Source organism: Kosakonia cowanii JCM 10956 = DSM 18146 (genome assembly GCF_001975225.1).
GTDB lineage: Bacteria > Pseudomonadota > Gammaproteobacteria > Enterobacterales > Enterobacteriaceae > Kosakonia > Kosakonia cowanii.
This window is the reverse complement of sequence record NZ_CP019445.1, coordinates 3,850,969-3,966,311: the sequence shown is the minus strand read 5'-3', so window position 1 is coordinate 3,966,311 and position 115,343 is coordinate 3,850,969. Positions and strand designations below refer to the sequence as shown.

Sequence of the window (115,343 nt, the reverse complement as noted above, 5' to 3'; positions counted from 1 at the left end):
AGCTTTGACGCCATCAACTCTATGGCGGCAAGCTACGTACTGGATGTCATCACCATTACCGGCACAGGGAGCAAGACCTACTCCCTTTCCGGGGTGTCGCTGACATATGCCATTGTGAATGATTTTATGGGAGGGCAGTTAACGGGCGCGACCTACAGCGTCAGTGTCAGCGGATTAACCGTTTCGTGGAACGTCAATAATGCCGTCACCCTTATTGTGTACGGCAGCCCGGTAGCGGGCACGCAGAGTGACTACTTCGGTTTCCAGCTGTTCCAGTACATAAACGGGGTGAGGACGGTCAAGCTGGCCCCGAATTATGTGCCGCTGTGCCTGCGCCAGATTATAGATGTGCCGGCCGGCGCGAGGACCGTGCAGACGCAGGTTCCGGCGGGTAACCCCGTAATGTGTTTCCACCGTCACACCGGCGAGGCGATGGATTTGTGCTGGTGGAAGCCCGTCACGGCCAGCGGGTATCACGCACTGCAGTTTCCCACTGCGGGCAGTAACCAGACCGGGTGCCGGGTGTATGTTTTTTCGAATATTCTCGCGAATATCCCGGATTATGGCTTCTTTCTCTACCGGGACGGACAGATGGTCTGGCACAGCAACTGCCTCCCGCTGCAGGTCATTCCACTGACTAACGGGGATATCACCAGCGCCACGCCGCTGGCGGTGTCATCGAGTGTCACGTCACATATTTTCGTGCCTCAGGACCCGGCATATCCGACGGGATACAGCAATTTCATGTGTGCTTCAGCGGGAAAAGACGGGGTTGCGTATAAAGTGCAGGTCGGGAAAGTATTCCAGAGCACCTATATCAGCAACCCCGATGAGGGAAGGAGGATGAGAGGGTGGGCATGCGGCGGTGTCGGGTATATTGACACCCGGTTCTATGACCAGTACTACAAAAATGCGCTGGGCATCACCTGATACTGTCACTCAGTCACCGGCAGCCTGTCGCAGGCCGAGGTGTCTGTAAAAGCACTGCGCTCAACCCACTGATAACCGAAGCTGCCGCCGGAGAGATATTCGGTGGTGCTGACCGGTTTTCTTATGCCGAATACCGGAACCGACACCCGGTTTTTCATCACCACAGCCTCGTTATAGCACAGCGGGGGCGTGTTGCTGGCGCAGCCTGATGCCATTAACGAAACCAGCACAACCGCCGCAGCGTTAATCATTTTCATCTTTATTCCCTGAACCGTATGGATGTGAATCCATTCTATTGGCCGCCTGGTCAGGCGCTAAATAGATTAAACAGATCAATATTTCCTGATTGATCGACTTTATCGATCGTTTATACGCGCGGCGTATTCTGGCGCCATGCCCGGAGAAAACATGATTTACACAACTGGCTCTATCGCAGTCAGCGGCAACACGCTGACTGGCACCGGCACGAATTTCACCGCAGCAGGCTCCCTCATTCGTAACGGCTGCACGGTACTGGCCATGACCAGCCCCCTGCAGGCCTTTCAGATCACGTCAGTAGACAGCGCGACCGGCCTGACAGTGTCGCCTGCGGCATCGCCGGCGGTCCCTGCGGGGACAAAATTTGCCATTCTGCTGAGTGACAGCCTTAGCGTGGATGGCCTGGCACAGGATATTGCCGAAACGTTCAGTATGTACCAGCGGTACATGGGCGGCTTTGCTGACGTAATGAACGGCAGCGGAGATGTGACCATCACTATTAACGGCCAGCCTGTCACCGTTCCCGGCCAGAAGTCGCTGGCGAAGAAGGGCCCTAACACCGACATCACCAGCCTGGGCGGACTGACAACTGCCCTGAGCATCCAGCAGGGCGGAACCGGGGCTAAGGATGCATCACAGGGATGGCTGAATCTGCTGAACGGCAGAACACCGGCGACCGCGCGGGGCGATTTACAACTGGGAACCGCAGCTGTCCGTGATACCTACAGCACAACCGGCGCCATTCTTTCCGTTGGCGATTTTGGTATTGGTGGAACGTCCGGCGGCGCTATCGTAACGAACGCCAACCTCATTAATGCAAACGGCATCTGGGGAGCCGGCGGCAGTGGCGGCCTAAACTATTTTGATAACTATTCCCCAATTCTGATGATGTTCCGGACCCCAACCACAAGCGGACAACTGCAGGCGACTATCGACGGCAAACTCGCGGTCCGGGGATATAACGGCAGTACGATGAGCGCATGGAATCAGTGCTACACAACGGGGAATACGACCAGGGCCGCAGACGGCACGATCAAGGCTGCATCGCCGATTGTGCGCATTGTGAAAAGCAAAGAAGACTGTACGCGGCCTGATATTGACGAGTCAGATTTCGAGTGGTGCGGCGCGGGAGTGGCTAATGCCGAAGCTGAGGGCGTTACTCTGACCCGTCAGGATACGGGTGTATACCTTCTGAAGGGATCTGCCGGTCTGGCTAAGTCGGGGTGGCAAATGTCGCCTCCTCGTGATCCACAGGGGTCTGGCGATATGGGCATCGTGGAAGCAGAGCAGGGGGAGGATAAAACGCTCATCATTCGACTCTATAAGCGCCGTTATGTCCTTTCCGATGACGGTGACATCGAACTGCAAAAAGGCGTAGCCATCGACGTACCGCCGACAAGCTGGATCGATGTCCGCCTGGATATGCCGGAAAACAGCATCTGGAATCAGCGCGCCGAGAGCGCAAAGGAAGAATAAAAAAGCCCCGGCGACGGGGCAGTTACATTCCGTGCCTGTCTGGTGCAGGCTACGGGGCTGTTTTAATTTTAGACGAAAGACGATTTAACTTAAGAAAAATTCCTGGCGGTTCAAGCCGTTGACAAATCTTCTTGCCGCTTCGCCTTGATAAGCTCTGAAATTCAAAATACTGTATATTAAAACAGTATTTGGAGGGTGCATATCATGCCAAGAAGAGACGATATCGAGACAGCATTCAGGCAGTCCATAGTGATGGAACCGGGCGGTAGACGCACCGTTACCACGGAGAATTTCGTGAAAACTCTGCTGACATTCCACTGGGATTGGTCGCCAAGGCAGTCTAACCAGTGGATCGAGAACTACGTCAGTACGTTCAAAGATATCTCTCAGCAAGAGGGAGAACTCCGCACGTTCATGATGTACAACCCGAACGGAGGTCTGTGATGGGATTCCCTTCGCCAGCAGCTGACTACATGGATGAAAAGATATCGCTCGACCACGAGCTGATCCGTGTACCTTCCGCAACGTACTTCCTGCGCGCCGGCACAGAGTCCAGGCGTGAGGCGATAAAGAAAGGTGCTTTGTTGATTCTGGATATGTCGGCCACACCGGTCGATGGATCCATTGTGATGTGTCACCTGGATGAGCAGATGCGCATGCTGCGGCTGCGGCTTCATCCTCGCCCGAGGCTGGAAGAACTGGACAGACCGGAGATCACCTACCTAATGACGAGTGATGGCTTTGAAGGCCGGCTGGTTTTCAAAGGGGTGATCACCTACATCATCAATGACGCTAGAACAGGGGAGTTTGACGACTGCCCGGTAATGTAATTTGTCAGGGGTTTTACCTTCATTTTACCTTGGTTTTACCTTAGACAAATTTCAGGCATAAAAAAACCAGCCGTAAGAGGCTGGTTTAATTGGGGAATTTCGGTCGGCACGAGAGGATTTGAATCTCCGACCCCTGACACTCCATGACAGAGGCTCCTATCTTAAGAGCCGCTTAGTGCCAGAAGCGACATTACTAAATCCGCACTGCATTAATTTTTGTGCGTAGGCCAACAACAACTTCGTAGGGATTCGTGAATTCGAGCTACAGCGTCTAAACACAGCGGGTGATAATGCCAAAAAGTAAAACGGGCAGATAGCAACAACCGAAAGGCTGCCTCTGTAGCGGAGAAACATGCACGACTTGCAGTGGTTAAAACTGCTGAAACAGTTGAATCGGTAATGGAAATCAAAGGTAGCAGCATAACCACCATCATCTTGCCCTTTGTCATGTGAAAACGTTAAAACTCTGTAGACTCCATTCACCGCCGCCTTGCCTACACCAGAAAGGCAGCGGCCATTGATGGATCAGAAAACATGAATCGCCCGGGTGGCTCCTGCGAATCACGATTCTGGCTTCAAGCTGATACTAATCAGAGGCCACTTATTGTGGCCTTCTCTCAACATTAGGGATGCCAATGAAAAATGTTCTGGTGTTCTTCAATCGGCAGCCGGTGGTGGTTGTCAGGGTCGTAGATGGCACTACCACAATACTCCGTGAATACCCGAATGGTGAGGAAGCTCACCTTAAGATTAGGTATGCGGGAGTTCATTCGCTGACTGGCGATCATACTGAGTTTTGTGTGGCCTCTGACAGAGAGGTTACATCACGTGAAATCGTCGAAGCTGCAAACAAACTTTTGAAATAGCTTGAGCTTGCTAATTTCTCAAATAAAAAAGCCTTCTGAACGAAGGCAAACTTGAGGTACGGCATTGGTTCTTGTTCTCAGTTCCTTCAATTCTCTCTGAAGGTATGGGCTCATGCATAAGCCATTCCCTGGGTCGGGTTGCGCATCATTAAAAATGCCTAGCTAAGTATGGTCTACAAACCATTTACAAAAAGCGTAAGCGGATGACTAATTCAAAATTTTTATTAATGGCAGAGGAAAGACTATTACGGCATTACAACAGGCATTCACTGTGTGTCTGTGATAATGCCAGGAAAAATCTGGCAAGCGTCGGTTGTGGCTTGACACCAGATATCCTGCGAACGAGGCTGCGGCATCGCAGTGTGGGCATTGCAACCAACTCCCGATTTACCAGTGGTGTGAGGGATTATTCCTGAGCGCACTCATGGAAGATAACCTATGATTTATAAAAGGTTGGGTGTGAAAAAGGAGTATATATGAAACCTGAAGAACTGGAGCGTAAAGCTGAGCAAGAAATTTCTGCTCTTATTACTAAAAAAATCACTGAGCTACGGAAAAAAACAGGCAAAGAAGTTGCTGAGATCGAGTTTATCCCGAGTGAGACCATGTCCGGTCTTGAGGGGTATAAAGTAAAAATAAAACTTATGTAGAGTAAACAGGTCGCTTAGACGGCCTTTTTTATTGATCCCAGTTGACCGGTGCGCCCGGAATGCGCATACAGTTCACTGCATTTAAGGACTTTGAAACGCCGCAGACCTTCATTACCGCAAGTATTTTGCCCTGCGAAGGACGAGCTACGCCTTCACTCAAGGGTATCCAGTTAATCTGCGCCATAACCCCGTGCCGTTCCGGAGAACTCCATCCCGTCACACCATCTGACCACACCGCGAAGCTCGGTGACTTCAGAATGCGTGTCCGGCGTATCATCCGGCATGGGTAAACCGGAGGAGTTAAAGAGTTTTACCTCGTCCATCGCCGTCAGCAGTCGACCAGCTTCTTTCGCGGCAAAGTGGCTGCAGGAACGATCTCTTATTGAGCCAGACAGGATCAGAGTCCGGGGCGACTCCTGCATGTGAAGGCGTTCAGCGATGTGGCTATCACATCATTCCGGGCAGGAAATGGTTCCATTTTTCTCCTCCGGAGAGAAGATGATTTCAAAAGTAACACATATGATTTAACATATGTGTATTCTGAAGCGAACGGAGTGAAAAATGCTACAGCCTGTTCAGCTTTTCAAAATCCTGTCGGATGAAACACGGCTCGCCATCGTCATGCTTCTCCGGGAGTCAGGAGAACTGTGCGTCTGCGATATCTGCGCGGCCATTTCCGAATCGCAGCCCAAAATCTCGCGACATATGGCTATTCTTCGCGAGGCCGGACTGGTACTGGACCGTCGTGAAGGCAAATGGATCCACTATCGTCTGTCACCCCACCTACCGGCATGGGCAGCTGAGACAATCACGACATCCTGGCAGTGTATGCGGGAGGATTTGCGTAAATGGCTGGATAAATCAGCCTGCACCTCCTGCTGAGGAAGAAGAACACATTTATGTAATCATATATAACGGAGTCTGAGATGCTTTTGGCAGGGAGTATATTTTTACTGACGCTGATACTGGTGATCTGGCAGCCCAGAGGCCTGAGTATTGGATGGAGCGCGAGTATCGGGGCTGTGCTGGCGCTGGTAACCGGTGTCATCCATATCGCTGATATTCCCGTTGTCTGGAATATCATCTGGAACGCGACAGCGGCATTTATTGCGGTCATAATCATCAGCCTGCTGCTCGACGAGTGCGGCTTCTTCCAGTGGGCCGCACTGCACGTCTCACGCTGGGGTAACGGTCGTGGCCGCCTGTTGTTTACCTGGATAGTGTTGCTCGGTGCCGCTGTTGCTGCTTTGTTCGCCAATGACGGTGCCGCGCTGATCCTGACGCCAATTGTGATTGCGATGCTGCTTGCAATGGGATTCAGCAAGGGCACAACGCTGGCCTTTGTGATGGCCGCAGGATTTATAGCAGATACGGCCAGCCTGCCGCTCATTGTTTCTAACCTGGTGAATATCGTCTCAGCGGACTTTTTCGGTCTGAGCTTTACGCAGTATGCCTCCGTTATGATCCCCGTAGATGTGGCAGCGATTGTGGCCACGCTGGTCATGCTGCATCTCTTCTTCCGCAGAGACATTCCTGCGACGTATGACGTTTCGCTGCTGAAGAAGCCTGCCAGTGTGATAAAAGATCCGGCAACGTTCAGGGCGGGCTGGATTGTCCTGTTATTGCTGCTTGTCGGTTTCTTTGTTCTGGAGCCTCTGGGGATCCCGGTCAGTGCGATAGCGGCTGCTGGCGCAGCAGTGCTGTTTATAGTGGCGAAAAGAGGTCATGCTATCAACACGGGAAAAGTCCTGCGCGGTGCGCCATGGCAGATCGTTATTTTTTCGCTGGGCATGTACCTGGTGGTCTATGGTCTTCGCAACGCAGGGCTCACGGAGTATCTATCTGGCGTGCTGAACCTGCTGGCAGAAAAGGGGTTATGGGCAGCAACGTTCGGCACCGGCTTCCTGACCGCGTTCCTTTCATCGGTGATGAACAATATGCCGACTGTGCTGATTGGCGCGCTGTCGATTGACGGGAGTACGGCGACTGGCGTCGTTAAAGAGGCAATGATTTATGCCAATGTGATTGGCTGCGATTTAGGCCCCAAAATCACCCCGATTGGCAGTCTGGCTACCCTACTCTGGCTGCATGTGCTTGCCCAGAAAAATATAACGATTACCTGGGGATATTACTTCCGCACCGGCATTATCATGACTCTGCCCGTGCTCTTTATCACTCTGGCGATGCTGGCGTGGCGACTATCTGTCACTTTGTAGTGAGAAACTGATATGAGCAACATTACTATCTATCACAACCCGGCCTGTGGCACCTCACGCAACACACTGGAGATGATCCGTAACAGCGGCATCGAACCCACCATCGTTTATTATCTCGATACTCCACCGGCACGTGATGAGCTTAAAAAACTCATTTCAGCTATGGGTATGCCGGTACACGTATTGCTGCGTAAGAACGTAGAACCTTATGAACAATTAGGGCTTGAAGAAGAAAAATTTTCTGATGAGCAGTTAATCGATTTGATGCTTCAGAATCCGATCCTGATCAACCGGCCGATAGTAGTGACCCCGCTTGGCACTCGTCTTTGCCGCCCTTCAGAAATAGTGCTGGATATTCTACCGGAAGGTCAGAAAGGAGCGTTTACCAAAGAGGATGGCGAGAAGGTCATTGACGAAACTGGGAAGCGGATTAATTAATCTGCCCACTTAAAAATTTCGGACGTCTGCTTTTCGCTCAAAGCGCACATCATGACCGCGCTATCTGACCGCTCCGTCCCAGATACCCTTTAAAAAGCGCCAAAGCATGAAGCCCGGAACGGGAAAAATAGCGGTTGATTATCTGCCGGCGCACCCGGGAACCCGAGTGAAGGTCAGCCAGAAACTGCACCAACAACAGCATGAGCGTGAGCAGCTTGCCATGAGGCTGAAACCAGGCGGCCCTGGTCAGGGATGCTGTAACGTCGGTGACCGGCCCGACCGGCCGTGATTGAGTTCCTCGACTATGGGTGTCATTACCTGTGCCTCCTTTGAGCAACGCGTCTTATTGTCACAGAATGTTCTTCATTAACAAAAGCAAACAATAGTCTACGGTGACTATCACAATTAAAGGTAATGCATTCAGGAAAAAATGCCGATAACCGAGGTTATTAAACTTAACCCGGTGCACAGGACTCGTAAACATTTGCTCAGACAGATTTTTTCACAAAAAGGGCTGCGTTCTGCTGCTTCCTTAGACACGTTCCAGCGGGCTATGCCTGCCATTGAATTCCGGCATGCGGGCATGGTTCATAAGGCGAGACCGTATTTTTTGGAAACATTGGCGTATAAAGATGTTCTGCACGGCCTTAAAGGCACGCAGGCGACTCCCCCTATAAGTTATGCTCTCATGCATGATGCAGATAAGCTAATCTTGAGCATTCAGGAGATTTCAGAAGGTATTGAGAGTGCAGTTCGGGATGTCGCCCCTTCATTGAAAGCCTGCTTTCAGGCTGGACGTGTATGAAAATCGGTAAGCGCAGCAAAGCCATGACCGGCGCAGACCATAACAGCGCTGTGCACATGCACTCTGTTTGTTTCCGAATTAGGCATAAGCTGAGCCTTTATATTAAGGTCTGGTTAAAACGTATTATTTTTCACCCGACATCGCCCCGTCACCTGCTTCACCGGAGTGGTTTTATGCTTATAAATCTCAGGGACAATGAAGAAAAACGGCAGAAAGCCATGAACGCACTCAAAACACCCGATGAAAACAGGGATTCGGTGCTCAAGGAATTTGTCCGTCTTACCAGCGATTCACTGGGCATCGCCGGTAGCTTTATTTCCGTTGTTGATGAAAGCCATCAGGTTATCCGGGCAGCTCACAACTTTCATCTTTGCCAGACCACCCGCGAAGATGCTTTCTGCAGTTATGTGGTCGACAGTGGAAAAGTGATGGTCGTGCACGATACGCTACAGGATCCCCGTTTTGCAAAACACCCTCTGGTGGTGGCACCTCCGGGGATCCGTTTTTATGCCGGTGCGCCCCTGGTTAACCGGGAGGGAATCATTCTCGGCACGTTGTGCGTGACAGACACGGTACCTCATCCATTTTCCCGCAGAAAAATCACCAGGCTGAAAATGCTTGCCCGGCTGGTGATGGCATTTCTGGAGGTCTGGCATTCGGCGGGTTTTACAGATGCCGCGACAGGCCTTCCAAACCGTCAGCAGCTGATACGCCGCCTGGATACACTCCGTCAGGATACTCATAGTCTGTTTAGACTGACTTTAGTTGACTGTATTGATATACCCCGAGCCTATGAGCTGGCGCGTGCTCTGGGCATGGCGCCGGTGGAGGCGATGCTGCGTGATACGGGCTTATTGATCCGGGAGAGACTGTCGCTGCACCCTGCTGATATAATCTATACTGTGGCCGTGGGACGCTACGCTATTCTGGCACCGGCCAGTGACCGCTTTTCTGCAAAATATGTCGCGAGCATGATGCGCGACTTCAACGTCCATCCCAGAAACGGGATGGCCATGAACCTGACCATACATACAGGTGAAGTCTGTTTTGCGCCGGCATCATTGTCACCTCAGGAGAGCCTGAGGCGTGCAGTCAGTGCACTGCATGATGCCATCAACAAGAACGTGGATGCGCAGGAGTTTGATGAACTCAGCGACGCCCGACTTAACAGTGACTTCATCCTCATGAATGATCTGGATGCCGCACTGCGCAGCAACAACGGCGGATTGTATCTGGTGTATCAGCCCAAAGTATCACTGATCGCTGGTCAGACAGTCAGTCTGGAGGCGCTGATCCGCTGGCGTCATCCTGAAAGAGGCGAACTTTCTCCGGCGGATTTCCTGCCCGTTGCACATTTCTCGGGCCTGATGAACCGTCTGACAGACTGGGTGGTGGACGAAGCCGTCCGCCAGTTGACAGTCTGGTCTGATAATTTCTCATTTCTGCCCGTATCGGTTAACGTTAGTGTAAGCGACCTTTCACGCATAGGTTTTGCCGCAACTCTGTCAAAAAAAATGCAGTGTGCGGGCCTGCCCGCACATCTGCTCGGACTGGAATGTCTGGAAAACGAAATCGTCACCGAGAATACCGAGGCTCTGACCAATATGGCCGAGTTACGTGAACTGGGATTCAGGATCCTGCTGGATGATTTTGGCGCAGGTTACAGCAATATTAGTTATCTGCGCCGTATGCCTGCCGATATAATCAAACTTGATAAATCACTGATCGGCGGTATAACTAAGGATTCAGGCAGCCGCACCATAGCCAGTAGTATTATTCGTATGCTGAAAGATCTGGATTATGTGGTGGTTGCCGAAGGTGTCGAAGATGCAGCCACAATGGAGCTGCTAATTAAATACGGATGCGACGAGGCTCAGGGATTCTATTTCTCCCGCCCACTGCCACCGGCTGCGCTGGAAGCCTGGCTTAATAACAATTCTTCCCGAAAATGAACTGAACCCTTCTTATTAACTCGACACTGACGGCCATAGCAAACACATTGCTTTGATAGAGGAAAAAAGACTTTCGATAAGATCATTAGGGTTTAGCAACATTTGCAAACCTGAATCGATAACTCTGGCCCCCTTTTGGCCTGTGTGACAGCAGCCTGATTAGGTTTTCTTGTTTGAGATGACAAAAATATCATTTAGTCACGTATCAAATGTCCGCTTCTCGCTCCTGGCGGACGTTCTAAGGCATCTTTTTACATTGCAGTATTCATAATATGGCTTCAATAGTATCGGTAACTATTGGAATTAAATAACAATAATTTCAGTAAATGTTATGAAAAACTACTCTAACTGTACTTTATCGGGCAGGCGATCCTGCAGGCCTGGCAGATGAAGCGCAAAATGTTTTCGCCGCGCGACGCCATGCGGTATTCACATCTACCGATCGTCAAAGCTAATTGATAGTGATTATGCCCGCCTGGATGGAGGGTAATTTACTGAAGGAGTTCCACCACTAAAATTCCACGTCGAGCCCACGAATAAAGTAACAAGTATTTGATCACAAAAGTATCTAATGGTAAGTGTTGGGAAGTTAAAAATGAGCTTAAAATGCGGGTAAGGTTATGATATGTAAAGTAAAATAACCCTTAGACCATGAACAGGAATCGTATTCGGTCTTTTTTTATCTCTCTGGAATATGGCGTTTTTAGCGAGAATTTCCCGAAAACATCATATTCGCTGCAAACCATAACATAACCCGCCATGTGGGCGTCTAGCTATTTTTGCCATCAATGAATCGCAGAGTGCAGCTCCTGTTTCTCCGGCAAATGAGTGACAAGTTCATGCCTTTTTCGCAACGTCTATCTCAAAAACTTAACCGCTCAGAGGACGTTGATCGCCTGTTTTCTATACTGAAAAGAGGGGGAGATTATGTATCAACGTATCGACGGCGAAGAGTGGCGACATATCTGGCTGGTGGGCGATCTACACGGCTGCTATCAACGCTTAATGCAGGCGTTGCGGGAGCGTCACTTCGATCCTTATGAGGATCTGCTGATCTGCGTCGGCGACCTGATTGATCGCGGCCCACAGAGTTTGCAGTGCCTGGCACTGCTTAATCAGCGCTGGTTTATCACCGTGCGTGGGAACCATGAACAGATGGCCATTGACGCCCTGCGGGAAAACAACCGCGCGCTGTGGCAGATGAACGGCGGCGGCTGGTTTGCAAAGCTTAGCGAAGAGGAGCAACAGCGGGCGCTTGATGCTCTGCACAAATGTGCGCAGTTGCCCTATATCCTTGAGCTTCAGACATCCGACGGGCTGAATGTTATTGCCCACGCTGATTACCCGGCGAGTGAGTATAGCTGGCAAAAAGAGGTTGATAGCGAGTCGGTGCTGTGGCGGCGGGAGCGGCTCAACCAGCTTCTGTGCGGGAAAGGGGAGCGCATTATGGGGGCGGATGACTTCTGGTTCGGGCATACGCCGCTGAAAGCGCGCTTCGATGCCCATAACCAGCACTATATCGACACCGGCGCGGTATTCGGCGGTGAGTTAACGCTGGTTCAACTGCAGTAGTTAAAAATCACTATAGTCGCGCGCCGGGTGCCAGAAGCCATCAATAAAATCTTCTACGGGAAAACAACCGCCGTGACGCATACGCTGATCGTCCATCGCAGCCAGGCACTGTTGCTCACTATTAAAGACATCAACCACGATGTCGTCACATCCACCGTCCAGGTAGCAAACAAATAAGACCAGCGCGAACATTCCATCCTCGGTTCTGTACAACGTAACGATAAGTGTAGGGGATGAATGGGGGCAGGGGAAATCAGGCAGGTAAATAACCCGTCTCACGGACGGGTTCTCAAAGGATCAGGCAAGACGCATGATCCAGGTATCAGACTGCTCGTCATAATGTTCGCGATAAAGGACAGAATGCTCGCCGTTAAGGATCGCAGGAATGCTGGTTTCCGCGTCCCAGGCATCAAGCTGCATACATAAATCGGGGTCTGAACTGCATGGAATATGCAGTTTGCGCTCACCCTGACTCTCTCCCTGCAACTCGGCATCATCGATTTCGAATGCGCCAATGCGCACGCTGGTTTTCGTCATAATGCTCTCCGTCGATCGTTAAAATGTGGTACGACCAGTAAAGCCGCCCACATTTCAGCCTGGTACAACAGCCGGAAAGTCGCCAGTCAAAAAATGCGTTTTTTATGCGCTGCGTCACGCCTTGCCGGCGAAAAGCTGACCGTCTCGCACCAGCTCGCGCGGGTAGCTGTTTTTCAGCCGTGAACCCACTTTTTTCGCAAGCCCCAGCGCCTGTCCCTGGAAGGTCACAATCGCTTCATCCCCGGCTGGCAAGGCCTGCGGGTAAATATCGCGGCCGCGATACCACGCTTCCGCTTCCTCTGTCGTCAGCTCAAAGGCCAGCGGATTGTTATCACCTGCCAGGGCAATCACCGCCTCATGCTGCCAGCGATAGCCCTTGTTATGGGTCTCCGCGAGGCGCATGCCGAGGCGGGAAAAGCGGACTTTTCCGATCAGATCTTCAATGGCGGCAGGGAATAACCAGATCTCTTTATCACGCTGCCACAGACGCAGAGAATCACCCCAGCGTAAGCCGACCTCAGCCGCTGCGGCGGTGACGGCAGCGCTTTCGCGCGTCTTCAGCGGCGCAAACGGAAATTGACCAACTTTGTAGGTCGGGGCCGGCAAGCGCTCTACCGCTGCGGTTTTACGCAGGCGGGCGACGAAGAACCCTTCGCAGTCAAAAATTTGCGGAAAGACATGCAGAAAGCCCTCTGCTGTCAGCGCCTGCTCTGCGCCCTCGAACAGCTTACCGAGCGGTTCGAACTCAACGGCATCAGGGTACTGCTGCGCTAACCAGTGACAGACGGTTTCGTTTTCGTCGCGGTTCAGCGTGCAGGTGGAGTAGACCAGCACGCCGCCAGGGCGCAGGGCATGAAAGGCGCTGTCGATAAGCTCGCGCTGGGTGGCGGCAATCTCCAGATTGCTGGCGTGGGACCAGTTTTTCAGCGCATCGGCATCTTTACGCACCACCCCTTCGCCGGAGCAGGGGGCATCCAGCAGAATGGCATCAAACATCTCGGGTAACGCAGCGCCAAACACGCGGCCGTCGAAATGGGTTAACGCCACATTCTGGATGCCACAACGGCTGATATTGGCATGCAGCACTTTTACCCGGCTGGCAGAGAACTCATTCGCAAGGATGGCGCCCTGATTCCCCATGCGGGCGGCAATCTGCGTGGTTTTCGAACCTGGTGCGGCAGCAACATCCATCACACGCAGCGGCATCGTTTCCCCGGCAAACAGCGCGGCAACCGGCAGCATTGAGCTTGCTTCCTGGATGTAAAACAGGCCGCTCAGATGCTCCGCCGTGCTGCCTAAAGGCAGGCTCTCCTCCTCGTCGCGCTCGATCCAGAAACCCTCCGCGCACCACGGCACCGGCGTTAACTGCCAGCCATAGGGCGCGACCAGCTCGAGAAATGCATCGACGGAAATTTTCAGCGTATTGACGCGAATACTGCGGCGCAGCGGGCGCTGGCAGGCGGCAATAAACTCATCAAAATCGAGATGCTGAGGCATTGCCAGGCGCATCTGGGCGAGAAATTCTTCAGGAAGGTAAACAGCGTTTTGAGCCACGGGGCGCCCCAGAAGGAAAAAAAGAGGCGCGCAGTGTAGCATAAAGGCTCCGGCGCGGGCACGCCGGAGCACTCAGCTTAACGTGGTAGCGCGGTTCCCCACTGCCGCCACTCTTTTGGTTCACTCTCCAGCAGCAGGAAGTGTTTGCCCGGCTGCGCTTTCGGTGCCAGCGGCGTTTCCGGTGGCGTCGCGAAGGCGATCCCGCCGCGAATAAACTGGTTAAATGTACCGGTTTTCACCACCCCGCCGGTCAGGCCAAAGTCCAGCGTGTAACCGGAGGCTAACCAGAAGACCGAATTGTTGCGCACCAGATGCTGGTAACGCTTGCTGACGCGCATGGCGATCATCACCCGGTCGGAGAGGGTACCCAGCGCAAGGCCGGTCACCGTTCCCACTTCAATACCGCGGAACAGCACCGGGGTGCCGATATTCATCGAACCCACTTCTGGCGCTTCAACCACAATGTTCAACCCATCAAGGTAACGGGAATCAGTAATTGTCGCTTCGGCGAGTTCAAAATCGCGACGCGCATCGCCGTGCCCCGGCTCAACGTTGATATAGGGCTGCAGGATAGTATCGAGATGCTCAACACCACCCGCGGAGATCTGCGGCGTGATCACCGAGAAGCGCGATCCGGCGCGGGCGAAGTTGCGCACATATTCCGGGTAGAGCACGGCGCTGGCCTGCACTTCGTTTTTATCCGTCAGCAGGCGAAGCTCCTGCACCTGGCCGATATCAATGCCGAGGTAGCGAATCGGCATCCCTTCCGCCAGCTTGCCGGCGTCGAAAGCATGCAGGGTGATCTGGCCGCCGACGGCGCGCGCTTCAGTTTCTGAAGCGTAAAGGATACGTTTGTCACCTTTACGCAAGCGGGCACCGGCGCCGCTGCGGTTGTCGAAGCTAATGGCGCCCTTGATCGCCCGCGAAAGCGGTGAAGCCTGCACGGTTAATCCGCTGCCGTTAAGTTGCACCTTCGCGCCGCCCTCCGCCCAGAAGACACTGTCGGCAGTAAGCAGATTGCGATATTCCGGTTTGATATGCAGATCGATATCAAACGCATTGGCGCGCGGACGCACGGTGATCACTTCACCCACTTCAAATTTACGATAGAGCACGACCGAACCCGCCTGCACATCCGGCAGCGTATCCGCCGTCAGCGTCAGAGTGGTGGTGGGCAGATCGCTAAGGCTGTTCTCCAGCGCTTTATCAAGGTTGGCGAAGAGCGGGTAGGTGGGTTTCATCTCCCCTTTATCGCCCGGAAGAATGCGGATGCCGCCGCTGATCCACTCACTGGCGCTGGCAGCAAGGAACTCAACGCCATCCAGCCCCAGTTTCACATCCACACGGCTGTTGACCACAAACTTGCTGTCACCATGCACCAGATCGCGATATTGCGGATCGATGGCCACGGCGAAGGAGACACCTTTATTGGTCAGCTTACGCTCCAGCACCTGGCCGACCTGCACACCGTGCAACACCAGCGGTTGCCCGGCATCGATGCCATAACTCTCCGGCGCGGTGAGCGTCAGGGTGATGACGCCCGGCTCCTGCAGCAGGTTTTTATCCGCGGGCAGCACAACGAACTGATCGCGCGGCTGGCCTTCGCCGGGAATAAGCTCCAGCGTGCTGCCGGTCAGCAGCGAGCTGAGATTGGTATTGCTCAGGGAGACTTTTGGATTGCGCATCTCAATGCGCGTATTATCACGCAGCAGATTGACCACACCCGGATCGACGGTCAGCTCACCGGTCACTTTGCCGCCAGGATTGAGGGTGATGTCCGTCAGTTCACCCACTTCCAGCCCCTGATACATCAGCGGGGTTGAGCCAGCTTTCAGCCCCTGGCCGCTCGGCAGATCGAGCTTGATGATCACGCCGCGCTGGCTGTGGGCCAAATCTTTGTATAAGCCAAATTCATCATCGGCTGCTGCCGGTTCGGAGTTATCCGGCGAGTCGAAGGCAATAGCGCCGTTGACCAGCGCGGCCAGGCTCTCCAGCTCCACTTTCGCACCGCTCAGACCGACGTCCGCTTTCACACCCGAGATATTCCAGAAGCGGCTGCCTTTTTTCACCAGATTGGTAAAGCGGCGCTCAATCAACACATCTACCGTGACGCCCTGTTTATTTTTGTTGATGGCGTAGTCATACACGCGGCCAACGGGGATCTTGCGGAAATAGACCAGCGATCCGCTGTTGAGTGAGCCGAGATCAGGTGCGTGCAGATGGATCATCAAGTCGCCATTATTGAGGCGGTATTTCGGCTGCGTGTCGAGGGCAGTGAAGTGATCCTGCGGTTCACCTTTGCCTGGCATCATACCGATGTAGTTACCGCCGACCAGCGCATCCAGCCCCGAGACGCCCGCCAGCGATGCTTTCGGCGTCACCAGCCAGAACTGCGTCTCGTTGCGTAGCGCATCTTTCATATCGGCTTTAATGCTGGCGCGTACCTGAATCTTCTTCAGATCGTCGCTTAGGCTAATATCCTGCACCGTGCCGACTTCCACCCCCTGATAGCGGATGGGCGTGCGCCCGGCGACGATGCCGTCAGCGGACATAAAGTCGATGGTGATGGTGTTGGCGCGATCTTCATAGCTACTCCAGACCAGCCAGCCGGCGATCAGTAAAGCGATCACCGGCAGCAACCAGAACGGTGAAATGCGTCGTTTTGTTTTAATGCGCGCTTCAGTCGGCGAAGCGTGGTTTTCCTGACTCATGTGCATCCCAAAGTAAGCGGCTGTCCAGCCATTCCACAGCAAGAATAGTCAAAATAACCGCCGCGCCGAAATAAAACGCAGCGGGTCCCATGGTAAACGCGAGCAGTTGGTCGCGATTGATCAGTGACATTGTCAGCGAGATGACAAACAGATCGAGCATCGACCACCGCCCAATCCAGGTCACAAAGCGCAGAAGAAGGATGCGAGTGCGTAGCCCCTGTTCAAATTTGAAATGGATACTGACCAGCAAGGTAAACAGTACGATCACCTTGGTAAACGGCACCAGAATACTGGCGATAAAGACGATGCCCGCCACGGCGATATTGCTGTTACCGAGCGAAATAATGCCCGACATGATGGTATCGGCCTGCCGTGAACCGTTGAGGTAGACCACCGAGATCGGCAGCAGGTTAGCGGGCAGCAGAAAAATCATCGAGGCAATCAGCGCCGCCCAGCACTTCTGCAGGCTGTGTCGACGGCGATAACGCAGCGGAATATGGCAGCGCGGGCATCTGCCGCGGGCGTCAGGCAAGCCGGTAAAGTGGCAGCCGAGGCAGGCGCGCAGCTGCGGGTCGGGGCGCTTAGCCGGACGCTGCGGATAAAAACGCTCCCACAACTGCTCAACGTTCAGATGGATAAGCGTCATCACGCTGAGAATGGTTAACGCCACAAAAGCGACAAGGCCGACACCGGGTTGCAGGTAAGCGTAATCCTGTACTTTGATCGAGGCGACGCCAATCCCGACCAGGTAGATATCGAGCATCACCCACTCTTTCAGGCGCTCAAGCATCAGCAACACCGGGCGCAGATTCATCCCGAGGCGGTTGCCGAACCATAAATAGGCGATTGCACTGACCAGCACCAGCGGCGCGCCAACGGTACAGAAGAGCACCATCGCCCCGGTAAGCGCATCGCCCTGGGCGGTCATTTGCCAGATCCCCTGCAACAGATTGGCGTCAATACGCACACCCAGCAGGTAAAAGTGAAGCAGCGGTTCGCCCCAGGCAAAAGGCATCAGCATCAGCATCGTCACAGCCATGGCGGCGAGACGGGTTAATGACCAGTCGCGTCCATCGCGGATCTTGGCATCGCAGCAGGGACAAAATGCACTTTGGTGCGATTTCATAACCGGTAACGCAAAAAGCGTATCGCATTGCGGGCAGCGCTGATAATGTGCCCGTGGCAAAGCTTCGCCGACATGATGGATCGCAATTTTTTTGTTAAGCGAAATGTGTTGTATCTTTAGTGCCATCGGCCGGATCAGAAAAGGATTAGATGCATCTATATTAACTCATGATGAGAACATCTTGAGCATCAACGCATTTAATGCTTATTTTATTAGGCTTAGCCGTTTACTCAGTAAGACACCAAAGTGGTTGGATAATGAACAAAGCAGAGTTTTACGCGGACTTAAACCGCGATTTTCAGGCATTAATGGCAGGTGAAACCAGTTTTCTAGCGACGTTGTCTAATACCAGCGCGCTGCTGTTTGAACGTCTGGATGGGGTCAACTGGGCCGGTTTTTATTTACTGGAAGGCGACACGCTGGTGTTAGGGCCGTTCCAGGGCAAAATCGCCTGCGTCCGCATTCCTGTCGGGCGCGGTGTCTGTGGTAGCGCGGTCGCGCAAAACCGTGTGCAGCGGGTTGAGGACGTTCATCAATTTGACGGGCATATCGCCTGTGATGCGGCCAGTAACTCTGAAATTGTGCTGCCGATCACAGTAAGTGGTCAGATCATTGGCGTACTGGACATCGACAGCGTCGAATTTTCTCGCTTTAGCGAAGAGGATGAAAAGGGCCTGCGCGAGCTGGTTTCTCATCTGGAACAGTGCCTTGCGGCAACCGATTATCAAAAATTCTTTGCGACTGTCGCAGGATAATCAACGGATAACGTAGCATTTACTGTTAGCGTCATTATAATGACGCCTGTTCATGCCTGCGCTTGTTGGCAACGTCCGTTGTAATCAGGAAATTTCATGGAAAATCAACCTAAGTTGAATAGCAGTAAAGAAGTGATCGCTTTTTTGGCCGAACGTTTCCCTCACTGTTTCAGTGCTGAAGGCGAGGCACGCCCCTGAAAATCGGTATCTTTCAGGATTTAGTGGCGCGTGTTGAGGGTGAGATGAATCTCAGTAAAACCCAGCTTCGTTCCGCTTTACGTCTTTATACTTCGAGCTGGCGCTACCTGTACGGTATCAAAGCTGGCGCGACGCGTGTCGATCTGGACGGCAACGCCTGTGGCGTGCTGGATGAGCAACACGTTGAGCATGCCCGCAAGCAGCTTGAAGAAGCGAAAGCGCGTGTTCAGGCGCAACGCGCTGAGCAACAAGCCAAAAAACGTGAAGCTGCCGCTGCTGCTGGTCAGGAAGACGCACCGCGTCGTGAGCGCAAACCTCGTCCGGCTCCGCGCCGTAAAGAGGGCGCAGAACAACGCAAGCCTCGCGCCGATAAGCCGGCGGCTAAACCGCAGCGCGAACGCGCACCGCAGCAGGAAGAGCGCCATACGCCAGTTTCTGATATCTCCGTGCTGAGCGTGGGTCAGGACCTGAAAGTGAAAGCGGGCAATAACGCGATGAGCGCAACCGTGCTTGAAATCACTAAAGACGGCGTTCGCGTACAGCTTAGCTCGGGTATGTCGATGATTGTACGCGCAGAACATCTCTTGTTCTGAAACGGAGGCCTGGCCTGGCATGAACACTTTGTTTAAGCGCACAGCGTTGGCAGGCCTGTTACTCGTAACAGGCCACGCCCTGGCTGTGGAAGATATTACCCGGGCCGATCAAATCCCGGTGTTAAAAGAAGAGACGCAGCACGCGACGGTGAGCGAGCGCGTCACTTCGCGTTTTACTCGCTCCCACTATCGCCAGTTCGATCTCGACAACGCCTTCTCTGCGAAGATTTTCACCCGCTATCTTAATCTGCTTGATTACAGCCACAACGTCCTGCTTGCCAGCGACGTTGAGCAGTTCTCGCAGAAGAAAAACGAGATTGGCGATGAACTGCGCAGCGGCAAGCTGGACGTCTTTTACGACCTCTACAATAAAGCGCAGCAGCGCCGTTTCGAGCGCTATCAGTACGCGCTTAAGGTGCTGGAGCGGCCGATGGACTTCACCGGTAACGACTCCTTTAACCTCGATCGCAGCAAAGCACCGTGGCCAAAAGATGAGGCCGAGCTGAATGCGCTGTGGGACAGCAAGGTTAAATATGACGAACTGAGCCTCAAGCTCACCGGTAAAGATGAGAAAGAGATCCGCGAGACGCTCTCTCGTCGCTATAAGTTCGCCATTCGCCGTCTGGCACAAACCAACAGCGAAGATGTCTTCTCGCTGGCGATGACCGCCTTTGCGCGTGAAATCGACCCGCACACCAACTACCTGTCGCCGCGCAATACCGAGCAGTTCAACACCGAAATGAGCCTCTCGCTTGAGGGGATCGGTGCTGTGCTGCAGGGCGATGATGACTATACGGTGATCAACTCGATGGTTGCCGGTGGTCCGGCGGCGAAGAGCAAAGCGATTAGCGTTGGCGATCGCATCGTTGGCGTTGGTCAGACCGGGCAGAATATGGTCGATGTTATCGGCTGGCGTCTTGATGATGTTGTTGCGCTGATTAAAGGGCCGAAAGGCAGCAAAGTGCGCCTTGAGATCCTGCCTGCGGGCAAGGGGACCAAAACGCGCATTGTTACGCTGACGCGCGAGCGTATCCGCCTTGAAGATCGCGCAGTGAAAATGTCCGTTAAAACCGTCGGTAAAGAAAAAGTCGGCGTGCTGGATATTCCTGGCTTCTACGTCGGGCTGACCGATGACGTGAAAGTGCAACTGCAAAAGCTGGAAAAACAGAACGTCAAGAGCGTGATTATCGATCTGCGCGCTAACGGTGGCGGGGCGCTGACGGAAGCGGTGTCGCTCTCCGGCCTCTTTATCCCGTCCGGCCCGGTGGTGCAGGTGCGCGATAACAACGGCAAAGTGCGTGAAGATAGCGATACCGATGGCGTGGTTTACTACAAAGGGCCGCTGGTGGTGCTGGTTGACCGCTTCAGCGCCTCGGCATCGGAGATTTTTGCGGCAGCAATGCAGGATTATGGTCGTGCGCTGATTGTCGGCGAACCAACCTTCGGGAAGGGCACCGTGCAGCAGTACCGCTCCCTCAACCGTATCTACGATCAGATGTTGCGCCCGGAATGGCCAGCGCTGGGTTCGGTGCAGTACACCATCCAGAAATTCTATCGTGTGAACGGCGGCAGTACGCAGCGTAAAGGCGTAACGCCGGATATCATCATGCCAACAGGCACGCAGGTCACGGAAACCGGGGAAAAATTCGAGGATAACGCACTGCCGTGGGACAGCATCAATGCTGCCACCTTTGTGCGTGCCGGCGATTTGAAACCTTTCGGTCCTGAGCTGCTGAAAAAACATGATGAGCGTATCGCGAAAGATCCTGAGTTCCAGTACATCAATAAGGACATCGCGCGTTTTGAAGCTCTTAAAGCAAAACGCGATATGGTGTCGCTGAACCTGGCGCAGCGTGAAAAAGAGAATGCCGAGGATGATGCTATTCGTCTCTCGCGCCTCAACGATCGCTTCAAGCGTGAAGGCAAGCCGCCGCTGAAGAAACTGGACGATCTGCCGAAGGATTATCAGGAGCCGGATCCCTATCTTGATGAGACGGTGCATATTGCTCTCGATCTCGCACATCTTGAAAAAGATCAGCCCGCTGAATCAGCCGCGTCTGCTAAGTAGTCACTCCTCCCTACAGGCACAAGAAATTGTGCCTGTTTTTTTAACAACCTCCCGTCCTCGTAAGCATCCTGCTACAAAGTGTAAAGTTGTGTTTTTCTCGTGACTTACGCAGCATTGTTGCTTGAAAATAGCCCGCACGCCCATACGATGTGGATAACCGCATAGTGCGTTTTGTTAAATCGAGGTTAAAAGAAAATTATGATGCGAATCGCGCTCTTCCTGTTGACTAACCTGGCTGTCATGTTGGTGTTCGGCCTTGTGCTTAGCCTGACGGGCATTCAGTCGAGCAGCGTTCAGGGGTTAATGATTATGGCGCTGCTGTTCGGTTTTGGCGGCTCGTTCATTTCGCTGTTGATGTCGAAATGGATGGCGCTGAAATCTGTAGGTGGTGAAGTCATTGAGCAACCAGCCAACGATATGCAGCGCTGGCTGATGGATACCGTTGCGCAGCAGTCTCGCCAGGCAGGCATTGCGATGCCGCAGGTGGCGATTTATCACGCGCCGGATATTAACGCCTTCGCCACCGGTGCGCGCCGTGATGCTTCCCTGGTCGCCGTCAGTACCGGCCTGCTGCAAAACATGAGCCGCGATGAGGCCGAAGCGGTCATCGCCCATGAAATCAGCCATATTGCCAACGGTGACATGGTGACCATGACGCTGATTCAGGGCATTGTGAACACCTTCGTTATCTTTATCTCGCGCATTATTGCCCAGATTGCCGCTGGCTTCATGGGCGGAGACCGTGATGAGGGCGAAGAGAGCAACGGTAACCCGCTGGTCTACTTTGCCGTCGCGACCGTGCTCGAACTGGTATTTGGTATTCTGGCGAGCGTCATCACCATGTGGTTCTCCCGCTACCGTGAATTCCATGCCGATGCGGGTTCAGCCCGACTGGTAGGACGCGAGAAGATGATCGCTGCGCTGCAAAGGCTGAAAACCAGCTATGAACCACAGGAAGCGAGCAGCATGATGGCATTTTGCATTAACGGTAAGTCAAAGTCGCTGAGCGAACTCTTTATGACGCACCCGCCGCTGGATAAACGTATTGAAGCGTTGCGCTCAGGCGCCTACCTCAAATAACGTCATAACAACTCATAAAAGCGCGTCCATTGACGCGCTTTTTTATTGTTTGTCACCAGCGCTCACCGGCAGGAATGGTATGGGTTGTACGCAGTTAATCCAGCAGATTATCGCGTAATTATTTCTCCGAACGCGGCATCAGCGTCTTTCAGGCGTAATGTCGCAGATTTGTAACGAACCCGGCATTCGCGCATTGCGGCGGATGGTCGACGAATTTATAATAAAAACCTATTCTGATTTTTATAAAACACAGGCGATGAGGTAATTAATGGCAATCGCGGATTTGGACAAGCAGCCAGATTCTGTCTCTTCTGTACTGAAGGTCTTTGGCATTCTGCAGGCTTTGGGTGAAGAGCGTGAAATCGGCATTACCGAGCTTTCACAGCGCGTCATGATGTCAAAAAGCACCGTTTATCGCTTTTTGCAGACCATGAAATCGTTAGGCTACGTAGCACAGGAAGGGGAGTCAGAGAAATACTCCCTGACGCTGAAGTTATTTGAACTTGGCGCGCGTGCACTGCAAAACGTTGATTTAATCCGCAGCGCGGATATCCAGATGCGTGAACTCTCTCGCCTGACGAAAGAGACCATCCATCTGGGTGCTCTCGATGAAGACAGCATCGTTTATATTCACAAAATCGATTCGATGTATAACCTGCGCATGTATTCGCGTATCGGTCGTCGTAATCCGCTCTATAGCACCGCGATTGGTAAAGTGCTGCTGGCCTGGCGCGATCGCGATGAAGTGAAACAGATTCTGGAAGGCGTTGAATATAAGCGCAGCACCGATCGCACCATTACCAGCACCGAAGATCTGCTGCCGATGCTGGATATCGTGCGCCAGCAGGGCTACGGCGAAGATAACGAAGAGCAGGAAGAGGGGTTACGCTGCATCGGTGTACCGGTGTTTGACCGTTTTGGCGTGGTTATCGCCGGTCTGAGTATCTCTTTCCCGACCCTGCGTTTCTCCGAAGAGCGCCTGCACGAATACGTGGAAATGCTGCATCAGGCAGCGCGTAAAATTTCTGAACAGATGGGTTATAACGATTATCCGTTCTGATAATTGTCAAAAAAGCCGCCCCGTGGGGCGGCTTTTTCATGGAAAAAATCAGCCGTTATCAATGACGTTATCGCTTTTACGCATCAGTGGGCAGTTGGCAAGGCCAAAAAATCCGTTGTCTGAATGAACATATTGCGCCGTGCTGGTACCACGCGCGGTCACGTATTTGCACTGTAAGCCAAGGCCTGCTGCATTTTCGTTGCTGTGAATTAGCACGCCATAACCGCTCAGTAAGAGTCCAGTCCACAGCAGCGCGACAACGATGACGCCTCGAATAAGTGTACGCATGTTTGCTCCTTGCACATCGATTAAGTCTGTCATTAAGGCTACGTCTTTTATTGATTGAAACAAGTCACGCATTCCTAAAAATACCGAAAGGGGGTACAGTTACCCGCTGTTTAAGGAAGCCATGCTAGTGTGGTTACACCTTGAAATGTTTCGGAGAGTGGAGTGAGAAAATTTAGATGGCTGTTGCTGATTGCCGTGGTGGTGGTCTGCCTGCTGCTATGGACTCAAATGATCAATGTGATGTGCGATCAGGATGTACAATTTTTCAGCGGCATCTGTGTCATCAATAAATTCATCCCCTGGTAAGCGCATTTCTGCAGTGAAAGATTTCCTTCCTGAGTGCCAGTGGTAAAATGCTGCGTCTACTTTGAGGGTGTGAAATGAACGAAATCTTAAATTCTGGCGCGTTAAATTTTGCGTCTATGCTGGTTTCTGTGGTGGTTCTGGTTATCGGTCTGGTGCTGTGGTTCTTTATCAATCGTGCCAGTTCACGTACGAACGAGCAGATTGAACTGCTGGAAGCGCTGCTCGATCAGCAAAAACGGCAAAATGCGCTGCTGCGCCGTCTTTGTGAAGCGAATGAGCCGGAAAAAGCTGCTCTTCCCGAAGTCGAAAAAAATAAGGCTAAGGGTGAAGACGAGGAGTTTATCCGGCTGGTGGCTGAACGATAACCTGAAAGGAGGGGAGAGATGGCCTGGAAAAACCCCTGGTATAATCCCGCGCTCTCCCATCATACGCCCGACGGTTTTTGTAACCCGACTGCCACGGCGCATCAACCCGGCGATGTAAAACGCTGGCGTCAGGAACGCAAAGCTGCCGGGCTTCCCCGGCCACCTGCAGCAGGATATGACGCTTTTATTCAGGCCTGGTGGCAAAAAGCCGAGATAGCGCCGGGTGACGATGGCCTTTGGTGGCTTGGGCATGCCTCTGTGCTTCTGCGTATGCAGGGGAAATATCTGCTCACCGACCCCGTTTTTTCCCGACGCGCCTCCCCGCTGCGTTTCGCCGGGCCTCAGCGGCGCACGCCGCCTGCATTATCCATTGACGATCTCCCCGCTCTGGATGCCATTCTTATCTCTCACAACCATTACGATCATCTGGACCGCTGGACAATCCGCGCACTGCTTCGCCGGTTTCCTGAGGTAAAGCTTTTTGTCCCTCTCGGGTTGGGTGACACGCTCCGTCGCTTCGGCGCGCGTTTTGTCATTGAGCTGGACTGGTGGCAGCAAGCCTCGCTGGACGATTTACATTTAACCGCCGTTCCCGCTCAGCACTGGAGCATGCGCACACCGTGGGATCGCAACCGCTCATTATGGTGCGGCTGGGTGATTGAAACGCGCGCACTGCGTTTTTGGTTTCCAGGTGACACTGGCTACAGCACAGAACTTCTGCAGATCCCGCAGCGTGTTGGAAAAATTGATGCGCTCGCACTGCCCGTTGGTGCTTATGCACCGCGCTGGTTCATGTCGATAAATCATATGGATCCACAAAGTGCGGTGTCGCTGTGGCAGCAATTAGGTTCACCGCTGGCTTTTCCCATCCACTGGGGCGTATTTGAACTGGCTGATGAATCACTGGATGAGCCGGTGCAGGAGTTGCAGCGCGCTTTAAGCGAAGCGGAACAGGAAAATGCTAACTTCAGGATCCTGAAAATTGGTCAATATTTATCCCTGCGGTAATTTAAGCCGAACGCCATAAAAAGTAAGCCGTATTAAAATTGTGCGGTTCTGATTTACGCGAAACGTTTTTATTGCCTTCAAATGATGCAGTGTCATCATAATTTCATTATTTTGGTGCACGCCTGTGCTTATTCGCTCAGTAATTATTCATAGTTAACCTGAGCAATAGTTTCTTCCCAGATCATTAATCATTTAAGAATCTTCCTAATCGAATAAACAGCATAACTATTCGCAGAAAGTTCTTAGTATATAAGCGAAACGCATGAGGGGTTCAACCGCACCTAAGCTGCATGGAACTGCTTGATGAATCGAAAGAAATGGTCTACGTTTATCGGGTAAACCTGCTGCTGCAGCGGCTGCTATAACGGTCATTGAAGTGAATAAATGAACAGTGGTTGTTTCGATACCCTTAGAATTTGTGCGGTGGATCGAGACATATCTAAAAATGGCTTGCCATAGTTTACGTATTATGTGATAACACGTTGTGGGTCAATCGAGGTACAGTTCTGTTTATGTGTGGCATTTTCAGTAAAGAAGTCCTGAGTAAAACGTTTCGTTGAATACAGCTTCTCTGCCGAACCTTATATTAGTGCCTCAAGCAGTAATGTCTCAGTTTTCTCAGTCAATGCCTGCGGGCGAAGTATATACATTAAGGAATTTTGCAAATGGCAAAGATTAAAGGTCAAGTTAAGTGGTTCAACGAGTCTAAAGGTTTTGGTTTCATTACTCCGGCTGACGGCAGCAAAGATGTATTCGTACATTTCTCTGCTATCCAGGGTAACGGCTTCAAAACTCTGGCTGAAGGCCAGAACGTTGAGTTTGAAATTCAGGACGGTCAGAAAGGCCCGGCTGCAGTTAACGTAACTGCTATCTGATTTCGACACCTCTGAGCTTGAAACGCGTTTCGCGTATCAATGTCAGTCATCAAGCCTCGCCATTGTGCGGGGCTTTTTATTTTCCCTGCCGCAACATTTGACGGTACACTTCGCCCTTTGAAAAAGTCTCCCCGGAGTGTTTATGCCATTCAGTTGCCCCCTTTGCCACGCACCGTTAAGCCGCCACGAGCGCGCATTTATCTGTCCGCAGCGGCATCAGTTCGATATCGCCAAAGAGGGTTACGTCAATTTATTGCCCGTTCAGCATAAACGCTCGCGCGATCCCGGTGATAACGCCGAAATGATGCAGGCACGCCGTGCTTTTCTCGACGCCGGACACTATCAGCCGCTGCGGGACACCATCTGCAGCTTATTTGAAGAGACTTTGCCGGCAGAAGCGACGGCGCTGCTCGATATCGGCTGCGGGGAAGGGTACTACACGCAGGCATTTGCCGGGGTAGGCCGCGCGCGCGGTGCGCAAACCGTAGGCCTTGATGTCTCGAAAGCGGCGATTCGTGCAGCGGCAAAACGCTATCCGCAGGTGATGTTCTGCGTAGCCTCCAGCCACCGCTTGCCTTTTGACGATAACAGCATTGATGGGCTGGTGCGCATTTATGCACCCTGTAAAGCGCAGGAGCTTGCCCGCGTGATGAAACCGCAGGGCGTGGTGATCACCGCAGCACCCGGGCCGCGCCATTTAATGGAGCTGAAGGGGCTTATTTATGATGAGGTGCAGCTGCACGCGCCAAACAGCGGTGAGATTGAAGGATTTACGATTCTTTCCGAACAGTCACTCGCTTATGAAATGGAACTGACCGGTGAAGAGGCGGTTGCGCTCCTGCAAATGACGCCATTTGCCTGGCGGGCAAAGCCAGAAGTGTGGCAACAGCTGGCAGCGACTAAAACGTTTCGCTGCCAGACGGATTTCACCATCCATTGCTTACGCCGGGAAAGCTAGCCAGCAAAGTGGCTATAAAGGATCTGCACGCCGATACCAATAAGCACGACGCCGCCGAGGATCTCGGCGCGTTTGCCGAGTAGCGGGCCGATAAACCGGCCTACCATCATGCCTAAAGTTGACATGATGAGAGTGGCGCAGCCGATGGCTAGCGCAGTAGTGAGGATATTGACTTGCAGGAATGCGAGCCCGACGCCAACCGCCATTGCATCCAGGCTGGTAGCAATCGCGGTGGTGACCAGCAACCAGAAACCGTGGCGGTGCGGCATTTCCGCGTCGCAATCATCGTTACCGCGCACGCCTTCCAGCACCATCCTGCTGCCAAGAAACGCCAGCAGCACGAACGCGATCCAGTGATTCCACTCAAGCACAAATTGTGAGGCGAGCATGCCGAGACCCCAGCCCAGTAATGGGGTTAAGGTTTCAATTGCGCCGAAGATAAGGCCGGTACGCAGGGCGTCGGAAAATTTAGGATTGCGGAGCGTCGCACCTTTACCGATAGAGGCGGCGAAGGCATCCATCGACATACCGAAGGCGAGAAGCAGGGTGGCGGATAAGTTCATCTGTGCGTCCTGACCGGGAGTTCCATATAACACACCACTGCCCCCAGTAAACAGCAGTTGGTGTGTCAATGGTCTCGCCTGACTGAAAATATTCAGTCCGTACGTGCCACGTTTTGCAACGAGTATGTTGACACGTACATTTCCGCAGGGCGGAAATCGGCTACTCCCCAACGACGGACGCACCTTACCATATTTTTAGAATATAAAACAACAGCAGAAGAATATTGATGGTGCTGCCCGCCGATAACGATTGTCATTTAGCTTGTGACGTGAAAATAACGTTAATAAACATAGGTAATTTCTTATGAGAAATATAGCAGAGGCTATATTAAAGCCTCTTTTTTGTGCAGGGTGAAATGAGGTGAGTATTGTTTAACTTATTGAGTTTTAACCATTACTCTGTAGATCTTTTCGAGGTCGTCCATATTTCGTACACGGATTAGTAACCGCCGCTGCTCTAATTGCATTACCAGTACGCCATCCTCCGATAAATTCATCTCTTTAATACGGTTATATTCAATCCAGGCATTAGCAAAGAAGAGACCCTGTGATTTAAAGATGGCTTTCGGGGCGCGGATCCAAAAAAGGTAAATACCCAGCAGCGCCAGCGCAAATAATAACCACATGGTTAATGATGAACCACCGTTAACGCTGTTGTTATAAATCAGAATAACCAGCAGGCCGACAAAAATGGCGCCATCGGTACGGCTTCTGCGCAGCAGCGGAACGGTGAGCAACGTTTCGCCTTTGCGACGGGGCATCACCACCTCGTCATAGAGCGCAAAAGCCAGCAGGGCGGCGACAAACAGCAGCAGCACGCTATCCGTAATCGACATCTCATCTCCTTAAATAAAAAAACCGGGAGCAATTACGCCCCCGGTTATGACAACGTCGCTTAAAGGCCCAGCAGGCCGATAGCGTAGCCGACAATCCCAATTACGAAGAAGCCGACAATGATCCACAGTGGGTTCACTTTTTTACGCAGCAGCCACATACAGGCGAAGGTCAGCAGCAGCGGCACCAGACCCGGCATCAGCTGGTCGAGGATGGTCTGCACCGTGGTCACCGTGGTTTTCCCGGTCTGGTCGGTAATTTCCGATACCACCAGCGGAATATTGACGTGCGTCCATTTGTTGACCAGCGCCCCCATCACAAACAGGCCGAGAATTGACGCCCCCTCAGTCAGTTTCTGCAGGAAGCCGCCGCCCATATCTTTAACGATATCGATCCCTTTGCGATAGCCGTACGCAACGCCGTAATAACGGGTGGCAAGACGCACAATATTAAAGAGGAAGAAGAAGAGCAGCGGGCCGAGCAGGCTGCCGCTCATGGCGATCCCGGCACCCAGTGCTGCAAAGACCGGACGCACGGTACCCCAGAAAATCGGGTCGCCAACGCCTGCCAGCGGCCCCATCAGACCCACTTTGATACCGTTAATGGCACCATCGTCAATCTCTGCGCCGTTCGCGCGCTGCTCTTCCATTGCCAGCGTCACGCCAAGCACCGGCGCGGCAACGTAAGGGTGGGTGTTAAAGAACTCCAGGTGACGCTTAATCGCCTGGCGGCGGGCTTCGTTATTTTCCGGATAGAGGCGTTTAATCGCCGGTACCATCGAGAAGCAGAAGCCGAGTGCCTGCATACGTTCGAAGTTCCACGAGCCCTGGAAGAGGTTAGAACGCAGGAACACGCTGCGAATATCACTCTGGGTGAGCTTTTTCTCAGTCGGAGTTTTCGTCATATCAACCATGTCGTTCACCTGTTAATCCAGTTCGTTATCAAGATCGTTGGCACCAGCCGCTGGTGCAGCGCCGCCTGCAGTGCGGTTATATTTCGGGCTAAGCTGAATGTAGAGAATGGCCATAACGGCACCGATCACACCCAGCGAAACAAGGTTGAAGTTAGTAAATGCCGCGGTCACGAAGCCGAGGTAGAAGAACGGCATCAGATAGCCTGCGCGCATCATATTGATGACCATCGCATAACCGACCACCACGATCATGCCACCGGCGATATTCAGACCGCTGGTCACCACTTCCGGAATGGCGTTGAGCATGTTCTGCACTTCGCTGGTACCGACAGAGATAGCCACAATCACCGCCGGGATGGCGATACGCATCGCTTGCAGGAACAGGGAGGAGACATGGATCCAGGACAGCGCGGTAAGGTTACCGTTATCTGCGGCTTTATCTGCCGCGTGCTGGAAACCAACGGTAATGGTACGCACAATAATGGTCAGTACCTGACCTGCTGCTGCCAGCGGGATCGCCAGTGCGATACCGGCACCGATGCTCTGGTGGCCGCCAATGACCAGAATGGTGGAAATAATCGACGCCAGCGCGGCATCCGGCGCGACTGCCGCACCGATGTTCATCCAGCCAAGCGCGATCATCTCAAGCGTACCGCCGATAATGATACCGGTTTTCATATCACCAAGAACGATACCGACTAACGTACATGCCACCAACGGACGGTGGAACTGGAACTCGTCAAGTATCGACTCCATACCGGCAATACATGCGACGACGAACACCAGCACAATCTGAAGAGTGGTAATCTCCATTGTACTTCTCCTATAGCTAAATCAGACGTAAGTGTGAAAACTGAGTCAATCAGGTCGTCGCGGTTACTTCGCCACTTTGCTGATCAAATCCATCATTTTCAGTTTCGGATCGTTTGAAACTTTACGGACTTCCAGCTCAATGCCGCGATCGTTGAGTTTGCGAAACGCCTCAATATCTTTCTCATCGACGGAAACAGCGTTATTTACCTGGGTTTTACCCTGACGATAAGCCATACCGCCAATATTGACCGAGGTAAGTTTTACGCCGCCCTCGACGATGCGCTCGACATCGGTAGGGTTGGTGAAGAGCAGCATTACGCGTTCACCGGCATATTTCGGGTTGTTATAGACGCGGATCATTTTTGCGACGTCGACAACGTGAGCCGTTACCCCCGGCGGTGCGACCTGCGTCAGCAGCGTTTTGCGCACGTTATCGGCGGCAACCTCATCACTGACGACAATAATCCGGGTGACGTTGGTCTCTTTGGTCCAGCGGGTGGCGACCTGGCCGTGAATTAAGCGATCATCAATACGCGCCAGACCGATGACCATGTAGTCGTTCGGCCCCATCGGTTTAGCAGGGGTAGCGGCTTTCGGTGCTGCCGTCTGTTGAACCGCAGCGGGAGCAGGTTTTTCCACCGGCTGTGCTTTCAGCGCCTTCACGCCTTCGCGTCCGGTCTCGACGGCCAGTGCTACCAGCTCATCGAAGGTTGGGTTGTCATCACGCGCCATCAGGGTTTCGACCAGCATCGGAATGTTGACGCCGGCGATCACTTCATAATGCTCTTTATCGACGACAATGCGGCTGGCGGCATTAAACGGGCTGCCACCCCATGTATCAACGAGAAACAGCACGCCCTGATTAGTATCCAGCTTTGCCAGCTGCGCCTGATACTTTTCGATTAACGTCTCCGCGTTCTCGCCGGGAACAAAATCGATCCATCCGACATTCTCCTGCTCGCCGAGCAGCATCTCGGCGGTTTTAAGCAGTTGTTCTGCCGCCCAACCATGTGTGCCTATAACAATAGCAATAGTCACTTGCTACCTCCTTATTCTTGTCGTTAACATCCACGCGATGGATGTATTGTGAATCGGCACCAAAAAAGCGAATCGATTCAGAGATAAACTCAAAGAGAAGTTTAGGAACTTTCGCGAATTATTTTAGAGAGTGAAAAAATAATTTATGTGATGAAGATCCGTAATTTAGCTTTCATAAAAATGAAATTTTGTGGCGCAAAATATCCATACATTTTGCAAAGTCTGGTAAATCTTTGCCAGCTACCCAGGCTCTTTGCTATGTTTAACCTCCGTTTAAGTTACCAGGAGTAAAGGGCAGTAGCCCATCGTATGGATCGTCACCGACGTCAGTTCACTTTATGGCCGTCCCGCGCCACGTATTCCCCCCTTTCAAATAGAGTCAATGTCATCACGCCTGCGCATTTTCGCGCGCCGTATACTGTTTTCATGAACAGGAGCCTGTCATGGAATTCTTAATGGATCCGCAGATTTGGATCGGTTTGTTGACGCTGGTTGTGCTGGAAATCGTGCTGGGTATTGATAACCTGGTCTTTATTGCCATTCTTGCCGATAAACTGCCGCCGAAGCAGCGCGATAAAGCGCGTTTAATCGGTCTGTCACTGGCGCTGGTGATGCGACTTGGTCTGCTGTCGCTGATCTCATGGATGGTGACGCTCACCCAGCCGCTCTTCTCTGTGTGGAACCTTACCTTCTCCGGCCGTGATTTAATCATGCTGTTCGGCGGTATTTTCTTACTGTTTAAGGCCACTACGGAGCTTCATGAACGGCTGGAAAACCGCGATCACGATGGCGGACACGGTAAAGGCTACGCCAGCTTCTGGGTGGTGGTGACGCAGATCGTGATTCTCGATGCGGTCTTCTCCCTCGATGCGGTAATTACTGCTGTCGGTATGGTTAATCACCTGCCGGTGATGATGGCGGCGGTAGTAATCGCTATGGCGGTAATGCTGCTGGCCTCGAAGCCGCTGACCAACTTTGTGAACCAGCATCCGACGGTCGTGGTGCTCTGTCTGAGCTTCCTGCTGATGATTGGTCTGAGCCTGGTCGCAGAGGGCTTTGGCTTTCATATTCCGAAAGGCTACCTCTACGCCGCGATTGGCTTCTCAATAATTATTGAGTTCTTTAACCAGGTTGCGCGCCGTAACTTTCTGCGCAACCAGTCGCGCCTGCCGCTGCGTGCGCGCACCGCGGATGCGATTGTGCGTCTGATGGGTGGTCGTCGTCAGAATACGACGCAAACCGAGACGGACAGCGATGCCTCGGTAACGGTGCCGGAAGGCGCGTTTGCGGAAGAGGAGCGCTATATGATCAACGGCGTCCTGACGCTGGCGTCCCGTTCGCTGCGCAGCATTATGACGCCGCGCGGGGATATCAGCTGGGTGGATGCCAATCTGAGCGTTGACGAGATCCGTCAACAGCTACTCTCTTCCCCGCACAGCCTCTTCCCGGTCTGCCGTGGCGAACTGGATGAAGTGATCGGTATTGTGCGCGCCAAAGAGCTGCTGGTGTCGCTGGAAGAGGGCGTCGATGTTGCCGCTATCGCATCTGAATCGCCGGCAATTGTGGTGCCGGAAACCCTCGACCCAATCAAGCTGCTGGCGGTATTACGCCGCGCGCGCGGTAGCTTCGTGATTGTCACCAATGAGTTTGGTGTGGTTCAGGGGCTGGTAACACCGCTGGACGTGCTGGAGGCGATTGCCGGTGAATTCCCCGATGCGGATGAAACACCGGAAATCATTGCCGACGGCGACGGCTGGTTGGTGAAAGGCACTACCGACCTGCATGCGCTGCAGCACACGCTGGATCTCGATAACTTCGTCAATGAAGAGGAAGATATCGCCACCGTTGCGGGCCTTGTCATTGCCGCGCGTGGGCAGATCCCGCCGGTGGGCGAAACCTTTGCCATTGCGCCGCTGCATATCACCGTGATGGAAGCGAACGACTACCGGGTCGATCTGGTGCGTATTGTTAAAGAGCAACCGGCTCACGACGAAGAGGAGTGATCCTCAATCGTCATCAGCGGAGCCAGCCGATCGTCATGCGCGGCTGGCGTCGCATTCCCGGCTAACCACGCCGGGAAATCCTCAATGGGCATCGGCTGTGCAAACAGATATCCCTGTAGTGACTGCACCCCCTGCTGACGCAAATATTGCGCCTGCTGCGGGGTTTCTACCCCCTCTGCCACCAGTTCAATATCCAGCCGCTGCGCAAGCGCGATAATAATGTCGGTCACCTTGGAGTTCACCGCATCGGTGCCGATCGCCGCGGTATAGGATTTGTCGATTTTCAGAATGTCCGGTTGCAGCTTCTCCAGCCAGCTCAGGGCGCTATTGCCGGTGCCGAAATCATCAATCGCAATCTTTACACCGTTATGATGCAGCTCGCGCATCATGCGCGAATCAACATCCTGCAGCGCATCGCGCTCGGTCAATTCAATGATCAACTGCTGAACCGGATGGTGAACAAACCACAAACGGTGCAGATCTTTCAGTAACTCGCCATCGCGCAGATGGCTGGGGGCGGCATTAATGCCGATATGAAAATGGGCGTCGGCCGGAAAGAGATGGCGGTGCGCCTGCACCTCAATCAGTACATAGCGGGTCAGCGGGGCGATCAGATGCTGCGCCTCGGCGATAGGAATAAACACCTCCGGCGAAATCGCGCCCTGACGGGGATTGTGCCAGCGCAGCAGGATCTCCACGCCGACGCACTTCAGGCTCTGGGCATGCAGCACCGGCTGGCAGAAGAGGGCGAATTCGCGACCGGTTAAGCCAAGGTTAATCTCGCGGGCGAAGCTCATGCGGCTGGCAGTGGTAAACCAGGTAATCACGCTGGTTAATAGCGCAATCATCAGCGCCAGCGGCAACTGTGAGGGCAGATGTTGCAGCGCCAGCCGTGTAGCACCCGGGCCGCTCACGCTCACTGAAAGCGGGAAGAATTGCGAGGTGCGCTGATAGCGTTTCTCATCGTCGGCCAGCGGTAGGGTCTCCAGCAGACCTTTTCCCTGCACCAGATGCCGCCCGGCAACAGAGAGCGCAACGCGGGTGATGAGCGGCGGCTGCGGCTCCAGCATTAAGCGGCTGAGCAGTTCAATATTGACCACTTCCATCACGCCACTTTGCCCGTCTGCGGCGGTGGGGAACCAGACGATCAGCACCGGGCGATCTTTCAGCAGAGATTTATCCGTTGAGAGGACCTGCAGCGTGGTTTTCGCCGGCAGGCTCGGCTGGAGCTGGTGAACAGGAACGTGACGATCGCCAAAAATGCTCGAGCAGTAAAGTATGCCATCGTGCACCAGCGTAATGGAGCGAACCGTCTGCAGGCTGGCAGCGATTTTGCGCAGTTGCAGGTGCACCCCGTCACAGGGTTTGCCGACCAGCGGCGAAACCATCTCGCGGGTCGATTCCAGCGGCAGCAGCAGGCGATCAAAGTTGACCACTGCATGATGGGTAAAAGAGGCAACGCGTTGCTGGTTGAGGTTACGCTCGGAAACAAAGCGAAAAGCGAGGGTCAATATCAGCGCGACAATGCCCGCCAGCACGCAGACCGTGGCGCGCCGCTGTCGATAGCTTTTAATGATCCGCTGAGCCGTTTGCATGCGCCGATCGCCTGTAATATCCCTGGCCTGATTGCCATGCCAGCACAGTTGAAGTGTAGCGGGAAATTGCTCAGCTTATGCACAAACGGCGGGGAATATTCTTGATCTGTGGCGTAGCGGGTAAAAAAAACGCCGTTCGGTTGAACGGCGCTGAGGGCGGTGAGTTTAGTCGCACTGCACTTTGATGGCCAGACCACCGCGCGAGGTTTCGCGGTATTTGGCATTCATATCTTTTCCGGTCTCGTACATGGTTTCGATAACCTTGTCGAGAGAGACGCGCGGCGCGCTGGTGCGGCGCATCGCCATCCGCGCGGCGTTAATCGCCTTCACCGAGGCAATGGCATTACGCTCAATGCAGGGAACCTGCACCTGGCCGGCGACCGGATCGCAGGTCAGACCGAGGTTGTGCTCCATACCAATCTCTGCGGCAACGCAAACTTGCTCCGGGCTTGCGCCCAGCAGCTCAGCCAGACCTGCCGCCGCCATCGAGCAGGCAACGCCCACTTCGCCCTGGCAGCCCACTTCCGCACCGGAAATCGAGGCGTTCATTTTATAGAGCGCACCAATCGCCCCGGCAGCGAGGAAGTAGCGAATATAGATATCCGGGCTGACGGACTCAATAAAGTGGTCGTAATAGGCCAGCACCGCCGGCACGATACCGCAGGCGCCGTTGGTCGGAGCCGTCACGACGCGACCGCCCGCCGCATTCTCTTCGTTAACAGCGAGCGCAAACATGTTGACCCAGTCCACGACGATCATCGGATCGTTGGAGAGCTTATCGCTGGAGACCAGCAGGCGGCGCAGCGCAGAGGCGCGACGCGGCACGCGCAGCGGACCCGGCAACACGCCTTCGGTGTTCATGCCGCGATCGATACAGGCGCGCATGGTCGTCCAGACGTTAGCAAAGTACTCTTCAATCTCTTTTTTCGAGTGCAGCGCCAGCTCGTTCTGCATCACCATTCCGGAGAGAGAAAGCCCGGTCTGTTTGCAGTACTCAAGCATCTGCGTCGCAGAGTTGAACGGGTAGGGCACCGCGACAGAGTCGAGCGTCTCTTTACCAAAATGCTCTTCATCAACGATAAAGCCGCCGCCGATGGAGTAGTAGGTTTTGCTGTAAACGGCGTCATCGCCGTTCAGGGCGGTAATGCGCATGCCGTTTTCGTGCAGCGACAGGTTATCGCTGTGAAAACGCATACCGTCGTTCTGCGGGAAGTCGACTTCATGGCGACCCTGCGCCAGCAGCAAGCGCCCACGGTTTTCCACATCGCGGATAAACCCCGGGATCGCATCAATATCGACAGTGGCCGGCTCGTTGCCCGCCAGACCCATAATAATGGCGATATCGGTATGGTGTCCTTTCCCGGTAAGGGAGAGTGAGCCGTAAACATCCACCACAACGCGGGTAGTGTTTTCCAGCAATCCTTTTTCGACCAGATCATCGACGAACTGCTTCCCGGCCTTCATCGGGCCAACAGTGTGGGAAGAGGAGGGACCAATTCCCACTTTGAACATGTCGAATAGACTAATCACATTTACACTCCTGACAGGGTTACTGGGTTTCCAGTAACGATGTAATAACTGCGCATAGTGTAAGAGGGAAGGGTGCCAGCAGGTTAACTATTCACATGAATTAAACTAATCGCTGGCCTCTATTAAACTAATAGCGAGTTCGCCGTCACAAAGTGCGCAAAACAGAGTATAGCGCTTATGGCCGCAGGCCGATTTGCAGCGCCAGCGAGCGGATGATCCCCGCCGTCATGCCCCAGACAAAATAATGCTCATACCAGGATAACCATACCCGGTGGGCATTACCGTGACGATGCACATCCAGCGGGTGATAACGCCCAAGCCGCAACGCCTCGGCAAGCGGCATTTCAAACACCGCCGCCACTTCATCCTCACTGGCACGCCAGGGGAGATCCGGCGGAATAATGCCGACCACCGGCGTAACCTGAAAGCCGGTCACGCTATCCACCGGCGGCAGGACGCCAATCACCTCAACCGATTCCGGCGGGATCGCCACCTCTTCCTGCGCTTCACGCAGCGCTGCGGCGATAAGCGAGGCGTCGGTGCTGTCGACCGCGCCGCCGGGAAAGGCGACCTGGCCGGCATGTTTACGCAGCATGGCTGAGCGCTGCGTCAGCAGCAGGCCCGGTTCTTTACGCCGTACAATCGGCACCAGCACCGCCGCCTGGCGCGCATTCAGGGTGGCGGCATTAAGCTGCGGGCGCATCAGCTGAAAGCGTGATAAAAAGTTATCCAGAGTTAACACCGGTTGCTCCACGAATTACCTCTCAAGTTGCCGCAGGATACGGTTAACTTTATCAAAGGTTTCCTGATATTCCGCATCTTCATCGCTGTCGGCGACAATCCCGCCGCCCGCCGAGCAGTAAAGCTGCCCGTCACAGGCGGTGACGGTACGGATGGTAATGCTGGTGTCCATATTGCCGCAGACGCTGAGGTAGCCGATGCTGCCGCACCAGGCATTGCGGCGGTGTGGCTCCAGCTCATCGATAATCGCCATCGCCCGCACTTTCGGCGCACCGGTAATCGACCCGCCGGGAAACGCCGCGCGCAGCAGATCGCTTGCGTGTCGCTCTGGCGGCAGCTTCGCCGTCACTGTGCTCACCAGGTGATACACCGCCGGGAAGGGTTCCACTACAAACAGCTCCGGTACCTGCACCGAACCCGGCACCGCCACGCGACCAATATCGTTGCGCATCAGATCGACAATCATCACATTCTCGGCGCGATCTTTCGGCGAGGCGGCAAGACGGGCGGCCTGCTCAGCATCCGCTTGTTCGTCCGCAAGACGCGGCAGGGTGCCTTTAATCGGGCGGGTCTCAATCTCATCGCCGGTCAGGCGAATAAATCGCTCCGGCGACAGGCTGAGGATCGCCCCCTGCGGCAGACGCAGGAAGGCGCTGAACGGTGCGCGGTTCTCATCATTCAGGCGCACAAAGGCCTGCCACTCATTGCCGCTATAGCGCGCCTGAAAACGTTGCGCGAGGTTGACCTGATAGCAGTCGCCGCTGTGCAGCCACGCCTGTACCTGGCGGAACTTCTCGCCATACTCCGCGCGGCTCATATTGGCCTGCCAGGCAGAGGTTAAGCGAAACTCAGCCTGTGGCGGTGCGCTCTGGGCCTCAAGCCAGGCCAGGCGCGCATTGACATCCCCGTGACTCAATAACGTTACGCGTTGCAATTTGTGGTCAACAATCAGCGCCCAGTCATAGATACCAACCGCCATATCCGCGACGGCAATATCCTGCGCGGCCAGTGCGGGCAGCTTTTCAAAACGGCGGCCTAAATCATAACCAAAAAGGCCCAGCGCACCGCCCTGGAAAGGGAGGTCATTCGCGGGTTCAGCATGCAGACCGCACGCATCCAGCGCCTGCTGTAAGAGTTCAAGCGGATCGCCTTGCGACGCGCGTCCATCCTGATAAGTGATATCGCCCTGCGTTGTCAGTGTCGTGAGTGGATCGGCGACTAAAATATCAAAACGGTTATGGGGATGATCGGCATGCCCCGAATGGAGCAGCATCGCCCACGGCTGCGCGCTGAGCGGCGCGAAATAGAATTCCGCAGCGTCGCGGCGCCACGGGAGAGTGAGTTGGGCAGGCGTTAACTGTTTCATGATTCCTGGCTCTTGAGCGTCTTCGCTGGCGTAGTGCACAGACGCGTGGAATAATTAGCGCCGATAATTTATCAGGAGTTGACCATGTTTGCAGGATTACCCGCCCTCAGTCACGAACAGCAGCAGAAAGCAGTCGAACGTATTCAGGAACTTATGGCCGGCGGCATGAGCAGCGGCGAGGCCATTACCCTAGTGGCGCAAGAGCTGCGCGCCAGCCATACCGGCGAGCGGATTGTGGCGCGCTTTGAAGATGAGGAAGACGAGGAGGAGTAATTAGACCGCCGCGATAATCTTGATCTCAACTTTATAACGCGGATTCATCAGCTTCGCCTGCACGGTGCAGCGCACCGGTGCATGGCCCGCCACGACCCACGCATCCCAGGCCTTATTCATCGCTGCAAAATCATCGCTATCGGCAAGAAAAATAGTGGCGTCGAGGATCCGTGACTTATCGCTGCCCTGTTTTTCGAGCACCGCGTCAATCTGCGCCAGCGTGTTGGCCGTCTGCTCAAAGGCGTCGGCATCGAGGTTTTCCGGCACGCCAGTGTAATAAAGCGTCTGGTTATGGATCACCACATCAGACCAGCGGGCTTCCGCGTCAATACGCACAATTGTCATCACCTTTTCCTTCCTGGTTACATAGATTCGCCGGGAAGAGTGCCACAAAAACCTGGCTGGCGTAAATCCGCTCACCCTGACATAATCACTGGCGATTTAACCAGGGGGTAGTGTGACGGACGATTTTGCAACAGACGGCCAGCTTGCCAAAGCGATACCGGGATTTAAACCGCGCGAACCGCAGCGCCAGATGGCTTACGCCGTGACCGAAGCGATTGAAAAAACGCAGCCGCTGGTGGTTGAGGCGGGAACCGGAACCGGTAAAACCTACGCCTACCTTGCGCCCGCATTGCGCGCCGGGAAGAAAGTGATCATCTCCACCGGTTCGAAAGCCCTGCAGGATCAACTCTACAGCCGCGATCTGCCCACCGTCTCAAAAGCGCTGGAGTACACCGGGCGCACGGCGCTGCTCAAAGGCCGTTCAAACTACCTCTGTATCGAGCGTCTCGAACAGCAAGCGATTGCCGGTGGCGATCTGCCGGTGCAGACCCTGAGCGATGTCATTCTGCTGCGCTCCTGGTCTAACCAGACCAAAGATGGCGATATCAGCACCTGCGTCAGCGTGGCTGAAGATTCCGCCGCCTGGCCGCTGGTCACCAGCACCAACGATAACTGTCTGGGCAGCGACTGCCCGATGTACAAAGAGTGCTTCGTGGTGAAGGCGCGTAAAAAAGCGATGGAAGCCGACGTTGTCGTTGTCAACCATCACCTTTTTCTCGCCGACATGGTGGTGAAAGAGAGCGGTTTCGGTGAGCTGATCCCGGAGGCCGAGGTGATGATCTTCGACGAAGCGCACCAGTTGCCCGATATCGCCAGCCAATATTTTGGCCAGTCGCTCTCCAGCCGCCAGCTGCTCGATCTGGCCAAAGATTTCACCATCGCCTACCGCACCGATTTACGCGATACCGCGCAGTTGCAGAAGTGCGCCGACCGGCTGGCGCAAAGCGCGCAGGATTTCCGCCTGCAACTCGGCGAGCCTGGCTATCGCGGGAACCTGCGCGAACTGCTGGCCGATGCGCGGATACAGCGTGCGCTGCTGCTGCTCGATGACGCCCTTGAACTCTGTTACGACGTGGCGAAACTCTCCCTCGGGCGCTCGGCGGTGCTGGACGCCGCCTTTGAGCGCGCCACGGTTTACCGCGCCCGCCTCAAGCGGCTGAAGGAGTTCAACCAGCCCGGCTTCAGCTACTGGTATGAGTGCACCTCGCGCAACTTTACGCTGGCGCTGACGCCGCTGACCGTCGCCGATAAATTCCAGGAAGTGATGAAAGAGAAGAAGGGGAGCTGGATCTTTACCTCCGCGACCCTGTCGGTTAACGACGATCTGCATCACTTCACCGCGCGGTTAGGCATCGAGGAAGCCGAGTCGCTGCTGTTGCCGAGCCCCTTCGATTACCCGCGCCAGGCGCTGCTCTGCGTGCCGCGCAATCTGCCACAGACTAATCAGCCCGGCTCTGCGCGCCAGCTGGCAGCGATGTTAAGGCCGATGATTGAGGCCAACAACGGTCGCTGCTTTATGCTCTGTACCTCGCACGCGATGATGCGCGATCTCGCAGAACAGTTCCGTGCCACACTTAGCCTGCCGGTGCTGTTGCAGGGTGAAACCAGTAAAGGGCAACTGCTGCAACAGTTTGTTGAAGCGGGTAACGCGCTACTGGTGGCGACCAGCAGCTTCTGGGAGGGCGTCGATGTGCGCGGCGATACGCTTTCGCTGGTAATCATCGATAAGCTGCCGTTTACCTCGCCGGACGATCCGCTGCTGAAAGCGCGGATGGAAGATTGCCGTCTGCGCGGTGGCGATCCCTTTGATGAAGTGCAGCTCCCGGATGCGGTCATTACGCTCAAGCAGGGCGTCGGTCGCCTGATCCGTGATATTGACGATCGCGGCGTGCTGGTGATTTGCGATAACCGTCTGGTGATGCGGCCCTACGGCGCGGTGTTTCTCGCCAGCCTGCCGCCGGCACCGCGCACACGCGATATCCGCCGCGCGGTGGAGTTTCTTGCCCGTCCTGCAGCGGAGTAATTTTCCGCGAAGTGTGGTAAGATGCGCGCCATTTTGTTGAATCTGGACTGCTATACCCATGCGAATTCTGGCTATTGATACCGCCACAGAAGCCTGTTCTGTCGCCCTGTGGAATGACGGTACGACCTTCGCTCACTTCGAACTTTGCCCTCGTGAACATACACAACGCATTCTGCCGCTGGTCAGAGCTGCCCTTGCCGACGCTGAGGTCAAGCTCACCGATCTCGACGCGCTGGCTTTCGGCCGCGGGCCGGGCAGCTTCACCGGTGTGCGTATCGGTATTGGTATTGCACAGGGGCTGGCGCTCGGCGCAGAGCTGCCGATGATTGGCGTTTCGACGCTGGCGACGATGGCGCAGGGAGCCTGGCGCAAAACCGGCGCAACCCGTGTGCTGGCGGCCATTGATGCCCGTATGGGCGAAGTTTACTGGGCTGAGTATCAGCGCGATGCCGACGGCGTCTGGCACGGTGAAGAGACCGAAGCGGTGCTGAAGCCTGAGGCGGTAAGCGATCGTCTGCAGCAGCTTGATGGCAGCTGGGCGATGGTTGGCACCGGCTGGGGCGCATGGCCTGAATTAGCAGCGAATAGTCCTGTTACGCTGACCGACGGCGAGATGTTGCTGCCCACGGCGGAAGATATGTTGCCCATCGCCCGCCAGCTTTTTGCTGCGCAAAAATGGGTTGCCGTTGAACAGGCGGAACCGGTTTATTTGCGTAACGAAGTGGCGTGGAAGAAACTTCCTGGCCGGGAATGAATCTCAGTAGTACTAACTGAGTTAAGGGGTCGCATGATGGCGGGTCAAAAAGGGTTTATGCAGCTGTTACTGGCAGGGCTGGTAACGGTGGCGTTGAGTGGGTGCGTGACGGTGCCTGATGCGATCAAGGGCACCAGCCCGACACCGCAGCAAGATTTAGTGCGGGTGATGAATGCGCCAACGCTCTATGTCGGTCAGGAGGGGCGTTTCGGCGGGAAAGTGATCAATGTGATCAATCAGCAGGGCAAAACCCGGCTGGAGATCGCCTCTGTCCCGCTGGACGAAGGTGCGCGCCCGGTGCTGGGCGAGCCCTCTGTCGGGCGAATCTATGCCGACATCAACGGCTTTGTTGACCCGGTCGATTTCCGTAACCAGCTGGTCACCGTGGTCGGGCCGATTACCGGCACCGAAGCGGGTAAAGTTGGCAGCGCCTCCTACACCTACATGGTGATGCAGGTGAACGGCTACAAGCGCTGGCGCTTGCAGCAGCAAATCATGATGCCGCCGCAGCCACTCGACCCCTGGTTCTCCGGTCCGGGGGCCTATCCCTGGCGCACAGGCTACGGTCCATGGGGCTGGTATCCGCCCGAACCCGCTCGCGTACAAACGGTCGTAACAGAGTAATTTCTTGTTTTGGCAGGAAAAATAAACAGCGGCCCGGCCGCTGTTTTTGTTTTCTGTATTAGATGACAAAAATAATTAGTGACGCGCTTCGCAACCTTCCGTCCGGTTAATTTTCAAACTGGTACGCTGAGTTAATATAATGTTAATTTCTTGTTTATTAACTGGGGCTGCGATGACAACAAACACTCATTTTAGAGGTGATGCATTGAAAAAGGTTTGGTTAAATCGTTATCCCGCCGATGTGCCTGCGGAGATCAACCCTGACCGTTATCAATCCCTGGTTGAATTATTTGAACACTCAGCAGCCCGTTATGCCGACCAGCCGGCGTTTATCAACATGGGCGAGGTGATGACCTTCCGTAAACTGGAGGAGCGCAGCCGGGCATTTGCCGCCTACCTTCAGGAGGGGCTTGGCCTGCAAAAGGGCGATCGCGTGGCGCTGATGATGCCGAACCTGCTGCAATACCCCGTTGCGCTGTTCGGGATTTTGCGTGCCGGGATGATTGTGGTAAACGTTAACCCGCTCTACACACCCCGCGAGCTTGAGCATCAGCTTAATGACAGCGGCGCGGCGGCAATTGTCATTGTCTCCAACTTTGCCCACACGCTGGAGAAGATTGTCGACAAAACCCAGGTGCGCCACGTCATCCTGACCCGCATGGGCGATCAGCTTTCGACGGCAAAAGGGACGGTGGTCAACTTTGTCGTTAAATATATCAAACGGCTGGTGCCGAAATATCATCTGCCGGACGCTATCTCGTTTCGCCGCGCGCTGCAAAATGGCTACCGCATGCAGTATGTCAAACCGGAACTGGTGTGCGAGGATCTGGCGTTTCTGCAATACACCGGTGGCACCACCGGCGTGGCAAAAGGGGCGATGCTGACCCACCGTAATATGCTGGCTAACCTCGAACAGGTGAACGCGACTTACGGGCCGCTGCTGCATCGCGGTAAAGAGCTGGTGGTCACCGCGCTGCCGCTCTATCACATCTTTGCTTTGACCATGAACTGCCTGCTGTTTATCGAACTGGGCGGGCAGAACCTGCTGATCACCAACCCGCGCGATATTCCAGGGCTGGTGAAAGAGCTGGGCAAGTATCCTTTCACCGCTATGACTGGCGTGAACACGCTGTTTAATGCGCTGCTCAATAATGATGAGTTCAGAAAGCTCGATTTCTCCTCACTGCACCTCTCTGCCGGCGGCGGGATGCCGGTGCAGCAGGCGGTGGCGGATCGTTGGGTCAAACTGACCGGGCAGTATCTGCTGGAAGGGTATGGCCTGACCGAATGCTCGCCGCTGGTGAGCGTCAACCCGCACGATATTGACTACCACAGCGGCAGCATTGGCCTGCCGGTGCCGTCGACCGAAGCCAAGCTGGTGGATGACGACAATAATGAAGTCGCCCCGGGCGAACCGGGCGAGCTTTGCATCAAAGGGCCGCAGGTGATGCTTGGCTACTGGCAGCGCCCTGATTCAACGGATGAGATCCTGCGTGATGGCTGGCTGCACACCGGCGATATTGCGGTGATGGATGACGAGGGCTTCCTGCGTATTGTCGATCGCAAAAAAGATATGATTCTGGTCTCCGGTTTCAACGTCTATCCGAACGAGATCGAAGATGTGGTGATGCAGCACCCCGGAGTGCTTGAAGTGGCTGCCGTTGGCGTGCCGTCCTCGAACAGCGGCGAAGCGGTGAAGCTGTTTGTAGTGAAAAAAGAGGCTTCCGTGACGGAAGAGGCGCTGATCGCCTTCTGCCGCCGACAGCTTACCGGCTACAAGGTGCCGAAGCAGGTTGAGTTCCGCACGGAGCTGCCGAAATCGAACGTCGGAAAGATTTTGCGACGAGAATTACGTGACGAAGCGCGTGCCAAAGTGGACAATAACGCCTGAGCTATCCGTTAGCCTCCCGAACGCCGGTTAAAGCCGGCGTTTTTTATGGGCGCAAACTGAAGAGAAAATGATTTGAATTACCAGATGATAACGACGAACGATGCGCTGGCAGCCATATGTGAAGCTGCCAGTGCGTTTCCAGCCATTGCCCTCGATACGGAATTTGTCCGCACCCGCACTTACTACCCGCAACTGGGTCTGCTGCAGATGTATGACGGCGAGCGTGTCACGCTTATCGATCCGCTGACCATTACCGACTGGACGCCGTTTCGCGACCTGCTCACCAATACGGCAATCACCAAGTATCTGCACGCGGGAAGCGAAGATCTGGAAGTGTTCCTCAATACGTTTGGTGTACAGCCACAGCCGATGATTGATACGCAGATCCTCGCAGCATTCTGCGGCCGTCCGATGTCATGGGGCTTTGCCTCGATGGTGGAGGAGTTTACCGGGACGGTGATTGATAAAAGCGAATCCCGCACCGACTGGCTGGCGCGTCCTCTGACCGAACGTCAGTGTGACTATGCAGCGGCAGATGTCTGGTATCTGCTGCCTATCGCCGGGAAACTGCTGGCAGAAACCGAGCAGGCGGGCAGGCTGGCTGCCGCGCTTGATGAGTGTCGCTTAATGATGCAGCGCCGCCAGGAAGTATTGGCACCGGACGAGGCATGGCGTGAAATCACTAACGCCTGGCAGCTGCGCCCGCGCCAGCTGGCCTGTTTACAGTTGCTGGCATCCTGGCGTCTGCGCAAGGCGCGCGAGCGCGACATGGCGGTGAACTTTGTGGTGCGCGAAGAGCATCTCTGGGCAGTGGCGCGTTATATGCCGGGCAGCCTCGGCGAGCTTGATAGCCTTGGTCTCTCCGGCAGCGAAATCCGTTTTCACGGTAAAACCCTTGTGGCACTGGTCGCGCAGGCGCAGGAGTTGCCGGAAGAGGCACTGCCTGAACCGCTGCGTAATCTGATGGATATGCCCGGCTATCGCAAAGCGTTTAAAGCGATTAAAGCGCAGGTGCAGACGATCAGTGAAAGCGAAAATATTAGCGTTGAGCTCCTGGCTTCGCGTCGGCAGATTAATCAGTTATTAAACTGGCACTGGAAATTAAAGACGCAAAATAGCCTGCCGGAATTAATCAGCGGCTGGCGCGGTGAATTGATGGCCGATCGTCTGAACGCGTTATTAGCAGAGTATCCGCAATAAGACTGTAAATAATTACAGTATATTTGAGCGAATAAATAAAAAGGCAGAATCTCTTCTGCCTTTTTTTATTGCCCTTATTGCGAAGACTATTTCGTCTCTTCCGCTTCTGGCAACGTGACGTTCAACTCCAGAATAGAAATATCGTCCCCTTTCTGCTCCAGCTGTACGGTGACCATCTCCGGATCGATCTGCACATATTTGCAGATGACTTCCAGAATATCGCGCTTCAGCTGCGGCAAATAGTGGGGTTCAGCGTCGCTGCGGCGGCGCTCTGCAACAATAATCTGCAGGCGTTCTTTAGCGATGCTGGCGGTATTCTTTTTTCTGGAGAGAAAAAAGTCGAGTAATGCCATAACTTATCCTCCGAACAGGCGTTTGAGGAAACCTTTCTTCTCTTCTTCAATGAAGCGGAAAGGACGTTCTTCTCCCAGCAGACGTTCCACGGCATCGGCATACGCTTTACCGGCGTCAGCATTGGCATCCAGAATAACCGGCTCGCCCTGGTTGGAGGCCCGCAGTACAGACTGATCTTCCGGGATCACGCCAATCAGTTTGATGCGCAGAATTTCCAGCACATCTTCCATGCTCAACATGTCGCCACGGTTAACGCGGCCTGGGTTGTAGCGGGTGAGCAGCAGATGCTCTTTAATTGGCTCTTCACCTCTCTCCGCACGACGTGATTTGGAAGCCAGAATCCCCAGAATACGGTCAGAGTCACGCACGGACGATACTTCGGGGTTGGTGGTGATAATGGCTTCATCGGCGAAGTAGAGCGCCATCAGCGCGCCGGTTTCGATGCCAGCCGGTGAGTCGCAGACGATAAAATCGAAGTCCATTTTTTTCAGATCTTCTAATACTTTATCAACGCCTTCATAGGTGAGGGCGTCTTTATCGCGCGTCTGCGATGCCGGGAGAATATAGAGATTTTCAGTGCGCTTATCTTTAATCAACGCCTGGTTCAGCGTTGCGTCGCCCTGGATAACGTTAACGAAATCGTACACAACGCGGCGCTCGCAGCCCATGATCAGGTCAAGGTTACGAAGGCCAATATCGAAGTCGATAACGACCGTTTTCTTGCCCTTCTGGGCTAAACCAGTAGCGATGGCCGCGCTGGAGGTGGTCTTGCCAACGCCCCCTTTACCCGAAGTAACAACAATAATGCGTGCCATAGGAGTTCCTTGTTAAAAGGGCTTAATCTAAGGGTTGAATTGTCAAAGCGTTACCTGCCAGTTGCAGACGCGCCGCTTTGCCATAAAATTCGGCCGGGATTTGGTCACTCAGCCAGTACTCACCCGCAATGGAGACCAGTTCCGGGGTCAGGTGGGTACAAAATATTTGTGCTTCATCATCACCGCTTGCACCCGCCAGCGCGCGGCCGCGCATCATGCCGTAGACGTGAATATTGCCATCGGCAATCAACTCCGCGCCTGCGCTCACGTGGCTGGTGACAATCAGGTCGCAGTTCTGCGCATAGATGCGCTGTCCAGAGCGCACCGGGGTATCAATCAGCCGTGTTTTAATAGCCGGCGTGGCGACGGATACCGGTTCAGCAACGGGCTCCGGGCGCGGTTGCGCTTTCTCTTTGCCTTCCGACAGGATAGGAAAGCCAGCACGTTCTATTTCCGCTTTCAGTGCAGCGTCTTTGCAACCGCTAATACCGACAACATGCAGGCCAGTGGCAGCAATACTTTTCTGCAGTTGCGGCCAGTCAATCGGACCTACCAGTGCTGAGACATTCACCACCACGGGAGCATGCTGCAAAAATGCAGGAGCCTGAGCGATTTTGTCTTCTAACGCCTGACGAATAACTTCGGGTTTTGCATCATGCAAATGAACCACGGATAAGGTAAAACTACTGCCTTTAAGCTCGATGGGCGTGTTTGACATCCTGACCTTACTCATTTTGCTCTAAACACCCGAAATCGGGGTGATATTCTGAATACTACCGGGCATGTTATAGTCCCTGTTATATTCAGGCAAGTAACCACCTCCTAATTCCGAGTAAAAGTATGTTTTGTGTGATCTATCGAAGTGCCAGACGTGAACAGACCTATCTGTATGTTGAGAAAAGAGACGATTTTTCTCGTGTGCCAGAAACATTAATGCAAAGTTTCGGCCAACCGCAGTTAGCGATGATTTTACCCCTCGACGGCAGTAAAAAATTAGCCGGCGCGGATCTGGAAAAAGTAAAAAACGCGCTCGGCGAGCAGGGATATTATTTACAGCTTCCCCCGCCGCCGGAAAATTTACTTAAAGCCCACCTTGCGGCGAACACTAAGCAATAACCCTCTCTAAAGGCGGCGGATTATTCCACCGTCTTTTTTTACGCATTCACTCCCTCTTATTTTGCGATTTGACAAACCGCCGGGCGGCGCGGATAGTCATTTTTCGCTCATGTTCAACGTGTTACCGGAGAGGCAAAACATGTATCAACATCATAACTGGCAGGGCGCTCTGCTGGATTACCCGGTGAGTAAAGTGGTGTGTGTCGGCAGTAACTATGCGAAGCATATAAAGGAGATGTGCAGCGCGACGCCGGAAGAGCCGGTGCTGTTTATTAAACCTGAATCCGCATTGTGCGACCTTCGCCAGCCGCTGGTGCTGCCGACTGAGCTTGGCTCGGTGCATCATGAAATTGAACTGGCGGTGCTAATTGGTGCAACGCTGCGCCATGCCACCGAAGATCATGTTCAACAAGCGATAGCGGGCTACGGCGTAGCGCTGGATCTGACCGCGCGCGACCTGCAAAGCAAACTGAAGAAAGCAGGGCAGCCGTGGGAAAAGGCGAAAGGGTTTGATAATGCCTGCCCCATCTCGGGTTTTATCCCCGCCGCTCAGTTTGAGGGCGATCCGCAGAACAGCGCGCTGGAGTTGAAAATTAACGGCGAGATTCGCCAGCAGGGCAGCACTTCCGACATGATTCATAAAATCGTGCCGCTGATTGCCTATATGAGTAAATTCTTCACCCTGAAAGCGGGGGACGTGATCCTTACCGGTACACCGGAAGGCGTCGGGCCGCTCAGCAGCGGTGATGAACTCGAGCTGCGCCTCAACGAACACACTCTCTCGACCCGCGTGCTTTAATGCTTTTGCCGCTCATTCGGGCGGCAAAACTTGCATCCCTCTGCCAGAGTGGTTATAAGGTGCACCCTGGTTACCAACGGCGGATTTTATCATGAGCGACACTCCTTTCTGGCAAAGCAAAACTCTCGACCAAATGACGGACGCAGAGTGGGAATCGCTCTGTGACGGCTGCGGGCAGTGCTGCCTGCACAAACTGATGGATGAAGACACTGACGAGATCTACTTCACCAACGTCGCCTGCCGCCAGTTAAATATCAAAACCTGCCAGTGCCGTAACTACGAGCGCCGTTTCGAATATGAACCGGACTGCATCAAGCTGACCCGTGAGAATCTGCCGACCTTCGAATGGTTGCCGCCAAGCTGTGCTTACCGCTTGTTGGCTGAGGGGAAAAATTTGCCGGTCTGGCACCCGCTGCGTACCGGGTCAAAAGCAGCGATGCACGCTGAGCGGATTTCCGTTCGTCACATTGCGGTGAAAGAGTCTGAAGTGCGCGACTGGCAAGAACACATTTTGAACAAACCGGATTGGGCGGATTGAAGCGTTGATATGAAAAAGGTTTTATCTTACTGATTTTGTGCTTGGGGCATGTGTGGGACATTTCCTCCAAAGTGTGCATTCAAAATATCCATCTGGTTGCTGTTATTATCGGTCATCCATTTACCGTAAACGTTGTAAACCATCTGAAATGGTGATAGTCCAGTTTTTCAGGTCTATGTCTTCCTATTCCAGCGCGCCGATCACTCCATGTCGTAAACCTATATTTACTACAAGAATCCATAGATTCCCTATCTGTTCAGATAGGCAAGCATTAAGAAGTGGTGATATTCATCCATGGTAAGAGGGTCAGGCTTTGCTTTGCTCTTTTTCAGTGGATCGAGACCTTCAAACGGATTTTTATCGGTGTATCCATTTTGCTTTGCGAAAGAGAACATGCCACCAGGACAGTTGAGATACGCATTGACGGTTCTCACTTTTCTTCCCTTTTTGGGTTTGCAGTGCTCGCGATGCTCGTCGGCCATCTTTCTATTTTTAGGTGTGTCGGGTACACCAAGGTTTTCACATACCCTTAATCCCTGGTAGATAAACCACAGGCGCAGTGTGCCCCGTGGTTCTCGAACCCGGTTGGATATTTAGACATGCTTGTTCCTCCTGTTATGAAGGAGGGGCTATTTAAGCAGATTTTTGAAGGGGGATCGCCGGGGGTTGACGTTCCACCCAGTTATCGACTTCGTGAAGTTTGTAGAGGATAGGTGAGTTGTCCTTCGGCTGGCAGTCGCCTGAGTAGTGCCGATACTCACGATTTTCCATCTAGGACTTCTCGTGCGCGGACTTGATAGCGTTTTTGATCAGGCCAGTGATCGCCATGAGCACTTCTTCCGACACCTATTTATTGGGTACCAGTTGGATGGCTTCACTCATGGGTTGCTCCAGGCAAAAAGAAACCCGCCGAGGCGGGTTAGTAGAAACTGTAGAAGAGTTATGACGTCGTTATATGTGTCTTATGGCTGGAGGAATGTCCAAACTCTTAGCAGCGTCGAGAACGTCCTTTTCGCTTGGTGCCGCAGAACCTTTCTCATAAGCATAAAAATACTCTTTGTTTTCTGGGAAAATGGATTGTGTATAGACTTCGTGTTTCGTGCCATTGGCCTGAAGCAAATTAACATCTTCAGGGAATCTGCTTACAGAGTGTTTAGTGGGCAGCTTACCCTTTTCAAAAAAAATAAAATAAGGCATTTATTTTCCTCTTTATGACTGAATAGTTGTTAACCTTCTAGAAACTGTCGCGCCACTTCTCTAAAAACCGTATAGGATGTTAATGAAAATTTTCTGAATCCAGCATAAAAATATCCACATGCTTTCTGGGATAACGGCGTTCTGACGTTCAGTCGTGACGAGAAACGCACCACGCCAGCAGCGCTCTTCAACCGGTCAAATAAGAAGGGAGAAGAGTTCAGGCTAACATATGACATGCGTATGCCGGGCCAGTATGACGGCGTTGAAGTGGAGTATGTCAGTCCTCTAACCAATAAAAAGACCTACCTCCGTTACCGCATTACAGAAGATGGAATCGTTGAATCTGCAGCGCAGACGCCACTGAAGGTAACGCTGAATGGATGCCGAAATGAGCCTCATGCGCGCGACAGGGCTCTTCTGGAGGTGAGAAAGTTACTTTTCTCCCGCCTGCGGATGTCGGGAAAGGTGCTTGCCGACGGAGATTATGTTTACCCCGGAGACATGATCATCTTCACCGATACGTACGATATCAACCAGCAGGACGGCGACATAGTCGCCCGCGACGGTAACAACTTCGATACCAGTGAGCGAATCACCTCTGAAGGTGAGATGTGGGTGGTTGTAACCGACTCGCTGGGTAACACCACTGCGCGATATCCGGCTTCTCCCCGAGATGATACTGACTTCGGGTTTTCTGCCGCCATACCAGCCATTCAGCTCAAAAAATCATTAACATCCCCCGATGGAAATGATAAGGGATGCAGGTGGGTTGGAGTGAATGGATTAAGAATAGTTGGTAACAAGCATAAAGTTCAGACAGGTGGCGGCTATTTAATATGGAACTGCTCCAATATCCTTACCGATAATATTGTAAAGGAGGTCACTGACACGGCAGCAGCCAATACTCTTGGGACGCGAACAATAGATTTCGAAGGACCGTGTTCCAACATTACTATAGGAAGCATTAAGACAAACAGATTAGAAAGCTCCGATGAAAAAGCCAAGACGTTTTTCGGGCTAATTAACTGCACAGACGTAACATGCCTATTCACTAGATATATAGAATTTACATTGATAAATGGTGTGGTGTCACTTGTAAAAGATGATTACGATATTATCAGCCTTGGCGGGATTGCGTTCGGCACCGATTCTGTTCAGATAACGGTTAGAAATCATGTAACAGATGCAGCAATAGATGGATGCACTGTTTACTCCCGAGCAGCAAACGGTGTCTATGTGCAGAAAACAGCGGTATCAGGAAAGACTATCACGATGAGTTTTGTTGTTTCATCGACTGGCGCACTTCAGAATATGAGTACATATACAGGACAGGAAGGGTGGGAGTAACATTTTACTCATGAGGTTATTTGATTTGCTGGGTGGGGGCGAATGCCCCCATACCATTAAGCTGTAGCTTCCTTTCTCTGTCTCTTGCGATCGGCCATGTACTTCATGATAGGCTTCTCAACAGTTATATTTATAAATAAGCCAAATGCTACGCACATGCCAGTGAAAATAAGTGTTGCTATTTCCGCATTAGCTGATGCTATGTTTTTCACGTTGACAGAATTATGCATTGCAAGCGCAAAATATAAGTGTGATAAATATATGCTATATGACGCATCTCCAACCACATGCAGAGTTTTAAATATTATGCAGTTGCCACTTCGGCTATAAATCGCAAGTATTATGATTAATAAAGCCGGGATGCCGAATTTAATGATTCGAGCGCCAGATATGTGCAAGAGAGATACATATATTACTGCAATAACAGATATTAAAAAGAAGTAGAATCCCATTCGTTTCTGGATCTTCAAGTTGTCATAGATAACAGCTAGCATGCATCCCATTCCAAAATCAATAAGAAGGTTATCACCAAGTATGTATCCGATGTTTATCCATCCATACCTGGGCTGCGGAGGAATATAAAATGTGAATGCGACCGCAGAAGCTGTCAGCATGAAGCAAACTATCATGCATGCTATAGCTCGCTTTCTGCTTATCACCAACGCTGCAGAGAACATCACATAGAAAATCATCTCATAGACCAGCGTCCAGGCGGGATCGTTAGCCAGTCTATGCTGAAAAAACCATATGTTGGGATCAGGAATAGATTGCTTAGGAGTTTAAATGGGTTATCTAGTTCAACCATCATAATAATTAATGGGAGAGAAATAAGAATATACATAGGGTATATTCTTCCAATTCTTCCCGTTAAGAAACTAACGGGCCCTCTGGCGTTGTTTTGAGTCAGCACCATAAGAAATCCGCTAAGGACAAAGAATATATCTACACCAATTCCGCCATTAAACTTAAAAATCCCACCAAAAACTGTACCCCACAAATGGTTTGTGACAACCATCATTGCGGCAATGCCCCTTATGATCTGCAAATTATGAATTTCAGACCTTTTTTTATTTTCCATTTCTTTCTCAGTCACACAGATTTATTGAGAGTTTATCACTTCAAAATCACTAGATCGACATCGGCGTTAAGTGATGCTGTATATAAAAGCAGCATTGCATGCGGGTGTAAAAAAATCCAATTTAGAAGCGATTTATAGATGATAACTCGCCGTGATGTACAACTATGAAGCATCAACAACTTAGCGTATTTCGTAATAAAACTAAGACGCTATCTTGTGAATTTTTTGTTTACTATAACCTTGCAGTCTGATATGGCCCATAAAGGCATGGGTTATCCTTAACTATGCGCCAGGCTATTACAAACCGGCGTCGACGAATTTTTAACAACTAAATTTCCAGTGCCCCCGCCACTTATAAATCATTTTACACGCTTCGCTTGATCTACATCGATGATCAATATTGCTGTATATAAATACAGTGGTCATGGTGAGGTCATGATGCCACGCAGAGACGATATCGAGACAGCATTCAGGCAGGCCATAGTGATGGAACCCAGCGGGCGGCGCACGGTAACCACGGCCGATTTTGTGAGGGTTTCACTCACTTTTAACTGGGACTGGACGCCGCGCGAGGCTAACCAGTGGATCGAGAGCTACATCAGCACGTTCAAAGATATCTCTCAGCAAGAGGGTAAACTCCGTACGTTCATGATGTACAACCCGGACGGAGGGCTTTGACATGGGGTTCCCATCACCTGCAGCTGATTATATGGATGAGAAGATATCGCCCGACCATGAACTGATTCGCGTCCCTTCCGCGACATACTTCCTGCGCGTGGCGACAGAGTCACGGCGTGAAGCTATAAAGAAGGGTGCGCTGCTGATTTTGGACACTTCGGCCACGCCGGTAGACGGGTCGTTAGTGATGTGTCATCTGGATGAGCGGATGCGCATGCTGCGGCTTCATCCGCGCCCGAGCCTGGAAGAACTCGACAGGCCGGAAATCACTTATCCGATGACGATTGATGACTTTGAAGGTCGCCTGGTTTTCAAAGGGGTGATCACCGACATCATCAACGACGCGCGCACCGCCGAGTGCGAACACAATCCGATGATGTAAAGGATGGGGCATGGATGGGGCAAAAAAATTAGCGCCAAACAACTCAAAACCTCTGAAGGTGTCGATTCGTCTTGCGCTAATGCATTACTTTCAACCTGCTTTCATTTCACTTCATTGCACAGTAATTTTTACTGGTGCCTGCCCTGAATAAACCTGACTGGGCGAATTAAGGCTCTGTTTCTTATCACCACGCTCATCAATAAAAAAACGCTCCCGAAGGAGCGTTTTTTTACCGGCCAAACAGATCGCGTTTTTTCGGTTTAAAGAATTGCGCAATCAGCACCAGTAGCGCCACCACCAGATAGGCGACAAAAATGCCTAATAGCCACTGCGGCATATCCATCTTCAGGAACTCCCATTGACGCTGCGCACAGTCGCCGGAAGCGACAAACACCTGCGGCAGCCATTTATCCAGCGGCAGCCAGCTCGGGAAGCGCGCGGCAAAATCGCAGGTCATAAAAGGGGAGGGGTGAAGCTGGATCTGCGTGTGTTCCCACGTCAGCTGGATACCGCGAATGGCGCTGTAGATCCAGATGGCAAGGGCAGCAAAGCGAAGCGGGGTTTTTGGCGCAACGGCACCGATAATACCGGCACCCATCACGCCAAAGAGGGCGCAGCGCTCGTAAATGCATAACACACACGGTTTGAGCAACATGACATGCTGGAACCACAGCGCCGTCATCTCAAGCGCAAAGGCGGTTAACGCCATCAGCAGCCAGGCGCCGCGCCCGTGTGAGCACTTATTTAAATATCGCAACATAATCATTTCCCTGGAGATGCGTAGAGACCGCAGTGTAAACGAAATCAATCTCAAGGCCACTAGCGGGGGCAAAATAATGCGTAATGGAATGTTTAGTCAGCAAAAAGTGAAACATCGCCTACGCCATTTTGGCCGATCTTCAGTTAATTATTTGGATTTAAGGCATATTTGCACGAAATATTCATGTAGTAAATTCGTCAAAATAAAACGTTGATCGCCTTTTTTCTTCCTACCCTACGCTACCTGCCCACTGCATGCTTTGGTATGATGAGTGCTCATTGCTTAGCTGTGTTATGGAAATCTTATATGGTCATTAAGGCGCAGAGCCCGGCGGGTTTCGCGGAAGAGTACATCATCGAAAGTATCTGGAATAGTCGCTTTCCTCCGGGGTCGATTCTTCCTGCTGAACGCGAGCTCTCTGAACTGATTGGCGTCACTCGTACCACACTGCGTGAAGTGCTGCAGCGACTTGCCCGGGATGGCTGGCTCACTATCCAGCATGGCAAACCGACAAAAGTGAACAATTTCTGGGAAACCTCCGGTCTGAATATTTTGGAAACGCTGGCACGTCTGGATCACGAAAGCGTACCGCAGTTGATCGATAACTTGCTGTCCGTGCGTACCAACATTTCCACGATTTTCATTCGCACTGCGTTTCGCCAGCATCCTGAAGATGCGCTAAAGGTGCTCGCCACCGCGCGTGAAGTCGAAGATCACGCCGATGCGTTTGCTAATTTGGATTACAACATTTTTCGCGGGCTGGCGTTTGCTTCCGGCAACCCGATCTATGGTCTGATCCTGAACGGCATGAAAGGGCTTTATACCCGCATTGGTCGCCACTACTTCTCCAGCCCGGAGGCACGTAGCCTCGCGCTCGGTTTTTATCATCGGCTGGCAGAGATCTGCGAGCATGCCGAGCACGACAAGGTTTATGAACTGGTTCGTCGCTACGGTCATGACAGCGGGGAGATCTGGCACAAGATGCAGAAAACCATGCCTGGCGATCTCGCACTACAAAGCCGCTAGTGACAAAAACCCCTCATGGTGAGGGGTTTTTTATATCACAGCACGTTGCTTCGCGGCGGACAGCGCTCCAGCAGCTCCACACTGCCATCTTCGTTTTGCTGCTCAAGCAGAACGTCAAATCCCCACAGGCGATGCACATGTTTCAGCACTTCGCGACGTCCTTTATCGAGCGGAGCTCGGTTATGCGGAATATAGCGCAACGTCAGCGAGCGATCGCCGCGCAGATCGACGTTCCAGACCTGAATATTCGGTTCAAGGTTGCTCAGATTGTACTGCGATGAGAGCTTCGAGCGGATCTCGCGGTAGCCCTCTTCGTTGTGGATTGCGGCTATTTCCAGGTAGTTATTGCGATCGTCATCCAGCACGGTGAAGAAGCGGAAATCACGCATGATTTTCGGCGACATAAACTGGCTGATAAAGCTCTCATCTTTAAAATCACGCATGGCGAAATGGAGCGTCTCCAGCCAGTCGGAACCGGCAATATCCGGGAACCAGTAGCGATCCTCTTCCGTCGGTGACTGGCAGATGCGCTTGATATCCTGGAACATGGCAAAGCCGAGGGCGTAGGGGTTAATGCCGCTGTACCACGGGCTGTTGTAAGGCGGCTGGAACACCACATTGGTGTGGCTGTGCAGAAACTCCAGCATAAAGCGGTCAGTCACTTTTCCTTCGTCATAGAGGTGATTAAGGATGGTGTAGTGCCAGAACGTCGCCCAGCCTTCGTTCATCACCTGCGTCTGCTTCTGCGGATAAAAATATTGGCTCACTTTGCGCACAATGCGCAGGATCTCACGCTGCCACGGCTCCAGCAGCGGCGCATTCTTCTCCATAAAGTAGAGCAAGTTCTCCTGCGGCTCCGCCGGGTAACGGCGCGCCTGAGCGACGGCCACCTCCTCATCGCGTTTTGGCAGGGTGCGCCACAACATATTTACCTGGCTTTGTAGATACTCTTCCCGGCTTTTTTGCCGCGCTTTCTCCTCCTGCAAGGAGATTTTCTGCGGACGCTTATAGCGGTCGACACCGTAATTCATCAGTGCGTGACAGGAATCGAGCAGTTTTTCTACTTCGACTACGCCGTAGCGCTCTTCGCAATCTGTGATGTATTTACGCGCGAAGATCAGGTAATCGACAATCGAGCTGGCATCGGTCCAGCTGCGGAACAGGTAGTTATTTTTGAAAAACGAGTTGTGTCCGTAACAGGCATGCGCCATCACCAGCGCCTGCATAGTGATGGTGTTCTCCTCCATCAGGTAAGCGATGCAGGGATTGGAGTTAATGACAATCTCGTAGGCCAGGCCTTGCTGACCATGCTTATAGAGCCGTTCGGTTTCAATAAACTTTTTGCCGAACGACCAGTGGGGATAATTGATAGGCATGCCGACGCTTGAGTAGGCATCCATCATCTGTTCTGAGGTGATCACTTCGATTTGATGCGGATAGGTATCCAGCCGGTAGAGTTTCGCCACCCGGTCAATCTCTGCCAGGTAATCATCCAGCAGCTCGAATGTCCAGTCGGGTCCATCGCTCAGACGAATAGAATCCTTATTCATTGAGTCAATCGTAGCCATTAGCGCGCCCTCATTGTTCTCGACACTCTCTGTATGGAGCGTCTCATTTCAAGCATAGAACACTGATTTAAAAGTGTACGCCAGCCCTCACCAAATCTTCACGATATTCCCGCTCGCTCACCGTGTAAAAAGCCATAGCGGCAAAATATTATGCTGCGGCGATAGGGTGCGCAGCAGGAGATGCTGAATATCCGCAGCCCTTACCTGGCGGCGATGTTGTGAGGAACGTCACCATAAAAAAGCCATATGTTGAATAATATTTTCATCTGAGTTATCAATTTGTAATCAGATGATTGTGCTTTACTCACGGGAGAAGGGATATGCGAGTTGTTGTATTGGGCAGCGGCGTTGTTGGCGTTACCAGCGCCTGGTATTTACGCCAGGCCGGACATGATGTCACCGTAATCGATCGCCAGCCGGGGCCTGCACTGGAGACCAGCGCCGCCAACGCCGGGCAGATCTCGCCGGGCTATGCCGCACCGTGGGCTGCGCCCGGCGTGCCGCTAAAAGCGATCAAATGGATGTTTGAGCGCCACGCACCACTTGCCATCAAGCTCGACGGCTCCTCCTCGCAGTTAAAGTGGATGTGGCAAATGCTGCGCAACTGCGACACCCGCCACTATATGGAAAATAAAGGGCGCATGGTGCGTCTGGCTGAATATAGCCGCGATTGTCTGAAACTGCTGCGGGAAACCACCGGGATCCAGTATGAAGGCCGCCAGGGCGGGACGCTGCAACTCTTCCGCACCGCCGAACAGTATGAGAACGCCACCCGTGATATCGCCGTGTTGCAGGAAGCGGGCGTGCCGTATCAGTTGCTGGAATCGGCTCGCCTGGCCGAAGTGGAACCGGCGCTGGGTGAAGTCGCGCACAAGCTGACCGGCGGTCTGCGGCTGCCAAACGATGAAACCGGTGATTGCCAGCTCTTCACACAGCGGCTGGCGCAGATGGCCGAAGCGGCCGGGGTAGTGTTCCGCTTCAATACCCCCGTCGATCGTCTGCTCTACGAAGGTGAAAAAATCTACGGCGTGAAGTGTGGCGAAGAGGTCGTGAAAGCAGATGCTTACGTGATGGCTTTCGGCTCCTGGTCCACTGGCCTGCTGAAAGGGATTGTCGATATTCCGGTTTATCCGCTCAAGGGCTACTCGCTGACCATCCCGGTGGCGCAGGAGGATGGCGCCCCGGTTTCCACCATTCTTGATGAGACCTATAAAATCGCCATTACCCGCTTCGATCAGCGCATTCGCGTCGGCGGCATGGCAGAGATCGTTGGATTTAATACTGAGCTGTTACAACCGCGGCGCGAAACGCTGGAGATGGTGGTGCGCGATCTCTTCCCGCGCGGCGGCCATGTTGAGGAGGCCACCTTCTGGACCGGCTTACGTCCAATGACGCCGGACGGCACGCCGGTGGTTGGCCGCACGCCGTTTAAAAACCTGTGGCTCAATACTGGTCACGGCACGCTCGGCTGGACAATGGCCTGCGGCTCCGGGCAGTTGCTCAGCGATCTGATGACCGGCAACACACCGGCTATCGCCGCTGACGATCTGAGCGTGGCGCGTTATCTTCCAGGGTTCACGCCTGCGCGTGCCCAGCATCTCCATGGTGTACACAGCTGACAGGCGTAAGGAATAGACATGTCTCGTCCGGTTCTGGCGACCCTCGATTTACAGGCGTTAGCCAATAACTTGCAAATAGTGCGCCGCGCGGCACCCGATGCCAAAGTCTGGTCGGTGGTGAAGGCAAATGCCTACGGCCACGGTCTGGAGCGCATCTGGTCGGCGCTCAATAAAACTGATGGCTTTGCGATGCTCAACCTTGAGGAGGCGATCTTGCTGCGCGAGCGCGGCTGGAAAGGGCCTCTCTTAATGCTGGAGGGTTTTTTTGATGCGAAGGAGCTGGCGCTTTATGACCAGTACCGTCTCACCAGTGGGATCCACAGTAACTGGCAGCTTAATCTGCTGAAAAATGCGAAGCTGCAGGCACCGCTTGATATCTACCTCAAAATCAACAGCGGTATGAACCGTCTCGGTTTCCTGCCGGAGCGCGTGCACAGCGTCTGGCAGCAGCTGAGCAGCTTTGCCAGCGTCGGCAATATCACGCTGATGTCGCACTTTGCCGAGGCGGAGCGTCCGGACGGCATTTCGCAACCGATGCGGCGCATTGAGCAGGCGGCGGAAGGGCTGCCGTTACCGCGATCGCTTGCCAACTCTGCCGCGACGTTATGGCATCCGGAAGCGCATTTTGACTGGGTTCGCCCCGGCATTATTCTCTATGGTGCCTCGCCATCGGGCAGATGGCAGGATGTGGCAAACAGCGGTATTCGCCCGGTAATGACGCTGAGCAGTGAGATTATTGCTGTACAGACGCTGAAGAACGGCGACGCCATCGGCTACGGCTGTCGTTACCGTGCGCAGACGGAGCAGCGTATCGGCGTGGTGGCGTGTGGTTATGCAGATGGCTATCCGCGCCAGGCTCCCACCGGCACACCGGTACTGGTGGATGGCATTCGCACCACGGTGGTTGGTGCGGTCTCGATGGATATGCTGACGGTCGATCTCACGCCGTGCCCGCACGCCAGTATCGGCGCGCCGGTGGAGCTGTGGGGCAGGGAGATCAAGATTGATGATGTGGCCGCGGCGGCCAATACTGTCGGGTATGAATTGATGTGCGCCCTGGCGCCGCGCGTACCTGTTGTGACAACGTAACTTCTCGCGAGGCGCTTACTCCGCCTCGCTCTCCACCACTTTTACACCCACTTTTGATACCGAATTCTCACTCTTCTCTGCCACTGTCCAGATCATACCGGCAAACTCAACCTGATCGCCCACCACCGGAGCGGCACCCAGCAGTTGCTGTACGATCTCACCGAGCGTTTGCTGGTTATCGCGATGCTCAAGCCCCTCATCAAGACCATAAATCATCGCTATGTCGGCAAACTTGGCATTCGCTTCGAGGATGAAATCACCAAAGAAGCGCTGATCCAGCGACACCGGCGGCGACTCACTGAAGAGTTTCCCGAGGGCCGGCAGATCTTTTTCGCGGCCAATCACGCAGAGCACATCCCCTTCACGTAACCGGGTGCTGCCGGTTGGATGAAGCAGGCTGTTATCGCGGAACAGCGCCGCAATGCGCGTTTCTTCCGGCATGTGCAGGTCGCGCAGTGCCGCACCAACGCACCACTTATCGGCACTCAGTTGGTAAACGAACTGCTCGAAGGGATTATCCGGGTGAATATCCAGCCCGACGCGCGAAACCGGCCAGCCCACCGGCGGTACCACCACTTTCGCTTTTTTCGCCGCCCAGCCCAGAGACGTTCCCTGGAACAGCAGCGAAATCAACACCACGAAGAAGGCGACATTAAAGAAGAGGCGGGCGTTGTCCAGCCCGGCCATCATCGGGAAGGTGGCAAGAATAATCGGCACCGCGCCGCGCAGCCCCACCCAACTGATAAAGATGCGCTCGCGCAGGTTAAAACCGCGAAACGGCAGCAGGCTGGCGAACACCGAGAGCGGGCGGGCAATAAAGATCATCCACGCCGAGAGGATCAGCGCAGAGAGTGCAATCGGCATTAAATCAGACGGTGTCACCAACAGGCCAAGCACGAGGAACATCGCAATTTGCGCCAGCCAGGCGAGACCATCGAAATTTTGCAGGATGCCGAAGCGATTACGAATCGGTCGATTGCCCAACACGAACCCGCATAAATAGACGGCCAGGATCCCGCTGCCGTGCAGCGCTGTGGTAACAGAGAAGATCAGAATCCCGCCGCTCAGCGCTAATAAAGGATAGAGCCCAGGCGGCAGGGCAATGCGGTTGATCATCTGTTGCAGCAGGTAGCCGCCCGCGCCACCAAGCAGTATGCCGAGGCCAAATTCACGCAGAATATGCAGGAAGAAGGTGAAATCAATATTGGCGTGGTGGCTCTGGATCATCTCAATCAGCGTGATGGTCAGAAACACCGCCATCGGATCGTTGCTGCCGGACTCAATCTCAAGCGTTGAGCCGACACGCTCGTTCAGCCCTTTACCGCCGAGCAGCGAGAAGACCGCCGCCGCATCGGTTGAGCCGACTATCGCGCCAATCAGGAAGCCTTCCATAATGTTGAGCTTGAAGAGCCAGGCCGCCATCATGCCGGTCAGACCTGAAGTGATCAGCACCCCGACAGTTGCCAGCGAGAGCGCGGGGCCGAGCGCAACGCGAAAAGAGCTGGCGCGCGTGCGCATACCGCCGTCGAGCAGAATGATAGCCAGTGCAAGGTTACTGACCATATAGGCCAGCGGGTAGTTGTCGAAGGGAATGCCACCGATGCCGTCAACGCCTGCCAACATACCAATCGCCAGAAAAATGACCAGAATCGGAATACCAAGGCGGGATGAGAACGAACTCAATAAAATACTGCAGGTTACCAGTACAGAACCCAGAATAAACAGACTAATTATCGCCCCAGCGTCCAATGGTATGCATCTCCTTCTCTTCTCGGTGAGATCCCGGCACGGACCGGGATTTATTACGGCACATTATAATAACGGCAGAAAAAGCAATTTAATAAGGGCATTAAGGGCTTTTTTTACGCCGAGATTGTGGGATGGCCTGTGAGGGTCAGCGTTGATTTTTCAGCATGTTGCAATATGGCGTGCGCACCTAACGGCAACGTGACGGTTTTCGCTTCGTGGCCGAAGTCCAGCCCGGTGATCACCGGGATTGCCACCCGTGAACGTAACCAAGCCACCATCTTCTCTAAAGTGTAGCCCGCATCGTAATCGTTGGGTTGCGCATGGGAGAAACTGCCGAGGATCAGCGCGCGCTGCTGCGCGAGGATCCCACTATAGAGCAGCTGTAACAGCATGCGCTCAACGCGGTAGGGGTGCTCATTGATATCTTCAACCACCAGAATGCCGCCGGGCACTGTTGGCAGCCAGGGGGTGCCAATAAGCGAGGTCAGCATCGCCAGGTTTCCGCCCCATAATCTTCCTTCAACATGGCATTGCGGCCCGTCGCCGTCCCACTCAACGGTAAAGGATTTATTGCGTATTGCCCGCCAGAAGTGCTCCTGCGTAAAGGCATTAAGCGGTTCAGCACCAAAGTTGCCCACCAGCATCGGGCCACTAAAGGTGATGGTGCCGCCCGCCGCCAGCAGGCCGCACTGAATCGCAGTAAAGTCGCTGTGACCACAAATCACCAGCGGTTGCTGCTGCTGGCGTTTGACCAGAGCCTGCCAGTCAATATCGGCCAGCAGCCGGCTTGCGCCGTAGCCACCGCGCACTGGCATAACAATCAGATTTTCCCCAGCCAGACGGGCGAGGTCATTGATGTCCGCCAGCCTTTCAGCTTCACTACCGGCAAAACGTTCCTCACGCCGCGTAATCACTTGTTGGTTATTGACCTGATGGCCCTCGCGGGTCAGCCGTTCAACGGCCAGCGCCGCAGCACGCTGATTGATGCAGTACCCGGAGGGGGCAATTAAATGGAAAGTGGACATGGCATTTCCTTGCTGACATCTCTAAACAAACAGTTATCATGCCGCTAACCCTGGTCATTGTCATCCGCCGTGATGTACAGCTTATATAAGGATTTTCTGGCGTGAAATTAAGATGGTTTGCCTTTTTAGTGGTGCTGCTGGCGGGCTGTAGCTCGACAAAACAGGATTATCGTAACCCCGACTGGAACCCGGAAGTGCCGGTCAAACGCGCGATGCAGTGGATGCCAATTAGCGAAAAAGCCGGCGCGTCGTGGGGCGTCAGCCCGGAACTGATTACGGCGATGATTGCCGTGGAGTCAGGCGGCAACCCGGAGCTGGTGAGTAAATCGAATGCGGTAGGTCTGATGCAGTTGAAGGCCTCAACGGCGGGGCGAGAAGTTTATCGGCGTATGGGCTGGAGCGGGCAACCCTCGACGCGCGAGCTGAAAAACCCGGAGCGCAATATCTCTATGGGCGCGGCCTACCTGAGCATTCTTGAACATGGGCCGCTTGCCGGGATCAAAGATCCGCTGGTGATGCAGTATGCGCTGGTGGTCTCTTATGTGAATGGCGCGGGCGCGCTGCTGCGCACCTTCTCTTCGGACCGCCAGGAGGCGATTGACGAGATTAACTCGTTAAGCCCGAAGGGCTTTTTGCAGCACGTAGCGGAAAAACACCCCGCGCCGCAAGCCCCGCGTTATATCTGGAAAGTACAAAAAGCGATGGATGCGATGTAATTAGCGCACCCGGCTGGCACGTTCGCGCGCCTCGCGCTCCAGCGCAAAGATAATGCGCTGGAGTTCGCGCTCGACGCCCGGGCTGACATTTAAAAAACGAAAGCTCAGCCTTGGCGTGGCGATGGTGTCATTTTTACCATCCACAACTTTGCGCTCACCCACTGCAATCAACTGCGCATCAAAGTAGAACTGCCCCCACGATGCCATATCCAGTTCGACCTGCGAGAAGCGCATGCCCGGCTCGACATTTTCCGGCAAGTCGCCATCAAGCAGTGCACCCATGCCGCCGAGCGAGAGGTCGAACAGACGAAAGCGCAACTGGCTCTTATCGGGTAACTTCGCCTTGCAGAAGTAAGCCGGGTGGAGCGGGGCGCTAATACGGAAATATTCACGACGTTGAATAAACCACAGCGTTTCCGGGAGCGGCGTGATAAACGCAGGCAGATCCTGATAATCGCCAGTGGTGAGCGCATTAAGCGTGAACTCAACCTTTGCGCCATGGGTTTCAGCGGTAATAGTCACTTTACCGGCACGCTGAACGGCGCTGTTTTCATACTCCTGGCTACCAAAATCCATCACCAGCGCCTCGGGGTTAACCTCGAGGATTTTGCTGATAAATTGGCCGCTACCCCAGCTGATGCAAACCGGTACCTGAGTTTTTTGCAGGTCGCGCAAGACGCCCAGCACGGCCAGAGGATTTTGTTTCAGGAACTGCTCACTGTAATTGCTCACGCCGAATGGCTCCTCGATACTGACACAACGTCGATGGTTTATCGGCAATCTATGCCAGAACTTAATACAAATGGTAGAAATTATTTCATTAAATTATGAATTAAATCTGTGAGATGACAGCGCTTTTGCGCAAGACATCTATACTGTACGCAACGCACTACATGGTGGTGTGTTCATTTACACGTCATAAACGAAAGGAGAAAGTGAATATGGGTATTCTCGCGTGGATCGTATTTGGCCTGATTGCGGGCGTAATCGCGAAATTCATTATGCCAGGACGCGACGGCGGCGGCTTCATTCTGACCTGTGTTTTGGGGATTGTCGGGGCAGTAGTCGGTGGTTGGCTGGCAACAATGTTCGGTTATGGCGGCGACATTACGGGCTTTGACATGCACAGTTTTATCGTCGCGGTGATCGGCGCGATTGTGGTGCTGGCGGTCTTCCGCCTTGTACGCCGGTAACGGATCTTCTCTGAAAAAAGGCCGCATTTTTATGCGGCCTTTTTTTATACGCTACTGCGCTACTTTCTGTGCCGTCGGCTCAGCGGCAGGCCTGGCCTCTTCCGCCGGCTGTTTCTGCGGTACGCTGTCGCATGGTTTTTCTTTCGGACAGATGAGATCGAGCATTTTTAGCGTCACGCCGTTACTCCAGCCAAAGCCATCCTGCAGCGGATATTCACCGCCGCCCCCGCCCGTACCGATGGAGCTGACATCATATTTTTCCACCAGCTTCTGTTCGCGATCGTAGGTGTGCTGAACATTGGTCAGGAAGCGCCAGCTGACACTCATCGCCAGTTTTTGGTGGTCGTAGTTCTGCAACCCGGCGGCGGCGACCCACTGCAGCGGTGCCCAACCGTTCGGCGCATCCCACTGTTGACCGCTTTTAACAGTAGTCGTGGTGATGCCGCCCGCTTTTAACAGCCGCGCTTCGGTCACCGCTGCCACTTTGTCGGCGCGATCTTTTGCCGCCGCGTTAACAAACAGCGGATAGAGCGCCGCAGCGGTCAACTGATTACGTACCTTTTTGGTTTTCAGATCGTAATCGGCGTACCAGCCCTCTTTTGTGTTCCACAGATTGGTTTCGATGGCTTTTTGCCGGGCAGTGGCCAGCGCGTCGTAGTGGCTCGCTTTAGCGCTATCGCCAGAGACCTGATAAGCCCGGGAGAGCATCTTCTCCATCTTAAACATCAGGGCATTGAGGTCGACCGGCACAATGCTGGTGGTGCGAATAGTGCCAAGCTGCTCAGGATCGTCCATCCAGCGGGAGCTAAAGTCCCAGCCGGAAGCCGCAGCGGCGCGAAGATCACGGTAGATCTCTGTCGCCGGGCGGTTCGGATTGTTTTTGGCTGTGGTGACATCTGCCAGCCACGACTCCGGGCGCGGCGTGGAGGAATCATCCCAGTAGCGGTTGAGAATGCTGCCATCGCTTAACTTCACCACGCGCTTATTCGCTTCGCCCGGCTGCAGCGCATCAGCGCCCTCCATCCAGTACTGATACTCTTTTTCCATCTGCGGCAGCCAGGTTTTCAGCACCTCATCACCGTCATGTGTCGCCAGTAACTCGACCATTAATGAGAAGAAGGGCGGTTGTGAGCGGCTGAGGTAGTAGCTGCGGTTACCATTCGGAATATGTCCCCAGGTATCAATTTCATAGCCGAAGTTGGCGACCATATCTTCGATTTTGTCCCAGTGGCCGCTTTCGGCAAGGCCGAGCATGGTGAAGTAGCTGTCCCAGTAATAGACTTCGCGAAAACGCCCGCCGGGTACGACATAGGGTTTAGGCAGCGGTAAGAGTGAGTCCCACTTGCCCGCGCTATCGGTGGTGCGCGTCAGTTCTGGCCATAATCCGTCGATATGTTCACGCAGGTTTTGCCCGGCAGGCGGCACATAGGGTTTCCCTTTTTCCGGCAGCGTGAAGTTCACCTCGACGAAATGGCGCAGATCGAAGCTGCTCTGGTTCCGTTGCATGCGGTAATCCGCAAGGATCATCAGTGGGTCGCTCTTGGGCACTGCGTCGGCAAAGGTTTTTTGATCGGGAAAGAGTTTGGCGCTTTGCACATCACTGAATAACGGACCGAGAAGAATGTCGGGAGTTTGCGGCGGGTTTTGCGCTTCAGCCGCGAATGTTGGGGCATTTGCGGCAAGTAATGTTCCACCCAATGCAAGTTGCATGACCAGAAAGAGGGTGCGCGGCTGGCGCAAAACAGGTTTTATCATTGACGTCTCCTTAGCGAGCAAGCAGCGGGCCGCTGCATTCAACCTTGACCAAAACCATAGACGAATCTCAGACAATTCGTGTGCTGTGCCCGGCAATTTGTGTCAATACGGAGAAATTACCTCACGCCTCTGAGCTATTCGGCTGCTCGAAGCGTACGGCAGTGACGACGAGATCCGTCTGTACAGAAGCGAAGGCTGATATCTAAGAGAACGCATATCGGATTGCTTTATTTTTAAACACCGACCCTTTGCTGAATGGATTCGGTTAAGGGTGCTTTATTAGAGTTTAGTCACACTGAATGAAATAAAGTGCAGCGGGTACCTTGTAAAAGCGATTTACTGCGGTAATAGTTTTGCCTGTAACTATCTTTTTTGCAGAATACGAAGAGTAAAAGTCGATATATTTCGCAAAAAAAGAGGCTGCGGCGAAGAAAAGTCCCAAATAAACATTCTTAGCGCAAAGGTTAGCCAGACAATGTGGAATATGAGCTACCAAATATTGTAGTATTGCTTCGCTCTTTTTGACTTTTAGGAATTATCCTATCTCATATTTTGGTCTGTATACTAACGGATTAAGCATATAAAATTTTTATTATTATTCATCACTTTAGGATTATAATTGGCGGCGAGGGATTCATCTCAGAACAAAATTTTGCCGTTTTTCTGCTTAAGTGAAATTATTTCTTGAGATTTATCCTAATTTGCAAAAGAATTAAGTAATAGTTTTTCAACGGCTCGGCAATGATATTGAATTGAATTATCCGATCTGTAAAATCATGTCACGATAGTCAATGAAAAGTAATATTGTTGCGGCGGTCCTCGCGGACAGGCTCGTGCGGTAGCTATGCCCTTAATTCATTATCAGGTCGTTTAACGGACAAGGAACTGAGTCATTCATAACGATTTCATTTCCCCTATCCATAACGATGCACGTCAACACAGTAATATATTTGCAATGGAACAAAACCCTATGAACATGCGAATCGTATTGGCACTTCTTTTTGTATTTGGCGTCTCTGGCTGTGTAAAACATCAGAAACCCGCACCTACCGACGACACAATTGTTACCAGTGAAGTGAATGGCGTAACCCTGACCCACCGTTATGCCGTACTGCCGCCGAAGGAGTTCGAACCGGTTAAACAAGACTACCGCGCACTCTATCCGGCCTCTGTTATGAGCAAACCTGATTTCGGCGGCAAAGTAATTCGCCAGCTGGAAGCGGGCAAAACCTACGTTGTGCTTGGTCAGGTTGAACACTTCTGGATGGCGCTGGCCGATGAAGGTCAGGAAGAGCTGATTGGCTACGTGCCGATGCGTGCGGTCGTTAAAAGCGATCTGTACGAAAAAACGCTGCGTAACGATCGCCGCAAAGTTCAGCGTAAAAAAGCGAACTGCGTAACGGTCGACGGCAGCGGTAAAGCTTGCAAAAACGTTAAATCCGGGACCTGGATCATCGATTAATCCAGCCGTGATGAGTACCTGCTATGAATAATAATTCGGTTGTACGCCAGATTAGCCTGGTGTTTTTCTTTGTGCTGGCCACCCTGGCCAGCGGTTGTGGATCGTCTTCACACAGCGTACCTACCAGCTATAACCTTCAGTTCAGGGCTCATCCGCAAATCAATGAGTCCGCTCCCCTTAAAGTCAGGGTGTTGCTGTTGAAATCGGACGCGACATTTATGTCCGCCGATTTCTGGTCGCTGCAAAACAACGCCGATAGCGCACTGGGCGGCAATTTGCTGAACAGTGATGAGTTCTTCCTGATGCCCGGTCAGCTGTCAAAAACGCTGACTGGCAACAGTTCGCCTGAAGCGCGCTACATCGGCGTGATGGCGGAGTATCAGGCGCTGGACGGCAAAAAATGGCGAATCTCCCTGCCGCTTCCGGTACAGGGGGAGTCTCACTTCTATGAGTTCTGGAAATCGTCAGAAGATGCGCTGGAAGCCAACATCTTTCTCGACGTTAACGGAATACGCGTGATTTCCAAATAGCGCCATCCTGACAGGAATACAGTATGAATAAAGCAGAAAAGGTCGTCTGGACCGAAGGTATGTTTCTGCGTCCCCACCATTTTCAACGCGCGGAAAGCTATCTTCAGCACCATATTCGCGAGTGGGGAACACTGCAGCGCCCCTATCTTTGGGGCTACCTTGATATCGAACTCGACGACGCGATGCTTCGCCAGGGATGCATTGCCGTCAGTTACGCCAGCGGCTTATTGCCAGACGGCACCTTCTTCTCATTCAACGATGCTCGCCAGGCGCCAACCCCGCTGGTGATCCCGGATAATCTCACTAACGAACGTGTCGTGCTGGCGCTGCCAGCCCGTCGCGGCGGTCGTGATGAAGTGATTTTCAGCGAAGAGAAAGATTCGCTGGCGCGCTACATCACATGGGAAAGCGAAGTCGATGATGATAACGCGATGTCCGTTGGTCCCGCTGCGGTGCAGTTTGGGCGCCTGCGCCTGAAACTGATGCTGGAGAAGGATCTCAGCGCAGAGTGGACGGCAATTGGCGTGGCGCATGTGCTTGAAAAGCGCAACGACAACCAGGTTCGCATCGATAATCGCTATATTCCGCCGATGTTAAACGCGGTCAACAACCCCTCACTTTACGCCGTGATGAACGATCTGCAGAGCCTGCTGATGCAGCGCAGCCAGCAGATTGGTCAACGTCTACGCCAGCCTGGGCGTTTCAACACCTCTGAAATGGTGGAGTTCTCGCTGCTGGCACTGATTAACCATCACGTCGGGCAGATGTCGCACCTGAAATCGCTGCCGATGATCCACCCGGAAGAGTTATGGCGCAGCTGGCTGGCGTTTGCCACCGAGCTCACCACCTGGACCGCGGCGCGTTCACCGGAAGAGACGCTCCCCATTTATGACCATGACGATCTCGCTGGCTGCTTCAGTAAACTGCAGCTGATGCTGCGTCAGGGTTTGTCGCTGGTAATGGAAGAGCATGCCATCCAGTTGCCGCTCACCGAGCGTACTCATGGACTGAACATCGCCACGCTGCCTACTACCACGATGGCGCGCGAGTTTGGTTTTGTGCTGGCGGTGAAAGCCAGCGTGCCGGGCGAAATTCTGCAAACCCACTTCCCGGCGCAGATGAAAGTTGCGCCGGTGACCAAAATCCGCGATCTGGTGCAGCTTCAGCTGCCTGGCATGAAGCTACGCAGCATGCCTGTTGCACCGCCGCAAATTCCATGGCACGCCGGTTATAACTATTTTGAACTGGAAAAGGGCGGCGAGCTCTGGAACGAAATGGAAAAATCGGGCGCTTTCGCACTGCATCTGGCAGGCGAATTCCCCGGTCTTGATATGGAATTTTGGGCCATCCGTAGCCCGACGGAATAACACAGCGAGCGCACACTATGCAGCAACAACACGCCTCCGGCAGTGATGCCGTCCTGGCAGGAGCAAGTGGTAACAATCCGCTGGTGGCGGCCGCAAATCCGCTGCTCAATGCGATACCGCAGATCCGCTATTCGGTCTCCCATGACGATCAGAGCGGGCTACGTCAGCACCTGATAGATGAAATCCGCCGTTTTGAAGTGCGCTGCCAGCAATCCGGCCTGGCGTACGAAGTCATCGTGGGCGCACGCTACTGTCTTTGCACCGCTCTGGATGAAGCCGCCGCGCTCACACCGTGGGGCAGCCGCGGCGTGTGGTCCGGCAGCGGCCTGCTGGTGACGTTTCACAACGAAACCTGGGGCGGGGAGAAGTTCTTCCAACTGCTGGCGCGTCTGTCGCAAAACCCGCGCGAGCATATCGCGCTGCTGGAGTTAATTAACTTCTGCCTGCTGCTGGGTTTTGAAGGGCGCTACCGCGTGATGGACAACGGCCGTACACAGCTTGAAACCATCAAGCAGCGTTTATGGCAGATGATCCGCGGCGTGCGGGGTAACTACCCACCGCCGCTCTCGCCGCATCCGGAAGATCAGCCGGTGATGCGCAAATTGTGGCGTCCGGTGATCCCATTATGGGCGTGTGCCGGGCTGGCGGGTTTCCTCGCCTGCCTCTTCTATATCGTCCTCAACTGGCGTCTGGGCGACAACACCAATCCGGTGCTGGCGAAGATCTACCAGACGCAGCTGCCGGAAGTCTCCGTTCAACAGCCAGTGCAGCACGTGCAGCCGGTACTTAACCTGCGCGAGTTCCTGCGTCCTGAAATCAAGGCAGGCCTGGTGGCGGTACGTGATGAGGCCGATCGCAGCGTCGTGACCCTGAAAGGTGACGGGCTGTTTGCCTCTGCCTCCACGGTTGCGCGCGATAGCTACGAGCCGGTCATCGACCGCGTCGCGCAGGCAATGAACAATGTCAGCGGTAAGATCCTGGTGGTCGGCTTCAGTGATAACGTGCCGATCCGCAGCGCCCGTTTCGCCTCCAACTATGAACTGTCGCTGGAGCGCGCACGCTCTGTGCAGTCGCTGCTGCAAAAACACCTTTCGCAGCCGGAGCGTGTGAAAGCCGAAGGGCGAGGGGAGATGGATCCCATCGCGCCGAACAACTCGGCCGAAAACCGCGCGCGTAACCGCCGTGTCGAAATTACTTTGCTTGTGTCGCCGGAAAATACGGCCGCCGAGCTGAACGGACTGCCGCAAGGAAACTAATGGATGAACATGTTGCTTTCGTTGCTGACTAACCGCATTTTGTGGGGTTTCCTTGGCGTTACCGGGCTGGCTGCGGTTATCTGGATGATCGGGCCGCTGCTGTCGGTCGTCGACTCCCGACCGCTGGAGTCCGAGCAAAACCGCATGATCGCCATTGCGGTGATGTACCTGATTTGGGTTCACAGCCACATTGTGCCGCGTCTCTATAATGCGTGGCTCAACCGCAAGCTGATGGACAACCTCAAAAGCGAAGAGGCGAAAGATCCCGCTGAACGTCAACGTCTGACCAGCGACGATCAGGTGCTGAATGACCGTTTCGAAGAGGCGGCACAGGTACTGAAAAAAGCGCACTTTAACCAGCCGGGCCAGCGTGGCCTGTGGACGCAGCGTTTCAGTACCCAGTATCTCTATCAGCTGCCGTGGTATGTGATTATCGGCGCGCCGGGCTCCGGTAAAACGACAGCGCTGGTGAACTCCGGCCTGCAATTCCCGCTCGCCGATCGCTTCGGTAAAACTGCACTGCGCGGTATTGGCGGCACGCGCAACTGCGACTGGTGGTTCACCAATGAAGCCGTCCTGCTGGATACCGCAGGACGCTACACCACGCAGGAGAGCGAGCAGATTCAGGATGCCAGCGAGTGGAATAAATTCCTCGGCCTGCTGCAGAAATACCGGCGTCGCCAGCCGATTAACGGCGTGATTATTACCATCAGTATCGCTGATCTGCTGACCCAGTCTGCTGAAGCTTCGCGCGAGCAGGCACTCAATCTGCGTAAACGTCTTACCGAACTGCACGAACAACTGGGGATTCGTTTCCCGGTCTATGTGCTGGTAACCAAAGCTGACCTGCTTAAGGGTTTCCGCGCCTATTTCTCTGGCTTTGATAAAGCGCAGCGCGACCAGATTTGGGGCTTCACCTTCCCATGGGAAAAAGCGAAGCTCGCCGATTTCGATCTGCAGGGCAGTTTCATTCAGGAGTTTGCCCTGCTGCAACAGCGTCTGGACGCCGGCCTGCCGGATACGATGCTGCGTGAAAGCGATCCGCAGGCGCGCGCCGAGTGTTTCCTCTTCCCGCAAGAGTTTGCCGCGCTGCGTCCGCTGCTGTCTGACTATCTGGATACGATTTTTGCCCGCTCCAACTTTGAGACCGAGTTCTCGCCGCGCGGTATCTATTTCGCCAGCGGCACGCAGGAAGGTCTGCCATTCGATCGGGTGATGGGTGAGCTTAATCGTGCGCTCTCTCTGCCTCAGGGCAAGTCGGGCGACAACTGGGATTCGGTCAGCAAAGATGAGCCGGTGCCAGGTGGTAAAGGGCAGAGCTTCTTTATCAAGCACCTGCTGCAAAACGTTATCTTCCAGGAAGCCGGGATTGCCGGGCAGAACCGCTGGTGGGAGCTGCGCAGCCGTGCAGTGATCTGGTCTGGTTATGCCGCACTGCTGGCGCTGCTGGTTATCCTCAGCGCGCTCTGGTTCACCAGCTACGGCAACAACAAAGATTACCTTGATGAAGTCCAGGCGAAAGTGCCGGCGCTCGATCAGGAGATTAAAGCGCTGCGTAACCGCCAGCAGGGGGATCTGTTTGCCTTACTGCCCCTGCTAAATGGCCTTGCCGAACTGCCGCAGAGTGAAGAGTTCGACATCAATCATCCGCCGATCACCCGCCGGATGGGGCTCTATCGCGGTAACGATGTGTCGGATGCCTCGCAGGCGCTCTACCGAAAAGCGCTGGAGCAGATGCTGCTGCCGGAAGTAGCAATGCGCGTCACCACCTGGCTGCGTAACGACAACGGCAGTGACGTCGAGTACAGCTATGAAGCGCTGAAAGCGTATCAGATGCTCTACCAGCCGAAACATTACGATGGCAAATTCCTGCACTCATGGGTGATGCTCAATCTGGAGCGCAACCTGCCGCAGAACGTTACCAAAGCGCAGATCCGCCAGCTTGAGTGGCACCTGACGCAGTTGCTGGAGCAGCAGATTGTCGCTTCACCCTATGCAAAAGATGACGCGCTCATCAGCCGCGAGCAGGCGTTGATTAACCAGCAGCCACTCTCAACGCGTGTCTATGGACGCCTTAAACGCCTGCTGGAGCGTGATGAAAACCTCAAGCCGGTGTCGCTGGCTACGCTGGGTGGTCCGCAGAGTGAACTGGTGTTCTCGCGTAAAAGCGGCAAGCCGGTGAACGATGGCATTCCGGGGCTCTACACGCCGGATGGTTACTGGAACAGTTTCAATGCGCAGATTGCCCCGGTGACCGCCTCACTGCATGAAGATGACGCATGGGTATTAGGCTCAACCACGCAGCCTGAGGACAAACAGCAGACGGATAATGCAGTGCGCCAGCTCTACGCTCGCGACTTCATTACCATCTGGGACAGCTTCTTAAGCGATATTCAGTTGAATAACAGCGCCGATCTCAATCAGCGCATTAACACCGCGCGCGTTCTCTCCAGCAACAACTCACCGCTGCGCCGTCTGGTGGTTAACCTCAGCCAGCAACTGACGCTGGTGCGCGATGACCCTGCGGCGGCGGAGAAAGAGAAAAGCCCTGAAAGTAGCAATCGCGGTACACAGATGCTGGAGTCGCTCTTCAGCAATCGTGAAAACAACGCTGCGGGCAACGCAGCCGCTAACCAGACGCCTGAACAGCGCGTGACCGAGCACTTTGCACCGATTATCGAACTGGCACAGCCGCTGGAGAAAGGCGGTAAAACCATCGTCTTTGATGATTTCCTCAAGCAAGTTGATGAACTTTATCGCTATCTGACGGCGGTCCAGGATGCCGCAAACAGCGGTATGCCAGCACCGGGTGGCGAAGCAATCAGCCGCCTGCAGGCCAGCGCAGGGCGTTTGCCGGGCGGTCTGCAAACCATGTTCAGTAATATGGCGGTCGGCGCGAGCAGCGATACGCAACGTCGTGATATGGAGAATGTGCGTAAACGCATCAGCGTTGAAGTGGGCAGCTTCTGCCGCCAGGCAATCGCCGGGCGTTACCCGCTGGTGCGTTCTGCCAGCGCTGAAGTGACGCCGGACGATCTGGCGCGTATGTTTGCCCCTGGCACCGGTCTGATGGATGTATTCTTTCGCGATAACCTGACCAATAAAGTTGATACCACGCAGGCCACATGGCGCTTTATGCCGGGGATCGATGGCAAAACGCTGCCGGGAAGCGAAGGGGTGCTGGTCCCGTTCCAGCAGGCACAGTCGATTCGCGATGCCTTCTTTGCCAATGGCAGTGCAACACCCTCTTTTCGTACCACGGTGCGTACAGTGCGGATGGATAACACTATCCTCAATATGACGCTGGATGTGGACGGACAGATCCTGCGCTACAGCCACGGGCCGCAGGCAGTACAAATTGTTAGCTGGCCGGGCACAGGCGGCACCAACCAGGTGCGCATGCAGTTGGGTCTGGCCAATGGTACAACGGCAACACTGGTGACCAACGGCGCCTGGGCGCTGAACCGCTTTTTTGATAAAGCGCGCGTGAGCCCTGGCAGCAGCAGCCTGAGCCGCCAGGCGACATTCACGGTTGACGGGCATCAGGTCACGCTGGAGTTTGCGCCTAACAGTATCCGCAATCCGTTCCAGCTTCCACGATTCGCATGTCCTTGATCCGCAAAGGAACGCCTAATGACTACGACTTCTGCAATTAGCTGGTATGGGAAATTGCCCAGTGCGGGTGATTTTCTCCAGCGCCGCTTTCCAGACGCTCTGCAGCGTCAATGGTCCCACTGGTTTCAGGTGGGATTGATGAACTGGCAAAAAGAGGAGCAGCGCGGCGGTGAACGGCAGTTCAGCAATGCGCCAATCTGGAACTTCGTTGTGCCGCCGATGCTGGGCGGACAGCAGGTTCAGATGGGCTGCCTGCTTCCCGGACGCGATAGCGTTGGCCGCCAGTATCCGCTCTGCGCGCTGATGGCGATCAACCCGCTGGAGTGGTCGCCGCGTCACCTGGCACAAGCGGGTGACTGGTATCAGCAACTGGGTCGCACCATGCTCCACGCCGTACGCAACGGCTATTCGCCGGAGCAGCTCGATCAGGCGCTGCTTGCTATCCCGCCGGTGCAGTTGGCAGAGCCGGAAGCACGCTCTGAAATTCTTGATGTGATTGGTTATGAAGGCGATGGCGAATCATCGATCGGCTGGCAGCAGGCCGCCGAGTGCTTTGATCCGCAGCGTCAGATTAGTTTCTGGTGGACCAACCGTAGCGATGGGTATCCGCTCTACACGCATGTGCACAGCGGCAACTTTACCGGTCAACTTTTTACGCTACTGTTTGAACCGGCAGGCGGCGCAAGACCCGGTCGTCACGGTCTTTACCCACCGATGTTTGATGAATAAGCAGGTTGCGGATGACTATTGAAACGTTACTGGCTCCGGTTACTACGGAGCAGCCGTGCGGTGAAAACCTTGAGTACGACGCCGATTTTCAGGCGATGGAGCAGGCGAGCCTTGGCAAAGCCGAGCAGCAGTTTGGCAGCACCATTATTCCGGCTGAACCGGCTGACTGGACGCGCGTAGAAAAACTGGCCACCGGCTTGCTGTCACGCACCAAAGATATCCGCGTGATGATGGCGTTGACCCACGCCTGGACACGCCGCCGCGGCCTTGAAGGGTATGCGGATGGTTTGCTGTTGCTGGGTCAGGCCCTCTCCCTGTACTGGGACCAGCTCTGGCCATCGCTGACTGACGGCGGCGAGTTTGATCCCTTCTACCGTATTAACGCACTGGCCGGATTAAGCGATAAATCATCGCTAACCACCACGCTTCGCCAGTCCGTATTACTGCGCAGTAACGGCGATGAGATTATCGTGCGTGATGCGCAGTCGCTGCTCGACGGCAGCAAAACAGAGTGTGCAGGCTATCCCGGTGGACGGGTGCGCCTGATTGATGAGTTGACGCGTGGCGGTCAGCCTGGCATTGAAGCTATCGGGCAAATCGAAGGGCGTCTGCAAACCATCCGTACATGGCTGCTGGAACAACTGGGCGAAAGCGGGGTGCCGGAAATGGAACAGTTACTCAAGACCGTGGGTATGATTGCCGGTGTTAGCCGCGCTTCCCGCTCTGATGAACCTGTAGAGACCACATCTGAGCCGCAACCAACGCAGAGCGCTGCGCAACCTGCGGTTGCCGTTCCGCTACCAGCGATGACCGACTGGCGTACCGCGCAGGTCGCCACGCGTGCGGATGCACAGTTAATGCTGGAGAAGGTAAAACAGTACTTTGCCCAGCATGAGCCGAGCCACCCCGCACCGCTGATGATCGACCGCGTGCAGCGATTAATCGAGCTGGATTTTATGGAGATCATTCGCGATCTGGCGCCGGACGGCGTCAATCAGCTACAAAATATTTTTGGGCGTCAGGAGTGACGCAAACCGCGTTATGACGGCAGGCGTGTTGCCTGTCATCAAACCTTCACCGCGTATATTCGATGGAGAACATCATGGCAATGAGTAACAGTGGTCAGAAATTTATCGCCCGCAACCGTGCGCCGCGCGTACAGATCGAGTACGACGTGGAAGTTTACGGCGCGGAGCGCAAAATCCAGCTTCCGTTTGTGATGGGCGTAATGGCGGATCTGGTAGGGAAACCGGTGGAGAACTTACCTTCTATTGAAGAGCGTAAATTCCTCGAGATCGACGTCGACAACTTCGATGAACGCATGAAAGCGCTGAAACCGCGCGTCGCGTTTAACGTAGACAACACCCTGACTGGTGATGGCCGTCTGAACGTGGATTTAACCTTCGAAAGCATGGATGACTTCCTGCCGGACGCCGTTGCCCGCAAAGTCGAACCGTTGAACAAGCTGCTGGAAGCGCGTACCCAGCTCTCTAACCTGCTGACCTATATGGACGGTAAAAACGGTGCTGAAGAGCTGATTGCAAAAGTGCTGCAGGATCCGACCCTGCTGAAATCACTCAGCCAGATGCCGAACAGTGACGAGAGTGCGCAAGGTAAAGAGGAATAATTGATGAGCAATCCTTCTCAACAACAAGAACTGCAGCAGGGTGCCCAGTCCTTTAGCCAGGACGAGTTCAGCTCTCTGCTCAATAAAGAGTTTCGTCCAAAAACCGATCAGGCGCGCTCTGCGGTTGAAAGCGCGGTGAAAACGCTGGCGCAGCAGGCGCTGGAAAACACCGTTACATTCTCATCCGACACCTATCGCACCATCCAGAATCTAATTGCCGGTATTGACGAGAAGCTGTCGCAGCAGATCAACCAGATTATTCACCACGAAGATTTCCAGAAGCTGGAGAGCGCCTGGCGCGGTCTGAGCCACCTGGTGAATAACACTGAAACCGATGAGATGCTGAAGATCCGCTTTATGAGCATCTCCAAGCAGGAGCTGGGTCGCAACCTGAAACGCTATAAAGGCGTCGGCTGGGATCAGAGCCCGCTGTTCAAAAAGATCTACGAAGAAGAGTATGGCCAGTTCGGTGGCGAACCGTTCGGCTGCCTGGTGGGCGACTACTACTTCGACCACAGCCCGCAGGATGTGGAGCTGCTGGGTGAAATGGCGCGCATTGGCGCGGCCTCACACTGCCCGTTCATCACCGGTACTGCACCAAGCGTGATGCAGATGGAGTCCTGGCAGGAGCTGGCGAACCCGCGCGATTTGACGAAGATCTTCCAGAACACCGAGTACGCCGCATGGCGTTCGCTGCGTGAGTCTGAAGATGCGCGTTACCTGGGCCTGGTTATGCCGCGCTTCCTCGCGCGTCTGCCGTACGGTATTCGTACCAACCCGGTCGACAGCTTCGATTTTGAAGAAGAGACCGATGGCGCGAACCACAACAACTACACCTGGTCGAATGCCGCTTACGCGATGGCGACCAACATCAACCGCTCCTTTAAAGAGTATGGCTGGTGCACCTCCATCCGCGGCGTTGAGTCTGGCGGTGCGGTAGAAAACCTGCCTTGCCACACCTTCCCGAGCGATGACGGCGGCGTGGACATGAAGTGTCCGACCGAGATCGCTATCAGCGATCGCCGTGAAGCAGAACTGGCGAAAAACGGCTTTATGCCGCTGATCCATCGCAAAAACTCCGACTTTGCTGCCTTTATTGGCGCGCAGTCGCTGCAAAAACCGATGGAGTACCACGACGCTGATGCCACCGCCAACGCGCGTCTGGCTTCCCGTCTGCCGTATCTCTTCGCCTGCTGCCGTTTCGCGCACTATCTGAAGTGCATCGTGCGTGACAAAATCGGCTCCTTCCGCGAGCGTGATGAGATGGAACGCTGGCTGAACGACTGGGTGATGAACTACGTCGACGGTGACCCGGCAAACTCCTCGCAGGAGACCAAAGCGCGTAAACCGCTGGCTGCTGCAGAAGTGCAGGTGCAGGAGATCGAAGACAACCCAGGCTACTACGCAGCGAAGTTCTTCCTGCGTCCGCACTACCAGCTGGAAGGTCTGACCGTTTCTCTGCGTCTGGTTTCAAAACTGCCGTCGCTGAAAACCAAAGAGGCGTAAGGCTGTAAGACCGTAAGCGCGATGCGCTTACGGTCAATCAATAATTTTCGTAACAGAGGGATTTGTGATGAAAACAAATATAGCTATTGCAGGTAGCCTGCTCATTTTTTCCGCATTGTCCGGTGCTGAGACCAGAACTTATCAATATCCTCAGGCGGATGCGTTACCGGAAGATTCAACAACGAACCTTCTGCGCGATCCGGCATTATTGAATGGCTTTGATGTCAATATGAGCACAAAGCGTTTTGCCGATGCCTGGTTTTCTAAAACAAATGAACGCGAACGCATCAAAGCGGATATGTACCTTCTGGGAGTGCTTGATACCACCGAGGGGAGTGTCTGGTGCGGTTATAATCGACTTCTGCCTTCGTCGATTCATGAAAATCTTTACTCATATCTCGAAAACCTTACTGCAGAAAAAGCAAAGCAGCGTGCATCGAAAACAATTGTTGATGCCATGTCTGAATTAGCACCGTGCAAAAAGGGAAATAAAAAATGAGACCATTATATGAACAACTTAAACGCCATCATCACTCTTCCTTAAAGCATAAACCTGGCTATCTTTCTCCAGAAGCGTTGTTTCAAGAAATTGGTTATGACTTTCATAAGTTGAAACGCGATAACCCCGATTTCGAAAACACGTGTGCTGTCAGAATGAGCATGGCGCTGTTGAAAAATAATATTGATTTTGTTGGCCGGATGATCATTAAAGATGGCCCATACAAAGGTAAAAAAATAGAGCCGGGCGCTAAACTTATGGCCGATCAACTCTATAAAGATAATGTTTTCGGCAAAGCTGAAGTCTACCGTGATGCCCGCGAAGCGGGGAGGAAATTACGTAATCGTAGAGGCGTTATCTACTTCCACAGAATTTCGGGTTATGGCGGCGGTCATATCGACTTGCTTGAACCAGTGGCTGAGAACGAAATAGATTGCAATAGTGGTTGCCATACTAACTGCAAAGAGATTTGGTTTTGGGAGTTGAAGTGATTTTTGTGAGTAAGCTGTATGTAAATCGTGCCTTATTCTAACGTTTACTTCGTTATCGTTTATGCAGCGCCCGAACAAAATCAAATGGTATTTATGATAAATTCTGTGGGTCTCATTTGATCCTGAAAACGAGTTTGGAAGTCAATACCTGAATTAAGCAGTTTAACAATTCCCGTAACACGTTCCATAATAATAACGCCCATTGGGTTGCAGGGGTTGTATTGAATTTTATTGGGGAATCAAGGTCCTGAGACAGACAGGTTGAGAAGAGTAGTGCTATTTAACTATGCGGATTTTACTCGGGTTCAGGATTTCCCTAACGAATAATCTTCATAATTAATTAACACCCACGAATTATTTTTCTTGTAAAAGAGAAAACGAATTTCTGAAGAAACATCCGTTTTTTCGGAATGTAAAGAGGCAGAGGTAAAATATGGACGGTTTTATTCAGCCCCATTCTTACCCATTTGCCATATAAGCGCTTTTTCGAAAGCAATATTTATCATTAACGAAGAGTAAATATTATGGCTATTGATATGTTTCTGAAGGTCGATGGAGTTACGGGCGAGTCCAAAGACTCTAACCACACCGGCTGGACTGATATCACATCTTTCTCCTGGGGTGCTTCACAGCCAGGGAACATGAGTGTTGGCGGTGGCGGCGGTGCCGGTAAAGTCAATTTCAACGACCTGCATGTAAATGCACTCATTGACAAATCCACTACCGCTATCCTGAAGCACTGCTCCAGCGGCAAGCATCTGACCAAAGTTGAACTCTCTGTCTGCAAAGCAGGTGGTCAGCAGGTTGAATATGCTCGCATCACTCTGGAAGACGTGCTGGTGACCTCCGTTCAGTACACCGGTGCTGACAACGGCGACACCGTAGGTGTGACCTATGCGTTCCAGGCTGCGAAAGTGAAACAGCAGTACTGGGAGCAGTCCTCTTCCGGCGGTAAAGGTGCTGAAACCAGCGCTGGCTGGAACATCAAAGAAAACAAAGAAGCGTAATTGCTTCGGTGAGCCCGCAAGGGCTCACCCTGTTTTCGTTCTGATAAACACCACACATTTCCTCTTTAGTTTTGACTTCCTCTTATCAAATAGCGTGTTTCCTGCAACAGAGAGCTATTGCTACTCAAACGCAGCAGCTTTGCTGAAAGCTGTGTCGTTTGAATGCGTATAAATATTAAAGAATATTTTGAGGATGAACGAATGAGTGTTCTGCGCAAGGGTGATCGTGGTACGAATGTCAAAGAGTTACAACAACTGCTGAGTAAGGCAGGGTTTAACGTCGGTGATGATGGTATTTTCGGCTTAAAAACGGAAATGGCTGTCAAACAGTTCCAGGCTAAACAGAATCTCCATGTGGACGGTATTGTCGGGCGTCGTACGCTCGCTGCATTGGGTAAACCCGTGACAACCCGCGCGCCGCAGCCGCCGATCTCTGGCAGCGCAGGGCGTCAGGCGGTTGGCGCAATGGATATTTCCGCCAGCGGTATGAGCTTCATTTTTCATCGTGAAGCCTGGGCGAACAAAAGCTGTTATCTGCACTGGCCAGGCGGCGCAAGCGGCGTTACGCTTGGGCCTGGCTACGATATGAAAGAGCGATCTGAGCAGTCCATCAAAGCTAAAATGATGGAAATTGGTATCGATGCCATTACAGCAGAGAAGATCAGTAAAGCCGCCGGGCTGAAGGACGACAAAGCGAGCCAGTTTGCGAAAGATAACGCCAAACTGGTGCGCCTGACGGATGAGCAGGAGACAAACTTACTGCGTGCAACGGTACCCCCGTATGTCAACAGTGTCAGAAATGGTATTTTTGTGCCTCTCAAACAGTATGAGTTTGATGCACTGGTCTCCTTCGCTTATAACCCAGGAGGACGACTGAGAAATGTGTTTGGCTTTATCAACCGTGGGCAGATCTCTGACGCGATGACGGAAATTAAACGCGCCGTTACCAGTAATCATAAAGTGGTGAAAGGCTTGATTAATCGTCGCAACTTTGAAGTGAATCTTTACTTAAACGGCGACTATGGGAATAACTGACCGATGAAGACGCATAAAATTGTGATGCTGACGGCGGCAATCTCCGCCGCGACCCTGTTGCCGTCACTGGCGCTGGCGGCGAAGTCGCTGGTTACGGGCGAGTGGCAGGTTAAGCAAGCTTTTATCAATACGGAATCTGAACGTACCCTGAACTATCAGTTCAATGACGATCGCCTGGTGGGACGCTTTCTGAGTGTGACCGATAAGGGGATCTCTACGTCACTGCCGGGTGGGTCAAACTGCCAGTCACCGACGATAAAAGAGAACGGTTCTACGCTTAACGCCTGGGTTGCGGCAACGCAATCTATTCCTGAGAAAGACGCAGCTAAAACCTATGAGCTGGGCTTAGACGGTAAAGCGAAAGCGCAGGTTGAGAACATTACCTGTGCATCAGGAAACTTTTCTAACGGTGATCCGGGCGCTGATGCCAGTTTCGCAGTGGTGAACAAAAGCGTACTGCTCAACTGGACGGATGGCACCATCCTGTTACTCGCGCCGGTAGATAAAAACAGCAAGCCGAAAGCGTCGTTCGACTGCGCTAAAGCGGCTTCTGCGCCGGAAAAAGCGATCTGTAGCGATCGCGAGCTGGCGTCACTGGACAACAGCGTCGCGCGCTCCTACCGCTCTTTCCGCCAGGAAGCGGTTAAAGTGGGTAACAAGGACCTCGACAAGCAGCTGCAATCACAGCAGAAAGCGTGGTTAAGCCAGCGTAATAGCTGTAACGCGGATACAGAGTGCCTGAAAAAATCGATGAACGATCGTCTGGAAACCCTGGCACATAGCCTGGATGGCGTCTGAGTCGTTTCACAATAGCGGGGAGGGCGCACTGCCTTCCCCGCAGTGGGCTGAATAAACGCCTCCAGGTGCCCGTATTCAAACGCAGCCGCTTTACCCAAAACGGCGCCGTTTGAGTGCACATAACTCCAGCAGGAATACGCGATGCGATTCACTATTATCACCAATAAACCCGGTCATCAGCCGCCGCAAAGCCGCTGCGACTTTTATCCTCCGGGCGGCACCATTGGCCGCGGCACCGACAATAATCTGGTGCTGCCGGATAACGACCGCTCTATTTCCCGTCTGCAGGCCATTGTTCATATCTCCGGCACGGGTGAATGCCGTGTCACCAACCGCGGCAACGTGACGCGCGTTGTGCTCAACGACATCCCGCTTGAGCGCGGCCGTCAGGTCGAGCTTCAGGATGGGGACATTCTTGGTATCGATGAATACCGCATCGAAGTGAGCGATCTTATTCAGGACACGCAGCCGGTAAGCCGCATGGCCGAGGAGATGTATCCGAAGCCAACGCCTGCACCGACGGCGAAGCCTGCACCTGCGCCGACCGCTGCGCCGAAAAACGCAGCAGAGGGCGCGCCAGCCTCCGTGCCGACGGAAATTTGGGACAGCCTGATGCAGGAGTTCTCAATCTCCGACAGCATCTCCAGCAGCCGTGCCAAACCCGCCGAGCCGCAAAACTTCAATCCTTTTGCTGAGCCGAAAGAGCCGGAGCGCAACCCGGAAGACCCGCTCTCATTATTGGGCAACCACGAACCGCTGGTCGCGCCAAAATCGCTCGATTCAGACAATTTGTTCAATGACGAACAGCTGTTTAAAAACGACAGCATCTTTAATGACGCCACGCCATCGACCTTAGTCCCGCCGGTTGAACCAGTACAGGCACCGAAAGAGAGTGCACCTGAGAGCGACGAACTCGATCCGCTGGCACTGTTTGGCGGCAGCGGCAGTGCTCCGCAGGCACGCAGCGACGATCCGCTCGGGCTGCTGAGCGGCGCCGTGCCGCTGGCGCATGCTGATGAGATTGCCCCGGCAAAACCGCAGGAGCCCTCTTCGCCGATCATTACCGATCTGCAGGCCAGCGAGCCGCCGGCAGAGCCACAACCGATTATTACCGATCTACACGCAGACGATTTGAGCGGCACGCCGCTCTTCGCCGAAGAGGAGCCGATGCCGCTGCATGAAGGCGTGCAGGAGCCGCAGGATTATGCCGGCATCACGCTGCCGACGCCGCAGGCGGTACAGCGCAGCGCGGCGCAGACCCCGAAAGGGCGCCTGCGTATCGATCCGGTGCAGAGCCCCGGCGCGAAATCAGCACCTGCCAGCACCTCCGGCGACAGCGGCGATGTGCTGCAAGGCGAACTGCTCGAAGCACTGCTCGAAGGGATGGGGCTTGGCGATATGCAGCCCGTTCCGCAGTTTGATAAAGAGAACATGCGCCAGTTTGGCCAGATGTTAAGTATGTTCTCGCAGGGCACCGTGGCGCTGCTCTCCTCGCGTTCAATCTTAAAGCGCGGCGTGAAAGCAGATATGACGATGGTGCTGGACGATGCAAACAACCCGTTCAAACTGCTGCCGTCGGGTAAAACCGTATTGATGCAGATGTTCGGTAACCGCATGCCAGGCTTTATGCCGCCGAAAAAATCGGTGCGCGATGCGCTGATCGACCTGCAGGCGCACCAGTTGGGGATGATCTCCGGTATCCGCGCGATTATCGCGGCGATGCTGCAATCCTTTAATCCTGAGCAGCTGGAAGAAGATGCAAAACGTGACGGCGCGACCTCACGTCTTGGCGTGCTCTCTAACCGCAAGGCCGCGATGTGGGACTACTTTGTGCGCACCTATGCGCAAACCGCCGGTGAGATTGACGATGACTTCCATACCCTGTTCGGTGAAGCGTTCCTCCACGCTTACGACATGGAGGTTAACCAGTACAAAGACTCACAAAGCGGATCGGAAGAATGAATATCAGCACCGCCTCAATATCACGACAAGGCGAGCGTGCCAGTAATCAGGATCAGACCGGAGAAACTATCGGCGAGCGTGCCGCCTGTTTTGTCGTCTGCGATGGCATCGCCGGTTTGCCCGGCGGTGACAAGGCGGCCGAACTGGCGCGCAATGCCATCATCACCGAGTTTGACGGCGATGAGCACCTCAATGCCCAGTACATTCGCAACTACATCAACGGCGCGAACCGTGCAATCCGTAAAGAGCAGCAAGCGGTACGGGATTACAATCGCATGGGCACCACCATGGTCAGCCTGTTTATCGATCGCGATTACGAGCTGGCTTACTGGGCCCACGCCGGAGACAGCCGCCTCTATCTCTTTCGCCGCGGCTGGCTATATCATGTGACCACCGATCACAGCCTGGTCCAGCAGATGAAAGACGCCGGACATCAGGTTGAAGGCATTAACGGCAACCTGCTCTATTTCGCGCTTGGCCTCGGCGAAGATGAGCGCGAGCCGAGCTACAGTGATGTGGTGCCGATTGAAGATGGTGACGCTTTCTTATTGTGTACGGATGGTTTCTGGCACGGCGTCACCGAAGAGCAGATGCAGCAGTCGCTGCATATGGTCAATACGCCCGACGAGTGGCTGACATTAATGAATCAAATCCTGCTGAAAAACGGTGCCGGGTCACAAACCCAGCAGGATAACTACAGCGCCGTGGCGGTGTGGATGGGTACGCCTCAGGAGACCACGCTTTTGCATACGATCTCTGAAGCCGCTCAGTTTTTCCCTCTTCGTGATTGATACAGCTTACAAGGACTTTTATGAAACTTTGGCTACCGGGTTTGGCCCTGCTTGCGGCATGTGGCAGCGCGCAGGCAGAAAACTACCGCATCGTGCAATCGCCTTCGCAAAAACTGGATGTCTGGATCGACAATGTTGAGGATAACACTCCCAAAAGCTGGTGCGGCAAGACGCTGCCGCTGCGCATTGTCACCGGCGGCGAGAAAAAGCCTTCCGTGCTGAACAACTTCTTACCCCGTCTTGGCGCGCTGCTGGAAAACCAGTGCGGCGCGCTGACCCAGGTACACTGGAAACTGACCGACGCGCAAGGCGCGACGCTGGCTGAAGGTACCGCAGATAAAGCCAAAGAGTGGCAGCCGGTCGTCACCTCAAACGGCGCAGCGCCAGCGCAGACCACTGCGCTTCAGCAGCCGGTTGGCCGCCCTGAAGATCTCTCACCACCCGCCAACCGCGCGCCGTGGCAGGAGTTCACCCTGCAGGATGGTTGCCATCTGCGCACCTTCTGGCAGGGCGATGCCAGCGCGGCAGCACTCTTCATCCCCGCTAAAGAGGATGGGAAATGCGAGAAGGGCGGCTGGCTGAACGGTCGCAGCGATGTTACGCAGGTCAGCAACGGCGCTGAAAAGAAAATTACCATGACCTTCGTTCACGGTTTCCCGGTGAGCGGCCTGAGCGACAAAGTGGACGCCGACCGTTTGCTGATCACTACCGTCAATAACGAACGTATGGTGGTGAGCGAAGGCAGTCTGGCGCAGAGCTGGATGATCCTGCCTTACGTCAACAGCCTCAACGGCTGGCAGGCCAACGGCACCGTCGCAGTCGAGATTTCACGCGAAGTTGCCAGCGATGCCACGCGCTTAAAAGCGCGGCTTGATGAAGTGCGCAAAGTCTGGACGCCGTGGTTCGAGCCGGGCACCCGCCTCAATATTCTGCTGATTGATTCCCTGCATCCGCAGTTGCGCGATCCCGCAGTCGGGACCTACAAAACCGTCAACTAAGGAGCAGCCATGAATACCCTATTTCAACAACTGGCGGGTGAATCCCTGCAGGATAGCCTTGCACAGCTTGAGAGCCGTATTCGCACCCAGCCGGGCGACGCCGATTTACGCGCCGCGTTCGCACAGCTGCTCTGCCTGGACGGCAACTGGACACGCGCGCAGGCGCAGTTAAAAAGCTGGCAGGGGCTCAAGCCGCAGGCACAGCCGACCGTCACCCTGCTGGAGCAGGCGATCGAAGGCGAGCGTCAGCGTGCCGACGTCATAGCCGGGCGGGCGCGTCCGGTTGCGCCGGTCGAGCAGTATCCGTGGCTGGCAGAGATGATTAGCGCGCTGGATCCGCAGGGCAGTGATGCCGACGCGCTACGTGACGCGGCGCTGGAGAAGGCCGACGCCAACCCCGGTCAGCTCGCCACACAGGATGGGCAGACGGTAGCGTTCGACTGGCTGATGGATGGCGACAGCCGCTTTGGGCCGGTATGCGAAGCGATTGTGAATGGTCGCTACTTCTGGCTGCCGTTTAGCGCCATCTCCGCGATGCAGTTTCAGCCGCCCGCCAGCGTCACCGATTTAGTCTGGCGCCACACGCTGGTGCGCCTGCGCGATGGCAGTGAACAGGTGTGCCAGATCCCGGCGCGCTATCCGCTGGAGGCTAATGCAGAAGATCGCTTTAAACTCTGTCGCGTTACCGAATGGCAGCAGCTTGCGAGCGAGTCTGCGCACTACCTCGGGATGGGGCAAAAAGTGTGGCTCAATGACGGTGCCGAATATTCGCTGCTCGATCTCGCCACAGTGACCTTCGCTGCGGACGCGACGAATGAGTAACTCCGCACAACATGACGAGGGCGATCTGCTGCGCAGCGGCTGGCGCTCGCGTCGCGGCAAAGATACCGTCGGCGCGCGCGACAAAATGCAGCCCTCGCTGCTCGATCGCCTGACCGATGACGCACCGGACAAAGCGCAGGAGCCGGCGAATAACAATCTGATCACCCACTCGGCGCTGCGCCGCAACGTGCTGCGCGATCTGCAGTGGCTGTTTAATACCATCAATAACGAAGCGCAGCAGGATCTCTCCGGCTTCGATGAGGTGCGCCGCTCGGTGGTCAACTTCGGTATTTCGCCGCTGGCGGGCCAGCGGATGTCCGATATTGAATGGAATGATATTCAACGCAAGCTCACCGATGCGATCCTGCACTTTGAGCCGCGCATCCTGCCGCAGGGCCTGCAGGTGCGCTGCATCTCCGATACCAAATCACTGGATCTGCACAATATTCTGTCGATTGAGATCAAAGGTCGTTTGTGGTGTGTTCCTTATCCGCTGGAGTTCCTTTTTCGCACCGATGTGGATCTTGAAAACGGGCATTTCGAGTTGAAAGACGCGGGGTAATTCATGGAAAGCAAATTACTGGAGTACTACAACCGCGAACTCGCCTGGCTGCGTGAGATGGGCCAGGAGTTTGCCGGACGCTACCCAAAAGTGGCCGGACGTCTGGGCATGCGGGGGATGGATGTGTCCGACCCCTATGTCGAGCGCCTAATGGAAGGCTTTGCCTTTCTCACCTCCCGCGTACAGTTAAAAATGGACGCCGAGTTTCCGCGCTTCTCCCAGCGGTTGCTGGAGATGGTCGCGCCGAACTACCTGGCACCGACCCCCTCAATGGCGATTGCAGAACTGCAGCCGGACAGCGCCAAAGGCGATCTGAGCAACGGGTTTGTGGTGCCGCGCGGCACCATGATGGACAGCCAGGTGATGAAGAAGAATGGCGTCACCTGTAGCTACACCACCGCCCACGACGTCACGCTGCTGCCGCTGAAAATCAGCCAGGTTGAACTTGGCGGCGTACCTGCCGATCTCCCGCTCGCGCAGGTCGGTTTAAGCCAGCGCGGCGCGCAGAGCGCGTTGCGTATTCGCCTGAGCTGCGATGGCCCGGTCAATCTCAGCCATCTCGACTTTGACCGTCTGGAACTCTTCCTGAGCGGGCCTGACATGCAGGCGCTGCAACTACTCGAACTGCTGATGGAGCATCAGGTAGGCATGGTCTGCCAGGCAAACGCGCCGCAGGCAGCACTCCATGTGCTGGCGGATGATGCGCTGCGCCAGGAAGGCTTTGAGGCTAACCAGTCTCTGCTGCCTGACGACCTGCGCAATTTCGACGGTTACCGGCTGCTACAAGAGTATTTTGCTTTCCCGTCGCGTTTTCTCTTTATCAGCCTGCAAGGGCTGCGCACCATGCTGGAAAGCAGCGGCGAAGCCAAATCCTTCGATATCATTATTCTGCTTGATAAAGCGGACGGTCAGCTGGAGCGGGTGGTGGATAAGAGCCATCTGGCGCTGCACTGCACGCCAGTCATTAACCTGTTTCCAAAGATCGCCGAGCGGCAGAAGCTGAGCGAAAGCCTGCACGAATACCATCTGGTGGTCGATAACATTCGTCCGCTGGATTATGAGATTTACTCTGTTGGCAAAATCCACGCCAGCGTCGACGGTCAGCGCGATGAGCAGACCTTCCGTCCGTTCTGGAGCAGCTGGAGCCAGGATGAGGGCAATTACGGTGCCTACTTCTCGGTGCGCCGCGAGCAGCGCGCGCTCTCGGAGCATGCCCAGCGCTACGGCACCCGCACCGGCTATATCGGCTCTGAGGTCTTCGCCTCGCTGGTGGATGAGCAGCATGCGCCGTGGCGAGAAGATTTACGTTACATCACCGCAGAAGTGCTGTGCACCAGCCGCGATCTGCCGCTGATGCTGCAGCAGGATATGGGGCAGTTTGTGCTGCCCGATTCGCTGCCGGTGAAATCACTCAAGCTGCGCAAAGGGCCGACGCCGCCGCGTCCGGCGCTGGCGGAAGGGCTCAGTACCTGGCGTTTAATCAGCCAGCTGCAGATGAACTACCTCAGCCTGATGGATGGCGAAAACGGAGAAGGCGCTGCGGCGCTGCGCCAGCTGCTTGGGCTCTATACCCGGCTGGCGGAAGCGCCGGTGGCACGCCAGATTGAGGGCGTGCGCCACTGTGTGCTGGAGCCAGTACATCGCCGGGTGCCGGAGCCGGGGCCTATTGTCTTTGCTCGTGGCGTTGGCATTACCCTTACCGTCGATGAGCAGGCCTTCTCTGGCTTCAGCCCGTGGCTTTTCGGCAGCGTGCTGGAGCGCGTCTTTGCCCGACTGGTGGGTATGAACAGCTTTACGGAGTTTACCCTCAAGAGCCAGCAGCGCGGCGAAGTAGGCTACTGGCCGCCGCGTATGGGCAAGAGGGCGCTGATATGACCGACACGCCCGCGCTCAAGCCTGCGATCGTCCGCCTGAACAGCTTGCCGGATGCCTTCTGGCAGAACGTGATGGCAACGCCGTGGCGTTACGATCTCTTTACTCTGTTGCGTCGCGTGGATGCGCGCGGCGGTGAGCGTTACCCGCTGGGGCGCGCACCGCTGCCGCGCTTTGAGTCGCTGCGCGTCGGGCAGACGCCATCGCTCAGTTTCGCGCCGGCAACGCTCGCCGGGGTGAAAAAGCGCGAAGCATCGCCGCTCTATGATGTGTCGATCTACAGCTTTGGTCTTTTTGGCCCTAACGGCCCGCTGCCCATCCATTTGACGGAGTATGCGCGCGAGCGTATCGACCACCATCAGGATGAGAGCATGAGCGCCTTTGCCGATCTGTTCCATCATCGGCTGACGCTGCTCTTTTATCGTGCGTGGGCGGATGCGCAACCGACGGTCTCTCTCGATCGCAAAGACAATAATCGCTTCGAGCACTATATCGCATCGCTGATCGGCATGGGGCAGCCGGGACAGCTGGAGAAGGGGACGCTCAGCCCCCATTCCCGCTTCGCGCTGGCGGGGCACTTAACCCGTAACGGTCGCGATCCTGAAGGTCTGGCGAAGATCCTGCGCGGCTATTTCAATGTGCCGGTCAACATTGTGGAGAACGTTCCGCAGTGGATGCCGCTCAGCCCGCGCGAACGCGCACGCCTGCAGGGTGGACGGCACGCGCCGCGTCTGGGCCAGTCCACCTTTCTTGGTGAGGCGGTGCGCGATGTGTGCCATAAATTTCGCATTGAGATCGGCCCGCTACCGGCTGAAACCTACCGGCGCTTTCTGCCGGGAGAGAAGTATGTCGCTGCGCTTCGTGACTGGGTGCGCCAGTATCTGGGCATTGAGTATCAGTGGGCGGTGAAAATTATCCTGCGCAGCGAAGATGTTGTCGGCGCCGCGCTGGGCGGCGACAGCCGTCTGGGGTATAGCGCCTGGCTTGGTATGCAACCGAGACCAGAAGCGCGTGGAGATTTGGTATTTAGCCCGGAGGGGTAATCCTTCGATTTTGCATCCCTGTCTGACGTCTGCACAAAATCATTCGCGTTGCGTTGCACGGTAAGCCGGCGTATCCCGGACGCTTACACCCGTAAGCGACAAAGGAGATGGGGCCGCCATCGACGAGACAGCACGAAGGATGAAGTGCTAATTAATTATGAATAATGGAAGAACCCATGTCAGAAATCAGCCGCGCCGTCTTATTCGGCAAACTCGACACACTCTTATTCACCTCGCTGGAGAGCGCCACCGCGTTTTGTAAACTGCGGGGTAACCCTTATGTGGAACTGGTTCACTGGCTGCATCAGTTGATGCAGCAGTCGGATGGCGATCTGCAGCAGGTTATCCGCCACTTTTCACTTGATGAGCAGGCGCTAACGCGCGATATCGTCGCGGCGCTGGATAAACTGCCCCGTGGCGCAAGTTCCGTTTCCGACCTGTCAGAGCATATTGATACAGCGGTTGAGCGCGCATGGGTCTACGGTTCGCTGAAATTTGGCGTCACCCGCATTCGCGGCGGTCACCTGCTCGCGGGGATCCTGAAAACCTGGAGCCTCGCCAACGTACTGAAAGGCATCTCCCCACAGTTTGATCGCGTCAGCGCCGATGCGCTGCTGGATAATTTCGACACCATTTGTGCCAACAGCAAAGAGACGCAGCAGGCAACGGTCGCCCTGAATGATGAAAGCGGTGTTGCTGCACCCACTCAGCAGGGGACGCTTGCTCAGTATGGCCAGGATCTCACCGCGCGTGCGCGTGATGGCAAGATCGATCCGGTTGTCGGGCGCGACGAAGAGATCCGCCAGATGGTCGATATCCTGATGCGCCGTCGCCAGAATAACCCGTTGCTGACCGGTGAAGCCGGGGTGGGTAAAACCGCCGTGGTCGAAGGCCTGGCGCTGCGTATCGCCAGTGGCGACGTGCCTGAGCCGCTGGTTGACGTTCAGCTGTGGCTGCTTGATATCGGCATGCTGCAAGCGGGCGCAGGGATGAAAGGGGAGTTTGAAGCGCGTCTGCAGGCGCTGATTAACGAAGTGCAGTCCAGCCCGACGCCGATCATTCTCTTTATCGATGAGATCCACACGCTGATTGGCGCAGGCGGCCAGCAGGGCACTGGCGATGCCGCCAACCTGCTGAAACCGGCGCTGGCACGTGGACAGCTGCGCACCATCGGTGCCACGACCTGGGCTGAGTATAAAAAATACATTGAGAAGGATCCGGCGCTGACCCGTCGTTTCCAGACCGTACAGGTCGCCGAGCCAGACGAAGAGAAAGCGGTACTGATGCTGCGTAGCACCGTGTCAGCGCTGGAGAAACATCACCGCGTACTGCTGCTGGATGAAGCCGTAGTTGCCGCCGTGAAGCTGTCGCATCGTTATATTCCGGCGCGACAGCTGCCGGACAAAGCGGTTGCCCTGCTTGATACTGCCTGCGCGCGCGTTGCCGTTAGCCAGAGTTCACCGCCGCCGCAACTGGAAGATTGCCAGCACCGCATCGACGCGCTGGACGTGGAGATCGAGATCGCCAATCGTGAAGCCAAAGTCGCTGTTGGCGACAGCGAGCGCGTGGTGAAACTGCAGGCCGATCTGGAGAAACTGGCCGCGCAGCGCGATGAGCTCACGCAGCGCTGGGAGCAGGAGCAGGCGCTGGTGGACAGCATCATCGCCCAGCGTGCGCAGCTGCACACCGCGCCGGAAGAGGCGCTGGCTGAGTTACGCGCCACCCTTACCGAGCAGCAAAATGCGCTGCGCGCGTTGCAGGGCGACGAGCCGCTGCTCTTTACCTCCGTGGATGCCAACGTGGTTGCCGCCGTGGTCTCTGACTGGACCGGCATTCCGCTGGGCCGGATGGTGAAAGATGAGATCGACGCGGTGCTGAAACTGGCTGATACCTTAAATGAACGCGTTATTGGTCAACGTCACGGTCTGGAGCTGATTGCCAAACGTGTTCGCACCTCGCGCGCGCGCCTTGACGATCCGAACAAGCCGGTCGGCGTGTTTATGCTCTGCGGCCCCTCTGGTGTCGGTAAAACCGAAACCGCGCTGGCGCTGGCAGAGTCGCTCTACGGCGGCGAGCAGAACATCATCACCATCAATATGAGCGAGTTCCAGGAAGCGCATACGGTCTCCACCCTGAAAGGCGCGCCTCCGGGCTACGTCGGTTATGGTGAAGGCGGCGTGTTAACGGAAGCCGTACGCCGTCGTCCCTACAGCGTGGTGCTGCTGGATGAGATTGAAAAAGCGCATCCCGATGTGCATGAGATTTTCTTCCAGGTGTTCGATAAAGGGTGGATGGAAGATGGCGAAGGCCGCCATATCGATTTCCGTAACACCATTATCATCCTCACCTCCAACGTCGGTACCGATCTGATCACCGGTATGTGCGCCGACCCGGAGCTGATGCCGGAACCGGACGCGCTGCGTGACGCGCTGCGCGCGCCGCTGCTGCAGGTCTTCCCGCCTGCGCTGTTAGGCCGTCTGCTGGTGGTACCGTACTATCCGTTGAGCGATGAGATGCTGGCGATGATCGTGCGTCTGCAGCTTAAGCGTATTCAGCGTCGTCTCGAAGAGAACCATGGCATCGTTTCCGAAGTGGATGAGAGCGTGGTTGAACAGATCGTCGCCCGCTGTACGGAAGTGGAATCGGGCGGACGTATGGTTGACTCCATCCTTACCAACACTTTGCTGCCGCTTATGAGCCAGCTATTACTCGACGCCAGCGCGCGAGACGAGCATTATAAGCGTTTACGTGTCACGTTTGAGCAGGGTGAGTTTCACTGTCAGTTTGCGGCGTAACGCCATTATCAAGAGAGTTTTCCAATATGACGGATCACGATAACAACCGGAGTGTACCGAACGCGTTGCCACCGGGATATCGCTTCAATGAGTTTGAAATTAAAGAAGTGATCGGTGGTGGAGGGTTCGGCATCGTCTATCGCGCCTGGGATCACCAGCTTGAGCGAACCATCGCGATAAAAGAGTTTATGCCCTCTTCGCTGGCAGTGCGTAACGACGACATGACGCTGGTGCTGCGCAGCGAGCGCTTCAGTAAAGCGTTTACCGCCGGTTTGAACAGTTTTATCCAGGAAGCCCGTTTACTGGCCCGTTTTAACCACCCGAACCTGCTGCATGTGCTGCGTTTCTGGGTGCAGAACGACACCGCATACATGGGGACGGTGTTCTACAGCGGCACGACGCTGTCGCGCCTGCGTGAGAAGAATCCGGCACTGATCAATGAAGCCTGGATCCGCCGCATGCTGCCGATGCTGCTGGGGGCAATCAAGACCATTCACGATGAGGGTTATCTCCATCGTGATATCTCACTGGACAATATCCAGATTCAGGAAAACGGCTTACCGGTGTTGCTTGATTTCGGCTCCGCGCGCCGCAGTATCGGTTCGATTTCTGATGAAACCGAAACCATGCTGCGCCCGGGCTATGCGCCGATCGAGCAATACACCGACGATAACGAGAGCGAGCAGGGGCCGTGGACCGATATCTACGCCCTGGGTGCCGTGCTGCATACCATGATCATCGGCTCACCGCCGCCGGTCAGCGTAGTGCGCAGCATTCAGGACACCTATGTCCCGCTGACCCAGCGCGGGCTGCCGGGCTACTCTCATGCACTGTTGCAGGCTGTTGATCGCGCGCTGGCGCTGAAGATGGAAGATCGTCCGCAGTCGATAGATGAGTTTGCCGCGCTGATTGAGATGCCGGTCGCCGGGATCGACGATGTGCTGAACGTGAAGCAGCCTGGCACCATGCTGGTACCGGTTGAAGAGACGCCGGAAAAAGTTGAGGTTGCTGGCTGGCAGCGCTACAAACTGCCTGCGCTGGTCGCGGCAGGTGTGATTGTCGGTGTTGTCGCTGGCGCGCTGCTGTTCAGCAGCAGCTCAGAGCCAGAAAAGGGCGCAACGGAGACAGTGAATAACTCGCAGCCGCAGCAGAACAGCGCGCCTGTCGAGCCGCCGCGCCAGAGCGAGCCAGTTGCACAGCCGACGACTCAGCCAGCACAGAGCCAGAGTGAAACGCCGAGCGCCGCACCAGTGACCTCGCAGGCACCGATAGCACAACTCTTTGTTCGTATGAACGAGGGCGAGAAGCTGACGCTCAACGGCGAAAGCCAGTCTGTTTCACCGGCCACCAACGGTTTTGCTTCTCTGAAAGTGAAACCGGGCCGTTACGAGCTGGTGCTGGAAGGCAATGGCCAGACTCGTAGCCAGACTGTCGATATTGCTAACCCGGGCACCTGGCTTATCAATCCGCAGCCGCGGTAATCGTTGTTTACCCGGGCACCCTGACCCGGTCACGCGCGGGAGCATCATCCCGCGCGTATCATTTCACCTTGCTGCAGGGAGCAACGGCTTCTTCTTTTCATCACGACCTTAGTCTCGTCCGACCTATAAAAAAGACAGAACTATGAATTTATTAACACACAGTAATAACGGTGGCAGTGAATTTACGTTTGTTGTCTCTCGTGCCAGCGCCAAAGCCGATGATAAGGTTCATACCGTCGCCGCCAGAAAGATCCGCGAGCTGGAGATGACGCTCACCGATTTTCACCTCGAATCCACCCAAATGTTAGACGTTGATGGCAATCCTGCCGTCGAGTTGTTTTATCAGTTCAGCAATGACAACCGGATCATTTATCAGCGGCAAACCATCATTTTGCTGGCGGATCCTGCAACGGGTCAGAAAATGGTCAGCTATGTGGGTACCTGCCCGGGTGAATTCAGTGAGTCTTATCAACAGCAATATCAGGAAATTATTCAAAGCCTGAAATTCCATCGCGCTCGCTAACGCTGCACTGCCAGCTCACCCCACATTAAAATCAGATGTCACAGAGGACTTCACCATGCAAGACAGGATCACGGTCAAGCTGCCGGTAGACGGCCTGCTTTTCTGGAAACTCACCGGTCGCGAGGCGCTGTCTGAAGCGTTTGCCTTCTCCCTGACGGTGCTGGGCACCGACGCGCGTATCGACCGCAGCCAGCTGCTCGGCCAGCCGGTGACGGTGAATGTGCCGACGCAGGGGATTGCCGGCGGCATGCGCCACTTCAACGGGAAAATCACCCGCGTGGCGGTGAGCGCCACGGAGATGTCCGGGACGCGGTATGCGGTCTACCGGCTGACGGTGGAGCCGGACGTGTGGCCGATGAAGCGCGACCGCAACCTGCGCATCTTCCAGGAGCAGACGGTGCCGCAGATTGTGAAAACGCTGCTTGGCGAATACCAGGTGAACCTTGAGGACCGTCTGACCGGCAGCTACCGGAGCTGGGGCTACTGCGTACAGTACCAGGAGAGCAGTTTTGACTTCATCAGCCGTCTGATGGAGCTTGAAGGCATTGCCTACCACTTCAGTCACGAAGCCGACCGGCATGTGATGGTGCTGACGGACGCCGCCACCGAACACCAGCCCTTCAGCGGGTACGAAACCATTCCCTACCACCCGACGCCGTCCGGCGGCAGCACCAGCGAAGAGGGCATCAGCCAGTGGGCGCTGGAGGACAGCGTGACGCCGGGTATCTACAGCCTCGATGACTACGACTTCCGCAAACCGAACGCGTGGCTGTTCCAGGCCCGGCAGAACCCTGCCTCGCCGCAGCCGGGGAGCATTGACGTCTACGACTGGCCTGGACGCTTTGTCGAGCACGGTCACGGCGAATACTACGCCCGCATCCGCCAGGAGCGCTGGCAGGTGGAGCACCAGCAGATTCAGGCCACCGCCACAGCGACGGGTATCGCGCCGGGCCACACCTTTGCGCTCTACAACGCGCCGTTCTTCAGCGATAACGGCGAGTACCTGACCACCGAGGCAAACTACTTCCTCGAGGAGAACCGCTACGCCAGCGGGTCGGACGGCGAGACGGTGCACCGTACCGACTTCACCGTGATTCCCTCCTCGGTGGTGTTCCGCCCGGCACCGGTGACGGCGTGGCCGAAAACCCACGGCCCGCAGACGGCGAAGGTGGTCGGCCCGCAGGGCGAGAGTATCTGGACAGATAAATATGGCCGGATAAAGGTGAAATTCCACTGGGACCGGCAGGCGAAAGGGGACGACACCAGCTCCTGCTGGGTGCGCGTGTCGAGCGCGTGGGCAGGCCAGGGCTTCGGCGGGGTACAAATTCCGCGCGTGGGTGATGAGGTGGTGATTGACTTCATCAACGGCGACCCGGACCGCCCGATTGTGACAGGACGCGTCTACAACGAAGCGAGCATGCCGCCATGGTCACTGCCCGATGATTCAACGCGCATGGGCTTTATGACGCGCAGTAAGGATGGCAACAAAGACAACGCCAGCTATCTCTTCTTCGAGGATCGCCCCGGCAGCGAAGCCGTTGAATTGCACTCCGAAAAAGACATGAAAGTCTCCGTCGAAAATGACAAAACGGTTAATGTCGATGGCAATCGTACCACCACCATCCTGAAAGAGCAGAAGGACGATGTTACCGGTGATGCGTCATTTTATTATCGGGCAAAGCGCACGACCACTGTCGATCAAGAGGAAACCACGACCTTTAATAACAGCCAGACGGAAACCATTAAGAATGGGCGTAAGCTGAATATAACCAGTGGTGGTGATAACGTGACAATTAAAGATGGAAGAGAGACGAATATAGATGGGGCCGAGCTACATCATGTTACTCAGATGTTGACGGGAAAATATGATAACGGGCAGGATATAGAAATCGGTGATGGAGGCCTGCTGGTAAATGTCAACGGCGGCAATTGGACTCAAAATGTCAATGACGGAGAAATTTCTTTTTATAGCCCTAAGTTAATAAAGATAAAGAGCGGCGAGAAAGTTTTGATCGACTCACCTATTTTCGAAACAACTGATACTAATAAGCACTCGTTTGCTGAAAAAGCGATCACCTACTTCAAAAAGCACACTACGAGTGAACTTCTGTCAATTTCATTTAAAGGAGCTAGTTTCGCCTATATGCAAACTAGTGCTAGCATTAACCCCATCTCATTTTCACACAAGTCATTTGAGTTAAAAAACTCTGCGATGGAAATGAAAAAGATAGGCGCTTTTATTACTTCAGGTGGTATTCATTGGAGTTCAAAAGCTTTAACCCTTCTTGTTTAAGTAGAGGTAATGATGTTTGATTCAATTTCAAGTGTTGGAACTGTGTTATTAGTGGTTGTCGGAGTGTTTGCGTTCGGTCGAATGATAGTAACAGAGATAATGCCCACAATTAAAAGCGGCTTTACTGAAAGTCGGGTGGCTAAAACAGGTGTTGCAGTTGAGGCAGACATCATTGCTTCACATCAGACTACATCATGGGGGGGTAATAAGCCCATATATCAGATTACTGTCCATTTTAAGACGCAAGATGGTCAGGAGGTTGAGGCTAGTATAAAAGAAGCCCTGGCATTAGATGAGATTGATAATTATAAGGCTGGTAATGGGTTGACTATTAAGTATGATCCCAAAGACCCTAAAAAGATCGCAATGCACAACAAGCCAATAATATTAGGTGAGTAAGGTTAAAACGTATAGAAAATGCAGATTGAGAATGCCTTTAATAAATATTTATTTTCAAACTGCATTAACATTTTATTATACATAAGCATCAGTAACTCCTTTTTTACTTGGCACGCATTATCTGTTTTTTTAATGCATGTAATTTTATTTTTTATAATATCTCAATGGCATGCGAATTTTCCGTAAAAATGATTTATCGGATGCCGTAATGTTACATACAAAAAGTCGTGGCAACTGTAGCTTAAGGCGGCTAAACATTCAGTAGAGCAAAATGAAATTTTGGTTAATGATGAAGGCTCGGTTCAAGATGTAAAAGTAGGTCTGTGTGAAGATATTATTTGTAAAGTAACATTCATTGCGCATGGAGAAGTTGATGTTTTTGTTGAGGGTGAAGCTATAAATACAAGGACTTCTTGTTATAGTAACTTGGCAATTGGGGGTGAAATAATGGCTCTGGAAGAGTGCTCTAAATATTTTATGTATGGAGGCATTATATTAACAATAGCAGTTACCGCTTGGTTTTATTTTTTAGAAAAACAAGATGAAAGTGATATTTCAGGCGTAAACTTTTTTCTTTCCAGAACTCGTTGGCAGGGAGCGGTGATACAAACGAAAATTCAATCATGGAGAAAATTAAACGTCAAATATGGGAGCGATTGCTTTTACGGTGTTGATTTTTTTCTACCCAATGAACAAAAATTGTACACTGCAACAACTCTAATTGCGCCTGAAAAAATTCATATGCTAAGGAAGGGATTAAGTATAAAAGTAAAGAAAGAGACAAAAGGAAAGATGGGCATCATATATATAGACTTTAATAATTACAATTAATAATGCAGTGGCTTGATGGTAGGGTTATTATCAGTCTTGTTTGGCCTCCTCTTTATTTGTCTCATTAAGTACGATCCAATCAATCCTAATCATATTGCTATTACAGATAAACCATTAGTTTTAGATGATTGAAATTAGAGCATTTTACTTGGCTATCCATCAAAGCAATTTGGCTTTAATGTTTTTCGAAAGTTTGAGTGGCGTTTGGAATGCAAGCGTTGTTAATAATTAGTGGTTGCATTTAATGCTAAGAAGTTACAGCTGAATATTTGAGTAAAAATAATGACTGGCGATTGTCAATGAATTTTTATACTCAAAAAAATACTGTAACGTGTTTCTAAACCATGGAAATGACGCAATACAATGTTGGCGCAACGGTGCCGATCATTTATTTGCGCAGCGATCCCACACAAAATAAACATACTCTTCCGAGCGTACTGAAATAACCCTTTTTCTCAGACGCCAACACCACTCTTAATCTTCCAAAGGAAGTTATATGAAGATTATCAAACCGCTGCGGCTAAGCGTGTTAAACCGTCCGTTCCGTTTGCAGGGCCAGAACCATCTGGGCGTTGCTGTGATGGCGCTGGCTGATATGAGTGCTGCGCCAAAGCTTCGTCCCGAAGTTGAACTCTGGCAACTGGCGGCCAGCGAGTTGCAAACCAGCGGCGGCGTGCTGGATATGGCGATGCCGAAGGCGCGCGCTGAGTTTCTCGCTACCGGTTATGCCTATACGCAGCACCATCAGGATAAAACAGCCTGCGCCGTTCGCATCGAAGTCGACACGCTGACCAAAACCCTCGCTGTGACCGGCGATCGTTACTGGGCAGGCTCAAGGGCGACCGCACCAAAACCGTTTGAACAGATGCGCCTCGACTGGAGCCGCGCGTTTGGTGGTGAAGGGTATGAAGAGAACCCGCACGGAATCGGCGCGGTGTTGGAAAACCATAGCGGCACGCAGTTCCGTCGCCTGCCAAATATCGAAGCGCTGCAACAGCGCGTAGTGTCGCCGCGCATGAAACCCGAGCCGGCAAGCTTTGGGCCGCTGGACCTGACCTGGCCGCGCCGTTTCCGCCGGATGGGCAAAAACTATGATGCGCGCTGGCTGCAGAATGATTTCCCCGGTTTCGCCCCGGATATCGACTGGCGCGTGTTCAATGCCGCCAGCCCCGATCAGTGGTGGGAGGAGCGTGATTCACTGCCGCCGCAGGCCGCCTGGCGCATCTGGAACATGCATCCGCAAAAGCCGGTGCAGGAAGGCACTTTACCGCCGTGGCAGGCGCGCTGCTTTATTCAGCGCCAGCGCGGGGAGGAGATCCTGTTTGAGGAGATCGCGCTGCGTGCCACCACCGTCTGGTTCTTCCCCCACCTCGAGCAGATGGTGCTGATTTGGCACGGCAACCAGCGGATCAACGAAGATGATGCCGCCGATGTGCTGCACCTGATGCCGGCGCTGGAAAAAACGGGTGCGCCGCGCTCCGTTAATCACTACCGCAAAGTTCTGACTCAGCGTCTTGATAAAGAGAAGGGGGCGCTGTTTGCCTTCCGTGAAAAAGATTTGGTGCCGGAAGAGGCTATCGGCCCGTGGATCGACAATGAGGTGCAGCAAAATCACAGCCCAATGCGCGAGAACCAGAATGCGCGTGCCACACAGCTGCGTGAGCAGCACCGGGCGCGGCTGGAAGCGCAGGGCGGCGATGTCAGCGACCTGATGAAAGCGTTCGATGAACCTGAATTGCCCAAACTTGATGAACTGCCTGAGTTTATCGAAGAGATGGAGCGTAAAGCAGCGGAAATGCAGCAGCAGGCCGAGGCACGTAAAGCGGAGATGGAAGCAAAATACCCTGACGCCGCAAATGATGAAAATCGCCCGCGCGGCCCGGAATCGATGCACCGTATGAATGATATGCTCGAGCGCAACGTCTCGCAGATGAGCGAGAAGAAGCTGGCGCAAAGCCGTGAAGCACTGCATCAGATGTACCTGATGTCCGCTGCGCAACAGCCGCCGGCAATAAAACTGACCGGCGATATCGCACTCATCATTCGCCAGCGTGCCGAACGCACCATGGCGCAGGGCGGCGACTTTAGCGGGCTCGATTTAACCGGGGCCGACTTCTCCGGCATGGATCTGAGCGGCGCAAACTTTACTCACACCCTGCTGGAGTGCGCGAATTTAAGCGATTGTAAGCTTGATGGCGCGAACTTTACTCAGGCGATGCTGGCGCGCGCCGATTTACAAAATGCCTCATTGCGCGACTGCTGCCTCGACAAGGCCAGCCTGGCGCTGGCGCAGTGTAAAGGCACCGGCTTTCAGGGCGCGCAGTTCAATGAAACCGAGATGACCGGCGCGTTGTTCGACACGTGTGACTTCAGCCATGCCCGCCTGAATAATCTCTTATTCCGCGAGACAGGCTTCAGTGAGTGCCGCTTTAATTACGCCACTATTGATAGCGGTGTCTTTATGGAGCTGACGCTACCGAAGCCGGATTTCAGCCATGCGGTAATGAATAAAACCAGCTTTATCAAGTGCGAGCTCCAGCATGCCAGCTTCGCTGCGGCTCAACTGGAGAGTTGCTCATGGGTCGAAAGCCAGCTGGAAGAGGCGAATTTCGCGGGTGTCACGCTGGTGACCTGCGCAGTGGCCTCTGGCGGCACGCTTGCCAGAGCAGATTTCAGCGGTGCACATCTTAAGCAGAGCAACCTGCGTCAGGCGGTGTTAACCGGCGCGCGCTTTACCCGGGCCAGGCTCAATAATAGCGATCTCAGCGAGGCGCAGTGCGAAGCGGCGGATTTTAGCGGCGCAACTCTCACCGGCAGCATGTTTATTCGTACCGATTTTCGTCGCGCACGGCTTAACGAAGCGAATCTGATGGGGGCGATGTTGCAGAAAAGCCGCCTCGAAGGGGCCGATCTTAGCTTTGCCAACCTGTTCCGTGCCGATCTGTCGCAATCTTTTACCAGCGAGACGACGCAGCTCCAGGGCGCTTACACCAAACGGGTTAAAACATTGCCGAAGCGTGACGGGGAGGTGATATGAAGAGATTAACGGCCGCAGAGTTACAGCAGAAAATAAAGGGCGGCGAAGCGATCATGGAGTTCAGCCTGGACGGACTCGATCTACAGGGCTGCGATCTCTCCGGGGCGATTTTTCAGGAGGTGTCGTTGCAGGGGGCCAATCTGCAAGGCGCGAACCTCAAAGAGAGCGTTTTTACCGAATGTCAGCTGAGCGGCGCGAATCTTGCTGCTACGACGCTGGAAGAGACGGTTTTCAACCAGTGCGAGATGGCGGGCATTACCGCCAGCGGCGCAATGCTGACTCGCTGCGTCTTTAATGACTGCAATCTGGCAAAGAGTGATTTTTCGCGCATAAGCAGCGATACCAGCCAGTTTATGCGCTGTGCACTGGAGCAGAGTCTATTCAGCGGCTCGACCTTCGATCGCTCCACCTTTTATGAGACCCCGCTTGGCGGAGCGAAGCTCAATAACTGCACTAATCTGATGACTACGCTGTTTGGTATCGATCTGCGTGATGTCGATCTGCAGGCTAGCCAGTTTGAGCGCACGGTCTTTTTCAACTGCGACCAGCGCGGCAAGCACTATGCAAAGCATAAATTCACCGGCTGCCAGTTTACCGATAACCAGCTTGATGGCGCTGACTTCAACGGCGCACAGCTTACGCAGTGTAACTTTAAAGGCGCATCATTAAAGCAGGCACAGCTTCGCGGCGTGAATGCTACGCAGGCGCTGTTTATGGAAGCGGATTTAAGCGGGGCGCAGGCGCAGGGCAGCCTGTTCGATCAGGCAATATTTGTCGGCGCGACGCTTAATAAGGCCTCCTTTAAGCAGAGCCGCTTCTTCCAGAGCATCCTGCAGCAGACGACCGCGCAGGAGGCGGAGTTCACCCTGTGTGATTTGACTTATGCGGACTTCTCTGCCGCCGATGTCCGGCTGGCGGATTTTCGTGGTGCGAGTTTTTCGCGTACCCGTTTTCATCGCGCCCGGCAGGACAACGCGCGCTTTGCCGATCGTAAAGGCATCCTTGAATATGACGAAGAGTTACTGGCGGCGGAAGCCTGGAGCGCCGAACGCCATAGCAGAATTTACGGAGACTCATTATGACGAATATTAATCACCAGCTGCTGATGGCGGCGATCCCCAGCGGGCAGTTCTCCGCACAGGTCACTCACTGCTTTGAGGATGGCAGCCTGATGGTTGAAAGCGAAGGCCGCGGCTGGCACTGCCGTCGCGCCGTGAGCTGCGTCATCGCTCCGCAGGCGGGCGATACGGTCCTGATTAGCGCCGTTGATAACCAGATGTGGCTTCTCGCGGTGCTGGAGCGCCAGAATCCGGCCTCTGCCGCAGAGCTGAGCGTACAGGGCGATCTGCATATTGCCAGCCAGGGTGCACTGAGCCTGAGCAGTGAAGCGCTCAATATCAGTGCGGCAAAAGGGGAGTGTCATATCAGCGAGATGAATTACAGCGGCGACAAGATCTCCGCATGGGTATCCCTTTCGCGCATTGTCGGCAAGCGGGCGGAATCGGTCTGGCAGACGGTGACGCAAATCAGCCAGCAGCTGTTTCGCACCACGCGCCAGATGGAGCATGTGCGTGCCGGGCAGCTGGATATGAAAGCAGAGGATTATCTGCGCATGCATGCACAGAACACGGTAATCACTTCAAAAGCGATCACCAAAGTTGATTCTGAACAGATCCATATGGGGTAAGGAGAGAGTATGTTTGCTAACTGCCAGCTGATGGGCGTTGACCTGGCGTTTCCGGACGTCTGCCTGACGCCAATGCCTGCTCCCACACCTATTCCCTATCCGGATATTGCGCTTGGGCCAACGGCGATCCCGAATGCGCTGAATATCCTTTTTATGGGGATGCCCGCGCACAATATGGCGACGGTCACGCCGCTCACCAATGGCGATAACCCCGGTGTCGCGACCGGCGTTGCATCCGGCACCGTGATGGGGCCATCCCGACACCTGACGGGCGCCTTTACCGTTCTGCTGAAAGGCACGCCGGCGACGCGCTTAACCAGCGTAAGCCTGCAAAACTCCACCAACGCAATCGGCATGCGCATCGTGCCGAGCCAGTTCAAGGTATTGATGCTGGCACCTTAATCGCCATCAAACACACAGCAATTTTATTAAAACAACAAGCGCACCGATAATTTCAGGTGCGCTTTGACATAGTCGCTTTTGAGGGATTAATCACTATGTTGAACAGAATTACGGTCAAGCTGCCGGTAGACGGCCTGCTTTTCTGGAAACTCACCGGTCGCGAGGCGCTGTCTGAAGCGTTTGCCTTCTCCCTGACGGTGCTGGGCACCGACGCGCGTATCGACCGCAGCCAGCTGCTCGGCCAGCCGGTGACGGTGAATGTGCCGACGCAGGGGATTGCCGGAGGCATGCGCCACTTCAACGGCAAAATCACCCGCGTGGCCGTGAGCGCCACGGAGATGTCCGGGACACGGTATGCGGTCTACCGCCTGACGGTGGAGCCGGACGTGTGGCCGATGAAGCGCGACCGCAACCTGTGTATCTTCCAGGAGCAGACGGTGCCGCAAATCGTGAAGACCCTGCTTGGTGAATACCAGGTGAACCTTGAGGACCGCCTGACGGGAAGCTACCGGAGCTGGGGCTACTGCGTACAGTACCAGGAGAGCAGTTTTGACTTCATCAGCCGCCTGATGGAGCTTGAGGGCATTGCCTACCACTTCAGTCACGAAGCCGACCGGCACGTGATGGTGCTGACGGACGCCGCCACCGAACATCAGCCCTTCAGCGGGTACGAAACCATTCCCTACCACCCGACGCCGTCCGGCGGCAGCACCAGCGAAGAGGGCATCAGCCAGTGGGCGCTGGAGGACAGCGTGACGCCGGGTATCTACAGCCTCGATGACTACGACTTCCGCAAACCGAACGCGTGGCTGTTCCAGGCCCGGCAGAACCCTGCCTCTCCACAACCGGGAAGCATTGACGTCTACGACTGGCCTGGACGCTTTGTCGAGCACGGTCACGGCGAATACTACGCCCGCATCCGCCAGGAGCGCTGGCAGGTGGAGCACCAGCAGATTCAGGCCACCGCCACAGCGACGGGTATCGCGCCGGGCCACACCTTTGCGCTCTACAACGCGCCGTTCTTCAGCGATAACGGCGAGTACCTGACCACCGAGGCAAACTACTTCCTCGAGGAGAACCGCTACGCCAGCGGGTCGGACGGCGAGACGGTGCACCGCACCGACTTCACCGTCATTCCCTCGTCCGTGGTGTTCCGCCCGGCGCCGGTGACGGCGTGGCCGAAAACCCACGGCCCGCAGACGGCGAAGGTGGTCGGCCCGCAGGGCGAGAGTATCTGGACGGATAAATATGGCCGGATAAAGGTGAAGTTCCACTGGGACCGGCAGGCGAAAGGGGATGACACCAGCTCCTGCTGGGTGCGCGTGTCGAGCGCGTGGGCAGGCCAGGGCTTCGGCGGGGTACAAATTCCGCGCGTGGGGGATGAGGTGGTGATTGACTTCATCAACGGCGACCCGGACCGTCCGATTGTGACAGGGCGCGTCTACAACGAAGCGAGCATGCCGCCATGGTCACTGCCCGCTGCCGCAACACAGATGGGTTTCCTTAGCCGCTCAAAAGATGGCTCGGTAGATAACGCCAACGCCCTGCGCTTTGAAGATAAGGCGGGGGAGGAGCAGGTGTGGATTCAGGCCGAGCGTAATCTGGATGTACATGTTAAAAACGATGCTTCACATTCCATTGGCAGTAATCACAGTCATTATGTGCGCAAAAACGAGCTTCATCGCGTTGAAGCCAACCAGATCCATGTCGTAAAAGGGCAAACAGAAAACCTCACCGGAAAAGGCAAACTTGATGCTGCGGTTGAGCAATTTATTATCGCCTCTGGTACGCAGCTTCGGCTGGTCTCCGGTGACAGTGCGATTGAGCTGAACGCTAACGGCAAAATCAATCTGATCGGTAAATCGTTTAACTTTTTTGTTGAAGAGGATGGACATATAACCACCGGCGGTAAATTGCATCTCAACACTGATGGAACACCTGCGCCAACCGCAGCACCGGGGTCGGGTCATAAAGGCGATATTCACACAGCCGTAGAGCGATTTTTCTCTCCGCAAAGTGGGGTAAAACATGCCGCACCAGCGGCAACCGCTACTGCGTCTCCTCCAGCTCAAAAACCGATCGCGAAATATAAAGCACCGCCGCCGCTGAAAGGGGATTATGTTTACAGTAATGAAAAAAGCAAGAAACTCTTTATGCCTTTTAGCGATGGTGTGATAGAGAAAATAAACAGCTCACCTAAAATGCAACAAGATTTGAAAAAATTGCTGGATGATGAGTGGAATATAGCACCAAACGTGCCAGGTTCAGGCTCCTGGACAGATACTGATAACAAACTTATGGTTCTGGATCCAGAACATATGGCGAATGACGATGAGGGTGTTATTACCCTTGCCCACGAATTGGGGCACGCCACTAGCCCTTATACTCAAGATTTAACATCTCGAACCAATTTTGTGAATAGCATGCTCAATGATGAAGGTTATGCCACGTTGAATGAAATTGAGGTTAGGCGAGAAATTTATCACAATATGGGAGTAGATATAGGCTCAGTCTCTGGATCACAAAACGAGATTAAGTATATTAAAATATTTAAAGATATGGATGGCGGTAAGATTACACGTAACGCAGCAAGCAAAGCAATCGGTGAAATATATAGACGCGGAGAAGTTGCTTCCAGTTCGCTTACAGACGAGGTTTATGAGGAACATTATGGCAAGATGTATGATGCTAAAAAGTCGAAACCGTAACCTGGCGAGACTTTTACTTATTAGTACTTCCCTGTCTTTTTCAGCGTGTTTATGTGCAGAAGAAAAAAATATGAATACAGAATCTTTATGGTCACTTGCCTCAGAGCTTAGAAATAGTATCGGTATGAACGCAAACGTTGTTGAAAAAATAACAGGTCAGCCGCTTTCTCGTGTTGATCCAGATAATGACATTCGATTGACAATACCACCATTTAAGCTTGATGACGGTATTCAGATTAATAATTTTATTGTTCGGTTGCATGTAAATTACCCTCACAGTATTAACATCATAAATTTTGATATTGACCAACCCTGTATTTTGGTTTCGCAGGTTGAATCGATTTACCCTCAAATTACCTTATCAAGTGTGCCAAGAAGCAGTGCAACAAATGAGAAATTCAACTGGCTTACTCCAAAGGATGATAAGGGGAATCGCATAATTTTTGGATTTTCTCAATCTACGCCTTCATGTCTTAAAAGCCTCGGCTTCAGACATTATGATAATTAGATTCTAGTACCTATTTTATTCAGGATGAATTATGGAATGCCTGCTACAGGAAGGTTCCTTCTCTCTTTTTCCTGCCAATTGGCAAGATACTAGCATGACTGTGCTTCGCGATAATGATAGTGGCCTTTCGAACATTGTCAGCCGGGGAATCATCCCTACAGGTTTACAACTCGTGGTTTTGACAGATTACCTCCGGCAGCTAAAAGCGCTGAAGTGGAATTACCTAAGGCTGATGAAGCTGTTAAATACTTAAGGAAGGTATTAGATAAGAATGGCCCTCTTTATGATCTTAAAACACAAAGCTTTGTAACCCATGTTTGTGATGTTTTAAGGCACGGTGGGATAGATGATCCAAATGAACCTGGGGCATAAATGAAGTATATTCTGAGGCTTTTAAAATAAGGCTTAAAAATGTTTTCATTATGTCCTGTTCACAACGTTGCCCGAAATGTGACAGTTTCATTGGCTATAAATGAGGCCTTGAAACAAAGCAGGAAACTGCCGGACATAGTCAAGGTGGTAATAATTAAGCCGGATGAGGGGATGAAGAAGGAGTGTATTTTTATTGATCGGGGATTGCTGGTGAGTCAAGGCTTAAATCAAGTTGATGGCATTGTTTTCTATGACAGGGATAAGGCAAACAAAAAGATGAATGATAGAATTACTATAAATAAAATCTCTCATCATCTCTGTAGTGTCTGCCCGGAATGCTTAAAGGAAAATCTTGGCTTAGAGGTGAATGCTTAATAGTTGCCATCAAGAACTTTTAACATTCGTCAAAATTTTCTGCAGAAATACACAGATGATTTCCCAAGGGCTGTTTGTAAATGAATTTTATGATTGATATAAAGTTAAAAACTTTCGCATATTCCGAAGTGAAAACCACATTGTTTATTCGCTCCTTACTTCTTCTCACCACCATTTTTATTTCGACTCCTCTTTATGCAGATGAAAATCTCATCAAACTAAAAGCGTTGAGTGACTTTGCAGACCAGCTCAAAGAGAGCATCGGTCAGGATGTGAATACCGTTGAGCCGATTGTGGGGCACCCACTTGTTCGTTTAAATCCTGCCGATGGATCATGGCTCACAGCCAAACCTTTCAGGCTTAATGGCGGGATTACCTTGTCTAATCTCTCTGTAAGATTGGATCATAAGCGTCCACCGAAGGTTTTTATCATTCACTATGACGTGAGTGATGGGTGTATTTTATTGTCAGACGTTAGAAAGATTTATCCGCAGCTAAAACTATTTAGCGCACCACACGGGCACTCGGTTAATGAAACTTTTGCCTGGATCACCCCTTTAGATAAAAACGGTAATGCGACAGCTTTCGCCTTTCCTTATGCCAAACCGGCTTGTCTTAAGAGCATGACGGTGCGAAATTTTGCCGATGACGTATAACTCCAGTGCGCTTTGTAACACTTAACCGTCGACATTCAATCGCTTTTTATAGATTCATTCACCACCTGTGATGTATTTTGATGCGTGCAATTAAAACATCATAAGAATCAACTTAGGTTGTCAGGGAAAGAGTATGTCATATCACCGTCGCGCCTTTGGCAACGTGCCCTATTACGCTGCTTTATTAACCTGCCTGTTATTTACACTCCCTCATGCTGCATCAGCCGCGATCCAGCTTAACCAGTACGATAAGTTAGACACGGTGGAAGGCATTACTGCCGACAAAGCCGTCGTTGCACAGCTTAAAAAGCTGCTGGGGAATGAGTATGACACTTTCATTTCTAATTTCGATGTATATGGCGAGCCGCACCATACTGCGGAGGGTGGCCTGTTTGTTTCTGGCTGGTTGCAGCATCTTGCTCAGGAGAACGCCTCGGCGTTCGTTATCTATCCTGATGGCCGTTTGTCGGCAGCATGGGTTTTGCCTGACGATAGTGTTGTGAACTACCGGACTAATCATCTCAATGACGGCATCGACAAGGATATTCAACAGTGGGCAAGCCAGCTCGAGGGAAAAACGCTCCCGGATATGGCGCCTCAGACTGCAAGTTTCTCCGGCACCTGGCAGGGGAAGGATAACAACGCCTCAACGCTAAGCCTGAAGTTAACGCAGATGGGCAGCAAGGTCACAGGGACTTACTGTTACATCACGCAGGGGGGGAATCGCATTGATTGCGCTGATGATGATAAACCTAACGTTCTGGGCTCGGTGAAGAATAACGTTGCGACCATCAGTTTCGATTCAAACTTTGGTGCCGTGAATGGTCAGGCGACATTAAAGCTCGAGGGAAGTGCGCTTCGCTGGACTATGACACGAACGCCGGTGAATGGTGAATATTATGCGCCTGAACACTTTGACCTGAGCAAAGAGGACGTCCCGGCGGGTGCGACGACCCGTTTATTACAAACCGCAAAGTTTACCCTCTTTGTCCGCAATAATTGCGGCGCATTCTTGAAGCCGTGCGAGGACGTGCTCTATAACGGCGTGCGCAACAGCGATAACACCACGATTAGCCTGAAGGGGAAAACGTTGCAGGACAGTGCAAACAACGTTACCGGCGCTGAATTCCATAATGGCAACATAATCTATCGCGTCGATTATCAGCCGCCGGGCTTAGTGGTTATGCAGGGCACAAAGGTGCTGGTTAATCAGCCAGCCAAATGGCTGAACTAATGACTCAACGGAACAAAATAATGACCGGACATTTATCCCTTGCAGCGCTGCTGCTGAGTTTCGCCACTTTGGCCGGGGCGCAGCAGGGCCTTGAAGAGCCTGATTTTACGGTAACGCTGAATCAGCAGCCCGTTTCACTGGGTCAGCCATGGAGCGATAAACTCCAGGCGTCGCTGGGTAAGAGCAGCGACGACAGCTTTGTCGGTGAAGTCCCTTTTGGCGACGGTAACTACAAATTTTATCGTCACGTATTTAATGATTTTGATCTCTATAGCGCAAACCTTTGGTGGGACAGCCAGAGCCGAGATTTTGATAGCTATATCGTTGCGCAGATAATCCTGCGAGGAGCGACATCGCATACCGCGCGCGGTATTGCTCCAGGTAGCAGCGAAGACAACGTCACAGAGCTTTATGGGCCTGGTGAAAAAGAGAGTAGCGATGGGGCTGAATGGATTGGCTACCAGCGCGATAACAAGCGAATCTCATTCGAGATCGTTAAAGGCAAAGTGAACTCCATCAACATCAATTACGTTGACGATCGGCAGTAACTGCCCTCCGCGATAAAAGCCCCCGCCAGGTTTCCCTGCCGGGGGCTTTTTCGTTATTGCTGCTTACAGCCCGCGCACTGCTTGTTCTGGATCTGCTGGAAGAAGTCATTTCCTTTATCATCCACCAGAATAAACGCCGGGAAGTTCTCCACCTCTATCTTCCAGATCGCCTCCATGCCCAGTTCCGGGTACGCAACGCACTCCAGGCTCTTAATGCTCTGCTGCGCCAGTACGGCAGCCGGGCCGCCAATACTTCCCAGATAGAAACCGCCGTGTTTGGCACAGGCATCGGTGACCTGCTGGCTGCGGTTGCCTTTTGCCAGCATGATCATGCTCGCGCCATGCGATTGCAGCAGGTCTACGTAGGAATCCATACGCCCTGCGGTAGTTGGCCCAAGCGAACCAGAAGCATAACCTTCTGGCGTTTTTGCCGGGCCTGCGTAGTAGATCGGGTGATCTTTTACGTACTGCGGCAGCTCTTCGCCATTATCAATCAGCTCTTTCAGCTTCGCGTGGGCAATATCGCGCGCCACAATAATCGTGCCGTTGAGCGAAACGCGGGTCGATACCGGGAAGGCAGAAAGCTGGGCGAGAATCGCTTTCATTGGCTGGTTGAGATCGATTTTCGCCACATCGCCTTCACCCTGCTGGCGCAGCGCTTCCGGGATATACTGCGCCGGATTTGACTCCATTTTCTCAATCCAGATCCCGTCGCGGTTAATTTTCGCTTTGATATTACGGTCGGCGGAGCAGGAGACGCCCATACCGATCGGGCAGGAAGCACCGTGGCGCGGCAGGCGGATCACGCGGATATCATGCGCAAAGTACTTCCCGCCAAACTGCGCGCCAAGTCCAAGGTTTTGCGCTTCCTGCATCAACTCCTGTTCCAGTTGAACATCACGGAATGCCTGGCCGTGCTCGTTACCTTCGGTCGGCAGGCTATCGTAGTAGCGGGTCGATGCCAGCTTCACGGTTTTCAGCGTTGATTCAGCGGAGGTTCCGCCAATGACAAAGGCGATATGGTAGGGCGGGCAGGCCGCAGTGCCCAGCGTACGCATCTTCTCCACCAGATAGTTTTTCAGCTTTGCCGGGGTGATCAGCGCCTTGGTCTCCTGATAGAGATAGGTCTTATTAGCCGAACCGCCGCCTTTGGCGATGCACAAGAATTTATACTCGTCGCCATCGATGCTATAGAGATCGATCTGCGCGGGCAGATTGGTACCGGTATTCACCTCTTTGTACATATCCAGCGGCGCATTCTGCGAATAGCGCAGGTTATCCTCGGTGTAGGTGTTATATACCCCACGCGCCAGCGCGGCTTCATCGCCGCCGCCGGTCCAGACACGCTGGCCTTTTTTACCCATGATGATTGCCGTACCGGTATCCTGGCAGGTCGGCAGTACGCCTTTGGCCGCGATTTCGGAGTTACGCAGGAACTGCAGGGCGACATACCTGTCGTTCTCGCTTGCCTGCGGGTCGGTCAGAATGGCAGCAACCTGTTTCTGATGGGAGGGGCGCAGCATAAACGCGGCGTCGTGGAAAGCCTGCTGTGCCAGCAGCGTTAACGCCTGCGGCTCGACTTTCAGTACCTGCTCACCTTCAAACTCTGCGACAGAGACATGTTCGCGGCTCAGCAGATAGTATTCCGTTTCATCTTTTGCCAGCGGGAACGGATCCTGATAAACAAACGGTTTATTCGACATAGCTCATTACTCCACAAAAATAAAACCGCCGGGAAAGCCCGACGGTTATGAATCAGAACATCATGGTAATCCACGGATAGCCAATCAACAGCAGGGCAGCGAGGAAGATGGCACCGAAGATGGTACCCAGACGCCAGTAATCTTTAGTCGGCAGGTATCCGCTACCGTAGTAAATCGGGCTTGGGCCAGTGCCGTATGGGGTGATGATACCCATGACACCCAGCGAGGTGCAGAGCACCAGCACAACGACTTCCATATTGATGCCAGGAATGGTCGCTGCGATGGTTAACATCGCCGGCAGCAGCGCCGTGGTGTGTGCCGTGGTGCTGGCGAAGAGATAGTGCAGCAGATAGAACGCCAGCAGCAGAGCGATGGTTGCCATGCCCGGAGAGATGCCGCTCATCAGCAGGCCACCCTCTTTGCCCAGCCAGGCAATAAAGCCGGTGGATGAGAGGCCATCAGCCAGCGCGACCAGCGTGGCGAACCAGACAAAGGTGTTCCAGGCCGGTTTATTGCTGGTGATATCGTTCCAGCTCAGAACACCGGTCCACAGCATCAGTACCACAACCAGCAGGGCGGCGAGTGCCGGTTCAATAAAGTCGGCGGCAAAAATCCACATCAGCAGCGCACAGCAGACAAAGACCAGCAGCAGAATTTCATTACGGGACATTCTGCCCAGCTTCTCCAGCTCGCGGCTCGCCCACAGCGGGACTTCATCATTCACTTTCACTTCAGGCGGGTAGAACCAGTACGCCAGCAGCGGCATAGTCAGAATCAGCAGCAGACCCAGCGGCAGGAAGGCGATGAACCAGGTGCCCCAGGAGATATTGATCCCGACGATGCTTTTCACCAGCGCCAGCAGGTTAGGCGCAAGGGCAGAAAGGAACATGGAACTGGTGATACAGGCGGCGGTGATGGCCACCCACATCAGGTAAGAACCAATGCGGCGCGCACTCTGATCGTTCGGTTTTGAACCATACAGCGGCGGCAGGTTGGCAATAATCGGATAAATGGTCCCGCCGCTGCGCGCGGTATTAGAAGGCGTAAACGGTGCCAGCAGCAGATCGGCGAAGGTGATGGCATAGCCGAGCGTCAGGCTGCGGCGACCCAGGTATTTAACGAGGATCAGCGCCAGGCGGCGGCCAAACTGGGTCTTATCGTAACCGGCGGCAAACATAAATGCCCCGAAGATAAGCCAGACAGTGGAGTTGCCGAAACCGCTCACCGCCCATTTAAAGGATTGACCGGCCAGCTTAAATTTCGGATCCGCCAGCTGTTCCGGGCTGAAAAGCAGCCACTGACCGCAGAGCGCGATTACCACCACGCCAGTCATGCCGATCACGGCACCCGGCAGCGGCTCGAAGATCAGGCCGACAATGACGCCAACGAAGATAGCAAAATAGTGCCATGCGTAAGGCGGTAAGCCTTCTGGCACCGGAACGAAAAGTAACAGTATGGCCACGATAATGGGTAACGCCATCATCACCAGGCGGTTTTTATTACCGGCCTTTGCGCGCTCTGCAGTAGCAGAAGCTGGGGTTGGAGTTTTCTCTTTCATAGTGAGCATCTACAAGTAGTTAAGAATTCAGAGCGATCGCGGAGTAGAGTGTGGTTTATTTAGTTTCGAAAGATATTTTAGTTATTAAAATCATCTTCTCTTATTCCGCTGATCTTTATTTATCGCAAAATTGGTTGGCAATAAATAACAAAATAAGTCTATTTCTATATTGCCCCTGGTGATGGGATTTCTCTTGATTAAGATCAATAAAACGAAAAGATAGGTGTTTTTTTTAATATCTGGAATACCCACTATGAATGATGTGGTTAATTTCCAGAAAAGCTAAGGAATGTTAAATATTTGTATTTAAAATCAAGGTTGTCACGCTATGATTGTTTGTTAAGTGATTGATAATAATGTCTTTTTAGTGATGTTTACTCGTCATGCAAGATCTCGTAAGGTAATGATTATGTTACCGGTAATTATAAAAATGTGAACGCAATATTTAAAAATGATAATACAGTGGAGGTAGGTCTGTTATTGCAGTGGTTAAATAGTTTTATAACTAACGTAATTAATTTGGTAAATAAAATTCGCGGTATATTAATTACACGACACCAGGATTAATAACCAGAACGAAAATAGATCCGTCACCGAATTCAAGATTTATCAATTTTAGATGTGGAGCTTATTATGACCAGCAACGAACGTATTCTCAGCCCGTTTACATTGCCAAACGGCGTAGAACTAAAAAACCGTTTGTTAATGGCGCCAATGACCACCTGCACGGGCTATTTTGACGGTACCGTCACTAGCGAGTTAGTGGAGTATTACCGCGCACGTTCAGGGGCTATTGGCACCATTATTGTTGAGTGTTGCTTTGTCGACGATCTCGGCCTCGCTTTTCCGGGGGCGATTGGGATTGATAGCGATGAAAAAATCGCCGGCCTGGCGAAGATTGCCGCCGCCATTAAGGAGAAAGGTTCAAAAGCCATTCTGCAGATTTACCACGGCGGGCGCATGGTGGAGCCGAAACTGATCGGTGGACATACACCTATTGCGCCGAGCGCGATTGCCGCACCGCGTGAGGGCGCCGCGACCCCAGTAGCGATGAGCGCTGCGGAAGTGGAAAACATGATTGCCAAATTTGGCGAAGCCGTACGTCGCGCCATCCACGCAGGCTTCGACGGCGTTGAGATTCACGGCGCTAACACTTATCTCATTCAGCAATTCTTCTCTCCTAACTCCAACCAGCGCGACGACGAGTGGGGCGGCAGCCGCGAAAACCGGGCCAGGTTCCCGCTGGCCGTGCTGGATATCGCTCACAAGATGGCGCGCCAGTACGCTGATGATGCGTTTATCATTGGCTATCGCTTCTCTCCGGAAGAGCTGGAAGTCCCCGGCATCCGTTTTGATGACACAATGTTCCTGCTGGAGAAGCTGGCTGCTCGCGGTCTCGACTATCTGCACTTCTCCGTGGGTGCTGCGCTGCGCTCCTCCATTAATGACACGACCGATCCGACACCGCTGATCGAA

The 115,343-nt window shown here is 53.7% G+C and carries 107 protein-coding genes, 6 pseudogenes and 1 riboswitch (2 of these 114 only partly in view); of the genes and pseudogenes, 80 read left to right on the top strand and 33 right to left on the bottom strand.

What is annotated here, in order from left to right:
* Nucleotides 1–930, top strand: partial view of a hypothetical protein gene (locus BWI95_RS18770; protein ID WP_076770029.1) — the 3' portion only. It extends 24 nt beyond the left edge of the window; the window shows 930 of its 954 coding nt (coding positions 25–954); its start codon lies off the left edge, out of view; the stop codon is at nucleotides 928–930.
* A gap of 5 nt (nucleotides 931–935) precedes the next feature.
* Here BWI95_RS18770 and cor read toward each other — a convergent pair whose 3' ends face one another.
* Nucleotides 936–1,187 (bottom strand): phage exclusion lipoprotein Cor, encoded by a 252-nt coding sequence (cor, locus tag BWI95_RS18765; RefSeq protein WP_054803319.1) that lies wholly within the window; start codon nucleotides 1,185–1,187, stop codon nucleotides 936–938.
* 151 nt (nucleotides 1,188–1,338) lie between these two features.
* Here cor and BWI95_RS18760 point away from each other — a divergent pair, with 151 nt between their 5' ends.
* From BWI95_RS18760 to BWI95_RS18740, 4 genes are all read left to right on the top strand, one after another.
* Complete coding sequence (locus tag BWI95_RS18760; protein ID WP_054803320.1) at nucleotides 1,339–2,664, top strand: phage tail fiber protein; 1,326 nt, start codon at nucleotides 1,339–1,341, stop codon at nucleotides 2,662–2,664.
* Between the two features lie 204 nt (nucleotides 2,665–2,868).
* Nucleotides 2,869–3,108, top strand: coding sequence for a hypothetical protein (locus BWI95_RS23815; RefSeq protein ID WP_054803321.1), 240 nt, complete (start codon nucleotides 2,869–2,871; stop codon nucleotides 3,106–3,108).
* Nucleotides 3,108–3,494, top strand: coding sequence for a HumD family translesion DNA polymerase (locus BWI95_RS18750; RefSeq protein WP_054803322.1), 387 nt, complete (start codon nucleotides 3,108–3,110; stop codon nucleotides 3,492–3,494). Before BWI95_RS23815 ends, BWI95_RS18750 begins: the two co-directional genes overlap by 1 nt.
* A 1,342-nt stretch (nucleotides 3,495–4,836) precedes the next feature.
* Entirely contained in the window at nucleotides 4,837–5,010 is a 174-nt protein-coding gene (locus tag BWI95_RS18740) for a GnsA/GnsB family addiction module toxin (protein WP_076770027.1), read from the top strand.
* A gap of 52 nt (nucleotides 5,011–5,062) precedes the next feature.
* On the opposite strand, the pseudogene BWI95_RS18735 reads toward BWI95_RS18740, so the two are convergent.
* Nucleotides 5,063–5,450, bottom strand: a pseudogene (locus BWI95_RS18735) (NADPH-dependent FMN reductase); the annotation flags it as partial.
* A gap of 121 nt (nucleotides 5,451–5,571) precedes the next feature.
* On the opposite strand from BWI95_RS18735, the gene BWI95_RS18730 reads away from it, so the two are divergent.
* From BWI95_RS18730 to pphA, 6 genes are all read left to right on the top strand, one after another.
* Complete coding sequence (locus BWI95_RS18730; RefSeq protein ID WP_076770026.1) at nucleotides 5,572–5,892, top strand: transcriptional regulator; 321 nt, start codon at nucleotides 5,572–5,574, stop codon at nucleotides 5,890–5,892.
* A gap of 44 nt (nucleotides 5,893–5,936) precedes the next feature.
* Nucleotides 5,937–7,226 carry an arsenic transporter gene (locus BWI95_RS18725; RefSeq protein WP_076770025.1) on the top strand — a complete coding sequence of 430 codons (1,290 nt, stop codon included), beginning with the start codon at nucleotides 5,937–5,939 and terminating at the stop codon, nucleotides 7,224–7,226.
* 12 nt (nucleotides 7,227–7,238) lie between these two features.
* Nucleotides 7,239–7,664 (top strand): glutaredoxin-dependent arsenate reductase, encoded by a 426-nt coding sequence (gene arsC, locus BWI95_RS18720; RefSeq protein ID WP_038886220.1) that lies wholly within the window; start codon nucleotides 7,239–7,241, stop codon nucleotides 7,662–7,664.
* Between the two features lie 430 nt (nucleotides 7,665–8,094).
* A complete protein-coding gene (locus BWI95_RS18715; protein WP_076770024.1) occupies nucleotides 8,095–8,469 on the top strand; it encodes a hypothetical protein in 375 nt (124 codons plus the stop codon).
* 173 nt (nucleotides 8,470–8,642) lie between these two features.
* Nucleotides 8,643–10,421: a sensor domain-containing phosphodiesterase gene (locus BWI95_RS18710; protein ID WP_054803665.1), complete on the top strand. Its 1,779-nt coding sequence runs from the start codon at nucleotides 8,643–8,645 to the stop codon at nucleotides 10,419–10,421.
* Between the two features lie 927 nt (nucleotides 10,422–11,348).
* A complete protein-coding gene (gene pphA, locus BWI95_RS18705; RefSeq protein ID WP_054803636.1) occupies nucleotides 11,349–11,993 on the top strand; it encodes a protein-serine/threonine phosphatase in 645 nt (214 codons plus the stop codon).
* Here pphA and BWI95_RS18700 read toward each other — a convergent pair whose 3' ends face one another.
* The 5 genes from BWI95_RS18700 to yebS all read right to left on the bottom strand — a co-directional run bounded on the left by BWI95_RS18700 (nucleotide 11,994) and on the right by yebS (nucleotide 18,047).
* The gene (locus BWI95_RS18700; protein ID WP_023480173.1) at nucleotides 11,994–12,185 is read right to left on the bottom strand and encodes a YdfD/YebW family protein; all 192 of its coding nucleotides are present in this window, start codon (nucleotides 12,183–12,185) and stop codon (nucleotides 11,994–11,996) included.
* A 105-nt stretch (nucleotides 12,186–12,290) separates the two neighbouring features.
* Nucleotides 12,291–12,530, bottom strand: coding sequence for a YebV family protein (locus BWI95_RS18695; protein WP_023480127.1), 240 nt, complete (start codon nucleotides 12,528–12,530; stop codon nucleotides 12,291–12,293).
* 114 nt (nucleotides 12,531–12,644) lie between these two features.
* Nucleotides 12,645–14,084, bottom strand: coding sequence for a 16S rRNA (cytosine(1407)-C(5))-methyltransferase RsmF (gene rsmF, locus BWI95_RS18690; protein ID WP_208864602.1), 1,440 nt, complete (start codon nucleotides 14,082–14,084; stop codon nucleotides 12,645–12,647).
* 77 nt (nucleotides 14,085–14,161) lie between these two features.
* On the bottom strand, nucleotides 14,162–16,795 hold the full coding sequence (locus BWI95_RS18685; protein WP_076770022.1) for a PqiB family protein: 2,634 nt from the start codon (nucleotides 16,793–16,795) through the stop codon (nucleotides 14,162–14,164).
* Complete coding sequence (gene yebS / locus BWI95_RS18680) at nucleotides 16,764–18,047, bottom strand: membrane integrity lipid transport subunit YebS (protein ID WP_076770021.1); 1,284 nt, start codon at nucleotides 18,045–18,047, stop codon at nucleotides 16,764–16,766. The genes BWI95_RS18685 and yebS overlap by 32 nt, the downstream gene beginning before the upstream one ends.
* Before the next feature lie 131 nt (nucleotides 18,048–18,178).
* Here yebS and BWI95_RS18675 point away from each other — a divergent pair, with 131 nt between their 5' ends.
* The 5 genes and pseudogenes from BWI95_RS18675 to kdgR all read left to right on the top strand — a co-directional run bounded on the left by BWI95_RS18675 (nucleotide 18,179) and on the right by kdgR (nucleotide 23,675).
* Nucleotides 18,179–18,676 (top strand): GAF domain-containing protein, encoded by a 498-nt coding sequence (locus BWI95_RS18675; RefSeq protein WP_054803637.1) that lies wholly within the window; start codon nucleotides 18,179–18,181, stop codon nucleotides 18,674–18,676.
* Nucleotides 18,677–18,772: 96 nt separating this feature from the next.
* A pseudogene (gene proQ, locus BWI95_RS18670) lies at nucleotides 18,773–19,467 on the top strand (RNA chaperone ProQ).
* Between the two features lie 19 nt (nucleotides 19,468–19,486).
* Nucleotides 19,487–21,535: a carboxy terminal-processing peptidase gene (prc, locus tag BWI95_RS18665; RefSeq protein WP_054803638.1), complete on the top strand. Its 2,049-nt coding sequence runs from the start codon at nucleotides 19,487–19,489 to the stop codon at nucleotides 21,533–21,535.
* A 198-nt stretch (nucleotides 21,536–21,733) separates the two neighbouring features.
* Nucleotides 21,734–22,615 (top strand): protease HtpX, encoded by an 882-nt coding sequence (htpX, locus tag BWI95_RS18660; protein ID WP_054803639.1) that lies wholly within the window; start codon nucleotides 21,734–21,736, stop codon nucleotides 22,613–22,615.
* Nucleotides 22,616–22,883: 268 nt separating this feature from the next.
* Nucleotides 22,884–23,675 carry a DNA-binding transcriptional regulator KdgR gene (kdgR, locus tag BWI95_RS18655; RefSeq protein ID WP_042715774.1) on the top strand — a complete coding sequence of 264 codons (792 nt, stop codon included), beginning with the start codon at nucleotides 22,884–22,886 and terminating at the stop codon, nucleotides 23,673–23,675.
* A 48-nt stretch (nucleotides 23,676–23,723) separates the two neighbouring features.
* On the opposite strand, the gene BWI95_RS18650 is transcribed toward kdgR, so the two are convergent.
* Nucleotides 23,724–23,963, bottom strand: coding sequence for a YobH family protein (locus tag BWI95_RS18650; RefSeq protein ID WP_054803640.1), 240 nt, complete (start codon nucleotides 23,961–23,963; stop codon nucleotides 23,724–23,726).
* Between the two features lie 162 nt (nucleotides 23,964–24,125).
* Between BWI95_RS18650 and mgrB the strand changes: the two genes are divergently transcribed.
* From mgrB to rlmA, 6 genes and pseudogenes are all read left to right on the top strand, one after another.
* Nucleotides 24,126–24,269, top strand: a complete 144-nt coding sequence (gene mgrB, locus BWI95_RS18645) for a PhoP/PhoQ regulatory lipoprotein MgrB (RefSeq protein WP_023480134.1) — start codon at nucleotides 24,126–24,128, stop codon at nucleotides 24,267–24,269.
* A 74-nt stretch (nucleotides 24,270–24,343) separates the two neighbouring features.
* Nucleotides 24,344–24,634 carry a YebO family protein gene (locus tag BWI95_RS18640; protein ID WP_076770019.1) on the top strand — a complete coding sequence of 97 codons (291 nt, stop codon included), beginning with the start codon at nucleotides 24,344–24,346 and terminating at the stop codon, nucleotides 24,632–24,634.
* 18 nt (nucleotides 24,635–24,652) lie between these two features.
* Nucleotides 24,653–25,642, top strand: coding sequence for an MBL fold metallo-hydrolase (locus BWI95_RS18635; RefSeq protein ID WP_076770018.1), 990 nt, complete (start codon nucleotides 24,653–24,655; stop codon nucleotides 25,640–25,642).
* A 512-nt stretch (nucleotides 25,643–26,154) separates the two neighbouring features.
* Nucleotides 26,155–26,295, top strand: a pseudogene (locus tag BWI95_RS23395) (DUF2627 domain-containing protein).
* 12 nt (nucleotides 26,296–26,307) lie between these two features.
* Nucleotides 26,308–26,517, top strand: a complete 210-nt coding sequence (gene cspE, locus BWI95_RS18630; protein WP_001062678.1) for a transcription antiterminator/RNA stability regulator CspE — start codon at nucleotides 26,308–26,310, stop codon at nucleotides 26,515–26,517.
* A 142-nt stretch (nucleotides 26,518–26,659) separates the two neighbouring features.
* Complete coding sequence (rlmA, locus tag BWI95_RS18625; RefSeq protein WP_076770017.1) at nucleotides 26,660–27,475, top strand: 23S rRNA (guanine(745)-N(1))-methyltransferase; 816 nt, start codon at nucleotides 26,660–26,662, stop codon at nucleotides 27,473–27,475.
* Here rlmA and mntP read toward each other — a convergent pair.
* The 5 genes from mntP to manX all read right to left on the bottom strand — a co-directional run bounded on the left by mntP (nucleotide 27,472) and on the right by manX (nucleotide 31,636).
* On the bottom strand, nucleotides 27,472–28,038 hold the full coding sequence (mntP, locus tag BWI95_RS18620) for a manganese efflux pump MntP (protein WP_076770016.1): 567 nt from the start codon (nucleotides 28,036–28,038) through the stop codon (nucleotides 27,472–27,474). The genes rlmA and mntP overlap by 4 nt on opposite strands.
* A gap of 6 nt (nucleotides 28,039–28,044) precedes the next feature.
* A riboswitch (yybP-ykoY riboswitch) is annotated at nucleotides 28,045–28,219 on the bottom strand.
* Between the two features lie 196 nt (nucleotides 28,220–28,415).
* A complete protein-coding gene (locus tag BWI95_RS18615; protein WP_076770015.1) occupies nucleotides 28,416–28,874 on the bottom strand; it encodes a DUF986 family protein in 459 nt (152 codons plus the stop codon).
* Between the two features lie 59 nt (nucleotides 28,875–28,933).
* Nucleotides 28,934–29,785, bottom strand: coding sequence for a PTS mannose transporter subunit IID (locus tag BWI95_RS18610; RefSeq protein WP_023480044.1), 852 nt, complete (start codon nucleotides 29,783–29,785; stop codon nucleotides 28,934–28,936).
* Between the two features lie 12 nt (nucleotides 29,786–29,797).
* Complete coding sequence (locus tag BWI95_RS18605; RefSeq protein WP_054803641.1) at nucleotides 29,798–30,598, bottom strand: PTS mannose/fructose/sorbose transporter subunit IIC; 801 nt, start codon at nucleotides 30,596–30,598, stop codon at nucleotides 29,798–29,800.
* A 63-nt stretch (nucleotides 30,599–30,661) separates the two neighbouring features.
* A complete protein-coding gene (manX, locus tag BWI95_RS18600) occupies nucleotides 30,662–31,636 on the bottom strand; it encodes a PTS mannose transporter subunit IIAB (RefSeq protein ID WP_054803642.1) in 975 nt (324 codons plus the stop codon).
* Between the two features lie 309 nt (nucleotides 31,637–31,945).
* On the opposite strand from manX, the gene BWI95_RS24070 reads away from it, so the two are divergent.
* Both BWI95_RS24070 and yoaE read left to right on the top strand, forming a co-directional pair.
* Nucleotides 31,946–32,092, top strand: coding sequence for a protein YoaL (locus BWI95_RS24070; RefSeq protein ID WP_415859150.1), 147 nt, complete (start codon nucleotides 31,946–31,948; stop codon nucleotides 32,090–32,092).
* Nucleotides 32,080–33,639 (top strand): CNNM family cation transport protein YoaE, encoded by a 1,560-nt coding sequence (yoaE, locus tag BWI95_RS18590; protein ID WP_054803643.1) that lies wholly within the window; start codon nucleotides 32,080–32,082, stop codon nucleotides 33,637–33,639. The genes BWI95_RS24070 and yoaE overlap by 13 nt, the downstream gene beginning before the upstream one ends.
* On the opposite strand, the gene BWI95_RS18585 is transcribed toward yoaE, so the two are convergent.
* From BWI95_RS18585 to pabB, 4 genes are all read right to left on the bottom strand, one after another.
* The gene (locus BWI95_RS18585) at nucleotides 33,621–35,234 is read right to left on the bottom strand and encodes an EAL domain-containing protein (RefSeq protein ID WP_076770014.1); all 1,614 of its coding nucleotides are present in this window, start codon (nucleotides 35,232–35,234) and stop codon (nucleotides 33,621–33,623) included. The two genes, yoaE and BWI95_RS18585, sit on opposite strands and share 19 nt — an antisense overlap.
* Before the next feature lie 165 nt (nucleotides 35,235–35,399).
* Nucleotides 35,400–36,764, bottom strand: coding sequence for an L-serine ammonia-lyase (gene sdaA, locus BWI95_RS18580; RefSeq protein ID WP_076770013.1), 1,365 nt, complete (start codon nucleotides 36,762–36,764; stop codon nucleotides 35,400–35,402).
* Between the two features lie 175 nt (nucleotides 36,765–36,939).
* Nucleotides 36,940–37,467, bottom strand: coding sequence for a CoA pyrophosphatase (locus tag BWI95_RS18575; RefSeq protein ID WP_233631454.1), 528 nt, complete (start codon nucleotides 37,465–37,467; stop codon nucleotides 36,940–36,942).
* 54 nt (nucleotides 37,468–37,521) lie between these two features.
* Nucleotides 37,522–38,871 carry an aminodeoxychorismate synthase component 1 gene (gene pabB / locus BWI95_RS18570; RefSeq protein WP_054803645.1) on the bottom strand — a complete coding sequence of 450 codons (1,350 nt, stop codon included), beginning with the start codon at nucleotides 38,869–38,871 and terminating at the stop codon, nucleotides 37,522–37,524.
* A gap of 84 nt (nucleotides 38,872–38,955) precedes the next feature.
* Between pabB and BWI95_RS18565 the strand changes: the two genes are divergently transcribed.
* On the top strand, nucleotides 38,956–39,144 hold the full coding sequence (locus BWI95_RS18565) for a YoaH family protein (protein ID WP_023480153.1): 189 nt from the start codon (nucleotides 38,956–38,958) through the stop codon (nucleotides 39,142–39,144).
* On the opposite strand, the gene BWI95_RS18560 is transcribed toward BWI95_RS18565, so the two are convergent.
* Nucleotides 39,145–39,489: a RidA family protein gene (locus tag BWI95_RS18560; protein ID WP_023480033.1), complete on the bottom strand. Its 345-nt coding sequence runs from the start codon at nucleotides 39,487–39,489 to the stop codon at nucleotides 39,145–39,147. It abuts the gene before it with no gap.
* 112 nt (nucleotides 39,490–39,601) lie between these two features.
* Here BWI95_RS18560 and BWI95_RS18555 point away from each other — a divergent pair, with 112 nt between their 5' ends.
* From BWI95_RS18555 to rnd, 5 genes are all read left to right on the top strand, one after another.
* On the top strand, nucleotides 39,602–41,512 hold the full coding sequence (locus BWI95_RS18555) for an ATP-dependent DNA helicase (RefSeq protein ID WP_076770012.1): 1,911 nt from the start codon (nucleotides 39,602–39,604) through the stop codon (nucleotides 41,510–41,512).
* Nucleotides 41,513–41,570: 58 nt separating this feature from the next.
* Complete coding sequence (tsaB, locus tag BWI95_RS18550; protein ID WP_054803646.1) at nucleotides 41,571–42,266, top strand: tRNA (adenosine(37)-N6)-threonylcarbamoyltransferase complex dimerization subunit type 1 TsaB; 696 nt, start codon at nucleotides 41,571–41,573, stop codon at nucleotides 42,264–42,266.
* Between the two features lie 36 nt (nucleotides 42,267–42,302).
* Entirely contained in the window at nucleotides 42,303–42,890 is a 588-nt protein-coding gene (locus BWI95_RS18545; protein ID WP_023480101.1) for a Slp family lipoprotein, read from the top strand.
* 205 nt (nucleotides 42,891–43,095) lie between these two features.
* On the top strand, nucleotides 43,096–44,781 hold the full coding sequence (gene fadD / locus BWI95_RS18540) for a long-chain-fatty-acid--CoA ligase FadD (protein ID WP_139566850.1): 1,686 nt from the start codon (nucleotides 43,096–43,098) through the stop codon (nucleotides 44,779–44,781).
* Between the two features lie 72 nt (nucleotides 44,782–44,853).
* A complete protein-coding gene (gene rnd, locus BWI95_RS18535; protein WP_094192962.1) occupies nucleotides 44,854–45,981 on the top strand; it encodes a ribonuclease D in 1,128 nt (375 codons plus the stop codon).
* An 86-nt stretch (nucleotides 45,982–46,067) separates the two neighbouring features.
* On the opposite strand, the gene minE is transcribed toward rnd, so the two are convergent.
* Genes minE through minC form a run of 3 tightly spaced genes read right to left on the bottom strand, consistent with a single transcriptional unit; the run spans nucleotide 46,068 to nucleotide 47,868 of the window.
* Nucleotides 46,068–46,334 (bottom strand): cell division topological specificity factor MinE, encoded by a 267-nt coding sequence (minE, locus tag BWI95_RS18530; protein WP_004384978.1) that lies wholly within the window; start codon nucleotides 46,332–46,334, stop codon nucleotides 46,068–46,070.
* 3 nt (nucleotides 46,335–46,337) lie between these two features.
* Entirely contained in the window at nucleotides 46,338–47,150 is an 813-nt protein-coding gene (gene minD, locus BWI95_RS18525; RefSeq protein ID WP_042712035.1) for a septum site-determining protein MinD, read from the bottom strand.
* 22 nt (nucleotides 47,151–47,172) lie between these two features.
* Complete coding sequence (minC, locus tag BWI95_RS18520) at nucleotides 47,173–47,868, bottom strand: septum site-determining protein MinC (protein WP_054803648.1); 696 nt, start codon at nucleotides 47,866–47,868, stop codon at nucleotides 47,173–47,175.
* Between the two features lie 122 nt (nucleotides 47,869–47,990).
* On the opposite strand from minC, the gene BWI95_RS18515 reads away from it, so the two are divergent.
* The 3 genes from BWI95_RS18515 (at nucleotide 47,991) to BWI95_RS18505 (ending at nucleotide 49,603) form a co-directional block, all read left to right on the top strand.
* A complete protein-coding gene (locus BWI95_RS18515) occupies nucleotides 47,991–48,266 on the top strand; it encodes a YcgL domain-containing protein (protein WP_076770010.1) in 276 nt (91 codons plus the stop codon).
* A 139-nt stretch (nucleotides 48,267–48,405) separates the two neighbouring features.
* Nucleotides 48,406–49,065, top strand: a complete 660-nt coding sequence (locus tag BWI95_RS18510; protein ID WP_054803649.1) for a fumarylacetoacetate hydrolase family protein — start codon at nucleotides 48,406–48,408, stop codon at nucleotides 49,063–49,065.
* Between the two features lie 91 nt (nucleotides 49,066–49,156).
* The gene (locus BWI95_RS18505; protein WP_054803650.1) at nucleotides 49,157–49,603 is read left to right on the top strand and encodes a YcgN family cysteine cluster protein; all 447 of its coding nucleotides are present in this window, start codon (nucleotides 49,157–49,159) and stop codon (nucleotides 49,601–49,603) included.
* A 248-nt stretch (nucleotides 49,604–49,851) separates the two neighbouring features.
* Here BWI95_RS18505 and BWI95_RS24065 read toward each other — a convergent pair whose 3' ends face one another.
* The 3 genes and pseudogenes from BWI95_RS24065 to BWI95_RS18485 all read right to left on the bottom strand — a co-directional run bounded on the left by BWI95_RS24065 (nucleotide 49,852) and on the right by BWI95_RS18485 (nucleotide 50,800).
* The gene (locus BWI95_RS24065; RefSeq protein ID WP_076770008.1) at nucleotides 49,852–50,085 is read right to left on the bottom strand and encodes a hypothetical protein; all 234 of its coding nucleotides are present in this window, start codon (nucleotides 50,083–50,085) and stop codon (nucleotides 49,852–49,854) included.
* 151 nt (nucleotides 50,086–50,236) lie between these two features.
* Nucleotides 50,237–50,431, bottom strand: a pseudogene (gene xisR, locus BWI95_RS18490) (excisionase family protein).
* A gap of 123 nt (nucleotides 50,432–50,554) precedes the next feature.
* A complete protein-coding gene (locus BWI95_RS18485; RefSeq protein WP_054803652.1) occupies nucleotides 50,555–50,800 on the bottom strand; it encodes a hypothetical protein in 246 nt (81 codons plus the stop codon).
* 141 nt (nucleotides 50,801–50,941) lie between these two features.
* Here BWI95_RS18485 and BWI95_RS18480 point away from each other — a divergent pair, with 141 nt between their 5' ends.
* Nucleotides 50,942–52,147, top strand: a complete 1,206-nt coding sequence (locus BWI95_RS18480; protein ID WP_269749965.1) for a host specificity factor TipJ family phage tail protein — start codon at nucleotides 50,942–50,944, stop codon at nucleotides 52,145–52,147.
* A 56-nt stretch (nucleotides 52,148–52,203) separates the two neighbouring features.
* On the opposite strand, the pseudogene BWI95_RS18475 reads toward BWI95_RS18480, so the two are convergent.
* Nucleotides 52,204–53,162 (bottom strand): annotated as a pseudogene (locus tag BWI95_RS18475) (acyltransferase family protein).
* Between the two features lie 501 nt (nucleotides 53,163–53,663).
* Between BWI95_RS18475 and BWI95_RS18465 the strand changes: the two are divergent.
* Nucleotides 53,664–53,903, top strand: coding sequence for a DNA polymerase V (locus tag BWI95_RS18465; RefSeq protein WP_083699477.1), 240 nt, complete (start codon nucleotides 53,664–53,666; stop codon nucleotides 53,901–53,903).
* Nucleotide 53,904: 1 nt separating this feature from the next.
* Nucleotides 53,905–54,285 carry a HumD family translesion DNA polymerase gene (locus BWI95_RS18460; RefSeq protein WP_076770004.1) on the top strand — a complete coding sequence of 127 codons (381 nt, stop codon included), beginning with the start codon at nucleotides 53,905–53,907 and terminating at the stop codon, nucleotides 54,283–54,285.
* 229 nt (nucleotides 54,286–54,514) lie between these two features.
* On the opposite strand, the gene dsbB is transcribed toward BWI95_RS18460, so the two are convergent.
* Complete coding sequence (gene dsbB / locus BWI95_RS18455; protein ID WP_054803656.1) at nucleotides 54,515–55,045, bottom strand: disulfide bond formation protein DsbB; 531 nt, start codon at nucleotides 55,043–55,045, stop codon at nucleotides 54,515–54,517.
* 306 nt (nucleotides 55,046–55,351) lie between these two features.
* On the opposite strand from dsbB, the gene fadR reads away from it, so the two are divergent.
* Nucleotides 55,352–56,071, top strand: a complete 720-nt coding sequence (gene fadR, locus BWI95_RS18450) for a fatty acid metabolism transcriptional regulator FadR (protein ID WP_076770003.1) — start codon at nucleotides 55,352–55,354, stop codon at nucleotides 56,069–56,071.
* A gap of 35 nt (nucleotides 56,072–56,106) precedes the next feature.
* Here the strand turns inward: fadR and BWI95_RS18445 are convergent, their stop codons facing one another.
* Nucleotides 56,107–57,639: a SpoVR family protein gene (locus BWI95_RS18445; protein ID WP_023480055.1), complete on the bottom strand. Its 1,533-nt coding sequence runs from the start codon at nucleotides 57,637–57,639 to the stop codon at nucleotides 56,107–56,109.
* Between the two features lie 320 nt (nucleotides 57,640–57,959).
* On the opposite strand from BWI95_RS18445, the gene BWI95_RS18440 reads away from it, so the two are divergent.
* Both BWI95_RS18440 and dadX read left to right on the top strand, forming a co-directional pair.
* Nucleotides 57,960–59,258 carry a D-amino acid dehydrogenase gene (locus BWI95_RS18440; RefSeq protein WP_076770002.1) on the top strand — a complete coding sequence of 433 codons (1,299 nt, stop codon included), beginning with the start codon at nucleotides 57,960–57,962 and terminating at the stop codon, nucleotides 59,256–59,258.
* A gap of 18 nt (nucleotides 59,259–59,276) precedes the next feature.
* Nucleotides 59,277–60,347 carry a catabolic alanine racemase DadX gene (gene dadX / locus BWI95_RS18435; RefSeq protein WP_076770001.1) on the top strand — a complete coding sequence of 357 codons (1,071 nt, stop codon included), beginning with the start codon at nucleotides 59,277–59,279 and terminating at the stop codon, nucleotides 60,345–60,347.
* Between the two features lie 15 nt (nucleotides 60,348–60,362).
* Here dadX and BWI95_RS18430 read toward each other — a convergent pair whose 3' ends face one another.
* A complete protein-coding gene (locus BWI95_RS18430; RefSeq protein WP_076770000.1) occupies nucleotides 60,363–62,096 on the bottom strand; it encodes a potassium/proton antiporter in 1,734 nt (577 codons plus the stop codon).
* Between the two features lie 113 nt (nucleotides 62,097–62,209).
* The gene (gene ldcA / locus BWI95_RS18425) at nucleotides 62,210–63,121 is read right to left on the bottom strand and encodes a muramoyltetrapeptide carboxypeptidase (RefSeq protein WP_076769999.1); all 912 of its coding nucleotides are present in this window, start codon (nucleotides 63,119–63,121) and stop codon (nucleotides 62,210–62,212) included.
* Nucleotides 63,122–63,222: 101 nt separating this feature from the next.
* On the opposite strand from ldcA, the gene emtA reads away from it, so the two are divergent.
* Nucleotides 63,223–63,837 carry a membrane-bound lytic murein transglycosylase EmtA gene (gene emtA, locus BWI95_RS18420; protein ID WP_023480169.1) on the top strand — a complete coding sequence of 205 codons (615 nt, stop codon included), beginning with the start codon at nucleotides 63,223–63,225 and terminating at the stop codon, nucleotides 63,835–63,837.
* On the opposite strand, the gene ycgR is transcribed toward emtA, so the two are convergent.
* On the bottom strand, nucleotides 63,838–64,569 hold the full coding sequence (ycgR, locus tag BWI95_RS18415; RefSeq protein ID WP_023480096.1) for a flagellar brake protein YcgR: 732 nt from the start codon (nucleotides 64,567–64,569) through the stop codon (nucleotides 63,838–63,840).
* A gap of 209 nt (nucleotides 64,570–64,778) precedes the next feature.
* Here ycgR and BWI95_RS18410 point away from each other — a divergent pair, with 209 nt between their 5' ends.
* The gene (locus BWI95_RS18410; RefSeq protein WP_023480073.1) at nucleotides 64,779–65,030 is read left to right on the top strand and encodes a GlsB/YeaQ/YmgE family stress response membrane protein; all 252 of its coding nucleotides are present in this window, start codon (nucleotides 64,779–64,781) and stop codon (nucleotides 65,028–65,030) included.
* Nucleotides 65,031–65,081: 51 nt separating this feature from the next.
* Here BWI95_RS18410 and BWI95_RS18405 read toward each other — a convergent pair whose 3' ends face one another.
* Nucleotides 65,082–66,785, bottom strand: coding sequence for an alpha,alpha-trehalase (locus BWI95_RS18405; RefSeq protein WP_076769998.1), 1,704 nt, complete (start codon nucleotides 66,783–66,785; stop codon nucleotides 65,082–65,084).
* Between the two features lie 970 nt (nucleotides 66,786–67,755).
* Between BWI95_RS18405 and BWI95_RS18400 the strand changes: the two genes are divergently transcribed.
* The 38 genes and pseudogenes from BWI95_RS18400 to BWI95_RS18220 all read left to right on the top strand — a co-directional run bounded on the left by BWI95_RS18400 (nucleotide 67,756) and on the right by BWI95_RS18220 (nucleotide 110,606).
* Nucleotides 67,756–68,247: a hypothetical protein gene (locus BWI95_RS18400; protein WP_076769997.1), complete on the top strand. Its 492-nt coding sequence runs from the start codon at nucleotides 67,756–67,758 to the stop codon at nucleotides 68,245–68,247.
* A gap of 23 nt (nucleotides 68,248–68,270) precedes the next feature.
* The gene (gene tssJ / locus BWI95_RS18395) at nucleotides 68,271–68,777 is read left to right on the top strand and encodes a type VI secretion system lipoprotein TssJ (RefSeq protein ID WP_023480035.1); all 507 of its coding nucleotides are present in this window, start codon (nucleotides 68,271–68,273) and stop codon (nucleotides 68,775–68,777) included.
* Between the two features lie 23 nt (nucleotides 68,778–68,800).
* Entirely contained in the window at nucleotides 68,801–70,144 is a 1,344-nt protein-coding gene (tssK, locus tag BWI95_RS18390) for a type VI secretion system baseplate subunit TssK (protein ID WP_042711792.1), read from the top strand.
* Nucleotides 70,145–70,161: 17 nt separating this feature from the next.
* Nucleotides 70,162–71,400 (top strand): DotU family type VI secretion system protein, encoded by a 1,239-nt coding sequence (locus BWI95_RS18385; RefSeq protein ID WP_076769996.1) that lies wholly within the window; start codon nucleotides 70,162–70,164, stop codon nucleotides 71,398–71,400.
* Between the two features lie 3 nt (nucleotides 71,401–71,403).
* Nucleotides 71,404–75,015: a type VI secretion system membrane subunit TssM gene (tssM, locus tag BWI95_RS18380; protein ID WP_076769995.1), complete on the top strand. Its 3,612-nt coding sequence runs from the start codon at nucleotides 71,404–71,406 to the stop codon at nucleotides 75,013–75,015.
* 18 nt (nucleotides 75,016–75,033) lie between these two features.
* A complete protein-coding gene (gene tagF, locus BWI95_RS18375) occupies nucleotides 75,034–75,744 on the top strand; it encodes a type VI secretion system-associated protein TagF (protein WP_023480097.1) in 711 nt (236 codons plus the stop codon).
* 11 nt (nucleotides 75,745–75,755) lie between these two features.
* Complete coding sequence (tssA, locus tag BWI95_RS18370) at nucleotides 75,756–76,772, top strand: type VI secretion system protein TssA (RefSeq protein WP_076769994.1); 1,017 nt, start codon at nucleotides 75,756–75,758, stop codon at nucleotides 76,770–76,772.
* A gap of 74 nt (nucleotides 76,773–76,846) precedes the next feature.
* The gene (gene tssB / locus BWI95_RS18365; RefSeq protein ID WP_023480163.1) at nucleotides 76,847–77,371 is read left to right on the top strand and encodes a type VI secretion system contractile sheath small subunit; all 525 of its coding nucleotides are present in this window, start codon (nucleotides 76,847–76,849) and stop codon (nucleotides 77,369–77,371) included.
* 3 nt (nucleotides 77,372–77,374) lie between these two features.
* Nucleotides 77,375–78,877 carry a type VI secretion system contractile sheath large subunit gene (gene tssC, locus BWI95_RS18360; RefSeq protein WP_023480123.1) on the top strand — a complete coding sequence of 501 codons (1,503 nt, stop codon included), beginning with the start codon at nucleotides 77,375–77,377 and terminating at the stop codon, nucleotides 78,875–78,877.
* 67 nt (nucleotides 78,878–78,944) lie between these two features.
* Entirely contained in the window at nucleotides 78,945–79,376 is a 432-nt protein-coding gene (locus BWI95_RS18355; protein WP_054803657.1) for a Rap1a/Tai family immunity protein, read from the top strand.
* On the top strand, nucleotides 79,373–79,867 hold the full coding sequence (locus BWI95_RS18350; RefSeq protein ID WP_054803658.1) for a T6SS effector amidase Tae4 family protein: 495 nt from the start codon (nucleotides 79,373–79,375) through the stop codon (nucleotides 79,865–79,867). Before BWI95_RS18355 ends, BWI95_RS18350 begins: the two co-directional genes overlap by 4 nt.
* A gap of 524 nt (nucleotides 79,868–80,391) precedes the next feature.
* Nucleotides 80,392–80,874 (top strand): Hcp family type VI secretion system effector, encoded by a 483-nt coding sequence (locus BWI95_RS18345; protein ID WP_023480099.1) that lies wholly within the window; start codon nucleotides 80,392–80,394, stop codon nucleotides 80,872–80,874.
* Nucleotides 80,875–81,036: 162 nt separating this feature from the next.
* Entirely contained in the window at nucleotides 81,037–81,909 is an 873-nt protein-coding gene (locus BWI95_RS18340) for a peptidoglycan-binding protein (RefSeq protein ID WP_232045424.1), read from the top strand.
* 3 nt (nucleotides 81,910–81,912) lie between these two features.
* On the top strand, nucleotides 81,913–82,707 hold the full coding sequence (locus tag BWI95_RS18335) for a lysozyme inhibitor LprI family protein (protein ID WP_076769993.1): 795 nt from the start codon (nucleotides 81,913–81,915) through the stop codon (nucleotides 82,705–82,707).
* Between the two features lie 141 nt (nucleotides 82,708–82,848).
* Nucleotides 82,849–84,669, top strand: a complete 1,821-nt coding sequence (gene tagH / locus BWI95_RS18330) for a type VI secretion system-associated FHA domain protein TagH (RefSeq protein ID WP_076769992.1) — start codon at nucleotides 82,849–82,851, stop codon at nucleotides 84,667–84,669.
* Entirely contained in the window at nucleotides 84,666–85,460 is a 795-nt protein-coding gene (locus BWI95_RS18325) for a PP2C family protein-serine/threonine phosphatase (RefSeq protein WP_023480106.1), read from the top strand. The genes tagH and BWI95_RS18325 overlap by 4 nt, the downstream gene beginning before the upstream one ends.
* Before the next feature lie 20 nt (nucleotides 85,461–85,480).
* Nucleotides 85,481–86,458 carry a hypothetical protein gene (locus BWI95_RS18320; protein ID WP_054803659.1) on the top strand — a complete coding sequence of 326 codons (978 nt, stop codon included), beginning with the start codon at nucleotides 85,481–85,483 and terminating at the stop codon, nucleotides 86,456–86,458.
* Between the two features lie 9 nt (nucleotides 86,459–86,467).
* A complete protein-coding gene (locus tag BWI95_RS18315; protein ID WP_076769991.1) occupies nucleotides 86,468–87,280 on the top strand; it encodes a type VI secretion system accessory protein TagJ in 813 nt (270 codons plus the stop codon).
* Complete coding sequence (tssE, locus tag BWI95_RS18310) at nucleotides 87,273–87,842, top strand: type VI secretion system baseplate subunit TssE (protein WP_054803660.1); 570 nt, start codon at nucleotides 87,273–87,275, stop codon at nucleotides 87,840–87,842. The genes BWI95_RS18315 and tssE overlap by 8 nt, the downstream gene beginning before the upstream one ends.
* 3 nt (nucleotides 87,843–87,845) lie before the next feature.
* Nucleotides 87,846–89,717, top strand: coding sequence for a type VI secretion system baseplate subunit TssF (gene tssF, locus BWI95_RS18305; RefSeq protein ID WP_023480090.1), 1,872 nt, complete (start codon nucleotides 87,846–87,848; stop codon nucleotides 89,715–89,717).
* Nucleotides 89,714–90,757, top strand: coding sequence for a type VI secretion system baseplate subunit TssG (tssG, locus tag BWI95_RS18300; protein ID WP_054803661.1), 1,044 nt, complete (start codon nucleotides 89,714–89,716; stop codon nucleotides 90,755–90,757). The genes tssF and tssG overlap by 4 nt, the downstream gene beginning before the upstream one ends.
* Nucleotides 90,758–90,933: 176 nt before the next feature.
* The gene (tssH, locus tag BWI95_RS18295) at nucleotides 90,934–93,552 is read left to right on the top strand and encodes a type VI secretion system ATPase TssH (protein WP_054803662.1); all 2,619 of its coding nucleotides are present in this window, start codon (nucleotides 90,934–90,936) and stop codon (nucleotides 93,550–93,552) included.
* 26 nt (nucleotides 93,553–93,578) lie between these two features.
* Nucleotides 93,579–95,033, top strand: a complete 1,455-nt coding sequence (locus BWI95_RS18290) for a serine/threonine protein kinase (protein WP_054803663.1) — start codon at nucleotides 93,579–93,581, stop codon at nucleotides 95,031–95,033.
* 142 nt (nucleotides 95,034–95,175) lie between these two features.
* Entirely contained in the window at nucleotides 95,176–95,556 is a 381-nt protein-coding gene (locus BWI95_RS18285; RefSeq protein WP_054803664.1) for a DcrB-related protein, read from the top strand.
* 55 nt (nucleotides 95,557–95,611) lie between these two features.
* Nucleotides 95,612–97,849: a type VI secretion system Vgr family protein gene (locus tag BWI95_RS18280; RefSeq protein ID WP_076769990.1), complete on the top strand. Its 2,238-nt coding sequence runs from the start codon at nucleotides 95,612–95,614 to the stop codon at nucleotides 97,847–97,849.
* Nucleotides 97,850–97,858: 9 nt separating this feature from the next.
* A complete protein-coding gene (locus BWI95_RS18275) occupies nucleotides 97,859–98,248 on the top strand; it encodes a DUF3592 domain-containing protein (protein WP_232374393.1) in 390 nt (129 codons plus the stop codon).
* A gap of 279 nt (nucleotides 98,249–98,527) precedes the next feature.
* On the top strand, nucleotides 98,528–99,079 hold the full coding sequence (locus BWI95_RS18270; protein WP_232374391.1) for a hypothetical protein: 552 nt from the start codon (nucleotides 98,528–98,530) through the stop codon (nucleotides 99,077–99,079).
* A 496-nt stretch (nucleotides 99,080–99,575) separates the two neighbouring features.
* A complete protein-coding gene (locus tag BWI95_RS18265; RefSeq protein WP_076769989.1) occupies nucleotides 99,576–102,116 on the top strand; it encodes a DUF2169 family type VI secretion system accessory protein in 2,541 nt (846 codons plus the stop codon).
* Nucleotides 102,113–103,198 carry a pentapeptide repeat-containing protein gene (locus tag BWI95_RS18260; protein ID WP_054804653.1) on the top strand — a complete coding sequence of 362 codons (1,086 nt, stop codon included), beginning with the start codon at nucleotides 102,113–102,115 and terminating at the stop codon, nucleotides 103,196–103,198. The genes BWI95_RS18265 and BWI95_RS18260 overlap by 4 nt, the downstream gene beginning before the upstream one ends.
* Nucleotides 103,195–103,803, top strand: coding sequence for a DUF3540 domain-containing protein (locus BWI95_RS18255; RefSeq protein ID WP_054804652.1), 609 nt, complete (start codon nucleotides 103,195–103,197; stop codon nucleotides 103,801–103,803). Before BWI95_RS18260 ends, BWI95_RS18255 begins: the two co-directional genes overlap by 4 nt.
* Nucleotides 103,804–103,812: 9 nt before the next feature.
* Complete coding sequence (locus BWI95_RS18250) at nucleotides 103,813–104,205, top strand: DUF4150 domain-containing protein (protein WP_007371701.1); 393 nt, start codon at nucleotides 103,813–103,815, stop codon at nucleotides 104,203–104,205.
* Between the two features lie 95 nt (nucleotides 104,206–104,300).
* Nucleotides 104,301–106,913: a type VI secretion system Vgr family protein gene (locus BWI95_RS18245; protein ID WP_076769988.1), complete on the top strand. Its 2,613-nt coding sequence runs from the start codon at nucleotides 104,301–104,303 to the stop codon at nucleotides 106,911–106,913.
* Nucleotides 106,914–106,983: 70 nt separating this feature from the next.
* Complete coding sequence (locus BWI95_RS23390) at nucleotides 106,984–107,421, top strand: hypothetical protein (protein ID WP_167552473.1); 438 nt, start codon at nucleotides 106,984–106,986, stop codon at nucleotides 107,419–107,421.
* 31 nt (nucleotides 107,422–107,452) lie between these two features.
* A pseudogene (locus BWI95_RS24145) lies at nucleotides 107,453–107,584 on the top strand (DcrB-related protein); the annotation flags it as partial.
* A gap of 248 nt (nucleotides 107,585–107,832) precedes the next feature.
* A complete protein-coding gene (locus tag BWI95_RS18235) occupies nucleotides 107,833–108,168 on the top strand; it encodes a hypothetical protein (RefSeq protein WP_054804201.1) in 336 nt (111 codons plus the stop codon).
* Between the two features lie 89 nt (nucleotides 108,169–108,257).
* Nucleotides 108,258–108,824 (top strand): hypothetical protein, encoded by a 567-nt coding sequence (locus BWI95_RS18230; RefSeq protein ID WP_232374390.1) that lies wholly within the window; start codon nucleotides 108,258–108,260, stop codon nucleotides 108,822–108,824.
* A gap of 133 nt (nucleotides 108,825–108,957) precedes the next feature.
* A complete protein-coding gene (locus BWI95_RS23130; RefSeq protein WP_054804200.1) occupies nucleotides 108,958–110,058 on the top strand; it encodes a hypothetical protein in 1,101 nt (366 codons plus the stop codon).
* A gap of 20 nt (nucleotides 110,059–110,078) precedes the next feature.
* Nucleotides 110,079–110,606, top strand: coding sequence for a hypothetical protein (locus tag BWI95_RS18220; protein WP_054804199.1), 528 nt, complete (start codon nucleotides 110,079–110,081; stop codon nucleotides 110,604–110,606).
* A gap of 53 nt (nucleotides 110,607–110,659) precedes the next feature.
* Here BWI95_RS18220 and fumA read toward each other — a convergent pair whose 3' ends face one another.
* The gene (fumA, locus tag BWI95_RS18215) at nucleotides 110,660–112,309 is read right to left on the bottom strand and encodes a class I fumarate hydratase FumA (RefSeq protein ID WP_076769986.1); all 1,650 of its coding nucleotides are present in this window, start codon (nucleotides 112,307–112,309) and stop codon (nucleotides 110,660–110,662) included.
* Between the two features lie 52 nt (nucleotides 112,310–112,361).
* The gene (locus BWI95_RS18210; protein WP_054804198.1) at nucleotides 112,362–113,867 is read right to left on the bottom strand and encodes an anion permease; all 1,506 of its coding nucleotides are present in this window, start codon (nucleotides 113,865–113,867) and stop codon (nucleotides 112,362–112,364) included.
* Nucleotides 113,868–114,500: 633 nt separating this feature from the next.
* Between BWI95_RS18210 and BWI95_RS18205 the strand changes: the two genes are divergently transcribed.
* On the top strand, nucleotides 114,501–115,343 hold the beginning of the coding sequence (locus tag BWI95_RS18205) for a flavocytochrome c (protein WP_076769985.1). It continues 1,935 nt past the right edge of the window; only the first 843 of its 2,778 coding nucleotides appear in the window; its start codon is at nucleotides 114,501–114,503; its stop codon lies off the right edge, out of view.

Coding starts and splice junctions, on each gene's coding strand:
- tssA (WP_076769994.1), top strand. CDS start 75,756: ATGACTATTGAAACGTTACTGGCTCCGGTTACTACGGAGCAGCCGTGC.
- tssM (WP_076769995.1), top strand. CDS start 71,404: ATGAACATGTTGCTTTCGTTGCTGACTAACCGCATTTTGTGGGGTTTC.
- tssE (WP_054803660.1), top strand. CDS start 87,273: ATGAGTAACTCCGCACAACATGACGAGGGCGATCTGCTGCGCAGCGGC.
- mntP (WP_076770016.1), bottom strand. CDS start 28,038: ATGAACTTATCCGCCACCCTGCTTCTCGCCTTCGGTATGTCGATGGAT.
- BWI95_RS18485 (WP_054803652.1), bottom strand. CDS start 50,800: ATGCCTTATTTTATTTTTTTTGAAAAGGGTAAGCTGCCCACTAAACAC.
- BWI95_RS18290 (WP_054803663.1), top strand. CDS start 93,579: ATGACGGATCACGATAACAACCGGAGTGTACCGAACGCGTTGCCACCG.
- tssG (WP_054803661.1), top strand. CDS start 89,714: ATGACCGACACGCCCGCGCTCAAGCCTGCGATCGTCCGCCTGAACAGC.
- BWI95_RS18695 (WP_023480127.1), bottom strand. CDS start 12,530: ATGACGAAAACCAGCGTGCGCATTGGCGCATTCGAAATCGATGATGCC.
- BWI95_RS18345 (WP_023480099.1), top strand. CDS start 80,392: ATGGCTATTGATATGTTTCTGAAGGTCGATGGAGTTACGGGCGAGTCC.
- yebS (WP_076770021.1), bottom strand. CDS start 18,047: ATGGCACTAAAGATACAACACATTTCGCTTAACAAAAAAATTGCGATC.
- tssH (WP_054803662.1), top strand. CDS start 90,934: ATGTCAGAAATCAGCCGCGCCGTCTTATTCGGCAAACTCGACACACTC.
- BWI95_RS18515 (WP_076770010.1), top strand. CDS start 47,991: ATGTTTTGTGTGATCTATCGAAGTGCCAGACGTGAACAGACCTATCTG.
- BWI95_RS18675 (WP_054803637.1), top strand. CDS start 18,179: ATGAACAAAGCAGAGTTTTACGCGGACTTAAACCGCGATTTTCAGGCA.
- fumA (WP_076769986.1), bottom strand. CDS start 112,309: ATGTCGAATAAACCGTTTGTTTATCAGGATCCGTTCCCGCTGGCAAAA.
- BWI95_RS18615 (WP_076770015.1), bottom strand. CDS start 28,874: ATGTCGATTACGGATAGCGTGCTGCTGCTGTTTGTCGCCGCCCTGCTG.
- BWI95_RS18575 (WP_233631454.1), bottom strand. CDS start 37,467: ATGCGCCCGCAGCTTAATGCCGCCACCCTGAATGCGCGCCAGGCGGCG.
- BWI95_RS24070 (WP_415859150.1), top strand. CDS start 31,946: ATGGATCGTCACCGACGTCAGTTCACTTTATGGCCGTCCCGCGCCACG.
- BWI95_RS18230 (WP_232374390.1), top strand. CDS start 108,258: ATGATTGATATAAAGTTAAAAACTTTCGCATATTCCGAAGTGAAAACC.
- BWI95_RS18585 (WP_076770014.1), bottom strand. CDS start 35,234: ATGCAAACGGCTCAGCGGATCATTAAAAGCTATCGACAGCGGCGCGCC.
- pabB (WP_054803645.1), bottom strand. CDS start 38,871: ATGAAACAGTTAACGCCTGCCCAACTCACTCTCCCGTGGCGCCGCGAC.
- tssJ (WP_023480035.1), top strand. CDS start 68,271: ATGAATAATAATTCGGTTGTACGCCAGATTAGCCTGGTGTTTTTCTTT.
- BWI95_RS18255 (WP_054804652.1), top strand. CDS start 103,195: ATGACGAATATTAATCACCAGCTGCTGATGGCGGCGATCCCCAGCGGG.
- BWI95_RS18505 (WP_054803650.1), top strand. CDS start 49,157: ATGAGCGACACTCCTTTCTGGCAAAGCAAAACTCTCGACCAAATGACG.
- cspE (WP_001062678.1), top strand. CDS start 26,308: ATGGCAAAGATTAAAGGTCAAGTTAAGTGGTTCAACGAGTCTAAAGGT.
- BWI95_RS18250 (WP_007371701.1), top strand. CDS start 103,813: ATGTTTGCTAACTGCCAGCTGATGGGCGTTGACCTGGCGTTTCCGGAC.
- tssC (WP_023480123.1), top strand. CDS start 77,375: ATGAGCAATCCTTCTCAACAACAAGAACTGCAGCAGGGTGCCCAGTCC.
- BWI95_RS23815 (WP_054803321.1), top strand. CDS start 2,869: ATGCCAAGAAGAGACGATATCGAGACAGCATTCAGGCAGTCCATAGTG.
- BWI95_RS18275 (WP_232374393.1), top strand. CDS start 97,859: ATGATGTTTGATTCAATTTCAAGTGTTGGAACTGTGTTATTAGTGGTT.
- BWI95_RS18220 (WP_054804199.1), top strand. CDS start 110,079: ATGACCGGACATTTATCCCTTGCAGCGCTGCTGCTGAGTTTCGCCACT.
- BWI95_RS18460 (WP_076770004.1), top strand. CDS start 53,905: ATGGGGTTCCCATCACCTGCAGCTGATTATATGGATGAGAAGATATCG.
- BWI95_RS18260 (WP_054804653.1), top strand. CDS start 102,113: ATGAAGAGATTAACGGCCGCAGAGTTACAGCAGAAAATAAAGGGCGGC.
- BWI95_RS18340 (WP_232045424.1), top strand. CDS start 81,037: ATGCGTATAAATATTAAAGAATATTTTGAGGATGAACGAATGAGTGTT.
- BWI95_RS18285 (WP_054803664.1), top strand. CDS start 95,176: ATGAATTTATTAACACACAGTAATAACGGTGGCAGTGAATTTACGTTT.
- fadR (WP_076770003.1), top strand. CDS start 55,352: ATGGTCATTAAGGCGCAGAGCCCGGCGGGTTTCGCGGAAGAGTACATC.
- BWI95_RS18760 (WP_054803320.1), top strand. CDS start 1,339: ATGATTTACACAACTGGCTCTATCGCAGTCAGCGGCAACACGCTGACT.
- BWI95_RS18245 (WP_076769988.1), top strand. CDS start 104,301: ATGTTGAACAGAATTACGGTCAAGCTGCCGGTAGACGGCCTGCTTTTC.
- BWI95_RS18715 (WP_076770024.1), top strand. CDS start 8,095: ATGCCGATAACCGAGGTTATTAAACTTAACCCGGTGCACAGGACTCGT.
- BWI95_RS18685 (WP_076770022.1), bottom strand. CDS start 16,795: ATGAGTCAGGAAAACCACGCTTCGCCGACTGAAGCGCGCATTAAAACA.
- minD (WP_042712035.1), bottom strand. CDS start 47,150: ATGGCACGCATTATTGTTGTTACTTCGGGTAAAGGGGGCGTTGGCAAG.
- BWI95_RS18320 (WP_054803659.1), top strand. CDS start 85,481: ATGAAACTTTGGCTACCGGGTTTGGCCCTGCTTGCGGCATGTGGCAGC.
- tsaB (WP_054803646.1), top strand. CDS start 41,571: ATGCGAATTCTGGCTATTGATACCGCCACAGAAGCCTGTTCTGTCGCC.
- BWI95_RS18210 (WP_054804198.1), bottom strand. CDS start 113,867: ATGAAAGAGAAAACTCCAACCCCAGCTTCTGCTACTGCAGAGCGCGCA.
- dsbB (WP_054803656.1), bottom strand. CDS start 55,045: ATGTTGCGATATTTAAATAAGTGCTCACACGGGCGCGGCGCCTGGCTG.
- tagF (WP_023480097.1), top strand. CDS start 75,034: ATGACTACGACTTCTGCAATTAGCTGGTATGGGAAATTGCCCAGTGCG.
- BWI95_RS18235 (WP_054804201.1), top strand. CDS start 107,833: ATGTTTTCATTATGTCCTGTTCACAACGTTGCCCGAAATGTGACAGTT.
- BWI95_RS18635 (WP_076770018.1), top strand. CDS start 24,653: ATGGCCTGGAAAAACCCCTGGTATAATCCCGCGCTCTCCCATCATACG.
- BWI95_RS18385 (WP_076769996.1), top strand. CDS start 70,162: ATGCAGCAACAACACGCCTCCGGCAGTGATGCCGTCCTGGCAGGAGCA.
- BWI95_RS18335 (WP_076769993.1), top strand. CDS start 81,913: ATGAAGACGCATAAAATTGTGATGCTGACGGCGGCAATCTCCGCCGCG.
- tagH (WP_076769992.1), top strand. CDS start 82,849: ATGCGATTCACTATTATCACCAATAAACCCGGTCATCAGCCGCCGCAA.
- BWI95_RS18725 (WP_076770025.1), top strand. CDS start 5,937: ATGCTTTTGGCAGGGAGTATATTTTTACTGACGCTGATACTGGTGATC.
- BWI95_RS18280 (WP_076769990.1), top strand. CDS start 95,612: ATGCAAGACAGGATCACGGTCAAGCTGCCGGTAGACGGCCTGCTTTTC.
- tssK (WP_042711792.1), top strand. CDS start 68,801: ATGAATAAAGCAGAAAAGGTCGTCTGGACCGAAGGTATGTTTCTGCGT.
- BWI95_RS18400 (WP_076769997.1), top strand. CDS start 67,756: ATGAACATGCGAATCGTATTGGCACTTCTTTTTGTATTTGGCGTCTCT.
- BWI95_RS18445 (WP_023480055.1), bottom strand. CDS start 57,639: ATGGCTACGATTGACTCAATGAATAAGGATTCTATTCGTCTGAGCGAT.
- minE (WP_004384978.1), bottom strand. CDS start 46,334: ATGGCATTACTCGACTTTTTTCTCTCCAGAAAAAAGAATACCGCCAGC.
- BWI95_RS18565 (WP_023480153.1), top strand. CDS start 38,956: ATGTTTGCAGGATTACCCGCCCTCAGTCACGAACAGCAGCAGAAAGCA.
- BWI95_RS18350 (WP_054803658.1), top strand. CDS start 79,373: ATGAGACCATTATATGAACAACTTAAACGCCATCATCACTCTTCCTTA.
- BWI95_RS18740 (WP_076770027.1), top strand. CDS start 4,837: ATGAAACCTGAAGAACTGGAGCGTAAAGCTGAGCAAGAAATTTCTGCT.
- BWI95_RS23130 (WP_054804200.1), top strand. CDS start 108,958: ATGTCATATCACCGTCGCGCCTTTGGCAACGTGCCCTATTACGCTGCT.
- BWI95_RS18605 (WP_054803641.1), bottom strand. CDS start 30,598: ATGGAGATTACCACTCTTCAGATTGTGCTGGTGTTCGTCGTCGCATGT.
- BWI95_RS18750 (WP_054803322.1), top strand. CDS start 3,108: ATGGGATTCCCTTCGCCAGCAGCTGACTACATGGATGAAAAGATATCG.
- BWI95_RS24065 (WP_076770008.1), bottom strand. CDS start 50,085: ATGGCCGACGAGCATCGCGAGCACTGCAAACCCAAAAAGGGAAGAAAA.
- BWI95_RS18265 (WP_076769989.1), top strand. CDS start 99,576: ATGAAGATTATCAAACCGCTGCGGCTAAGCGTGTTAAACCGTCCGTTC.
- prc (WP_054803638.1), top strand. CDS start 19,487: ATGAACACTTTGTTTAAGCGCACAGCGTTGGCAGGCCTGTTACTCGTA.
- dadX (WP_076770001.1), top strand. CDS start 59,277: ATGTCTCGTCCGGTTCTGGCGACCCTCGATTTACAGGCGTTAGCCAAT.
- kdgR (WP_042715774.1), top strand. CDS start 22,884: ATGGCAATCGCGGATTTGGACAAGCAGCCAGATTCTGTCTCTTCTGTA.
- BWI95_RS18510 (WP_054803649.1), top strand. CDS start 48,406: ATGTATCAACATCATAACTGGCAGGGCGCTCTGCTGGATTACCCGGTG.
- BWI95_RS18640 (WP_076770019.1), top strand. CDS start 24,344: ATGAACGAAATCTTAAATTCTGGCGCGTTAAATTTTGCGTCTATGCTG.
- BWI95_RS18710 (WP_054803665.1), top strand. CDS start 8,643: ATGCTTATAAATCTCAGGGACAATGAAGAAAAACGGCAGAAAGCCATG.
- BWI95_RS18325 (WP_023480106.1), top strand. CDS start 84,666: ATGAATATCAGCACCGCCTCAATATCACGACAAGGCGAGCGTGCCAGT.
- BWI95_RS18560 (WP_023480033.1), bottom strand. CDS start 39,489: ATGACAATTGTGCGTATTGACGCGGAAGCCCGCTGGTCTGATGTGGTG.
- pphA (WP_054803636.1), top strand. CDS start 11,349: ATGTATCAACGTATCGACGGCGAAGAGTGGCGACATATCTGGCTGGTG.
- arsC (WP_038886220.1), top strand. CDS start 7,239: ATGAGCAACATTACTATCTATCACAACCCGGCCTGTGGCACCTCACGC.
- BWI95_RS18410 (WP_023480073.1), top strand. CDS start 64,779: ATGGGTATTCTCGCGTGGATCGTATTTGGCCTGATTGCGGGCGTAATC.
- BWI95_RS18315 (WP_076769991.1), top strand. CDS start 86,468: ATGAATACCCTATTTCAACAACTGGCGGGTGAATCCCTGCAGGATAGC.
- BWI95_RS18700 (WP_023480173.1), bottom strand. CDS start 12,185: ATGTTCGCGCTGGTCTTATTTGTTTGCTACCTGGACGGTGGATGTGAC.
- BWI95_RS18650 (WP_054803640.1), bottom strand. CDS start 23,963: ATGCGTACACTTATTCGAGGCGTCATCGTTGTCGCGCTGCTGTGGACT.
- yoaE (WP_054803643.1), top strand. CDS start 32,080: ATGGAATTCTTAATGGATCCGCAGATTTGGATCGGTTTGTTGACGCTG.
- BWI95_RS18465 (WP_083699477.1), top strand. CDS start 53,664: ATGCCACGCAGAGACGATATCGAGACAGCATTCAGGCAGGCCATAGTG.
- BWI95_RS18405 (WP_076769998.1), bottom strand. CDS start 66,785: ATGATAAAACCTGTTTTGCGCCAGCCGCGCACCCTCTTTCTGGTCATG.
- cor (WP_054803319.1), bottom strand. CDS start 1,187: ATGAAAATGATTAACGCTGCGGCGGTTGTGCTGGTTTCGTTAATGGCA.
- rlmA (WP_076770017.1), top strand. CDS start 26,660: ATGCCATTCAGTTGCCCCCTTTGCCACGCACCGTTAAGCCGCCACGAG.
- BWI95_RS18440 (WP_076770002.1), top strand. CDS start 57,960: ATGCGAGTTGTTGTATTGGGCAGCGGCGTTGTTGGCGTTACCAGCGCC.
- htpX (WP_054803639.1), top strand. CDS start 21,734: ATGATGCGAATCGCGCTCTTCCTGTTGACTAACCTGGCTGTCATGTTG.
- BWI95_RS18545 (WP_023480101.1), top strand. CDS start 42,303: ATGGCGGGTCAAAAAGGGTTTATGCAGCTGTTACTGGCAGGGCTGGTA.
- BWI95_RS23390 (WP_167552473.1), top strand. CDS start 106,984: ATGAATACAGAATCTTTATGGTCACTTGCCTCAGAGCTTAGAAATAGT.
- BWI95_RS18355 (WP_054803657.1), top strand. CDS start 78,945: ATGAAAACAAATATAGCTATTGCAGGTAGCCTGCTCATTTTTTCCGCA.
- ldcA (WP_076769999.1), bottom strand. CDS start 63,121: ATGTCCACTTTCCATTTAATTGCCCCCTCCGGGTACTGCATCAATCAG.
- tssF (WP_023480090.1), top strand. CDS start 87,846: ATGGAAAGCAAATTACTGGAGTACTACAACCGCGAACTCGCCTGGCTG.
- BWI95_RS18610 (WP_023480044.1), bottom strand. CDS start 29,785: ATGGTTGATATGACGAAAACTCCGACTGAGAAAAAGCTCACCCAGAGT.
- tssB (WP_023480163.1), top strand. CDS start 76,847: ATGGCAATGAGTAACAGTGGTCAGAAATTTATCGCCCGCAACCGTGCG.
- minC (WP_054803648.1), bottom strand. CDS start 47,868: ATGTCAAACACGCCCATCGAGCTTAAAGGCAGTAGTTTTACCTTATCC.
- BWI95_RS18730 (WP_076770026.1), top strand. CDS start 5,572: ATGCTACAGCCTGTTCAGCTTTTCAAAATCCTGTCGGATGAAACACGG.